This window comes from Thermobifida fusca NBRC 14071 = JCM 3263, assembly GCF_001592045.1.
GTDB lineage: Bacteria > Actinomycetota > Actinomycetes > Streptosporangiales > Streptosporangiaceae > Thermobifida > Thermobifida fusca.
On record NZ_BCWB01000025.1, the window covers coordinates 1 to 105,965 of the forward strand.

Annotated in this window: 85 protein-coding genes and 4 pseudogenes; 32 read left to right on the forward strand and 57 right to left on the reverse strand. The window is 69.0% G+C overall.

Annotated features, from left to right (window positions below; translation table 11 throughout):
* Nucleotides 1–299: pseudogene (locus TF1_RS05475) on the forward strand (cation-translocating P-type ATPase); the annotation flags it as partial.
* A 14-nt stretch (nt 300–313) separates the two neighbouring features.
* Here the strand turns inward: TF1_RS05475 and TF1_RS05480 are convergent.
* The 4 genes from TF1_RS05480 to TF1_RS05495 form a co-directional block, all read right to left on the reverse strand.
* Nucleotides 314–1,063 carry an SCO1664 family protein gene (locus TF1_RS05480; RefSeq protein ID WP_061783709.1) on the reverse strand — a complete coding sequence of 250 codons (750 nt, stop codon included), beginning with the start codon at nt 1,061–1,063 and terminating at the stop codon, nt 314–316.
* Between the two features lie 27 nt (nt 1,064–1,090).
* Entirely contained in the window at nt 1,091–1,657 is a 567-nt protein-coding gene (locus tag TF1_RS05485; RefSeq protein WP_011292260.1) for a DUF3090 domain-containing protein, read from the reverse strand.
* Nucleotides 1,658–1,719: 62 nt separating this feature from the next.
* Complete coding sequence (locus TF1_RS05490; protein ID WP_011292261.1) at nt 1,720–2,421, reverse strand: histidine phosphatase family protein; 702 nt, start codon at nt 2,419–2,421, stop codon at nt 1,720–1,722.
* 10 nt (nt 2,422–2,431) lie between these two features.
* Nucleotides 2,432–3,310 carry an undecaprenyl-diphosphate phosphatase gene (locus tag TF1_RS05495; protein ID WP_011292262.1) on the reverse strand — a complete coding sequence of 293 codons (879 nt, stop codon included), beginning with the start codon at nt 3,308–3,310 and terminating at the stop codon, nt 2,432–2,434.
* Between the two features lie 161 nt (nt 3,311–3,471).
* Between TF1_RS05495 and TF1_RS05500 the strand changes: the two genes are divergently transcribed.
* Both TF1_RS05500 and TF1_RS05505 read left to right on the forward strand, forming a co-directional pair.
* Nucleotides 3,472–4,428, forward strand: coding sequence for an aldo/keto reductase (locus TF1_RS05500; RefSeq protein ID WP_011292263.1), 957 nt, complete (start codon nt 3,472–3,474; stop codon nt 4,426–4,428).
* A 111-nt stretch (nt 4,429–4,539) separates the two neighbouring features.
* On the forward strand, nt 4,540–6,285 hold the full coding sequence (locus TF1_RS05505; protein WP_011292264.1) for an AAA family ATPase: 1,746 nt from the start codon (nt 4,540–4,542) through the stop codon (nt 6,283–6,285).
* Nucleotides 6,286–6,359: 74 nt separating this feature from the next.
* Here the strand turns inward: TF1_RS05505 and TF1_RS05510 are convergent, their stop codons facing one another.
* The 6 genes from TF1_RS05510 to TF1_RS05535 form a co-directional block, all read right to left on the reverse strand.
* Nucleotides 6,360–7,112, reverse strand: coding sequence for an SDR family NAD(P)-dependent oxidoreductase (locus tag TF1_RS05510; RefSeq protein ID WP_011292265.1), 753 nt, complete (start codon nt 7,110–7,112; stop codon nt 6,360–6,362).
* A 74-nt stretch (nt 7,113–7,186) separates the two neighbouring features.
* On the reverse strand, nt 7,187–7,951 hold the full coding sequence (gene fabI / locus TF1_RS05515; RefSeq protein WP_011292266.1) for an enoyl-ACP reductase FabI: 765 nt from the start codon (nt 7,949–7,951) through the stop codon (nt 7,187–7,189).
* A 41-nt stretch (nt 7,952–7,992) separates the two neighbouring features.
* Nucleotides 7,993–8,697, reverse strand: coding sequence for a 3-oxoacyl-[acyl-carrier-protein] reductase (gene fabG, locus TF1_RS05520; RefSeq protein ID WP_011292267.1), 705 nt, complete (start codon nt 8,695–8,697; stop codon nt 7,993–7,995).
* Nucleotides 8,698–8,869: 172 nt separating this feature from the next.
* Nucleotides 8,870–9,889, reverse strand: a complete 1,020-nt coding sequence (locus TF1_RS05525) for a phosphotransferase family protein (protein ID WP_011292268.1) — start codon at nt 9,887–9,889, stop codon at nt 8,870–8,872.
* A 609-nt stretch (nt 9,890–10,498) separates the two neighbouring features.
* The gene (locus TF1_RS05530; RefSeq protein ID WP_011292269.1) at nt 10,499–11,146 is read right to left on the reverse strand and encodes a response regulator; all 648 of its coding nucleotides are present in this window, start codon (nt 11,144–11,146) and stop codon (nt 10,499–10,501) included.
* Entirely contained in the window at nt 11,143–12,393 is a 1,251-nt protein-coding gene (locus TF1_RS05535; protein WP_011292270.1) for a sensor histidine kinase, read from the reverse strand. Before TF1_RS05535 ends, TF1_RS05530 begins: the two co-directional genes overlap by 4 nt.
* A 231-nt stretch (nt 12,394–12,624) precedes the next feature.
* Between TF1_RS05535 and TF1_RS05540 the strand changes: the two genes are divergently transcribed.
* The 3 genes from TF1_RS05540 (at nt 12,625) to TF1_RS05550 (ending at nt 16,462) form a co-directional block, all read left to right on the forward strand.
* Complete coding sequence (locus TF1_RS05540; RefSeq protein ID WP_011292271.1) at nt 12,625–13,383, forward strand: ABC transporter ATP-binding protein; 759 nt, start codon at nt 12,625–12,627, stop codon at nt 13,381–13,383.
* 3 nt (nt 13,384–13,386) lie between these two features.
* Complete coding sequence (locus tag TF1_RS05545) at nt 13,387–15,912, forward strand: ABC transporter permease (protein ID WP_011292272.1); 2,526 nt, start codon at nt 13,387–13,389, stop codon at nt 15,910–15,912.
* Nucleotides 15,913–16,060: 148 nt separating this feature from the next.
* Nucleotides 16,061–16,462 carry a hypothetical protein gene (locus TF1_RS05550; protein ID WP_011292273.1) on the forward strand — a complete coding sequence of 134 codons (402 nt, stop codon included), beginning with the start codon at nt 16,061–16,063 and terminating at the stop codon, nt 16,460–16,462.
* Nucleotides 16,463–16,483: 21 nt separating this feature from the next.
* Here the strand turns inward: TF1_RS05550 and TF1_RS05555 are convergent, their stop codons facing one another.
* From TF1_RS05555 to TF1_RS05575, 5 genes are all read right to left on the reverse strand, one after another.
* Nucleotides 16,484–17,260, reverse strand: coding sequence for a polyprenol monophosphomannose synthase (locus TF1_RS05555; protein WP_011292274.1), 777 nt, complete (start codon nt 17,258–17,260; stop codon nt 16,484–16,486).
* Nucleotides 17,261–17,341: 81 nt separating this feature from the next.
* Nucleotides 17,342–18,136: a DeoR/GlpR family DNA-binding transcription regulator gene (locus TF1_RS05560; protein WP_011292275.1), complete on the reverse strand. Its 795-nt coding sequence runs from the start codon at nt 18,134–18,136 to the stop codon at nt 17,342–17,344.
* Between the two features lie 62 nt (nt 18,137–18,198).
* Nucleotides 18,199–18,378, reverse strand: coding sequence for a hypothetical protein (locus tag TF1_RS05565; protein WP_011292276.1), 180 nt, complete (start codon nt 18,376–18,378; stop codon nt 18,199–18,201).
* Between the two features lie 125 nt (nt 18,379–18,503).
* Complete coding sequence (locus TF1_RS05570; protein WP_011292277.1) at nt 18,504–19,757, reverse strand: MFS transporter; 1,254 nt, start codon at nt 19,755–19,757, stop codon at nt 18,504–18,506.
* Nucleotides 19,758–19,893: 136 nt separating this feature from the next.
* Nucleotides 19,894–20,652 carry a DeoR/GlpR family DNA-binding transcription regulator gene (locus tag TF1_RS05575; protein ID WP_038043852.1) on the reverse strand — a complete coding sequence of 253 codons (759 nt, stop codon included), beginning with the start codon at nt 20,650–20,652 and terminating at the stop codon, nt 19,894–19,896.
* A gap of 131 nt (nt 20,653–20,783) precedes the next feature.
* Here TF1_RS05575 and TF1_RS05580 point away from each other — a divergent pair, with 131 nt between their 5' ends.
* The 4 genes from TF1_RS05580 to TF1_RS05595 all read left to right on the forward strand — a co-directional run bounded on the left by TF1_RS05580 (nt 20,784) and on the right by TF1_RS05595 (nt 26,147).
* On the forward strand, nt 20,784–21,560 hold the full coding sequence (locus tag TF1_RS05580) for a 4'-phosphopantetheinyl transferase family protein (RefSeq protein WP_227480887.1): 777 nt from the start codon (nt 20,784–20,786) through the stop codon (nt 21,558–21,560).
* Between the two features lie 143 nt (nt 21,561–21,703).
* Entirely contained in the window at nt 21,704–23,764 is a 2,061-nt protein-coding gene (locus tag TF1_RS05585; RefSeq protein WP_016188861.1) for a prolyl oligopeptidase family serine peptidase, read from the forward strand.
* A gap of 197 nt (nt 23,765–23,961) precedes the next feature.
* Nucleotides 23,962–25,149 (forward strand): JmjC domain-containing protein, encoded by a 1,188-nt coding sequence (locus TF1_RS05590; protein WP_011292281.1) that lies wholly within the window; start codon nt 23,962–23,964, stop codon nt 25,147–25,149.
* Between the two features lie 131 nt (nt 25,150–25,280).
* Complete coding sequence (locus tag TF1_RS05595; protein ID WP_011292282.1) at nt 25,281–26,147, forward strand: (2Fe-2S)-binding protein; 867 nt, start codon at nt 25,281–25,283, stop codon at nt 26,145–26,147.
* 337 nt (nt 26,148–26,484) lie between these two features.
* Here TF1_RS05595 and TF1_RS05600 read toward each other — a convergent pair whose 3' ends face one another.
* The 18 genes from TF1_RS05600 to TF1_RS05685 all read right to left on the reverse strand — a co-directional run bounded on the left by TF1_RS05600 (nt 26,485) and on the right by TF1_RS05685 (nt 58,848).
* A complete protein-coding gene (locus TF1_RS05600) occupies nt 26,485–26,778 on the reverse strand; it encodes a hypothetical protein (RefSeq protein ID WP_011292283.1) in 294 nt (97 codons plus the stop codon).
* A gap of 144 nt (nt 26,779–26,922) precedes the next feature.
* Nucleotides 26,923–27,744, reverse strand: coding sequence for a siderophore-interacting protein (locus tag TF1_RS05605; RefSeq protein WP_011292284.1), 822 nt, complete (start codon nt 27,742–27,744; stop codon nt 26,923–26,925).
* 9 nt (nt 27,745–27,753) lie between these two features.
* A complete protein-coding gene (entS, locus tag TF1_RS05610) occupies nt 27,754–29,085 on the reverse strand; it encodes an enterobactin transporter EntS (RefSeq protein WP_038043854.1) in 1,332 nt (443 codons plus the stop codon).
* Between the two features lie 91 nt (nt 29,086–29,176).
* Complete coding sequence (gene panD / locus TF1_RS05615) at nt 29,177–29,590, reverse strand: aspartate 1-decarboxylase (RefSeq protein WP_011292286.1); 414 nt, start codon at nt 29,588–29,590, stop codon at nt 29,177–29,179.
* 170 nt (nt 29,591–29,760) lie between these two features.
* Nucleotides 29,761–29,985 carry an MbtH family protein gene (locus TF1_RS05620; protein ID WP_011292287.1) on the reverse strand — a complete coding sequence of 75 codons (225 nt, stop codon included), beginning with the start codon at nt 29,983–29,985 and terminating at the stop codon, nt 29,761–29,763.
* 61 nt (nt 29,986–30,046) lie between these two features.
* Entirely contained in the window at nt 30,047–31,021 is a 975-nt protein-coding gene (locus TF1_RS05625; protein WP_016188863.1) for an ABC transporter substrate-binding protein, read from the reverse strand.
* Between the two features lie 114 nt (nt 31,022–31,135).
* On the reverse strand, nt 31,136–35,170 hold the full coding sequence (locus tag TF1_RS05630; RefSeq protein ID WP_061783710.1) for a non-ribosomal peptide synthetase: 4,035 nt from the start codon (nt 35,168–35,170) through the stop codon (nt 31,136–31,138).
* Nucleotides 35,171–35,194: 24 nt separating this feature from the next.
* The gene (locus TF1_RS05635) at nt 35,195–38,419 is read right to left on the reverse strand and encodes a non-ribosomal peptide synthetase (protein WP_011292290.1); all 3,225 of its coding nucleotides are present in this window, start codon (nt 38,417–38,419) and stop codon (nt 35,195–35,197) included.
* Nucleotides 38,416–49,305 (reverse strand): non-ribosomal peptide synthetase, encoded by a 10,890-nt coding sequence (locus tag TF1_RS05640; RefSeq protein ID WP_061783711.1) that lies wholly within the window; start codon nt 49,303–49,305, stop codon nt 38,416–38,418. The genes TF1_RS05635 and TF1_RS05640 overlap by 4 nt, the downstream gene beginning before the upstream one ends.
* 30 nt (nt 49,306–49,335) lie before the next feature.
* Nucleotides 49,336–49,590 carry a phosphopantetheine-binding protein gene (locus TF1_RS05645; protein WP_011292292.1) on the reverse strand — a complete coding sequence of 85 codons (255 nt, stop codon included), beginning with the start codon at nt 49,588–49,590 and terminating at the stop codon, nt 49,336–49,338.
* Nucleotides 49,591–49,620: 30 nt separating this feature from the next.
* Entirely contained in the window at nt 49,621–50,937 is a 1,317-nt protein-coding gene (locus TF1_RS05650; RefSeq protein ID WP_011292293.1) for a lysine N(6)-hydroxylase/L-ornithine N(5)-oxygenase family protein, read from the reverse strand.
* A 3-nt stretch (nt 50,938–50,940) separates the two neighbouring features.
* Nucleotides 50,941–51,606 (reverse strand): isochorismatase family protein, encoded by a 666-nt coding sequence (locus TF1_RS05655; protein WP_011292294.1) that lies wholly within the window; start codon nt 51,604–51,606, stop codon nt 50,941–50,943.
* A complete protein-coding gene (locus TF1_RS05660; protein WP_061783712.1) occupies nt 51,603–53,234 on the reverse strand; it encodes a (2,3-dihydroxybenzoyl)adenylate synthase in 1,632 nt (543 codons plus the stop codon). Before TF1_RS05660 ends, TF1_RS05655 begins: the two co-directional genes overlap by 4 nt.
* Nucleotides 53,235–53,254: 20 nt before the next feature.
* Nucleotides 53,255–54,436 (reverse strand): isochorismate synthase, encoded by a 1,182-nt coding sequence (locus TF1_RS05665; RefSeq protein WP_061783713.1) that lies wholly within the window; start codon nt 54,434–54,436, stop codon nt 53,255–53,257.
* A gap of 75 nt (nt 54,437–54,511) precedes the next feature.
* Nucleotides 54,512–55,294, reverse strand: a complete 783-nt coding sequence (locus TF1_RS05670) for a 2,3-dihydro-2,3-dihydroxybenzoate dehydrogenase (protein WP_011292297.1) — start codon at nt 55,292–55,294, stop codon at nt 54,512–54,514.
* Between the two features lie 449 nt (nt 55,295–55,743).
* On the reverse strand, nt 55,744–56,478 hold the full coding sequence (locus tag TF1_RS05675; RefSeq protein ID WP_016188870.1) for a TIGR03943 family putative permease subunit: 735 nt from the start codon (nt 56,476–56,478) through the stop codon (nt 55,744–55,746).
* Nucleotides 56,475–57,548 (reverse strand): permease, encoded by a 1,074-nt coding sequence (locus tag TF1_RS05680; protein WP_061783714.1) that lies wholly within the window; start codon nt 57,546–57,548, stop codon nt 56,475–56,477. Before TF1_RS05680 ends, TF1_RS05675 begins: the two co-directional genes overlap by 4 nt.
* Before the next feature lie 286 nt (nt 57,549–57,834).
* On the reverse strand, nt 57,835–58,848 hold the full coding sequence (locus TF1_RS05685; protein ID WP_011292300.1) for an NADP-dependent oxidoreductase: 1,014 nt from the start codon (nt 58,846–58,848) through the stop codon (nt 57,835–57,837).
* 155 nt (nt 58,849–59,003) lie between these two features.
* Here TF1_RS05685 and TF1_RS05690 point away from each other — a divergent pair, with 155 nt between their 5' ends.
* Nucleotides 59,004–59,348, forward strand: coding sequence for an HGxxPAAW family protein (locus tag TF1_RS05690; RefSeq protein WP_011292301.1), 345 nt, complete (start codon nt 59,004–59,006; stop codon nt 59,346–59,348).
* 158 nt (nt 59,349–59,506) lie between these two features.
* On the opposite strand, the gene TF1_RS05695 is transcribed toward TF1_RS05690, so the two are convergent.
* From TF1_RS05695 to TF1_RS05715, 5 genes are all read right to left on the reverse strand, one after another.
* A complete protein-coding gene (locus tag TF1_RS05695) occupies nt 59,507–60,334 on the reverse strand; it encodes an enoyl-CoA hydratase/isomerase family protein (RefSeq protein WP_011292302.1) in 828 nt (275 codons plus the stop codon).
* An 88-nt stretch (nt 60,335–60,422) separates the two neighbouring features.
* Entirely contained in the window at nt 60,423–60,635 is a 213-nt protein-coding gene (locus tag TF1_RS05700) for a helix-turn-helix domain-containing protein (RefSeq protein WP_061783715.1), read from the reverse strand.
* A gap of 153 nt (nt 60,636–60,788) precedes the next feature.
* Nucleotides 60,789–62,387, reverse strand: a complete 1,599-nt coding sequence (locus tag TF1_RS05705; protein ID WP_011292304.1) for an ABC-F family ATP-binding cassette domain-containing protein — start codon at nt 62,385–62,387, stop codon at nt 60,789–60,791.
* A gap of 165 nt (nt 62,388–62,552) precedes the next feature.
* A complete protein-coding gene (locus tag TF1_RS05710; RefSeq protein WP_394326523.1) occupies nt 62,553–63,803 on the reverse strand; it encodes an AI-2E family transporter in 1,251 nt (416 codons plus the stop codon).
* Between the two features lie 157 nt (nt 63,804–63,960).
* On the reverse strand, nt 63,961–64,368 hold the full coding sequence (locus TF1_RS05715) for a YccF domain-containing protein (protein WP_011292306.1): 408 nt from the start codon (nt 64,366–64,368) through the stop codon (nt 63,961–63,963).
* A gap of 603 nt (nt 64,369–64,971) precedes the next feature.
* Here TF1_RS05715 and TF1_RS05720 point away from each other — a divergent pair.
* Nucleotides 64,972–65,271: a WhiB family transcriptional regulator gene (locus TF1_RS05720; RefSeq protein WP_011292307.1), complete on the forward strand. Its 300-nt coding sequence runs from the start codon at nt 64,972–64,974 to the stop codon at nt 65,269–65,271.
* Nucleotides 65,272–65,428: 157 nt separating this feature from the next.
* Here TF1_RS05720 and TF1_RS05725 read toward each other — a convergent pair whose 3' ends face one another.
* On the reverse strand, nt 65,429–66,721 hold the full coding sequence (locus TF1_RS05725; protein ID WP_061783722.1) for a phosphoribosyltransferase family protein: 1,293 nt from the start codon (nt 66,719–66,721) through the stop codon (nt 65,429–65,431).
* 309 nt (nt 66,722–67,030) lie between these two features.
* Between TF1_RS05725 and TF1_RS05730 the strand changes: the two genes are divergently transcribed.
* The gene (locus tag TF1_RS05730) at nt 67,031–68,242 is read left to right on the forward strand and encodes an MFS transporter (RefSeq protein WP_011292309.1); all 1,212 of its coding nucleotides are present in this window, start codon (nt 67,031–67,033) and stop codon (nt 68,240–68,242) included.
* Nucleotides 68,243–68,324: 82 nt separating this feature from the next.
* Here TF1_RS05730 and TF1_RS05735 read toward each other — a convergent pair whose 3' ends face one another.
* Together TF1_RS05735 and TF1_RS05740 are read right to left on the reverse strand one after the other, a co-directional pair.
* Nucleotides 68,325–69,044, reverse strand: a complete 720-nt coding sequence (locus tag TF1_RS05735; RefSeq protein ID WP_011292310.1) for an HNH endonuclease family protein — start codon at nt 69,042–69,044, stop codon at nt 68,325–68,327.
* Between the two features lie 53 nt (nt 69,045–69,097).
* Nucleotides 69,098–70,231 (reverse strand): YihY/virulence factor BrkB family protein, encoded by a 1,134-nt coding sequence (locus TF1_RS05740; protein WP_255266147.1) that lies wholly within the window; start codon nt 70,229–70,231, stop codon nt 69,098–69,100.
* Nucleotides 70,232–70,700: 469 nt separating this feature from the next.
* On the opposite strand from TF1_RS05740, the gene TF1_RS05745 reads away from it, so the two are divergent.
* From TF1_RS05745 to glgX, 5 genes are all read left to right on the forward strand, one after another.
* The gene (locus TF1_RS05745; protein ID WP_011292312.1) at nt 70,701–72,395 is read left to right on the forward strand and encodes a nitrite/sulfite reductase; all 1,695 of its coding nucleotides are present in this window, start codon (nt 70,701–70,703) and stop codon (nt 72,393–72,395) included.
* Nucleotides 72,396–72,432: 37 nt separating this feature from the next.
* Entirely contained in the window at nt 72,433–72,636 is a 204-nt protein-coding gene (locus tag TF1_RS05750; RefSeq protein WP_016188877.1) for a hypothetical protein, read from the forward strand.
* Complete coding sequence (locus TF1_RS05755; protein WP_016188878.1) at nt 72,633–73,325, forward strand: phosphoadenylyl-sulfate reductase; 693 nt, start codon at nt 72,633–72,635, stop codon at nt 73,323–73,325. The genes TF1_RS05750 and TF1_RS05755 overlap by 4 nt, the downstream gene beginning before the upstream one ends.
* Complete coding sequence (locus TF1_RS05760) at nt 73,307–74,089, forward strand: sirohydrochlorin chelatase (RefSeq protein ID WP_061783717.1); 783 nt, start codon at nt 73,307–73,309, stop codon at nt 74,087–74,089. The genes TF1_RS05755 and TF1_RS05760 overlap by 19 nt, the downstream gene beginning before the upstream one ends.
* A 359-nt stretch (nt 74,090–74,448) precedes the next feature.
* Nucleotides 74,449–76,566: a glycogen debranching protein GlgX gene (gene glgX, locus TF1_RS05765; protein ID WP_173668163.1), complete on the forward strand. Its 2,118-nt coding sequence runs from the start codon at nt 74,449–74,451 to the stop codon at nt 76,564–76,566.
* 130 nt (nt 76,567–76,696) lie between these two features.
* Here the strand turns inward: glgX and TF1_RS05770 are convergent, their stop codons facing one another.
* Nucleotides 76,697–77,092 (reverse strand): hypothetical protein, encoded by a 396-nt coding sequence (locus TF1_RS05770; protein WP_016188881.1) that lies wholly within the window; start codon nt 77,090–77,092, stop codon nt 76,697–76,699.
* Nucleotides 77,093–77,253: 161 nt separating this feature from the next.
* Here TF1_RS05770 and msrB point away from each other — a divergent pair, with 161 nt between their 5' ends.
* From msrB to pssA, 3 genes are all read left to right on the forward strand, one after another.
* Entirely contained in the window at nt 77,254–77,676 is a 423-nt protein-coding gene (gene msrB, locus TF1_RS05775; RefSeq protein WP_011292317.1) for a peptide-methionine (R)-S-oxide reductase MsrB, read from the forward strand.
* A 64-nt stretch (nt 77,677–77,740) separates the two neighbouring features.
* Nucleotides 77,741–78,394: a phosphatidylserine decarboxylase gene (locus tag TF1_RS05780; RefSeq protein ID WP_011292318.1), complete on the forward strand. Its 654-nt coding sequence runs from the start codon at nt 77,741–77,743 to the stop codon at nt 78,392–78,394.
* Nucleotides 78,395–78,398: 4 nt separating this feature from the next.
* Complete coding sequence (gene pssA, locus TF1_RS05785) at nt 78,399–79,151, forward strand: CDP-diacylglycerol--serine O-phosphatidyltransferase (protein ID WP_081430420.1); 753 nt, start codon at nt 78,399–78,401, stop codon at nt 79,149–79,151.
* 84 nt (nt 79,152–79,235) lie between these two features.
* On the opposite strand, the gene hemQ is transcribed toward pssA, so the two are convergent.
* Both hemQ and hemG read right to left on the reverse strand, forming a co-directional pair.
* The gene (hemQ, locus tag TF1_RS05790) at nt 79,236–79,877 is read right to left on the reverse strand and encodes a hydrogen peroxide-dependent heme synthase (RefSeq protein ID WP_227481042.1); all 642 of its coding nucleotides are present in this window, start codon (nt 79,875–79,877) and stop codon (nt 79,236–79,238) included.
* 56 nt (nt 79,878–79,933) lie between these two features.
* A complete protein-coding gene (gene hemG, locus TF1_RS05795) occupies nt 79,934–81,367 on the reverse strand; it encodes a protoporphyrinogen oxidase (RefSeq protein WP_011292321.1) in 1,434 nt (477 codons plus the stop codon).
* 126 nt (nt 81,368–81,493) lie between these two features.
* Between hemG and TF1_RS05800 the strand changes: the two genes are divergently transcribed.
* Nucleotides 81,494–82,471 carry a DUF4349 domain-containing protein gene (locus tag TF1_RS05800; protein WP_061783718.1) on the forward strand — a complete coding sequence of 326 codons (978 nt, stop codon included), beginning with the start codon at nt 81,494–81,496 and terminating at the stop codon, nt 82,469–82,471.
* 54 nt (nt 82,472–82,525) lie between these two features.
* On the opposite strand, the gene hemE is transcribed toward TF1_RS05800, so the two are convergent.
* Nucleotides 82,526–83,485: a uroporphyrinogen decarboxylase gene (gene hemE, locus TF1_RS05805; protein ID WP_016188885.1), complete on the reverse strand. Its 960-nt coding sequence runs from the start codon at nt 83,483–83,485 to the stop codon at nt 82,526–82,528.
* 236 nt (nt 83,486–83,721) lie between these two features.
* Between hemE and TF1_RS05810 the strand changes: the two genes are divergently transcribed.
* The 5 genes from TF1_RS05810 (at nt 83,722) to TF1_RS05830 (ending at nt 90,143) form a co-directional block, all read left to right on the forward strand.
* Complete coding sequence (locus TF1_RS05810; RefSeq protein ID WP_011292324.1) at nt 83,722–84,303, forward strand: DUF3000 domain-containing protein; 582 nt, start codon at nt 83,722–83,724, stop codon at nt 84,301–84,303.
* Nucleotides 84,304–84,397: 94 nt separating this feature from the next.
* Nucleotides 84,398–85,669: an HRDC domain-containing protein gene (locus TF1_RS05815; RefSeq protein WP_016188886.1), complete on the forward strand. Its 1,272-nt coding sequence runs from the start codon at nt 84,398–84,400 to the stop codon at nt 85,667–85,669.
* A gap of 270 nt (nt 85,670–85,939) precedes the next feature.
* Entirely contained in the window at nt 85,940–86,689 is a 750-nt protein-coding gene (locus TF1_RS05820; RefSeq protein WP_227480890.1) for a tetratricopeptide repeat-containing protein, read from the forward strand.
* A 161-nt stretch (nt 86,690–86,850) separates the two neighbouring features.
* On the forward strand, nt 86,851–88,053 hold the full coding sequence (locus TF1_RS05825) for a thiolase family protein (RefSeq protein WP_011292327.1): 1,203 nt from the start codon (nt 86,851–86,853) through the stop codon (nt 88,051–88,053).
* The gene (locus TF1_RS05830) at nt 88,050–90,143 is read left to right on the forward strand and encodes a 3-hydroxyacyl-CoA dehydrogenase NAD-binding domain-containing protein (RefSeq protein ID WP_061783719.1); all 2,094 of its coding nucleotides are present in this window, start codon (nt 88,050–88,052) and stop codon (nt 90,141–90,143) included. The genes TF1_RS05825 and TF1_RS05830 overlap by 4 nt, the downstream gene beginning before the upstream one ends.
* Before the next feature lie 326 nt (nt 90,144–90,469).
* On the opposite strand, the pseudogene TF1_RS16465 reads toward TF1_RS05830, so the two are convergent.
* From TF1_RS16465 to TF1_RS16375, 4 genes and pseudogenes are all read right to left on the reverse strand, one after another.
* Nucleotides 90,470–90,859 (reverse strand): annotated as a pseudogene (locus TF1_RS16465) (Scr1 family TA system antitoxin-like transcriptional regulator); the annotation flags it as partial.
* The gene (locus TF1_RS16470) at nt 90,765–91,103 is read right to left on the reverse strand and encodes a helix-turn-helix domain-containing protein (protein ID WP_324969502.1); all 339 of its coding nucleotides are present in this window, start codon (nt 91,101–91,103) and stop codon (nt 90,765–90,767) included. The gene TF1_RS16470 and the pseudogene TF1_RS16465, both read right to left, overlap by 95 nt.
* A pseudogene (locus TF1_RS05835) lies at nt 91,100–91,627 on the reverse strand (DUF6879 family protein). The gene TF1_RS16470 and the pseudogene TF1_RS05835 overlap by 4 nt, the downstream one beginning before the upstream one ends.
* Nucleotides 91,628–91,633: 6 nt before the next feature.
* A pseudogene (locus TF1_RS16375) lies at nt 91,634–91,831 on the reverse strand (hypothetical protein); the annotation flags it as partial.
* 581 nt (nt 91,832–92,412) lie between these two features.
* On the opposite strand from TF1_RS16375, the gene TF1_RS16475 reads away from it, so the two are divergent.
* The 3 genes from TF1_RS16475 to TF1_RS05840 are packed head-to-tail and all read left to right on the forward strand — an operon-like array spanning nt 92,413 to nt 93,606.
* The gene (locus TF1_RS16475; protein WP_255266149.1) at nt 92,413–92,559 is read left to right on the forward strand and encodes a ThiF family adenylyltransferase; all 147 of its coding nucleotides are present in this window, start codon (nt 92,413–92,415) and stop codon (nt 92,557–92,559) included.
* A gap of 8 nt (nt 92,560–92,567) precedes the next feature.
* Nucleotides 92,568–93,104 carry a ThiF family adenylyltransferase gene (locus TF1_RS16480; protein WP_081430423.1) on the forward strand — a complete coding sequence of 179 codons (537 nt, stop codon included), beginning with the start codon at nt 92,568–92,570 and terminating at the stop codon, nt 93,102–93,104.
* A 19-nt stretch (nt 93,105–93,123) separates the two neighbouring features.
* On the forward strand, nt 93,124–93,606 hold the full coding sequence (locus TF1_RS05840; protein WP_061783720.1) for an HIT family protein: 483 nt from the start codon (nt 93,124–93,126) through the stop codon (nt 93,604–93,606).
* A gap of 325 nt (nt 93,607–93,931) precedes the next feature.
* On the opposite strand, the gene TF1_RS05845 is transcribed toward TF1_RS05840, so the two are convergent.
* Nucleotides 93,932–96,127 carry an MMPL family transporter gene (locus tag TF1_RS05845; RefSeq protein WP_016188892.1) on the reverse strand — a complete coding sequence of 732 codons (2,196 nt, stop codon included), beginning with the start codon at nt 96,125–96,127 and terminating at the stop codon, nt 93,932–93,934.
* 188 nt (nt 96,128–96,315) lie between these two features.
* Here TF1_RS05845 and TF1_RS05850 point away from each other — a divergent pair, with 188 nt between their 5' ends.
* Nucleotides 96,316–97,038, forward strand: a complete 723-nt coding sequence (locus TF1_RS05850) for a TetR/AcrR family transcriptional regulator (protein ID WP_016188893.1) — start codon at nt 96,316–96,318, stop codon at nt 97,036–97,038.
* 88 nt (nt 97,039–97,126) lie between these two features.
* Complete coding sequence (locus TF1_RS05855; RefSeq protein ID WP_156482487.1) at nt 97,127–98,416, forward strand: neutral zinc metallopeptidase; 1,290 nt, start codon at nt 97,127–97,129, stop codon at nt 98,414–98,416.
* Between the two features lie 185 nt (nt 98,417–98,601).
* On the opposite strand, the gene TF1_RS05860 is transcribed toward TF1_RS05855, so the two are convergent.
* The 7 genes from TF1_RS05860 to TF1_RS05890 all read right to left on the reverse strand — a co-directional run.
* Entirely contained in the window at nt 98,602–99,963 is a 1,362-nt protein-coding gene (locus TF1_RS05860) for an FAD-dependent oxidoreductase (RefSeq protein ID WP_016188895.1), read from the reverse strand.
* A 109-nt stretch (nt 99,964–100,072) separates the two neighbouring features.
* Nucleotides 100,073–100,345, reverse strand: coding sequence for a hypothetical protein (locus TF1_RS05865; RefSeq protein ID WP_104612814.1), 273 nt, complete (start codon nt 100,343–100,345; stop codon nt 100,073–100,075).
* Between the two features lie 97 nt (nt 100,346–100,442).
* Nucleotides 100,443–102,356 (reverse strand): 1-deoxy-D-xylulose-5-phosphate synthase, encoded by a 1,914-nt coding sequence (gene dxs, locus TF1_RS05870; RefSeq protein WP_011292341.1) that lies wholly within the window; start codon nt 102,354–102,356, stop codon nt 100,443–100,445.
* Between the two features lie 184 nt (nt 102,357–102,540).
* Nucleotides 102,541–103,179 carry a G/U mismatch-specific DNA glycosylase gene (gene mug / locus TF1_RS05875; RefSeq protein ID WP_011292342.1) on the reverse strand — a complete coding sequence of 213 codons (639 nt, stop codon included), beginning with the start codon at nt 103,177–103,179 and terminating at the stop codon, nt 102,541–102,543.
* A gap of 41 nt (nt 103,180–103,220) precedes the next feature.
* Nucleotides 103,221–103,946 (reverse strand): sulfite exporter TauE/SafE family protein, encoded by a 726-nt coding sequence (locus tag TF1_RS05880; protein ID WP_016188897.1) that lies wholly within the window; start codon nt 103,944–103,946, stop codon nt 103,221–103,223.
* Nucleotides 103,947–104,103: 157 nt separating this feature from the next.
* Nucleotides 104,104–105,357, reverse strand: coding sequence for a sugar ABC transporter permease (locus TF1_RS05885; protein ID WP_011292344.1), 1,254 nt, complete (start codon nt 105,355–105,357; stop codon nt 104,104–104,106).
* Nucleotides 105,357–105,965 (reverse strand): ATP-binding cassette domain-containing protein (locus TF1_RS05890; RefSeq protein ID WP_061783721.1); only part of this gene is annotated, 609 nt, incomplete at its 5' end. The genes TF1_RS05890 and TF1_RS05885, both read right to left, overlap by 1 nt.

A 105,965-nucleotide genomic window follows, 5' to 3' on the forward strand; every position in this document is an offset into this window, starting at 1 on the left:
CGCTGGCCGACCGTACGGCGGTACTGATCACGCTGTGTGCCACCACGCTGTGGGTGCTGCTGCTCGTGGCCCGCCCTTATGTGTGGTGGAAGGCGGTGCTGGTCGCTGCCATGGTGGGGCTGCTGCTGGCAGCGCTGCTCACCCCCGTGGGGCAGGCGTTCTTCGCGTTGGATATGAGCGACCCCGCTGCGGTGGGCACCGCGTTGGCGGTGGCGGGGGTAGCGGCCGCGATCATCACCGTGATCCGCGTCGTGGACGCCCGGTGGCTCTCCCGGGAACGGGACACCCGGGATTCCTGAGCGTGCGGTCGGGATCAGATCGGCGGCCAGGGCAGCGCAGGCCAGTCCTCGGGAGGGTAGGGGTGGATGCGGTGCTCGCAGAGCACTTCGACGCGGCGCAGTGTCGCATACCGTTCCTGCGGGGTCAGGTGGCGGGCGAGGACACGGGCCACGTCGCTGCCCGGGTCCTGGAGCATCGCCCGAAGCGCGTCAAGCCGTACCACGGCCGGTTCGGGCAGCGGCTGACCCGCCCACTGCCACAGCACGGTGCGCAGCTTGTACTCCGCGGAGAACGACACTCCGTGATCACAGCCGTAGAGGTGGCCGTCCGGGGTGGGCAGCAGGTGGCCGATCTTCCGGTCAGAGTTGTTGATGACCGCGTCGAAGACCGCCATCAGCCGCAGTTGGGGGTTGGTGCTGTCCCGGGCGAGCGCGACCAGGTCCACGCTGGTGTCCGCAGCGATCCACAACTGCACCATGCCGGGGCCGTGCGGGGCGTCCTCCCGGTAGACGGTGGGCGGGACGAGGTTCCAGCCCAATGCTTGGGACACCGCGTGCGCGGAGACCTCGCGTCCAGCGAGTGTGCCGTCCGGGAAGTCCCACAGCGGCCGCTCCCCCGCCACCGGTTTGTACACGCACGCCGCTGTCCGGCTACCGTCGGTCACCTCGCAGTACAGGGTGGTGTTGGAGGCTCCGGTAAGCCTGCCCAGCACGGTGAGACGCCCGTAGCGCAGCAGAGTGAGGTCCTCGTCGTCGGTGGGGCGGCCGTGCGGTGCCGCGGTCATGGAACTCCGTTTCGAGGGGACAACCAGCTACATGATGTGCACGGGACGGTAGCCATTCTGGCGCGGGCAGATGTGCCCGCCGGGGTCGAGGGGGTTGCCGCACAAGGGGCAGTTGGGGCGGCCCGCTGCGACCACGCGCCGCGCACGCTCCGCAAAAGCCCGGGCTTCCGCGGGGGTGAGGTGGACGCGCAGAACATCGTAGGGCACGTCGTCGGCGAACGCTTGTACTCGGGGGGATTCCCCGCTTTCGTCGGGTCCACGGAGCTGCTGGGCTTCCACGATGACCCGGCGGGTCTGCGCGTCCCAGGCGAGGGCCAGGGTGCCGACCCGGAACTCTTCCTCGATGGGGCGTTGCAGCGGGTCGTTGTCGCTTTCCGCAACCTCGTGCAGGTCGGGTGCGTCCCCGAACCGCCGGCGCACCTCCTCCAGGAGTTCCCCAACGCGTTCCGCCAGCGCAGCCACCTGTGCTTTTTCCAAGACGACGCTGGTGATACGACCGCCTTCCACCGCTTGGAGAAAGAAGGTGCGTTCCCCGGGCGGACCGACGGTGCCGACGACGAACCGGTCCGGGGAGTCGTACTGGTATAGGGGCATCGACGGGGACTCCGTGGATGGGTCTGGGTTTGTGCTTGGTGGGCTTGACTCTTCCTTTTCTATCAGGCTTCTCCTGCCCCGCCACCGACGACGGCGTCCCCCGTGGCGTCCTCGGGGGGCCGCAGCCCTGCCGTGCCGCCTCCCACGTCGTTGATCCGGAGCACGAACGGGCGCAGCCTGGTGTAGCGGACCGCGCTCAGCGAGCACGGGTCGATCTGGATGCGCTGGAACTGGTCGAGGTGCAGGCCGAGCGCGTCAGCCAGAATCGCTTTGATCACATCCCCGTGGCTGCACACCAGGTAGACGGGCGTGTCGTGCTGGGCGAGCAGCCGCGTGTTGTAGTCGTGCACGGCCGAGACCGCGCGGTGCGCGGTCTCGGCGAGGCTTTCTCCTCCGGGGAAGCGCGCGGCACTGGGGTAGGCCTGGACGACCGGCCACAGGTCGTCCTTGGCAAGCTCGGTGAGGGGGCGTCCGGTCCACTCTCCGTAGCGACACTCTCCGAACCGCTCGTCCACGGTGACGGGCACGCCGACCGTGTCGGCGACCGCTTGTGCGGTTTCCACGCAGCGTTCCAGCGGGCTGCTGACAATGGCGTCCACGCGGAGGGACGCCAGCCGCTGCGCGAGCGCCGCTGCCTGGGCCCGGCCCCGCTCGTCCAAGTGGATGCCGGGCGTCCATCCTGCCAGTGTCTTCCCGGTGGCCGCGGTCAGACCGTGCCGCACCAGCAGGAGGGTCACGGCCGCGGTCCTGGATGAGTTCGCCATGCCCCGTACCCTAGTGAGTCGCTTCGGCTGCGGTCACCGAAGCCGCGCTGCCTTCGAACTCCGCTCCGGATTCGGGGGTCAGCACGCCGAAGCTGACCAGGGCGAGGATGAGGATGCCCAAGGCGATCCGGTAGTAGACGAACGGCATGAAGCTGTTGGTGGAGATGAACCGCATGAACCAGGCGATCACCGCGTAGCCGACAGCGAACGCCACCAGGGTGCCGACGATCGTGGCGCCCACGCCCGCGTACTCGTTGCCGCCGATGTCCTTGAGCTTGTAGAGCCCGGACGCGAACACGGCGGGCATGGCGAGCAGGAAGGCGTAGCGGGCGGCGGCTTCCCGTTTGAAACCCATGAGCATGCCACCGGTGACAGTGGCACCGGACCGGGAGACGCCGGGGATCAGCGCGAGCATCTGGAACAGCCCGTAGATGAGGCCGCGCTGGGCGTTGAGGTCGGTCAGTTCCCGGTGCTTGCGGGAGTAGCGGTCCACCATCCCCAGCAGGACGCCGAAGACGATCAGGGTGAGCGCGGTCAGCCGCAGGTCCCGGAAGGGCGCGCTGATCTGCTCTTCGAACAGCAGGCCCGCCACCCCGATGGGGATGCTGCCGATGATGACGTACCAGCCCATGCGCGCATCGATGTGTCGGCGCAGCTCCTTGTTGCCCAGGGAACGGAACCACGTCGCCAGGATGTTCCCCACGTCTTTGCGGAAGTAGATCAGCACGGCGAGCTCGGTGCCGATCTGGCTGACCGCGGTGAACGCCGCGCCGGGGTCTGGCCAGCCGGAGAAGGCCGCGACGATACGCAGGTGGCCGCTGGAGGAGATCGGCAGGAACTCGGTTAATCCTTGGACCAGCCCAAGGATGATGGCCTCGATGATGGACACGGCGGATTCGGCTCCTGGTCACAGAAGGGCGACATGATGGGGGGCGTGATGAGGACCGCACCGCGCAGTGCGGAAAGACCCGGGAAGCTTAGCGCGCACCGGGCGTCCACGTGTGGAAGAGCGGTATCGCTCGACTGTCGTGAGACGGTACTCTCCGCGCCATGGAACAGCGACATCTGGGCAGATCGGGCCTGTGGGTCTCCACCATCGCCCTAGGCACGATGACCTGGGGCGAGGATACCGAGGAGGGTGAGGCGGCCGACCTGCTCGCGACGTTTGTGGACGCGGGCGGCACACTCATCGACACCGCCGACATCTACCAAGGCGGGCAGGGAGAACGCATCCTCGGACGGTTGCTGCCCACCGTGGTTCGTCGGGACGACGTGATCATAGCGACCAAAGCGGGGCACTGTCTGGATCGTCGGCGTCCCAGCAACACTTCGCGGCGGCATCTGCTGGCCGCTTTGGAAGCGTCCCTGCGGCGGTTGCAGACCGATTACGTGGACTTATGGCAGCTCCATGTGTACGACCCCACCACGCCGCTGGAGGAAACTCTCGCAGCGGTGGACTCCGCGGTGGCGTCCGGGAAGGCGCGCTATGTGGGGGTGGGGCAGGTGACAGGCTGGCAGTTGGCGCGCTACGCCACCTGGCAGCAGGCGACGCTGGCGTCAGGCAGTTCCCCGATCGTGGCGGTGGGCACCGAGTATTCGCTGCTGAACCGGGAATGCGAGCGGGAGCTGCTGCCGGCCGCCAGAGCCTGCGGAGTGGGAATTCTCGCATGGTCGCCGCTGGGGCGCGGTGTGTTGACCGGCAAGTACCGTACCGGGGTGCCCCGCGATTCGCGGGGCGCGAGCGCGCACATGGCGTCGTTTGTGGAACCCTACTTGGATGAGCAGGGCCGCCGTATCGTGGAGTCGGTGTACACGGCCGCGCAAGGACTGGGCGTGCCCCCGTTGGGGGTGGCGTTGCGTTGGGTGCTCAGCCAGCCGGGGGTGGCTGCGGCGTGCGTGGGGCCGCGCACGGTCGCCCAGTTGTCGGAGATCCTGGCCGCGGAGAACGTGGTGCTGCCCCGGGAGATCAGCGAGGCGCTCGCTGACGCGTCGGCTGCCGCGGTGTGACCGCGGGCCGCGGCTTTGGTTGCGGCGCCGTGAAGCGGAGCGCGCGCCCCACTAAGCTCACGGGGGTGGCTTTCCGCCCGTGTCCGGTCTGAGCCTGTGAGGTTCCCTACCGTGGTCGATCCCTCCCCTGCTGTCCTGGACGATGCTGTTGCGCGGACGCGTGAGGCGCTCACCCGCATGGGGGCGCCTGACCGGCTGGCGGCCCCGCTGGTGGCCGTGCTCGGCCCGGACGCTGCCGCGCGGCTCACCGCTGACCCGTGGCAGTTGCTGGAACTCTCGTCGGTCACCCCTCGCCAAGCGGATTTCTGTGCGCGCACGCTGCTCGGCGCCGCGGCCCGTCCCGACGATCCGCGGCGGGTGCGTGCCCTCGTGGTCCGCCTGGTGCGGCGCGCTGCCCGGGAAGGGCATACCGCGGTCGAGTACGCCCGGGTCGCGCGGGCGCTGCGCAGCCTGGGGGTGACGGCGCCGGACGCGGCAGGGCAGGCGGCCGCTGAGGACGACCGGGTGCGACTCATCGAGGACATGCCGGAGGAGGGGGACGACAGCGAGTTCGACGGTGACCTGCCGGAGCCTCCCGCCCCCGACCGGTTCCTCGCGTTGGCGTCCCTGGGGGAAGCCGAACAGCGGCTGGCCCGGGAGCTGGTCCGGTTGACCGCGAGCGAGCCGATCATGGACTCGGCGACCGCGGCGGAGACCGTGCAAGCGGCGGCGGAGAAGGCAGGCCACGACCCCGCACCCGAGCTGGTGGCCGCCCTAGTCACGGTGGCGTTGCGCGGCGTCACTGTGGTGGTGGCCGGGCCTGCGGCGCAGGAGGCGCGGCTGGCGACGATCCGCTATGCCGCGGCGATCGCCGTGGAGAGCCAGACAGGGATGGCACTGCTTACCCCCCAGGCGAGCGGGGCGGCCGCTCTCAACCGGGTGTTGGCCGAGGAAGGGATACGGGCGCGCACGGTGGCCGCGGCCTTGGACGATCACGCTCTTGCCGAGTGCGGCCTGGTCGTGGTCGACCGGGCCACGGCACTGGACACGGAGACGTTCGCGGCTCTGGCTGCGGCCTGCCCCGGGCACGCGCACTTGGTGCTTCTGGCTGATCCCGCACAGCTGCCTTCGGCGGGGCCCGGGCAGGTGGTGGCCGATCTGATCGCTTCGCGGACTGTGGCGGTGGCTGCCCTGCCGGACGATGCCCGGCCGACGGCGCAGGCGGCGCTGGCCGCTGAGGTCGGCGCGGGTCGGCTGCCGGAGCGGGTGGATGCTCCCGGGCACGAGGTGGTGGTCGTGCCAACCGGGTCGGCGGAGGAGGCCGTGCACCGCACCCTGCAGCTGGTGACGGATTCCATTCCCCGCACGTTCGGTGTAGACCTCGCCCAGGTGCAGGTGGTCACGGCGGCTCCCGACGGTCCGGCCGGTGCTGCCGAGCTCAACGCGGTGTGCAAGGCCCGGTTCAACCCTGGTCCGGGTCTGGTGGGGGGCCTGGATGTGGGCGACCGGGTGCTGTTGGCGGGCCGCGGCCACGGATATGCGCCCGGGGACACGGGTGTGCTGCGCGGGCAGAGCGGGGCCAGCAGCATCGTCGAGCTGGCTGACGGCTCCACGGTCACGGTGACCCAGGCGGCCCATCTGCGCCCGGGGTGGGTGGTGCCGCTGGCGGCCGCACTGGGTGGCACGTGGCCTGCCGTGGTCGTGGTGTTCACCCCGGATGCGGCGCTGTCGCGTCCAGCGGTGCGCACCGCGCTGGCTTTGGGGGAACGGCACGTGTCGATCGTCAACGCGGCCGGGGACGCGCTTGCGAAGGCGGTGCGCGGTGTTCCTGACGTCTCCCGGGCAACCCGGCTGGTGCGGCTCCTCCGCGAGGGGTGAGGCTGTGGGGACTTCCGGGCGCTTGAGGACGCTTCGGGCGTCTGGAGTTGAACCGGTGCAGGCCGCTGGCCGGTTTAGAGGCGGTCCAGGAAACCGCCGTCGACCACCAGGTTGGCGCCGGTGATGAAGCTCGCGGCCGGGCTGGCGAGGAACGCGACCGCCCGGGCGACTTCCTCGGGGCGGCCGAGCCGACCGAACGGGATGCGGGCCCGCACACTCGCGTAGTAGTCGGGGTCGGTGTCCCGCCGCCGGGCCCAGCTGCCGCCTTCGAACTCGATGGGGCCGGGAGAGACGATGTTGACCCGCACGCCCCGGGGTGCCAGCGCCCGGGCCAAGGCGGTGGCGTGGTGGTTGAGGGCTGCTTTGACCGCGCCGTAGGGCTTGGGACCGGACGGTGCGGTGACGTGCAGCGCAGAAGTGCTGGAGATGAGGATGACTGCGCCGCCGCGTTGGGAGGAGGCGAGGTGTTCTTGTGCTTGGTCGGTGAGGACCGTGAACGGCAGGATGTCGGTGCGCAGGGCTCCTTCCCATCCCACGGCGCCGCCGCCGGAGACGTTGGAGACGACCACGTCGAGGCCGCCGAGTTCGGCTGCTGCCTCGTCGACGAACGCGCGCAGCGCCGGGGCGTCGGCGACGTCCACTTCCCGGGCCATGACGATCGCGCCGGTCTCGCGCAACTGTCGTGCCGCGACTTCCAGCGGTGCCCGGGTGCGGGCGCAGATCGCCAGGTTGGCGCCTTCTTCAGCGAAGACTTGGGCGATCGCCCGGCCGATCCCCCGGCTTGCTCCGGTGACCAGCACCGCGGCACCACGCAGTCCCAGCTCCATGCCCGTCTCCTCTCGTCCGTGCCCGTACGTCGGCTCCCGGGACGCGACTACCCGGGAGCCGACCGTTCACCGGATCATGCGCCGGTGGAGTGGAATCCTCCGTCGACGTGCACGATCTCCCCGGTTGTGGCGGGGAACCAGTCCGACAGCAGGGCCACGACCGCGCGGGCCGCGGGTTCCGGGTCGGTGATGTCCCAGCCCAGCGGGGCGCGCTTCGGCCATTCCGCGGCGAGCTCCTCGAAGCCGGGGATGCTGCGGGCTGCCATGGTGTTCAGCGGCCCGGCCGAGACCAGGTTGACCCGGATCTTCTGCTCACCGAGGTAGCGGGCAAGGTAGCGGGCGGTGGAGGCCAGTCCGGCCTTGGCCACGCCCATCCAGTCGTAGATGGGGTAGGAGACGCTGTTGTCGAAGTCCAGCGCCACCACCGAGCCGCCGTTCTTCATCAGCGGCAGCAGCGCGGTCGTGAGGGATTTGAGGGAGAACGTGGACGTGTGGAGCGCGGTAGCGACGTGCTCCCAGCGGGTGTTGAGGAAGTTGCCGCCGAGCGCCTCCTGCGGGGTGTAGCCGATGGAGTGGACGATGCCGTCGAGCCCGTCGACGTGCTCGGCGACCCGGTCGGCGAGGGTGTCGAGGTGCTCGTCGTTGGTGACGTCCAGTTCGAGAACCGGCGGGGGTTCGGGCAGCCGCTTAGCGATCCGCTCCACGAGAGTGAGCCGACCGTATCCCGTGAGGACCACGGTGGCCCCCTGCTCCTGGCACAGCCGTGCCACGTGGAAGGCGATGGAGGAGTCGGTCAGGACGCCTGTGACCAGGATGCGTTTGCCTTCGAGAATTCCCATGCGTTGTCTCGTTCCTTGACGGGTGGCTGGTGTGGACAGAGTCAGTGGCCCATGCCGAGGCCGCCGTCGACGGGGATGACCGCACCCGTGATGTAGCCGGCGTCCTCGCTGGCGAGGAACCGCACGGCTTTCGCCACGTCGGCGGTGGTGCCGTACCGGCCCAGCGGCACGTTCTTCTTGATCTCCTCCTGGCGTTTCTCGGGCAGCGCCGCGGTCATGTCGGTCTCGATGTAGCCGGGGGCGACCACGTTGACGGTGATGTTGCGGGACCCGAGTTCCCGGGCGAGCGAGCGGGCGAAGCCCACGAGCCCGGCCTTGGATGCGGCGTAGTTCGCCTGTCCCGGCGACCCGGCCAGGCCGACCACGGAGGAGATGAGGATGATGCGGCCACTGCGTTTACGCATCATGCCGCGCACTGCGCGCTTGGCCACCCGGAACGCGCCGGTCAGGTTGGTGTCGAGCACCGCGTTGAAGTCTTCTTCGCTCATGAGGGCCAGCAACTGGTCCTTGTTGATGCCCGCGTTGGCGACCAGGACCTCGACCGGGCCGTGGGCCTCCTCCACCTGCTTGAAAGCGGCGTCCACCTGGGCGCTGTCGGTGATGTCGCATTGGACCCCGAACAGTCCTTCCGGGGGCTGCCCGGTGCGGTAGGTCACCGCGACGTCGTCGCCCGCTTCCTTGAGCTCCCTGGCGATGGCCAGACCGATTCCGCGGCTGCCACCGGTGACCAGAACCGAGCGAGACATGACGGCACCTCCGAAACCCTGCCAGGCAGAAACAACAGACGTGTGTGGAACGCACAGCAGAGTATCCACCTACCGCCGGGTAGCCCCAACCCGGTGCGCGGCGGACCGGGTTGGGCGGGGTGCAGCCGAGGAGTCGTGCCGCGGCTGCCCGGGGCCTGCTGCGCGGCGGGCCTCAGGCGGAGAGACGGGCGAGGCCGCCTTCGACGAGGACCGGCACGACCTGGCCGATGTATTCGAAGTTGCTGCCGACGGTCTTGCCTTGGACGTAGCGGTAGTGGATGCCTTCCAGGATGACGGCGAGTTTGAAGAACGCCAGGCCGGTGTACCAGTCGAGCCGGGAGATGTCGCGGCCGGAGCGTTCCGCGTAGCGGGCGATGAGCTCGTCGGTGGTGGGGAAGCCGGGGGCCCGGTGCACGTCGCTGGGCCCGGGGGTGGCGAGGATCTCGTCGCTGAAGTAGACGAGCATGAGCCCGAGGTCGGTGAGCGGGTCGCCGAGGGTGGACATCTCCCAGTCCAGGACGGCGGTGATCCGGTCGTCGGTGTCGACGAGCACGTTGTCCAGCCGGTAGTCGCCGTGCACGATGGCGGCTGCCCCCGACTCCGGCACGGTGTCGGCGAGGCGGGCACGCAGCTCGTCGATGCCGGGCAGGTCGCGGCTGCGGGAGGCGTCGAGTTGTTTGCCCCAGCGGCGGACCTGGCGTTCGAGGAAACCGTGCGGGCGGCCGAAGTCGGCGAGTCCGACGGCCGCGGGGTCCACCGAGTGCAGGGCGGCGAGGGTGTCGATCAGCCGCAGCGCGATGTCGCGGGTGCGGTGCGGACCTCTGCTGGCGAGCTGGTCTGCCCGGCGGAGCGGGGTGCCCGGCACGAACTCCATGATGTAGAAGCGGGCGCCGATGACGGAGGTGTCTTCGCAGAGCGCGACTACAGCGGGGACGGGAACGTCGGTGTCGGCGAGCGCAGAGATGACCCGGTATTCGCGGGCCATGTCGTGCGCGGTGGGCAGGACGTGGCCGAGCGGGGGGCGGCGCACAACCCACCGTGTGGTGCCGTCGGTGACGGAGTAGGTGAGGTTGGAGCGTCCCCCTTCGATGAGTTCCCCGGTCAACGGACCGGTGACCAGACCGGGCCGCACCTCGTCGAGGTAGGCGTGCAGCCGCTGCAAGTCCAGCCCAGGCGGGTTCTCCACACTCATCGCCACTCCTCTACCAATTGACCGACTGGCCGGTATCTCACTGGGCAACAGGAATATACCCTGAGCGCTCTTACCGGAGAGACCACGGGACTCCAGGAACATACCGTCCAGTCAGTCTGGTATTTTCGGGGTGGTGCGCGGAGCTGTTCCCACCAGGCTTCCTCCCCGCCGCCATCCAGCCGAGTCCCCCTTGCTGCGCCGCCCTCTCCGCGCCCCTGGACGCATTGTTTCCGCGGCTCACCCACCCCGTGCGGCTAGCACGGAAAAGCCAACCGCCGCCCTCGGTCACCCCGAGCACGAATCCACGCGAAAATCCCGCAACAATCGCGCTGAAATACTCCGCCGCTATCGGAAAGAAAAAGATTTCCGGCACGCGACACCGGGCCGGGATCTCCCATTCCGCGTAGCGGGAACCTCCAGGGAGCAATCCGCGTCTTCCCCGGAAAAGACCGGGACCCTCTCTTTGGCGCAGCGGGCCTTGAAAGAATCCGCCCGGTTTTCTTACGAGACGGGCCTTCCCGTTTCTTCGCAGTGTTTTAGCCGCTGCAGTGGACAGGGCTCATAAAGGCGGGACTCACGTCCCGCACGCACCGCTACCGGCCGCTGCCCTCACACCAGCCCGGCGTCGTGGGCGAGAATCGCGATCTGCACCCGGTTGTTCTTCTCCAGCTTGGTCAGAATACGGCTGACATGGGCTTTGACCGTGGCCTCGCGCATGCCGAGCTCTGCCGCGATCTCCGCGTTGGACAACCCGCGGGCCACACCGACCAGCACTGCGCGCTCCCGTTCGCTCAACACTTCCAACCGCCGGGCCGCCTCCGCGGCACTGTTCCCGCTAGGAGCCGCGAACCGCTCCAGCATGCGCTTGGTGACACTGGGCGCGAGCATCGCGTTACCCTCGTACACGGTGCGCACCGCAGTGATCAGGTCCCGCGGCGGAGTGTCCTTGAGCAGGAACCCCACGGCTTTGGCCCGCAACCCGCGGTGCACGTACTCGTCCAAGTCGAACGTGGTGAGCAGCACCACTTTGGGCGCGTTGGGGAGTTCCGCGAGATGCGCGGCAGCGGTCAGCCCGTCCATGCCCGGCATGCGGATGTCCAGCAGCACCACATCGGGCTGCAACTTCCGCGCCAAGGCCACGGCCTCGGCACCGTCCGCGGCCTCCCCCACGACCTCCAGGTCAGGCGCGGACTCCAGGATCATCCGCAGTCCGGAACGTACCAGTTGCTCGTCGTCGACCACGAGAACCGAGATCACGAGATCTCCTCTGCAGGACGGGGAGTTTCGGTGGGAGCCGCGGGGATGATAGCGCGCACCCACCACCCGCCGTCTGCAAGTGGACCCGCCACAAAAGTTCCCCCGACGAGAGCCAGCCGCTCCCGCAGGCCGATCAGGCCGTACCCGCTGTCAGGCACGGGATTGGCGACCTTCACCGTGGCAGGGCCGTTGACAACGGTAACGGTCAGCGCGGTCCTGCCGTAGTCGATCCGGACGTCGATCTCCGCCCCCGGGGCGTGCTTGACCGCATTGGTGAGCGCTTCCTGCACCACCCGGTATGCGGTGCGTTCCACTTGGGCGTTCAACGGGCGCGGAGTTCCCGTCGTGGTGAGGTCGACGTTGGCCCCGGCAGCGCACGCGGCGTCGATCAGGCTGCCCACATCGTCCAAAACCGGCTGGGGGGCGGTAGGCGCCGCCTCCCCGTTCCGCAGCACGCCGAGGATCTCCCGGAGTTCGCTGAGCGCTTCCCGGCCGGTCGTGCGGATCAGTTCCGCGATCTCAGCGGTACGCTCATCCGGCGCGGAGACTTCCAGACCGCCCGCGTGCAGCACCATGAGGCTCACCCGGTGGGCGACGACGTCGTGCATCTCCCGGGCGATCCGGGTGCGTTCCGCAGCGATCGCGGTCTCCGCGCGCAGATGCTGCTCCCGTTCCAACCGTTCGGCGCGCTCCCGCAAGTTCTCCACGAGCTGCCGGCGCGTCCCCACCCACATACCGAAAAAGAGAGGGAGCAGGATGAACGTGACTCCCAGCGGGATGATGAGGAACGGCTCCCACATGGTGTAGACGAACGCCAGCGCCGCGCTGTGGGCGGCCGCCCACAGCGCGAGCGGGCGCCACCGGTTGGTGAACCACGCCGCATAGCTGTACAGCGCGACAGGCGCTGCCCAGACGTTCCCGAACAGCACGATCAGCAGCAGGCTCGACGCCAGCAGCAGTTCGGGGCGGCGGCGGCGGACCAGGATGGCTGCTGCGACCAGGCAGGGGATGACCAGGATGAGCTGGGCACCCACGAGCATCGCGGCGACCGGGGAGACCTCATAGAGCTGGCTCGGCAGGTAACCCAGACCCCACTCCCCGCGTTCGCTAGCGACGACGGAGATAGCCATCCCCCCGACGATCAGAGGGAAGAAAAATATCGCGTAGCCGACATCGGCCAGCGTGAAGCGGTGCTGCTTGCCCCACTGCCACGCCGCGTACACCCGTTCGCCCCACCGCCGTGTCATACCTGAGAGTCTAAAAGCCTGGTTAACAGGGCTTCTTCCCCCTGAAGACGGGATTCCCGGATCGACGAAAGTTGGTGGTGCCGTTCTTCGAAAGTCGGTTTCCCGCCGTTTCTCCCCTTTCTTTCGGGGACGCAGGAATCGCCTGCGCGGCGGAGATTCTCGGGGAGTGCGCGGATTTAGCGTCGAGGTATCTGACGTTGTTCTGTTCCATCTCGACGAGGGAGAACCACCGTGCCTACACCCCCCGCACCTTCGGGGACCGCGGAGCCCCACGCTGTTGTCGTCCAAGGACTGACCAAGGTCTATCCGACCGGGGGAGAACCGGTCCGTGCCTTGGACGGGGTGGACGTGTCCTTCGCACGAGGCGCGTTCACCGCGATCATGGGGCCCTCCGGTTCCGGGAAATCCACGCTCATGCACTGCATGGCCGGGCTGGACACGCCCACGTCCGGTTCGGTGCGCCTCGGGGCAACGGAACTGACCGCTTTGAGCGACAAGCAGCTGACGCTGCTGCGGCGCGACCGGATCGGTTTCGTCTTCCAGTCGTTCAACCTGCTGCCGATGCTCACTGCGCGGCAGAACATCCTGCTCCCCTCCCAGATCTCCAAGCGCAAAGTCGACCCGGAGCGGTTCCGCCACATCGTGGAGGTCACCGGCCTCGCCGACCGGTTGGAGCACCTGCCCGCCAAACTGTCGGGCGGCCAGCAGCAGCGGGTGGCGGTGGCCCGGGCCCTCGTGGGCTCCCCTGAAGTGCTCTACGCCGACGAGCCCACCGGCAACCTCGACTCCCGTTCCGGCGCGGAAGTGCTGTCCTTCCTCCGCGACTCGGTCCGCGAACTAGGGCAGACCATCGTGATGGTCACCCACGACCCGATCGCCGCCTCCTACGCCGACCGGGTGGTGTTCCTGCGGGACGGCCGGGTGGTCGACGACGTCACCCACCCCACCCCGCAGCTCATCCTCGACCGGCTCGCTGGACTGGAGGGCTGACCCGTGCTGCGCACTACACTGGCTGGGCTGCGTTTCGCGTGGCGGCGGCTGATAGCCACCTCTCTCGCCATCATCCTGGGTGTCGTCTTCGTCACCGGCACCCTCGTCTTCGGCGACTCCCTGCACCGCAGTTTCACGGTGCAGGCAATGGGCTCCATGGACCGGGTCGACGTCATCGCCCTCGCCACGGGAACTTCGGCCGACGAAGACGAGCCACCGCTGCTGGACGAGTCGGCGTTGCGCCGCGTCCGCGAGCTTCCCGAAGTCGCTGCAGCTACGGGAGCCGTCATCGGATCCGCGCCGCTGCTGGACGAGCAAGGGCGCGCCCTGGGCACGGTTCCCACGGTGGGCATCTCTGTGGGGGGCGACGTCCCGCGTTACGACGCGGTTGAAGGACGCCTCCCCAGCACCGCAAACGAAGTGGCGCTCGCCACAGCCACCGCGGCGAGCAGCGGTTTCGAGGTAGGCGACACGGTCACCGTGCTCGACCCGGAAGGCACCAAACACGACTTCACAGTGACCGGGGTGATCGACTTCGGACCGGAGACCTCGATCAGCTACCGGGGCGCGGTCGCCTTCACCCTCGACACCGCCCAGCGGATGACCGGAGTTACTGGATACCGGGAGATCTACGTGCGTGCCGCCGAAGGGGTGCCCGCGGATCAAGCGGAATCCGCGGTGGCCGACGCCCTAGGCGCGGACGCTGACGTGTACACCGGCCGCGAGTACGGGGAGAAACTGGCGAGCACAGCGGGAGTCCAGGCGAGAATCTTCACCACGGCACTGCTGCTGTTCGCGGCCGTTTCGGTGTTCGTTGCCGCGCTGGTGATCCACAACACGTTCACGATCCTGGTGGCCCAACGGCAGCGGGAACTGGCGCTGCTGCGCTGCGTGGGCGCCACCCGCGGCCAGGTCTTCCGCGCTGTCCTGGTGGAAGCGCTCGTGGTGGGGATGGCTGCCTCCGCGGTCGGGGTCGTCGCGGGGATCGGGCTCGGTTGGGGCGCATTCGCCCTCGGAGAGCGCTTCATCACCGATTCGACGACGTCGAGCCCGCTGGTCATCACCGCTGTCCCGATTGTGGTGGGCCTGCTCGTCGGGGTGCTGTCCAGTGTGGCATCCGCGCTGCACCCCGCGGTGCGCGCCACCCGCGTCCCCCCGCTGGCTGCCCTGCGGAGCAGTGCGCTGACCGAGGAGCAGAACCGGCGTGTCGGCTGGCTGCGGGCCGTTACCGGCTCGCTGTTCCTCCTCGGCTCGGCAGCGCTGCTGACGGTGGCGCTGCGCTTGGAGCCGAACCAGATCGCCATGATCCTGGTGGTGGCCTCAGGCCTGGTGTGCTTCGTCGGCGTGGCAGTGTGGGCGCCGTTGATCGTGCGTGGTGTTATCACCGTCCTGGGCTGGCTGGTACGGCGTTTCGGGGTGCCTGCGTCGCTAGCCGTAGACAATGCGCTGCGGGCGCCGCGGAGGGCAGCGGCCGCGATGATCGCGTTGACGGTCGGCACCACCCTGATCACCGGCTACTCGGTGGTCAACGCTTCGATGCTCGACACGCTGGAGACCCGCCTCGATGAGCAGTTCCCCGTCGACTACATGATGGTCACCCAGCTCGACCCGGACCAGGCAGGCCAGTACCAGGAGCTGCCCGCTGAAGTCGTGGCGGAGCTGCGGTCCTCTCCGGCGATCTCCACCGTGGTCACCCAGCGCACCGAACAGGACGACAACAACACGCCGGTGACGGCCTTCCCGCACGCGAAGCTCGGCACGGACATCGGGGAAGCACAGGAAGGGGACCTGGCTGACGTGGTCCCGGGAACGGCTGCGATCTCGGAGAACCTCGCCCAGAAGCACGAGGTCGGCATCGGGGACTCGCTGTCCTTGCACACCGAGCACGGCGACCTGTCCCCCACGGTGGTGGCCATCCTGCCTGCCGGCGGCGGAATTCTCGGTGTGCTCGTCTCCGTCGACGACTTCGAGCGGCTCTTCCCGGACGTGCCGGACTCCCAGGCCTACATCACGGCTGCCGCGGACGCCTCCCCCAAGGAAGTGACCGACGCGGTCAACGCGGCGATCGCTGACTACCCGCAAGTGCAGGTCGCCAACGTCTCCCAGATGAAGCTGGAGTTCGAAGAACTCCTCAACTCCGTGTTCCTCGTCATCCTCGCCTTGCTGGGGCTGGCGGTCATCATCGCGGTGTTCGGGGTCGCCAACACGCTGGCGCTGTCCGTGCTGGAGCGGAGCCGCGAGTCGGCGCTGCTGCGCGCGCTGGGGCTGACTCGGCCGCAGTTGCGTCGCATGCTCGCCGTGGAGGCAGTGCTGCTCTCCGTGACGGGCGGTGCGCTGGGGATCGCCCTGGGCCTGCTGTTCGGGTGGGCCGCGGGGAAAGTCACCCTCATGGGCTTGATCTTCACGGTCCCTGTCGCGGAGATCGCTGGCCTGGTGGCGGTGGCGGTCGTGGCTGGCCTGCTTGCCGCGGTGCTTCCCGCGCACCGCGCCTCCCGGGTCTCGGTCACCGAGCAGTTGGCTGCCCAGTAGCCGCTGTCGTGGGCGTGCCCCGGCGCCCTGCCAGGGTGCCGGGGCGCCGCGCTGCTGTCCTGCGGTGGCGGCTCGCTGCGCGCTTTTCCGGCCTCTCTGGGGCTCCCTGATCTAGATTTGCCTGGTGGGGAGGATGCGGGGAGGGTGGATGAGGAGGTTTCAAGTCCGGGCGCACCGCCGCGGTGCGGGCTGGGAACTCCACATTGAAGGGGTGGGGGCAGCGACGGCAGCGAAGGTGACCCAGGCTGAAGCGGTGGCGCGCGAGTCGATCGCCGCTGCGCTGGGGGTCCCGGACGACTCGTTTGCCGTGGACGTCGTGGTCTGCCTCGCCCCGGAGATCGAGGCGATGATCCGGCAGGCGCGGGAGGCTGCCCGCCAGGCAGCACAGGCGCAGCAGGAAGCAGCGCGGCAGGCCCGCGCGGTCGTCGCCCGGCTTCACAGGGAGGGGTTGAACGGCCGGGAGATCGCCTACTGTCTGGGGGTCACGCCGCAGCGGGTGTCGCAACTGCTGGGCGGTGTGGGGCGGCAGAAGGCCGCCAAGCCTTTCTGACCGTGCCCGGCGCGGCCTGGTTCAGGTGCGGTGCCGGGAGCGGGCCCGCTCGTGGCGGAGCAGGAGGAAAGGACGCAGCGCTGACTCGACCTGGACTGCCAGGTCCATTTTGCTGTGGCCTTCAGCGCGGTCCTCGAAGTGGATGGGGATCTCCACGATCTTCTGGCCGCGGCGGTAGGCGCGGAAGTGCATTTCCACTTGGAAGCTGTAGCCGCTGCTGTGGATGCTGGGCAGGTCGATGGCTTCGAGCGCGCTGCGCCGCCACACTTTGAACCCGGACGTGATGTCGCGGAGCGGCATCGCCAGGATCGCCTTGACGTAGGCGTTGGCCCAGGTGCTGAGCAGGCGGCGGCGCAGTCCCCACTCCTGCGACAGGCTGCCGCCCGCCACGTACCGGCTGCCGATGACCACTCCCGCATTGGTGGACAGCATGGTGCCCAGCAGTTGCGGAAGGTAGAACGGCGGGTGGGAGAGGTCGGCGTCCATCTGGGCGACGAACTCTGCGCCGTCGGCGAGGGCGCGGGTCATGCCCGCCACGTAGGCCCGGCCGAGCCCGTCCTTAGCGGTGCGGTGCACGACCGTGATCCGCCCCGGATGCGCGGCAGCAAGCTTGTCGGCGAGCTCACCGGTGCCGTCCGGTGAGTTGTCGTCCACAACGACGAGACGCAGCTCCGGCAAGGGGAGCGCCAAAACCTGTTCGACGAGGACCGGCAGGTTCTCCGCCTCGTTGTAGGTGGGGACGACGACACTCAGCCGAGAGCGGGACCACGGTTCGGGGAGTGTGACCGCAACAGGCATGGCAACGAGCCTCCAACTATCGGACTCGGCTCAGCGTAGCGGCTTTCTCTTGCCTGCGGGTAGCAGCGCTGGGACGTACCGCTACCGGCCCCGGTCGGGGTCGGGCACCGCCACATGCACGGTGGTTCCCATGTCTTCGAAGGTCAGCAGTACTTCCGGGTCGGCGTTGCTGTCGGTCACCAGGTGTTCAATGGACTCGGGGGCGACGGTCTGCACCATGGTGTCGGTCCCCAGCCGGGTGTGGTCGACCAGCACGATCACTTCTTCGGCGCAGGCAGCGAGTGCCTGGTCCACTCCGGCGATCGCCGCGTTCGAGGTGCTCACCCCCCGCTCCGCGGTGACCCCGTGTCCGGTGAGGAAAGCGCGGCGCACCCGCAGCCCTTCCAACGCCTGTTCGGCGGCCCCGCCGACGAGCGCCAGGTCAGCGCCGCGCAGGATTCCCCCGGTGACGACTACTTCTACTTCAGGAGCGTCTGCCAGGATCTGGGCGTTGCGCAGCGAGTTCGTCACCACGGTCAGGCCGCGGCGGCGGACCAGTTCGGCGGCCAGTGCCGCGGTCGCCTCGCCCGGGCCGAGGACGATCGCGTCTCCTTCCGCGACCAGGGTTGCGGCGGTGCGGGCGATCGCCACCAGTTCCGGGGTGGTGGTCTGCTCCTGGCTGCGCCGACCCTGGTAGCCGGGAAGAGAGGCGCCTCCCCTGCGGCGGTCCAATACTCCTTGGGCTTCCAGGACCCGGACGTCCCGGCGGACTGTCACCTCGGAGACCTGGAGTTCATGGGCCAGGTCGCGGAGGGCCATCGTGCCGTGGGCGCGCAACAGTTCCACGATGAGTTCCCGGCGCCGGGCGGCGAACGCGGGCCGGTCCTGCACCGTCATCTTTCCACCCCTCACTCCCCTCAGACCCGATGCGGGTTGAGGATGATCATAGGGGGCATTCATCAGCAAAAACGGACCCCGTGGGCGCGCAGGGTCTGTTCTATCGCCTCATCGTCCGCGTAGTCGGCGGGGTGCACTGCGCTCTCCGGGACCTCCCCCAGTGTCAGGGCGAGGATAAACAGGATGACGAAGACGACGAAACCAGCGAGAGCGCCGATGCCGAGCAGGATCAGCGGTGACATGCCGACCTTCCTCTCACGACCTCAGCGGACGCATTCCCCCTTTATCCGGTTCTTACACGCGTCGTGGGCGAGGTCAGCAGAAGATAGCGCGGGGGACAGGACGGACTGCCTGATCCCCCGCGAGGTCATGCCGTAGCGTCCACGGAAGCGTTGCGCGTGGCGACTGCTCCGCGCAGCGCGGGCGCCACGACGGCGATCCCCAGGCACAGCACGGCTGGGACCACCAGCGCCATAGCGATGTCGATGGTGTGCGCGACCGCGCCGATCGCGACCGGGCCGCTCAACAGGCCCACTTGGCCCATGCCGGAGACGAAGCTGAGGTTGCGGCCCGCGCGCCGCGGGTCGTACTCCACGGCCGCACCGAACACGTGCGGGATGATGCAGGACAGTCCGGCACCCATGAGAGCGAACCCGGCGATCCCGGTCCCTGCCCACGGGGTGGCCAGGATCAGGGTCAGTCCTGCGGTGGCCACCAGCGCGCCGCCGCGCACGATCGCCACTGCGCCCAGGGTGGCGGTGAGCCGGTCGCCGACCAGGCGGCCCGCCGCCATGAGGGCGGAGAATGCGGAGAAGCCGAGGGCGGCTACGGCCCCGGACGCGCCCCGTGCGTCGTGCAGGTAGACCGCGGCCCAGTCGGTGACGGAGCCTTCGGCGAGCATGCAGCAGAACGCTGCCACCCCGAACAGGACGATCCGCCACGGTATCCCCCGTTGCGGTCGCGGTGGGGCTGGGGTGGGGCGGGTAGCGGCCACGGTGTCCACGTCGCGGCCCCGCAGCAGCCACGGGCGCACCCCAAGGGCGAGCCCTGCCATGGCCAGCGCCACGGCAGCGAAGGTGAGCGGCGCGGCCACGTCGAAGTAGGCGGTGGCGCCGCCCACGGCTGCTCCGGTGAAGCCGCCGATGGAGAAAGCGGCGTGGAAGGAGGCCATGATGGGGCGTCCGTAGCGCCGCTCTACCCGGGCCGCGTGCACGTTCATCGGCACGCCCAGGAGTCCGCTGCCGAGCCCGACCGCGACCAGTGCGGTGAACAGGTAGGGCAGGGAGTTGGCGAATCCTGGGCCGATGAGGGTGAGGGAGGCAAGCAGCGCTGCGGGCGGCATCACTGCGCCGCTGCCGTAGCGGTCCACCATGCGCCCGGCCAGTTGCATGGCGGCCAGCGAGCCGACCGCCATACCGAGCAGGGCCAGGCTCAGCTCGCCGTCGTTGAGGCCGGCGCGCTGCTTGACCTCGGGGATACGGGATGCCCAGACCGCGATGATCATGCCCGCGATGAAGAAGTGGGCGACCACGGCGATGCGGGCGCGACGGAGCCGGGAGGTTCGCTCCCGGAGCAGCTTGACGGAAACGGGCAGACGGAATTCGTGCTGGTTCTCAGCCACGGCTCACCAATCCGATGGGGGGTAGCAGGGACAGCCTGGACCGCAGGGTCGCGGCGATCGCAGGCGGGACGGTGGACTGCGGCGGACGACCGCCGCGGGGACCGGCGGGACCCTGTAGGGACCGGTGTCCGGTCAGTCAGACGCGGTGGACCGCCACTCCGGCGGCCCGGATCTCGGTGACGCTGTCGTCGGACGCACCAGTGTCGGTGACCAGCACGTCAAAGTCGCTGACGGGGCCGACATGGCCCATGGTCACCTGGCCGATCTTGGTGGAGTCGGCGGCCAGGACGACCTGCTGCGCCGACCGCATCGCAGCCCGTTTGATGGCGACGTCGGCCAGGTCGTAGGCGGTGACCCCGTCGGCCAAGGAGAGCCCGCAACAGCTCAGTACAGCAGTGTCGAAGCGGACCGCGGCCAAAGAGGCCTCGGTCAGCGGACCGGTCATGGCCAGTTCTCCGGAACGCACTTCTCCCCCGGGCATGAGGAGCCGGACCGTGGTGCTCTCGCTGAGCACCGCTGCCGCTTGCAGCGACAGCGGCATCACGGTGACGTGCCGTTCTGCGAGAGCACGGGCGACCTCCACGACGGTGGTGCCCCGGTCCAAGAGGACCGCCTGCCCGTCGCTGATGAGTTCGCCCACGGCCTGGCCGATGCGCTTCTTCGCGTCGACGGCCATGCGCTCCCGGATGGCGTAGGGCGGTTCCTGGCCACGTGGTAGGAGGCTGACTGCACCCCCGTGCACGCGCCGCAGGACGCCCTTATCCGCCAGGTGGTCCAGGTCACGGCGGATGGTCATCTCCGAATGGCCGGTGAGTTCGGCAAGTTCGGCAACGCTCACCTCCCCTTCAGCCCGGAGGCGAGCCACGATGAGGTCCATCCGCTCTGCACTGTCCACGACTCAATTCAAACACAGAACTTGTTCGTTTTCGCCTTATTAGGCGATTTTTTGTGTGTGAACTATCAGCCTTTGTGAGTGATTGGTGGCACAGTGCGCTCTGGTCCGGTCTCGTAGGCCACAATGGGGAGGTGTCTGCCACGTCTCCCTCCCACCATTGCGACGTGTGGTGGGCCTCCCCTGCGCTCGCCTCCCCTGAGCTGCTCGGCCTGCTCGACGAAACCGAACGGGCCCGCCACTCCCGCTTCCGCCGTTCCGACGACCGGGACCGCTACGCGGTGGCGCACGCCCTCGCGCGCCTCCTCTGCGCCCACGCAGCCGGATGCGACCCCCGCGAGGTGGTCTTCCACCGCCGCTGCGGCCACTGCACCCGGCCTGAACCGCACGGCAAACCGCATCCGGGCGGTCCGGCGGCCGGCTGGGAGATCTCGATCACCCACTCGGGCGACCGGGTCGGTGTGGCCCTCACCCGTGGCCTCCCCGTCGGGCTGGATGTGGAGGGCATCACCGACCGCGATCTGGACGGGCTCGCCTCCTACGCACTGACCGCGCGGGAGCACGCCGCGTGGCGTGCCCTCGACGCCGCCGACCGTGCTGCGGGCTTCTTCACCTACTGGGCGCGCAAGGAGGCGCTCCTCAAAGCCACCGGCCAAGGCCTGGCCGGGGGGTTGACCTCGGTGGAGGTCAGTCCACCCGATGCGGCTGCAGCCCTGCTGGCCTGGCACGGGCCGGAAGCCCCCACTCAGGTGTGGCTGTGCGACCTGGACGCCGGGGCCGACTACCGCGCCGCGCTGGCCGTGGTCTCCGCCCGCCCGGTCACGGTGGCCGTCCACGACGCCTCTGTTTTGTTAAACCAATCACGGCAGATGTTCGATTCGGGGTCTGCGCTTCTGCCAAACCCCCGGTAAGACCGGTCCCAGCGGGACTCGGCCCCGCGGCTGCCCCGTGTCCCGGCGGGGTCAAACATGGCGGAAGGGTCACATTCCTGTGCTGGTCAGGTAAGCCGTTCCTGCCTTGACCCGCTTTCAGCGGTGTTGATGTATTTCAAAGCGTGCCCAGCAACCCGCCGCGTCTCTTGTCGCCTGCTGCTGTCCCTGACCCCTACCGCTGGCTGGAGGACGACGACTCGCCGCGCTGCCTCCGCTGGCTCGCCGCCCGAGACGCCGAGTTCCAGTCAGCTCTCCCGACTTGGCCCCTGCGCGACGCACTCGCCGCGGAGATCCGCCACCTGGTCGCCACCACCCAGTGGTCTCCGCCCCTGCGGCGCGGCGGTCTGCTGTTCGCCACCCGGCGCGACGGCGGCGACGAGCATCCTCGCCTCGTCGTCATCGAACCTTCGGGCCGCGAACGCGTCCTGTTCGACCCGACCGTCGGCGACCCGGACGGCACCACCACCCTCGACGCCTGGGAGCCCAGCCCGGACGGCACCCTGGTCGCAGTCCAGACGTCGCACGGCGGGACCGAACGCGGGGAACTGCACGTCCTGTCCGTCGCCACCGGCAGGCCCGTCGAACCTCCGATTCCCGGGGTCCGCTACGCCCACGTGGCGTGGCTGCCCGCCTCCTACGGACCGGCGTTCTACTTCGTGCGCCGCGACAGCGCTAACGGGCGGCGCGGTGTGTGGCTGCACCGGGTAGGCCGCAAGGAGGACACGCTGGTCCACCCGTGCCAAGCGGCACGCACCGTGCCCGGCGTGCGACTCCACCGCGACCGGTGGCTCGTCGTCACCGAAAGCCACGGCACCGGGCACCGCAACGACCTGTGGCTGGCCGACTTGGCCGCGAGCCCGCCCGAAGCTCCCGTGCTGCGGCCGGTGCACGTGGGCCGCGACGTGGAATCGGAGGCCACGATAGGCCCAGACGGCCTGCTGTACCTGCGCACCACCTGGCATGCCCCGCTGCGCCGGATCTGTGTGGCCGACCCGGCCGCCCCCGCCCCGGAACACTGGCGGGAAGTGGTCCCCGAGGCCCCGGACGCCCTCCTCGACGGGTTCGCGGTGGCGGGCCGTGCCGACGCCGTCGACGTGGTGTACACCCGCACCCGGCTCGGCATCAGCGAACTGCGCGTCCACACCCCCGGCAGCGCCCGCGCCGACTGGGTGGTCCCCCTGCCCGGGGAAGGCATGGTCGCCCAGGTAACCGCGGACACCAGCGGGGAGGTGTACTTCTGCTACGCCGACGTGGCCACCCCGTTGACGGTGTTCACGCTCGGGGCGGACGGCGTCCCCGTCCCTTGGCCACCGCACGCGGCCTCCCTGCCCCCGCGCACCCCGATCGAACGGCGCAGCCTGTCGTACCTGTCCTTCGACGGGGTCCGGGTGCCCCTCACGATCTTTGCGCTTCCCGGCACCCCGCCGGGCCCCACCATCCTGCACGCCTACGGCGGATTCGGCCGCCCTCGACAGTTCGGGTTCTCCGCCACCGTGCTGGCCTGGCTGCGCCATGGCGGCCGCTACGCCGTGGCACACGTGCGCGGCGGCGGCGACTTCGGCCGCACCTGGCACCTCGCCGGTGCTGGACGGCACAAAGTACGCGCGGTCCGCGACCTGGTCGCCGCCGCGGACTTCCTTGTCGCCCGGGGAGAGTGCCGCCGCGACGAACTGTGCCTTTCCGGCGGCTCCGCCGGCGGTCTGCTCGTGCTGGCCGCGATCGCCCGCCGCCCGGACCTGTGCGCCGCAGTCATCGCGTTGGCCCCGCTCGCGGACATGATCCGCTTCCCGCAGCTCGGCTTGGGCGCGATGTGGAGCCGCGAATTCGGCAGCGTCACCGACCCCGAGGATTTCGCGGCACTACTCGACTACTCCCCCTACCACCGTGTGCTCCGCACTCCGCCCGCCGCGTATCCGGCGGTGCTCCTCACCGGTTTCCACGGCGACACCCGCACCGGCCCTGCCCATCCCCGGAAGATGTGCGCGGCCCTCCAAGAACGGACGCGCGGCCCGCGTCCCATCCTGCTGCGCTACGAGCACGGGGTGGGCCACGGGCCGCGCGCGGTCAGCCGCGCGGTCGAACTCGCGGCCGACGCCCATGCGTTCGCGGCCGCGCAGACAGGGCTGTCCCCGACCCGCCGGCCCTCGGCGGGCGCGGCCCTCAGCACGCAGCAAGGGAGGTGAAGAGATCCATGGACGACGCCCTCTTCGAAGTCGAGGTCGAGGACCTGCCGGAAGTCACGTCGCGTGATGTCACCGCTGGTCAGGACAGCGACGGTACGGACGGTAGCTCCGACTTCATCTGATCCGCGCGCCGCCGAGGCCCTGTGCCTCGGCGGCTTTCCCCTCTCCACGCCCTCTTCGACTTTGGAAAGGATCCGATGACTGACCGACTGTTCACTGAGACGCTGCTTGCCGCGGTGGGCGAAGACCTGCTGCGCACTCGGCTGTCGGAGGAGTTCATCCGCGTCGACCTGGGCGCAGAGACCGTGGCGCCGCTCCTCACTTTCGACGCGCTCAGCGAACTGCTCAGCACCCACCAGTTGGAGCCGCCCCGGCTGCGGCTGCATCGCGCCGGCGCACCGGTCCCCCTCGACAACTACACCGAGGTCGGTGAGGCTTCGGGGGTGCAGCGCCGTCTGGTGCGGCCGGAAGCGCTCTACGCACAGTTGCGGCAGGGCGCGAGCCTGGTGCTTGACGGTATCGACCGGATCCATCCGCCGATCCGCGCGGCCGCCGACGACCTGATGCGTCTCGTGCACGAACGGGTCCAGGTCAACCTGTACTTGATCTGGGGGGACTCCCACGGGTTCAACACCCACTGGGACGACCACGACACGTTCATCGTGCAGGTGGCGGGCACCAAGCACTGGCAGGTCCACGGCCAGGGCACCCGCCCGTATCCGATGAAAGAAGACATCGACCACTCCCACCAGCCTCCTGAGGGCACGGTGTGGGAGGGGACCGTCCGTGCCGGGGAGGTCCTGCACGTCCCGCGCGGCTGGTGGCACACGGTGACCGGAACCGGGGACGTCAGCATGCACTTGACGTTCGGGTTCACCCGGGCTACCGGGGTGGACTGGGCGCGGTGGCTGGTGGACCGGCTCTACGAGGTCGAGTTCGCACGCCGGGACCTGCCCCGGTTCGCCACCCCGGAGGAGCGGCGCAAGCACCAGCACGAACTGCTCCGTCACCTGATGGACCTGGCAGAACAGCACGGCCTCGACGAGTTCCTCACCGACCGCGACTCCCGTTTCCCGCGCCGCCAGTCCTTCTCCTTGCCGTGGGCGGTGGACGGTGCCACGCCGCAGCCGGACACTGTGGTGGAGTTCACGCCGATTCTGCCGTCGGCGCTCCGCGACGAGGGGCAGAAAGTCGCGCTGACGGTGGCGGGCCGCCGCTACACGTTCGCGAAAGCCGCGCAGCCGCTCCTGGAAGTCCTGGTCGATGCGCGTGTCCTGACTGTCGCGGAGCTCGCAGAGCGTGCCGGGGCGGAGGTGGAGACGGCGGCCGCGCTGGCGCGGGTACTCGTCCAGCACCACCTCGTACTTTTGCGGAGTACGTCCTGACCTGCGGAATGTGCCGGTAGCCAGAATTGCCTTCCCAAGTTAATTTAGGCTAGCCTTAGTTCCGCGTCAGCGCTGCGCGTTTTGTTGCGCTATCTCCATTAACGTGCCACGCGGAAAGGCTTCTCCGGCACATGACCCGTCAGTGTCACCCGCTTGCGACCGTAGTCGACGCTTGTGCGCCTCTCCGGTTCGCTCCGCTGCCGGACCTGCGCCTCCGGTCGTTCACCCGGTCCGGAGACCAGGGTGACGCCGGGCAGTGGTGCCGTGCCGACTTGTTGGCCGCGAAAAACGCCTTCGCACCGGTCTACGACGGGTTCGTCGCGGCCACTCGGCCCGGCCACCGGCTGCCCGCCGCCACCCACTTCCTGCGCGCAGTGTTCCGGGAACCGATCTTCCTTGTCGCGGCGGGACTGTACCTGACCGGCCGTGCCCCGCTCCTGGACGCCAGCCACCTGTGGTTTCCAGTCCGCGCCGACCGCACCCTCGGCACTCCGATGCTCACGGAGTTGAAAGTGGCTGTGACCGCCGACGACCGCTTCGCCGGCCACCCGGAAACGGTCACCTTCCCCGGCAGCGACGACGTGGTCCGCGCCGCAGCGCACGCGATGGTCGCCGCGTTCACCCCGGTGATTGACGCCCTGTCCGCGCACACCCGGGTGGGGAAGCGGACCCTGTGGGGCTGGGTGCTGGACACTGCGCACTTTTACATGCTCAACCCGGCGCGTTTCCTCGGCCGCGACGCACAGGCAGCATGGGCGCTGGCCAACCGGTTGGCCGATGCTCTCCTCGAGGCCGGGGCGGTGACACGGGCCCGTCCCCGCCTGTTCCCGTTCTGCGACAACCATCCGCGTGGCACCTGGGCGGTCCGGGGCACGTGCTGCTTCGACTACAAGGGCGACCCCGAGCACGGCTACTGCACGACCTGCCCGCACAAGTGCGACAACGAGCGCCGCAACGAGCTTCAGGAGTGGCTGCGCAACCCCGCGCTGGCCCCCTAGCGGCTTCCGGCGGCCCTGCCCTCGGGGTTTTCGGGAGTGCTCACCTTGTGCCCGGGCGCAGAGCCGCCGGCACGGCCCTGCGCCGGCAGCACGGGTCGCGGGGACACGAAGCCTTGGCTCCGCGGCCCGTTCCGCTCCACGGGGCACGCCGCCAGTTGCGCACCCCTGATCAGGAAAGCTTCTGACCTCTTTTCTCTGCACTGGCCGGTGTTGCGCCTGGTTCCGGGGCCCGGCGCAGGGCTCTGGCCGCGCACACCGGCCCGCCCCTGCGGGTGCGCCCTTCGCCCTCTCAGGCGTTGCCCCAGCGGCCTGGGACCAGACCGCGGTCCCGGCAGGCTTACGACCCGGTGCGGCGCTGCGGTTGACGGCGGCCGTACCGCCATTTCAGGTACTTGCCTTCACGTTCCACGCGGCGCATCTCGGTGTAGAGCTCGTCTGGATCCGACGCGGAGACCACCTGCCCGCCCTCAGGCAGAGGCCAGCACGCAAACGCCCAGTAGCGGCGAGTGTAAGGGCCCCAGATCACGACCCAGGCCCCCTGCTTCTGCCATTCGATGTGCGCGGCGACTTCCCGACGCTCAGGATCGTAGAACTCCCCTGGTGCACGACCCGTTCCAGCACGTTTGCCCAACCGGACGTTTCCCTTCGCACGCTTGACGGAGGCCGCTGCCTCCGTCAAGCGTCACACGGTTGCCGCCCAGAGGAAAGACCACTACCGGAAATCGTCGCGGAATCGGTTTATTTCCTCCATATAGCCGCGCACTTCAGTCCTTGACTACTCGTCGTCATCGTCCGCGGCGTGGTGGTCGAGATTGGACACGCCGCGCCGCCAGTAGCCGTCGACTTCGAAGTCGCGGCCGCGCACCAGGCCCCGTTCCTTGAGCAGCCGACGGATGGGTTTGAGGGCGTCAGCCTCCCCGCCAGCCCAGACGAACACGCGGCCCTTGGGGAATTCGGTCTGCTCCAGCGCACGCAGCAGCAGGTCGGTGGTGCCCGGGGCGGCGCCGTTGCGGTGCAGCCAGGTGATCTCGGCGCCCTCCGGTGCGTCCAGTTCCTGCTCCTCTGCGGCGTCAGCGACCTCGAAGAACGCGGTGACCGAGGCGTCACGCGGCAGTTCCTCGATGCGGCGTGCCGCGGCAGGCAGCGCGGTCTCATCGGCGAGCAGCACGTAGTGGTCGGCCTCGGGGTAGTAGACAGTGCCGCGCGGACCGAGCACGCCGAGACGGTCACCCGGCTGGGCGGTGGCCGCCCAGCGCCCGCCAGGACCGTTGTCGTGGACGACGAAGTCGATGGTGAGGAGTCCCGCTTTCGCGTCGAAACGGCGGACCGTGTAGTCGCGGTAGATGACGCCGGGAGCCCGGAAGTTGAGGCAGCGGTCGTCTTCGACGACAGGGAGCACATGCTCTCCCGTCTCAGGGTTGGGGAACCACAGTTTGACGTGGTCGGCGAAGTTGTCGCTGCGCAGTCCAGCGATGTCGCTGCCGCCGAGGTCGACGCGGACCATCCGGGGGGTGATTCTCCGGACGTTGACGACCTCGAGCAGTCGGGACTTCAGCGGGTACATCTCGACGGTGCGTTCCGTCACGGTTGCGGTCATGGCACTCCTCTACTCGGTTGGTGCGGGAGCAGCCCCCCGTGGCCGCTCCTGGCGGGGTTGGTGGCCGGCGACCGGTTCGTTCGCGGAATCGCCGGAGTCGTCGGAAACGACCAGTACTTGGGCAGTGCGCAAACGGGGGAAGACGAGGGCGAGCGCGGCGACTGACAGCACGGTGAGGACACCCCCCGCGGCGATGGTGGCGGCCACGCCGAGCAGCGGGGCCAGGGCGCCCAGGGCAAGCGCCCCCGCGGAGTCGCCGACCGTGGCCTGAGCAGTCCATAGGCTGTTGACCCGGCCGCGCAGGTCGGCAGGCGTATGGGACTGCACGAGGGCGTACCGGAGGATCTCTTCACTGACCTGGGCGTAGCCCAGGAGGACGAGGAAAGCGAACGCTATCGGGAGCGCCGGGCTGAGCCCGAGGCCGAGTACGGCGAGGCCGCAGAGCCCGACCGCGCCGATCAGCACCGTGCCGGTACGGCGGAGGTGGCCGGTCCAGCCGCTGGTGAGGGAGCCGAGCAGTGCGCCCAGCGCCGGAGCGGTGTAGAGCAGGCCGACCGTGGCGGGGCCGCCCCCCAGCACGGTGTCGGTGAACTCGTTGATGAGCACCTGGGGGGAGGCGAACAGGAGCTGCGCGAAGCCGAGGAGCAGCAGCGGGCCGACGACCCGGTGGTGGAGCGCGAAGCGGGTCCCGGTGCGGACCGACTGCAGCACCGATTCCCTTTGGCGGTCGCCGTCCGGTTCGAGGCGCGGCAGCCGCCAGACGAGGACCGTGGTCACCAGCGACAGTGCTGCGGTGAGTGCGTAGTTGCCGCCGATTCCGGCAGCGGCGATGAGGGCCCCGCCCAGAGCGGGGGCCAGGACCGCCCCGAGTTCCCCGTTGAGGGCGAGGAGCGCTCCGGCTGCGGGCAGCTTGTCGCGGGGGACGAACCCGGGGGCCGCCGCCTGCAGCGCGACCGCGCTGAAGGAGCCGAAGAACCCGATGAACAGGGCCGAGGCGTGGATGACCCACAGCAGGGGTTGGTCGAAGAGGAAGCTGTTGGCCGCGAGCACGGTGTAGCCCACCACCGCGGAGGCGCGACCGACGACGATGAGGCGGCGCCGGTCGCCCCGGTCCGCGAGGACCCCGCCGACGAGGGTTCCACCCAGCACGGAGACAGCGTTGGCGGTGTGGACCGTGGCGACGAGGAACGACGAACCGGTGAGCTGGTAGACCTGGGTGGGCAGGGCGACCGCGGCGAATCCCAGTCCGAAGATCGAGACGATCCTGGCGACGAAGACAATGCGGAATTCCCGGCTGATGCGCAGCGGGGTGACGTCGATCATCAGTCGGGTGAGTTTCACGGCGTCCTCACGGATCGGCGACAACAACCCCACGGGTTGTTACTTAGGCAAGGCATACCTTAACACCACCGAGCCGTGTCGCCGCGCACTTTTAGGGGAGAAGCGCCCCCGATTTCTGGTCGCTTCCGGGGACCGGCTCAGCCAGGTCGTCGCCCAGGGCGACGATGCGGTTGTTGGCGTCCACGTGCACCACGTGGGGCCGGTGGGTGGCACGCTCAGCCTCGGTGAGCTGCACATACGAAATGATGATCACCAGGTCTCCCGGCGCTACGAGGCGGGCGGCGGCCCCGTTGATTCCGATGACACCGCTGCCGCGCTCCCCGGTCAGCACGTAGGTGACCAACCGGTGCCCGTTCGTGATGTTGACCACGTGGACCTGTTCGCCGTCGACGAGGTTGGCCGCGTCCATCAGATCGGCGTCGATGGTGATGGAACCGACGTAGTGCAGGTCCGCGTGGGTGACCGTGGCCCGGTGGATCTTTCCGTTGAGCATGGTGCGCAGCACCGTAGACCTCCCTTTGCGGTCGTCGGGTCTGTCCCCGGGCGGGTTGTTCGCCCGAGTGATCCGTTGTCGACGCCCAGGGTAGGCGGATCGCCTCCCGAACCGTGACAGCGGGCTCCTGGTGGGGCGCGCGGCGCTTGGCCGCGCGCCGGGCTGCCGACCGCACGCGGGGCTCACCCCGCCGTGCTGTGCGCCTCCATCGCCTCACGGAGGCTGCGCGGACGCAGGTCGGTCCAGTGGGTGTTGATGTAGTCCAGGGCTGCGGCGCGGGACGTCGGCCCGAAGACGGTACGCCACCCTTGGGGAACCTCAGCGAACTCGGGCCACAGGGAGTACTGGTCTTCGTCGTTGACCAGGACCAGGAAGACTCCTTCATCGTCGTCGAACGGGTTGGTCATCGGTGGTGCTCCTTCCTCGGGGAGGCGGTGCCCGCCGAGGTCCGGCGGGCACCGGAGGGGGTCATAGGCCCTTGAGGACCTCTTCGATCTGGTCGAGGACGATGTTGGCTTGGGCGTAGGTGCGGGCCGCGCTGTAGCGCAGGGGGTGGACCTGGCCGGCTTCCACCGCGGGCAGGCTCTGCCACAGCTTCTGCTCGAGCAGCGCCTCGGTGAACGGGTCGGGGTTCTCCTGGGCGTCGGTCTCGTAGAAGATGACGTCAGCGTCGGAGAGTTCGTCGATCTCCTCGTAGGAGTAGAAGGCAGCGAAGTTCTCCCCCGCCGGCTGCTGCGCCTTGCTCTGCTTCGCACCGAGCGTGTGGAGGATCTCCCCGCCCCAGGCGTTGGTGTTGACCACGGCGAATTCGCCGTCCACGCCGAAGACCAGCGCGAAGGTGGTGTCGGCCAACTGGTCGGCGTAGGCGGTGGAGATCTCCTCGACCCGCTCTTCGAAGCGCTGCTGTTCGGCTTCGGCCCGCTCCCCGTCGCCGACGACCCGCGACAGTTCGAGCGTCATGTTGCGCAGCCCGGAGCCCGCACCGTCGAAGTCGAAGAAGACGGTGGGGGCGATCTTCTCGAGGTCTTCGCGGATGCCGACGTACTCGTCGTGGCTCTCCACGCGGACCCCGCCGATGATCAGGTCGGGCTGGGCCTCCGCGATGGCCTCCATGTTGATCTCCAGGCTCGCCGACTGCACGACCGGGTAGGTAGAGAGCTGCTCGAATTCTTCAGCGGTGTAGAGGGTGGCTACTGGTTCGATCACACCGACAGGCTCGATCCCGGCTTCCAGCACGACCTCGGTGCCGAATTCCAGGGCGACGATGCGTTGCGGGTCAGCGGGGATCTCGACGGTCCCGTAGTCCGTTTCGACGGTGACCGTGTCGCCCTGTGCGGGGGTGTCCGCTGCCTCCTGCGCATCACCGCAGGCGGTCAGGGTGAGGCTGAGGGCGAGGGCGCCTGCGCCGAGGACAAGTCCGCTGCGGGGGGCTTTCTGCTGCACTCTTGATCGCTTTCTTCGTGTCGGTGGCCAGTGTCCTACAACCACGATTAAGTTAGGCAAGCCTTGCCTAAGTGAACGGTAGAGGGTGGTGGAGGGCTTTCCCAACCCCATCGGCTAGCTGTGTCCGGATCGTGATGTTGGGGGAAGCGGGCGGTGACTGGCCGCGGCCTCGGCCCGCCGCACCCCCTCAGCGAGGAGCGGGCCGATCACCGCCAGCGCCGCCGGTCCGACCAGGTCGTTGTGTCCGCAGTCGACTTCGTGGTCGACCACCTCGCCGGTGACGTACCGGCGCCACAGGTGCGCACCGATCCCGCTGTGCGGGTCACGGTCCGCCGCGGCCGTGAAGAAATGCAGGTCGCCGTCGTAGACGCGGTAGCGCGCCCGGTACATGACTTCCATGGTGAACGCGCGGGCCCGCACCACCCGGTCGATGACCTCCGCGTCGAACCCCGCCCACACTCCCCCGCTGTCACGCAGGAACTCCACCACCTGCTCGCGCCGGTACGGCTTGGTCAGCCAGCTCGGCAGTTCCCGTTGAGAGCTCGACAGCAGGAACTCGAGCGCCTCCTGTTCCGCTTCCTCAGTAGTCGGGACTCCCCCGGCCGCCAGCACTTCGGGGGTATCCGTGGGATAGGTGTCAAGCAGTGCCAGGAACGGCACCTGCTCCCCTTCGGCTTGCAGACGGGTCGCCAAAGCGTGCGCGACCTGGCCCCCGAACGACCAGCCCACCAGGTAGTAGGGGCCGCGGGGCTGCACCCGGCGGACGTGCCGGGCATACAGGTCGACCAGTTCCTCCATGGAGCCGGGGACCTGCTCGCCGCGCAATCCGGGAAACTGGACGCCGATCAGAGGGTGCTCACGGTCCACGAACGGCGCCAGCGCAGCATAGGACCAGGCGAACCCGCTCGCCGGGTGGAAGCAGAACAGTGGAGGCTTCCGCCCGCCTTCGCGGAGGCGCAGCACAGTAGCCAACAGGTCGTCGCGGCGCCCGGTGTCCACGTATTCGCGGAGCTGGGCGACCGTGGGAGCCGCCAACAGGGTGCCCACCCCCACGCGCACCCCCACGTGCTTGCGGAGACGCGCGGCCAGGCGCATCGCCAACAGTGAATGCCCGCCCAGCTCGTAGAAGTCGTCGTCGATACTGACCTGGTCGACGTTGAGGACCGCGGCGACATGCTCGCACAGGGCGCGCTCCAACTCGTCGCGCGGGGCGCGTCCGCCGCGTTCCGGGAGCGCAGGCGCGGGCAGTGCGGCACGGTCGAGCTTGCCGTTGACCGTCAGCGGCAGCCGGTCGAGCTCCACCAGGTGGGCGGGGACCATCGCCGCCGGCACCAGGTCCGCTAGGGTGCGGCGCAGCGCTGCCGGGTCGATGCGCGCCCCCGCGGCAGGCACCACATAGCCGACCAGTTGCGCCCGTCCAGGAGTGTCCTCCCGGACAACCACCGCGGCCTGCGCCACCTCCGGCTGCTCCTCCAGCACGGCGGTGATCTCCGCGGGTTCGACGCGCACCCCGCGGATTTTCACCTGGTCGTCGACCCGGCCCAGGTAGTCGAGGTGGCCGTCCGGCCGCCACCGCACCAGGTCCCCGGTGCGGTACATGCGGGACCCCGGCGGCCCGAACGGGTTGGCGACGAACCGCTCCGCGGTCAGATCAGCCCGGCCGATATAGCCGCGGGCCAGTCCGACGCCGGACACGTACAACTCGCCGGGGGTGCCGGGCGGGACCGGGCGCAGCGCAGAATCCAGGACGTACACCTGGGTGTTAGCGATCGGTCCGCCAACCGTGGGGGTCGCACTGTCTGCGGTGCCGCCGCCGAGCGTGTTGATGGTGTACTCGGTCGGCCCGTACAGGTTGTAGCCGAGGACCCCCTCCGCGCCGCGCAATGCCTGCCACACCGTGTCGCTGACCGCTTCCCCGCCAAGCAGCACCAGGGACGGCCGGTACTGGTCCGGGTCGAGCAGTCCGTCCTCGATGAGCTGCCCGCAGTAGGAGGGGGTGACGTTGATGACGTCGATCGAGTGGCGGCGGCAGTAGTCGACGAGCCGGTCCGAGTCGCGGCGCAGCTCCTCGTCGAGCAGGTGGACTTCGTGGCCGTCCACCAGCCACAGCAGCTCCTCCCACGACATGTCGAAGGAGAACGACACCGTGTGCGCGATGCGCAGCACCCGGCCGCCGAGGGAGTCCACCACCGGGCCGAAAATCGTCTCACGGTGGTTGACCAGCATGTTCACCAGGCCGCGGCCCGTGATCTGCACGCCTTTGGGCCGCCCGGTGGACCCGGAGGTGAAGATCGTGTAGGCGAGGTGGTCGCCGCGCAGCGGACGCGACCGGTCCGCGTCGGTGGGGTCGGTGTCCGCCATCCGGGCCAGCTCGTCCCGGATGGCGGGATCGTCGAGGAGGAGCAGCGGCCCGCTGTCGGCGGGAAGGTGGCCCCGGGCAGCCGTGGTGGTAACGGTGAGCGCCGGAGCGGCGTCGGCAAGCATCACGCGGAGCCGCCCCGCCGGATACTCCAAATCCAGCGGCACATAAGCGCCGCCCGCTTTGAGCACCGCGAACAGGGTGACCACCCAGTCACTGGAGCGGGGCAGCGCGATCGCCACCGGGGTTTCCGGGCCCACGCCGCGGGCGAGCAGCAGCCGGGCAAGCCGGTTGGCGCGCGCGTTGAGCTCCGCGAACGTCAGCGTCGCGTCGCGGGCGACCAGCGCGGTGCGGTGCGGCCAGGCCCGCGCCGACTGCTCAAACAGGTCCATCAGACTCTGCTCGGGAAGGTCGCGTGCGGTGTCGCCGTGCGCTGCCGCAAGCGCGGCGCGTTCCCGGTCAGACAGCACTTCCAGGGCGGCCACCGGCTGGCCGGGTACCGCGGTGACCTGCTCCAACAGCCGCAGGAACCGGTCGACCAGGGCGTGGGCGGTCCCCGAGTCGACGAGGTCGCCGCGGTAGGCGAGGCTGAGCCGGAACTCCTCCCCCGGCTGGGCGACGAACGTCAGCGGATAGTGGGTGGCGTCGAAGCCGGTAACCGACTCCAAGCCGGTGGCTTCTCGGATGCGCTGGTAGCCCTCGTCGTCGTAGGGCAGGTTGCGCAGCACGTAGAGGGTGTCGAAGAGGCGGCGGCCGCCGAGCGCGCGCTGGATGTCGGCCAGCCCCACGTAGTGGTACGGCAGCAGGTCGGCCTGTTCCGCTTGGACGCGGTGGAGCAGCGCCGCCACAGACTCGCCGGGGCGGATCCGCACCCGCACCGGAACCGTGTTGAAGAACACGCCGACGATCGACTCCACCCCGTCGATCTCGGGTGGGCGGCCAGAGACGGTACTGCCGAAGACGATGTCGTCCGCGCCGGTGTGGCTGCGCAGCACCAGGCTCCACACGGTCATCACCACGGTGTTGACCGTGACCCCGATCCGGCGTGCCAGCGCAGTGAGCCGGTCCAGGAGAGGCCGGGCGACCACCGTGTCCACGGTGTGCGGCATGACCGTCCCGGATGTGCCGTCCTCGGCGGGGGCGACCAGGGTGCCTTCGGTGAGGTCGCCGAGAGCGTGCCGCCACGCGTTGAGCGCGGCCGCCTGGTCCTGGCGGCGCAACCACACCAGGTAGTCCCGGTAGGGGCGGGACGGCGGCAGCACGGAAGCGTCACCGCCGTTGCGGTACACCTCCATCAGTTCGGCGTTGTACAGCTCACCGGACCAGCCGTCCATGACGATGTGGTGGAAGGTGAGCACAAGCACGTCCCGCTCCCCCGGCAGACGCACGAGGACGTGGCGGACCAGCGGGGGCCGGGTCAAGTCGAACCGGCGTTCCCGCTGCTCCACGCGGATCCGCTCCAGGCGGCGCTGGGCTTCGGCGGCATCCAGGTGGGACAGGTCGACTTCCCGCCAGGCGGCGCGGAGCTGCCGGGGAATGAACTGGACGGGGCGTTCCACGCCCTCGTACCAGATTCCGGCGCGCAGCGCCGGGTGGCGGCGCAGCAGGGCGTCCGCGGCGGCCCGCAGCGCGGCCGCGTCGACCCGGCGGGAGAACGTGAAAATGTTCTGGACGGTGTAGACGTCGAGCTGCCACTCGTCGACGGTGGCGTGGTAGAGCAGCCCTTCTTGGAGGGGGGTGAGCGGGAGGACCTCGTGGATCTCCCGGGAACCCGCGGCTGCGGTGGTCATGGTGGTACTCCTCAACGGTCGGGCCTAGTCCTGTTCGCGCCACGTCTGGGCGAGTTCAGCGAACTCGTCGGGGGTGATGAGGTCGGAGAAGTCGTCCTCCTCCGGCGTCTCCTCCGAGGCGGGAGGTTCAGCTTCGGACGGTGGGGTCGTGGGGACGGCGTCGGCGAGCCGCTCCGGGGTGCGGTAGGTGAACACGTCGCGCACGGTGAGGTGGATTCCTTCGCGGACGAGCCGGCCGACGAGCCGCAGTGAAGAGACGCTGTCCCCACCGAGTGCGAAGAAGTCCGCGTCCGCGCTGACCTCGGCCATCCCCAGCACCTCGGCGAACGCCGCGCACAGGGCGTGCTCGAGGGGGGTGCGGGGGGCGCGCCTGGAGACGGGGCCCGGGTCAGGGTCGGGCAGCGCGTCCCGGCGGAGTTTGCCGTTCACGGTGAGCGGCAGCGCGTCCACCACCACGAACGCGGCGGGCACCCATGCCGCGGGCAGGCGGTCGGCAAGCCCGCGGCGGACCTCGTCCACGTCAGGCGGGGAGCCGTCGGGGACGAGGTAGCCGACCAGGCGGAGCCCGCCGGCAGGGGCAGGGCGGGCGGCGACCGCGGCGTCCGCAACCCCGGGCTGAGCGCGGAGCACCGCCTCCACTTCACCGGGCTCCACGCGCACCCCGTTGATCTTCACTTGGTCGTCGACCCGGCCGAGGTATTCCACGGCCCCATCAGCGCGGCGGCGCACCAGGTCACCGGTGCGGTAGAGGCGGGAGCCGGGCGGGCCGAACGGGTTGGCGACGAACCGGGACGCGGTCATGCCGGGGCGGCCGACATAGCCGCGCGCGAGCTGCACCCCGCCCAGGTACAGTTCGCCGACGGCCCCGGTCGGCAAAGGCCGCAGGGACGAGTCGAGGACGTACAGTTCCGTGTTCCACACGGGACGGCCGATCGGCACCGGGTCGCGGACCGGCTCCGTGCCCGCCCCGCACACCGGGTGGGAGGTCACGTCGACGGCGGCTTCGGTGGGACCGTACAGGTTGTCCAGGCGCGCCTGGGGCAGGGTGCGCGCCCAAGCGCGGGCCAGGTCGGCGTCGAGCGCTTCCCCGCTCACGATGACCTGCCGCAGCGCGGTAGCGCGGCGGGCCGTGGGCTCGTTGAGGAAGACGCGCAGCAGGGACGGCACGAAATGGCAGACCGTCACCTTGTGCTCGGCGAACAAAGCGGCCAGGTAGGCGGGGTCGCGGTGGCCGCCTGGGCGGGCCACGACCAGGGTGGCTCCGGTGATCAGCGGCCAGAAGAACTCCCACACCGACACGTCGAAGCCGACAGGGGTTTTCTGGGCGACCCGGTCCTCGGGGGTGAGCCGGTAGGTGTGCTGCATCCACTGCAACCGGTTGGCGATCGCCCGGTGCGCGACCCCCACGCCCTTAGGCTCGCCGGTGGATCCGGACGTGAAGATGGTGTAGGCGAGCTGGTCGGGGTGGACGTCCCGGGTCGGCAGCGGCTCGAGTCCGGCCAGGCGGTCCCGGGTCGCAGCGTCGTCCACCACGACAGTGCCGGGCAGCCGGTCACCGAGGCGCGGCAGGGCCCCCTGGCAGGTGACGACGGTGCCGGCGCGGGCCCGCTCCACCATGGCAGCCAGCCGGGCCGGGGGATGGTCCACGTCCAGCGGCAGGTAGGCGGCCCCCGCACGCAGCACGCCCAGCAGCGCGATGACCAGGTCCGCGGAGCGGGGCAGCGCCACCGCCACCACGTCCCCTGGGGCTACGCCGCGTTCCGCGAGCAGCGCGGCGAGCCGTCCCGCCCGGTCGTGCACTTCACGGTAGGTGAGCCGGATGCCGTCGGCGATGAGCGCCACCCGGTCGGCGTGGGTGTGCGCGGCCGCGTCCACGAGCGCGGTGAGAGTGTGCTCGGCGAGCGGGTGCCTCGTGGCGTTGTGCGCGGCGAGCGCAGCCCGCTCCGCGTCGCCGAGCAGGTCGAATGCGCACAGCGGCCGCTCGCTGTCGTCCACCAGCTGGGTGAGGACGCGGACAACGAGGTCGAGGACGGCCTCGGCGTCCGCGGCGGAGAACTGGTCGGGGTCGTAGTCGACGCAGAGGGTGATGTCCTCTTCGGGAAGCACCACCAGCACCAGCGGGTAGTGGGTGGCGTCGCGCACTGTGACGCCGGTGACGCGCATGCCCGCGTGGTCGGCGGCGTGCCGGGAACGGTCGACCGGGAAGTTCTCCACCACAAGGAGGGTGTCGAAGAGGGTTGCCGTGCCGGCGGCACGCTGCACCGCGCTGAGCCCGAGGGCATGGTGGTCGACCAGGGCTGCCTGCTCGGTGTGGATCCGCCGTAGGAGGGCCGCGGCTGTTTCGGCTACCCCCAGCCGGACCCGTACCGGAAGCGTGTTGGTGAACAGTCCGATCATCGCCTCGGAGCCAGGCACGTCAGGGGTGCGTCCGGAGACAGGTTGACCGAAGACCACGTCGGTGCTCCCGGTGCGCGTGGCCAGGGCGATCGCCCACGCGGCTTGGAACACGGTGTTGGGGGTGACCCGGTGGGCTCGGGCCGCGTCCCGCAGCCTGGCGCCGAGCGCTGCGGGAAGCACCCGGGTCGTCCGGCGGGGCGGCCGAGCCGTCCCGGAACGTCCCGGAGCGACCAGGCACGGTCCCGGCAGGTCCGCGAGCGCGGTGCGCCACGCATCCGCCGCGGCATCCCGGTCCAAGCGGGCCAGCCAGGCCAGGTAGTCCCGGTAGGAGGGGGCGGGCGGCAGCGCGGCGGTGTCGCCGTCCGCCGCGTACAGCGTGCACAGTTCGGTGATGAGCAGTGGGAGCGACCAGCCGTCCAGCAGGATGTGGTGGGCGGTCACGACGAGGACGTGCTCGGTGTAGCCGCGGACGAGAAGGAATCGGAGGAGCGGCGGCGCGGCCAGGTCGAACCGGTGGGCGAGTTCGCGTTCCGCGAGCGGCTCCGCGGCGGCCGCGGGGTCCCCCTCGGCCCGGGTCTCCTCCCACGCCACGTCGACGTCGGCGGGCACGAACTGGACAGGCTGGTCCAGGCCTTCGTGGGCGAATCCGGCACGCAGGTTGGGGTAGCGCTGCAGGAGTGCGCGGGCGGCACGCCGCAGCCGGGCGGTATCGATCCGGCCGTGCAGGGCCACCCGGCACTGCAGGGCGTAGACGTCCCCGTCGGCTCCGGTCAGCGCGTGGTGGAAGAGCAGCCCTTCTTGGAGGGGGCCAAGGGGGAGCACCTCGCTGATTCCGCTGGGTCGCTGAGTCAACGCCGTTTCCTCCACAGTGATTCGAGCTGGGCGAGCTGGTTGGCGTCGAGGGAGACCAGCGGTTCCTCCGGTGCGGGGGCGGCAGGTCCCTCCTCGGTGACGGGCTGGGCGACCGCGGCGAGGTCAGCGACCACGGGGTGGCGGAAGACGTGGCGGGCGCTGATCTCCCATCCGGCACTGCGGGCCCTGTGGACGAGGCGCAGGGTGAGGACGCTGTCGCCGCCGAGCGCGAAGAAGTCGGCGTCGGCTCCCACCTTGTCCAAGCCGAGGACTTCGGCGTAGACGGCGCACAGCGCGGCCTCCGCCTCGGTTGCGGGTTCGCGGACCGGCGCGGCGTTGTCGGCCGTGGGCGTGGGGTCGGGGAGGGCTTTGCGGTCGATCTTGCCGTTGGCGGTCAGCGGGAACTCGTCCACCACCACGAACGCCGACGGCACCATGTAGGCGGGCAGGGTCTCAGCGAGTGCGGTCCGCAACTCCCTGGGGGTGACCAGGCGTTCGGCTACCACATAACCGACGAGCCGCTGGTGGTTTCCGCTGTCGTTACGGGCCACCACCACTGCTTGGGAGATCCCGTCGATACGGGCGAGCGCGGTTTCGATCTCCCCGAGTTCGACGCGAAAACCGCGGATCTTGACCTGAAAGTCGGCACGACCCAGGAAATCCAACCGCCCATCCGATCGCCACCGCACCACATCCCCCGTGCGATACATGCGAGACCCGGGCGGACCATACGGATCAGCAACAAACCGCTGCGCAGTCAAATCGAACCGGCCGTGGTAGCCCCACGCCACCCCCTCACCAGCGATATACAGCTCCCCCGCCACACCTGGCGGCACCAGACGCAACCCCGCATCCAGCACATACACCCGCGTATTCGCCATCGGCACGCCAATGGTGACGGGGGCGCCGCTGCGTACCCGGTCGGCGGTCGACCAGATCGTCGTCTCCGTCGGCCCATACACGTTGGTGACCTCCACCGCCCGTTCCGCCAAGGTCTCGGCGAGGGTGGCGGGGAGCGCTTCCCCACCGACGAGGACACGCAGCCCGTGCAGCGCGTGGGGTGCGGTGTCGGCGAGCATCTGCCACAGCGTGGGGGTGGCCTGCATGACGGTGGGACGCTCGGCCGCGATGAGGTCGGCTAGCGCGGCCGGGTCGCGGACAGTGTCGGGGGCGGCGAGCACCACGGTGGCTCCGGCGAGGAGCGGCAGGTACAGCTCTAACGCGGAAATGTCGAAACTCACCGTGGTCACCGCAAGCCAAGAATCCTCGGGCTCCATAGGCACCCGCTCAGCCATATCGGTGAGGAAGTTCGCCAGATTACGGTGCGACACCACCACACCCTTAGGCCGCCCCGTCGACCCAGACGTGTACAAGATGTACGCCGCCCCATCCACGGTGGCCGACGGCACTGCTGTGCCGGGTTCGGGACGCAGGTCCGGGTCGTCGACGCAGATCCGTGCGGTGTCCTGCGGCAGGGTCGGCTCCAGCGTTGCTGTGGTGACCACGGTGACGGCGCCCGAGTCGGTGAGCATGAAGGCGAGACGCTCCGCCGGGAAATCCGGATCCAACGGCACATAGACCGCACCAACACGCTGCACAGCCAACAGCGCAGCCACCAGCTCCGGAACCCGCGGCAGCAACACCGCCACCACCTGACCAGGCCGCACCCCACCCGCAACCAGCAGACCAGCCAGTCGCTCCACCTCAGCATCCAACCGGGCATACGACCACACGGCCCCACCACAGCGCACCGCCACCGCCCCCGGCACACGCCGCGCCCACTCAGCCACCGCCCGATCCGGACGCACCGCCGTCACCGGCCGCCCCGTCGCATTCCACTCAGACACCAACCGGCGACGTTCTGCCCCCGACACCACCTCCACCCCAGCAACCGGACGACACGGGTCCGCGCAGGCGTGCTCCAACACGGTGCGGAGGCGCGCCACCAGCTGTTCCGCGCTGTCATGGTCGAACAGGTCGGCCGCATAGTTGAGGGCGATGTGGGCTCCGCCGTGCCCGTCCTCGATAAACGCGAACTCCAAGTCGAATTTGGCGGTGTCCAGCGGGACTTCAACGAGCCGGGTGGCCGCGCCGAACAGGCGGTCCACATCCGAAGGGCGACGCTGGTAGGAGACCATCGTCTGGAACAGCGGGTGGCGGCTGACCGCCCGGGGCGGTTTCACCGTGTCGACTACCGCGTCGAACGGCGCGTCGGCGCGGGCGAACGCTTCCAGGTCGACGGCACGGACCCGGTCCAGCAGGTCGGCGAAAGTAGGGTTGCCGGACAGGTTCACGCGCAACACCAGCGTGTTGAGGAAGAAGCCGACAGTGTCGTGGACGGCTTCGTCGGCGCGGTCGGCGACCGGGCTGCCCAACGGGATGTCGTCGCCGGCGCCCAGACGGTGCAAGAGCACGGCGACAGCGGCCTGGACCACCATGAAGACGGTGACGCCGTGCTGGGCGGCGAGGCGGCGCACAGCTTCGACCAGTTCAGGGGGGAGTTCGGCACGCGCTAGGCCGCCGCGGTGGCTTGCTGTCGCCGGCCGGGGCCGGTCGGTGGGCAGGTCCAGTTCGTCGGGCAGGTCCTGCAGGGCGTGCTGCCAGTAGTCGAGTTGGCGGCGCAGCGGACTGGCGGGGTCGGTGGCCTCGCCCAACCAGTCGTGCAGCGTGGCCGCGTAGTCGCTGTACTGGGCGGGCAGCGGCTCCCAGTCGGGGGCGCGTCCCGCGGCCCGCGCCCGGTAGGCGGTGTCCAGGTCGCGCAGCAGCGGCGCGAAAGACCACTCGTCTGCGGCAATGTGGTGGCAGACGAGGAGCAGCACACAGCCGTCGACCTGTTCCCCGGTGATCATGCGGACTCGCAGGGGGATCTGGGTGGCGAGGTCGAAGGGCTGGGCGGTGAGTTCGGCGAGCAGGTCCGCCACCGGCCCTGCGGCCTGAACTTCCGCGACGTCGACCGCGGCGTCCTCGGGGGCGAGGAGAACCGGGTCGGGGCCGTCGTCGCTGCTGCGTACAAGGGTGCGCAGCACCTCGTGGCGGGCCACGAGGTCGCGGACTGCGGCGCGGAGAACATCGAGGTCGAGCCGGTCGGAGACGTGGACGGCGAGCGGCACGTTGTAGGCGCCGCGGGTCTGGTAGACCTGCTCGATGAGCCAGAGCCGCCGCTGGAAGTGGGAGAGGACAGGTGGGGCGTCTGGGCCGCGGCGGGTCACGGCGGGCCGCCGTCCGGTCTGTGTGGTGAGGCGGGCGGCAAGCGCGGCCGGGGTAGGTGCTTCGAACAGGTCGCGGACCCCGACGTCGACGCCGAGGAGGGCGCGGAGCCGGGCGACGACACGCAGTGAGAGCAGGGAGTGGCCGCCGAGCGCGAAGAAGTCAGCGTCCGCGGTGACGTCGGACCGGTCGAGGACAGCCGCGAAGACCTGGCAGACGATCTCCTCGTAGGCGGTGACCGGGTCCCGTCCGGCCGGGCCGTCCCCTGCTGCGGGCGCGGGGTCGGGGAGGGCTTTGCGGTCGATCTTGCCGTTGGCGGTCAGCGGGAACTCGTCCACCACCACGAACGCCGACGGCACCATATAGGCGGGCAGAACCGCGGCGAGCTTCTCCCGGATCTCGGCCGTGCCGGGCGCCGCTGCCCCGGCTGGGACGAGGTAGGCGACGAGCCGCTGGTGGTTTCCGCTGTCGTTACGGGCCACCACCACTGCTTGGGAGATCCCGTCGATACGGGCGAGCGCGGTTTCGATCTCCCCGAGTTCGACGCGAAAACCGCGGATCTTGACCTGAAAGTCGGCACGACCCAGGAAATCCAACCGCCCATCCGATCGCCACCGCACCACATCCCCCGTGCGATACATGCGAGACCCGGGCGGACCATACGGATCAGCAACAAACCGCTGCGCAGTCAAATCGAACCGGCCGTGGTAGCCCCACGCCACCCCCTCACCAGCGATATACAGCTCCCCCGCCACACCTGGCGGCACCAGACGCAACCCCGCATCCAGCACATACACCCGCGTATTCGCCATCGGCACGCCAATGGTGACGGGGGCGCCGCTGCGTACCCGGTCGGCGGTCGACCAGATCGTCGTCTCCGTCGGCCCATACACGTTGTGGACGACGGCTGCCCGGCTGGCGAGCACGTCCGCCAGCGGTACGGGCAGCGCCTCGCCTCCCACGAGGATCCGCAACCCGTTGAGCACGTCCGGATCCTCGTCGGCGAGCATCTGCCACAGCGTGGGGGTGGCCTGCATGATCGTGGGCTGGCTGGCGCGCATGACCGCGGCGAGTTCCCGCGGATCGCGCACCGTGGCGGCGTCCACGAGGGTGATCGTCGCTCCGGCGAGGAGCGGCAGGTACAGCTCCAACGCGGAAATGTCGAAACTCACCGTGGTCACCGCAAGCCAAGAATCCTGCGGCCCCATAGGCACCCGCTCAGCCATATCGGTGAGGAAGTTCGCCAGATTACGGTGCGACACCACCACACCCTTAGGCCGCCCCGTCGACCCAGACGTGTACAAGATGTACGCCGCCCCATCCGGGCCGTCCCAGGCCGGTGCCGGAGTGTCGGGGGCAGCGGGTGCTGTATCGTCAAGGAGGATTCGGCCCACTCCCGCGGGTACTGCCGCCTCGAGTCCGCGAGTGGTGACCACGGTGACGGCGCCCGAGTCGGTGAGCATGAAGGCGAGACGCTCCGCCGGGAAATCCGGATCCAACGGCACATAGACCGCACCAACACGCTGCACAGCCAACAGCGCAGCCACCAGCTCCGGAACCCGCGGCAGCAACACCGCCACCACCTGACCAGGCCGCACCCCACCCGCAACCAGCAGACCAGCCAGTCGCTCCACCTCAGCATCCAACCGGGCATACGACCACACGGCCCCACCACAGCGCACCGCCACCGCCCCCGGCACACGCCGCGCCCACTCAGCCACCGCCCGATCCGGACGCACCGCCGTCACCGGCCGCCCCGTCGCATTCCACTCCCCGAGCATGCGGGACTGTTCTGCCTCCGCGGCTACGCCCACGGTGCCGACGCGGGCCCCCGGATCCGTGGCGATGCGGGTGAGGAGGTCGCGGAAGCGGTCCAGGAGCGCGTGGGCCTGCGCGGAGTCGACCGCGTCGGGGCGGTGGCACAACCGCAGTTGCAGGCGCGGTCCGGGAAACACGTTGACGGAGACCGGATAGTGGGTGGTGTCGGTGACGTCGACGTCGCGCAGCCGCACGCCCGCGTATTCTTCGTCGGCCACCGCGTCCCGGTACGGGAAGTTCTCGAAGACGAGGAGGGTGTCGAAGAGCGGTGCGGTACCGGTGAGCTCCTGCAGCCGGGTGAGGCCGACATGGTGATGTTCGGCGAGCGCGGCCTGTCGACGCTGCAGGTCGATGAGGAGGTCGGCGATGTTCCGGGCCGGGTGGGCGCGGAGCCGTACCGCGATGGTGTTGATGAACAGGCCGAGGATGTCGTCGACCCCGTCGAGTTCGGCGGGCCGCCCGGAGACGGTGACCCCGAAGACGACGTCGTCGCGCCCGGTGAGCCCGGCCAGCAGCAGGCCCCATGCTGTTTGGACGAGGACTCCGACGGTCACGCCGAGGGAACGGGCGGTCTCGGTGAGTCGGGCGGTCTCCTCCTCACTGAGTTCAGCGAAGAGTTCCTGCTGGGCTCCGTCACCGCCGTAGGGGTCGGCGTCGGGGGCGAGCAGGGACGGTCCGGGCAGGTCGGCGAGTTCCGCCCGCCAGGCGCGGTCCGCGGCTGCCAGGTCCCGGTCGGCCAGCCACACCAGGTAGTCGCGGAAGGTGGCCGTGGGCGGCGGGCTGGTGGGGTTGGCGTACAGGGTGAACAGCTCCCGCAGGAAGAGCGGGGTGGACCAGCCGTCGAGCAGGGTGTGGTGGTCGGTGACCACGAGCCGGTGGTGGTCCGGGGCCAGGCGGATGAGGACGAAGCGGATCAGGGGCGGACGGGCGAGGTCGAAAGGGGTGTCCCGTTCTTCGGCGCGTAGTTGCGCGCAGCAGGCCTCCTGGGCTGCCGCGTCCTGTCCGGACAGGTCGACGATGCGCCAGCGGAGCGCCACCTCAGCGGGGACGAACTGGACAGTGTCGGTGCCGTCGCTCCAGAAGCCGACGCGCAGCGACGGGTGCCGGTCGAGGAGGGCAGCAGCGGCATCCCGCAGCCGGTCCGCGTCCAACAGCCCGGTAATGTCCGTGCACGACTGGGTGGTGTAGGCGTCGCGGCCGCCGCTGTAGAGGCTGTGGAAGACTAGCCCGGCTTGGAGCGGTGTGGGCGGCCACAGGTCGACGATCCGCGGGTTGGCGACGTCGGCGTGCTCCGCCCAGTCGCGGGCGATCCGGGTGATGCGCTCCTGGTCGACGGCGACGAGCGGCACGTCGGAGGGGGTGAGGGTGCACACGCCGGGGGTGGCGGCGTAGGTGGTGAGGCTGCGCAGCGCCGCGGTGAACTCTTCGGCGAGGAAAGCCACGTCGGCGGTGTCGTGGACGCCTTCGGCCCACCGCCAGGTGACCGCCAGCTGGGGGCCGCGGGCAGTGTCGCGGGCGGCGATACCGACTTCCAAACCGCAGGTGAGCGGCTGGTCGGGGTCTTCGTCGAGCAGCAGGTCCGCCACCTCTGGGGCGGTCTGCCAGGGCTCGTCGTGGGAGGCGCCGAACCGGCCCAGGTAGTTGAAGAGGATGTCGGAGCGGGCCGCATGCGCGAGAGCAGGCGCGGTCTCGGGGTTGAGGCGGCGCAGCAGGCCGTAGCCGAGGCCGTCGCCGGGTACGGCGCGCAGGGTCTCCTTGACGCGGGCGAGGGCCGCTCCGACGTCGGCGGCCTGGTCGCGGGTGAGCGCCAACCGGACCGGGTGGGCGCTGGTGAACCAGCCGACGGTGCGGGTGGTGTCGGCGGGTTCGGCCAGCTCGTAGCGTCCGTGTCCTTCGACGTCGACGAGCACGCCGCTGTCGGCGTGGCCGTGCCGTGCCCGCAGCCGGGCGGCAGCCACGGCCAGGGCGGTGAGCAGCAGTTCGTCAACGCCCATGCCCAGGGCGGGACCGGTGTCGGTGAGCACAGCGGCCGACAGGTCGGGGTCGACAGTCCACTCCATGCTGCGGCGCGTAGCTACCGTGTCGCCTGCGTTGAGGGGTCTCATGCCGAGCGGCTGGTGGGTGGCGGGGTCGACGGTCCGCTGCCAGTAGTCGAGTTCCGCGACGCGTGCGGCGCGGCGCGCTTCCGCGGCGAGCAGGCGGGTCCAACGGCGCAGCGAGGTTCCGGCCGGGGCGAGGGCCGGGGGGTGTCCTTGGGCTCGGGCTGTCACAGCGGCACGCAGGTCGGGGCCGAGGATCCGCCAGGAGACCCCGTCGACCACGAAATGGTGGATGCGCAGCAGCAGCCGCCCGGTGCGGTGCGCACCCCGGTCGAACCAGACCGCGGCCAGGGTGCGGCCTTGGGCCAGGTCGATTCGGTCAGCGGCGCGCGCGTTCTCCCGGGCCACTGCTGCGGCCAGGTCGGTGTCGGTCCACTCGGCGGCATCCACCCGGCGCAGCAGACCGGAGGGGACCGTGTCAGGCGGGGCGACCTGCAGGGCGGTGCCGGTGGCGTGCAGCCGCAGCGCGTCGTGGTGGCGGACGAGGTCGCCCAGGGCGGCGGCGAGGACCTCTTCGCTGAGGCCGGGCGGGGTGCACAGGACCTGCGACTGGGCGAACCGCGCGGGGGGCACGCCCTGGTCGAGCAGGTCAGCCATGAGAGGGGTGGGCTGCAGGTCGCCGACAGGATCGTCGTCCGGCTCAGCGGCAGAATGCCCGGTGAGGGGGGTGGCGGCCGCGGCGAGCCGGGCCACGGTGGGCCGGTCGAAGACGTCGCGCACCCGCAGCGCCAGTCCGGCGGCCCGGGCCCGGTTGACCAGTTGGATCGCGGTGATGCTGTCCCCGCCGAGCCGGAAGAAGTCGTCGTGGACTCCCACGGTCGGCACGCCGAGGACGTAGGCGAAGATGTCCGCCAAGGTCTGCTGCCGGGGGGTGGCGGGCGCATCGTGGCTGCCGGCGCTCTCCACTCCCGGGTCGGGCAGGGCGGCCCGGTCCAGTTTCCCGTTGGGGGTCACCGGAAGGTCGCTGGTGAACACGACCGCCGCGGGCACCATAGCGTCGGGCAGGTGTTCGGCGAGGTGGGCGCGGAGCTGGTCGGGGGTGAGGGTGACTCCCTGGTGGAGCACCACGTGGGCGCTGAGCCGCACCGATCCGGAGGCAGCGGTGTGGGCGGCGACCGCGCAGCGGGCCACCGCGGGATGGGTTTCCGCGACTGCTTCGATTTCCTCTACTTCGACGCGGAATCCGCGGACCTGGAGCTGGGTGTCGACGCGGCCGAGGTATTCGAGCTGGCCGTCAGCGCGCTGCCGCACCCGGTCCCCGGTGCGGTACATGCGGCTGCCGGGCGGACCGTACGGATCGGCAACGAACCGGTCCGCGGTCTGGTCGGGGCGGCCCAGGTAGCCTCGCGCGACCTGGACGCCGGCCAGGTAGAGTTCGCCGGCCACCCCGACCGGCACCGGCTGCAGCGCGTCGTCGAGGATGCGGACGGCCACGCCGGGGACGGGTCGGCCCACGGTAGGGGTGTCGCTGTCTGCCACGGACGCCACGAGCGCGTCCACCGTGTTCTCGGTGGGCCCGTAGCAGTTGACGGCGCGGGTGGCGGGGAGGGAGCGCAGGCGGCGCCACAGGTCCTCGGGGCAGGCTTCCCCACCGAAGCTGAGGAGGTGCGGCAGGTGCCGCACCTGCCCGGAGTCGAGCAGGCCGCGCAGGTAGGTGGGGGTGAAGTCGAGGTAGTCGATGCGGTGGGCGGAGATGTAGGCGCCGAGGCGGGCGTAGTCGTAGATGTAGTCGTCGCCGAGCAGGTGGAGTTCGTGGCCGTAGAGCAGGCCGAGCAACTGGTCCCAGGACGCGTCGAAACCGAACGACCCGGTGTGGCCGACCCGCAGGCGCTGCGCGGCCGTACCGTCGAACAGGACGTGGCGGTGGGCGGCGACCAGGTTGGCGAGGGCCCGGTGAGGGACGACGACGCCCTTAGGCTTCCCCGTGGTTCCGGAGGTGTAGATGAGGTAGGCCGCGTTGTCGGGGTGCGGCAGGGGCAGCGGTTCGCTGGTCGTGGGGGTTTCCGCGAGGCGGGTGCGCACCTGGGGGTCGGCGAGGTCGATGCGGTGCGCGTCCCCGAAGTCCGGGAGGGGCGCGCCGAAGTCCGGTGCGGTCACCGCCACCACCGGACGGGTGTCGGCGACGATGGCGGCGAGCCGCTCCACGGGGTGGGCCGGGTCCAGGTACACGTAGGCGCCGCCGGCGCGCAGCACCGCGAACAAGGCGACGAGCACGTCCAGGGTGCGGGGCAGGGCGAGCGCCACGATCCGCTCCGGGCCGACCCCGTGTGCGCGCAGGAGCCGGGCCAGCCGGTCGACGCGGTCGAGGAACTCGGCCCGGGTCACACTGCGGCCGTCGGCAACCACGGCGACAGCGTCCGGGTCGTCTGCAGCGAGCTGGTCGAGCAGGCTGGGGATGAGCGGGGGGTGCTCGTCGACCGGTGGTGCAGCGGACCCGGCCGCGGTGGCGCCGGTGTAGTCGAGGCGTGCCACAGGAGTGTGGGCCGGGGCCGCAGCGGCCGCGTCGAGCAGGCGGACGATCTCGGCGAGTCGAGCTTGGACGTCTGCGGGATCGTAGCGGCGGTCGTTGGCGTTGGCTTCCAGGGTGAGGCCGCCGTGCGGGGCGCGGTAGACCGAGAGAGCCAGATCGTCGACGGGCCCCTCGGACAGGGTCACCGTGGTAGCGGAAACCCCGTCGAAGGACAGGTCGTAGTCGAACAGTTTGATGTTGATCTCAGGGCCGAACAGCGGGCGGTCCGTGCCGACCAGGGCGAGGTCGCGGCGCAGCCATTCAGCGCGGTAGCGCTGGTGGGCGCGCAGGTCGCGGAGCGCGGCCGCGGTGGCGGCGACAACCTGTTCCACCGTGTCCCCGGGGCGGACGTGCACCCGCAGCGGCAGCACGTTGACCACCATGGCGGGGGTGCGCAGCGCGGCCCGGCCGAGCCGCCCCATGACCGGGATGCCGAGGACTACGTCGCGGTGCCCGGTCATCCGGGACAGGTAGGCGGCAGAGCTGGCGATCACGGTGTCCGCCCAGGTGGCCCCGGTGCGCTCCCCCAGTTCGGTGAGCCCGGTGAGAACGTCGGCGGCCACGTCGGCCCGTGCCCGCAGCACCCCGGCGTAGGGCGCCTGCGGGCGGGAGGACAGCAGGGCTGTGGGGTAGCCGTCGCCGAGCAGTCCGGTCCAGTAGGCGCGGTCGGCCGCGCACTGTTCGGAGGCGGCGTAGGCGGTTTCGTCGGCGACGATGTCGGCGAGGCTGCCGAACCGGGACGGCGGCGGTTCCTGGCCGCGTCCCAGGGCGGTGTAGACGTCGGCGACCCGCCGGGCGAGCAGGGTGACCGCGTAGGCGTCGACGAGGATGTGGTGGTAGCGCTGGTACCAGTACCAGCGGCGTTCCCCTACCCGCAGGAGGGCGTAGCGGACGAGCGGCTCGTCCGTGTCGAACCGGACCGGGTGCGCCATGTCGCGGCGCATCCACGCGGCGGCGGCGTGCCGCGGGTCGGCTTCCGCGGTGAGGTCGTGGACCTCCACCACTCCCGCACCGTCGGCACGGATCTCCTGCACGGCGGTGTCGCCCCGGGCCACCGGGCGGGACCGCAGCGTTTCGCTGTCCCGGACGACGCTCTCCACGGCACGGATGAACCGGTCGACGTCGAGGTCGGCGGGGATGTCGGTGTATTGGCCGACGTTGAACACGGGGCTGTCCGGCACGATCTGCTGGGCGTACCAGACTCCGGCCTGTGCGTCGGTGAGAGGCAGCCGAGTGGTGGAGGTGTCCGACATCAGTTACTGCTCCTTAGACACGGGGCGGGGTTAGGGCTGCTGGGTGAGGAGCACCAGCCAGGCCGCGATGGTGGGTTCTTCCGCGAGGTCGGCGAAGTCGGCGGAGATGCCGTCTTTCCGCCAGGTTTCGAGGAGGCTCATCAACCTGATGGAGTCCAGTCCCCGGTCCAGCAGGTTTTCGTGGGGGTCGATGGAGTCGGCGGGTTCGCCGAGCAGCCGGGCGATGTCGGCGCGCATCCGCTCTTCGGTGATCACAGAGTGACGTACCGTGTCGTCGTTGGTCATGGTTGTCTCCGTTGCGGGGGTTTGCAGTGGTTAGGACGTGGCGCGGCGCGCTTCGATGGAGTCGATGATCTCGGCGGCGCGGGTGGCGACGTTGGACAGCAGCACCGAGGAGATCCCGTGCGTGTGCTCGGTGCCGCCCTGCAGGTACAGGCCGCAGGTGACGGTGTCGTCGGTGACGATCCGGTAGTCGCGCTGCAGAGAAGGCCGACCGGCGGCGTCGAACACGCAGTGGTGGCCGAGGTCGCCGAGCAGCGGCCGGATGTCCACCGGCTGGTAGCCGGTCGCGTAGACCACGTGGTCGACGGTGAGCACGGTCTGTTTTCCGCTGACCTGGTCTTCCAGGGTGAGGTCGACCCGGTCGTCGGTCTCGGTAAGCGCGACGACTCGCGTCATGTTGTGGATCTGCAGCCGCGGTTTTCCGCGGACGCGTTCGGCGTAGAAGCGCCGGTACAGTTCAGCGATGAGGTCCGGGTCCACCGCGGAGTAGTTCGTGTTGCGGTGGTAGTGCATGAGTTCGTCTTTGAACTCTTGGGGTGCGTCGTAGTAGGCATCGACTGCCTCGGGGTCGAAGATGCGGTTGGCGAACGGGGTGTCGTCGGACGGGCTGTAGCCGTAGCGGGAGAACACCGCGTGGACGGGGAGGTCGGCGAACCGCTGGTGGAGGTGGCCGACGACTTCGGCAGCGCTCTGTCCTGCCCCCACCACCGCGAAACCGTGCACCGGGGCTGCGGGCAGATCAGCGAGGCGGTGTAACAGGTGTTCGCTGTGCCAGACCCGGTCTGAGGGGTGCACCCCCTCGGGCATGCTGGGGCGCAGGCCGGGGGCGAGGACGACGTTGCGGGCGCGTTCCACGGTTTCCCGGCCGGCAGTGTCGCGGGCGACGACGTCGAGGTAGACGACTTTCCCGTGCCGGGTGACGGGGCGCAGCGCCACCACGTGCTGTCCGTAGCGCACCTGGTCGCTGACCCGCTGGGCGCACCACACCAGGTAGTCGTGGAATTCGGCGCGCAGCGGGAAGAGCGTCTTGTGGTTGATGAAGTCGTGCAGCCGTCCCATCCGGTGGAGGAAGGACAGGAAGCTAAAGTCGCTGGCCGGGTTGCGGGGGGTGACCAGGTCTTTGAGGAAGGAGATCTGCATGGTGGCGTCGTCCAGCAGCATCCCCTGGTGCCAGCTGAAGCGTTCTTGGCGTTCCAGGAACAGCCCGGTGGGGGCTTTTCCGCCTGCGGCGCGGCGCTCTCGCAGCGCAATGGCCAGGCCCAGGTTGGAGGGGCCGAAGCCGACGCCGACCAGGTCGTGGACGGGGCGTTCGGAGGTGTCGGACACCTCGTGGTCGAGGGACGGTGTCATGGGTCAGCCTCCGGTTTCCACGTCGACGCGGGCGGAACGCAGCGCGGCGAGCGCATCTGCTGTGCTGGTCACCATTGCGCAGCGGGTGGCCGCGTAGGTCAGGGCGAACCGGTGCTCCTCGGCGCTGAAGTCCGCGGTCGCGTCGGCGACGAGGAACGGTTGGATGTCGCGCATGAACGCGTCGGCAGCGGTGAGCAGGCACCCGATGTGGGCGTAGACGCCGGTGACGATGATCTGGTCCCGGTTGAGGTCGGCGAGGCGGGCTGCCAGGTCGGTGCCGACGAATGCGCTGTAGCGTGCTTTGACGACCACCAGGTCGGTGGGTCGGGGGGCGATCCGGGTGTCGATGGCCGTGTGTTCGTCGGTAGCGCTCATGCCGCGCCCCCAGAAGTGGAGTTCCAGGCCGCGTTGTGCCGGGTCCATACCACCGGGTTTTACGGTGTAGATCACAGGGATTCCGAGGGTCCGGCAGGTGTCGGCCAGGGTGGAGATGTTGGTGAGCACGCCCCGCAGCGGATCCGCGCTCTCTGCGTAGGGGCGCAGGAAGTAGCGCTGCATGTCGTGGACGAGGAGCACCGCACGGGCAGGGGTGATCTGCCACTCTGCCCGGTTGGCGGGCAACTGGTCCACGGTGGGCAGCGGATAGGGGGTGATGGCTGGCAGGCTCATCGGGTGGTGTCCAATCTACGTGCGAGTTCCCGGCGGAGTTCGCTGCGGGAGATCTTTCCGACGCCGGTGACGGGGAAGCGGTCCACGAATTCGACCCGGTCGGGGATCTTGTAGGAGGCCAGGCCCCGTTCGCGGAGGAAGCGCAGCAGTTCGCTCCGGCTGGGTGGTTCGGTGCGCGCGATGACGTAGGCGCAGACGCGTTCCCCCAGGTAGGGGTCGCTCATGCCGACCACGGCCGCGTCGTGGACGGCAGGGTGGGCCAGGATGTGGTTCTCCACTTCTTCCGCGGAGACCTTCTCGCCGCCCCGGTTGATCTGGTCTTTGGCGCGGCCTTCGACGACGAGGTGGCCGGTGGGGGTGCGGCGCACCAGGTCCCCGGTGCGGTAGAAGCCGTCGGGGGTGAACGCGGTGGCGTTGTGCTCCTCGGCCCGGTAGTAGCCGCGGATGGTGTAGGGGCCGCGGGTGAGCAGGTGGCCGACTTCGCCGTCGGGCACCGGCCGGTCGGCGTCGTCGACGATGCGGATCTCGTCGTCCGGGCTGATCGGCCGCCCCTGGGTGGTGGTGATGATGTCGTCGGGGTCGTCGAGCCGGGTGTAGTTGACCAGCCCTTCGGCCATGCCGAACACCTGCTGGAGGGTGCAGCCGAGGACGGGGCGGACCCGGCGGGCCGCTTCCGGGGCGAACTTGGCGCCGCCGACTTGCAGGACGCGCAGTGAAGAGAGGTCCCGGTGGCTCTGGGAGCCGTGCTCCACCGCGTCCAGCCACTGCAGCGCGATCGGGGGGACGACCGCGGTGATCGTGACCCGCTCGGTTTCGATGAGGGAGAACGCGGTGTCAGGGGAAGGGTTGGGGGCGAGCACGACGGTGCCTCCAGCGTGAAAGGTGCCGAGGAAGCCGGGGGAGCTCATCGGGAAGTTGTGCACGGCGGGCAGCGCCGCAAGGTAGACGGTGTCGGTGCCGAGGGCGCAGATCTCCGCGCTGGCCCGCACCGAGTACAGGTAGTCGTCGTGGGTCCGGGGGATGAGCTTGGGCAGCCCGGTGGTGCCGCCGGAGAGTTGGAGGAAGGCCGCGTCGCTCGCCTCGGGCCGAGTGAAGACGCCGGGGTCGGGCCGGTCGGCACGGAGCTCGGCCAGCGGGGTGAAGCCGCCCGGCTCCCCGACGACCACCACGTGTTCGGGGGCAGTGCCGGCGTGGCGCAGCTGCGCGGCCATGGTCCGGTAGTCGAAACCGGCGTGCCGGTCAGGGATGATGAGTGCTTTCGCCTGGGCCGTGGTGCACAGGTGGGTGATTTCGTGGGCCCGGTGGGCGGGGAGCGCGTACACCGGCAGCGCGCCGAGCCGGAACAGCGCGAAGACCACTTCGAACAGTTCTGGGATGTTGGGGAGTTGGACGACGACGCGGTCGCCCGCGGCAATGCCGAGCCGGGCCAGCCCGGTGGCGAGGACCGCGGAGCGCTCCCCCAGTTCGGCATAGGTCCAGCGCTGGCCCGCGCCGACCACGGCGAGGCGGTCGGCGAAACGGCGGGTGCGGTCGGTGACGAAGTCGCTGAAAGTCTCCCCGGTCCAGTACCCCGCCTCGCGGTAGCGGACGGCGAACTCCGCGGGCCAGGGGGTGCAGCCGTCGAGCATCAGGGTCCTTTCCATGGGGGTTACCGGAGCTGGTCGGCTCCGAGGGCGAGCAGCAGGGTGCGGAATTTGGCGGTGGTTTCCGCGAGTTCGGCCTCGGGGTCGGAGTCGGGCATGATGCCGCCGCCCGCAAACAGTTCGGCGGTGGCGCCGTGGATGTCGGCGCAGCGGATGGTCACCACCCATTCGCCGTCGCCGGCGGCGTCGGTGTAGCCGACAGCCCCGGTGTAGAAGCCGCGGTCGAACGGTTCGAGTTCGGCGATGGCCGCATAGGCCTGGTCGGTGGGATAGCCGCAGACCGCGGGGGTGGGGTGGAGGGCCTGGGCCAGCACGTGGACGGGGGTGCGCGGGTCGCGCAGTTCGCCGGTGACCTGGGTGGCCAGGTGCCACATGGTGGGAGTGGTGACCGGCTGGGGTTCGTCGGGGACATCCAGGGAGCGGCAGTAGGGGCGGAGCGCTTCGACGATGGCTTCCACGACGACGGCGTGTTCGGCGCGGTCTTTGGCGGAGGCGAGCAGGGCAGCGCCGCGTTCCCGGTCCCGGGTCGGGTCGGTGTCGCGGGGGCGGGAGCCCGCGAGCGGGCGGGACACCACGGCGCGGCCGTGTTTGGCGACGAGCAGTTCCGGGCTGGCCCCGACGAGGGTGCGCGGACGGCTGTCGGGGGCAGGCAGGTCGGCGGCGAAGGTGAACCCGCCGGGGTTGGCTTGCGCGAGGTTGGCGAGTACCGCGGCGACGTCCACGTCGTGGCTGCTGGTCAGGCGGAGGCAGCGGGCCAGGACAACTTTGCGCAGCCGGGTGCTGTCTGGGCTGGCCAGGAGGGCGACGGCGCGTTTGACCGCGGCGGTGTGTGCGGCGGGGTCGGGAACGGGGGTGGCGGTCCAGGTGCCGTTCCGGGGGCGCCGCGCGCGGGTGGCGCCGGTGCCGGGCATGATCGCGGGGCCGCGCTGCACGGTTGCGGGGATGACGAGGCGAGCGGGTGCGGTCCGGTTGAAGGGGAGCGCTCCGACCGCGACGGCGTGCCGTCCCGGCTCGGCGGCGGTGGCGTGCAGTGCATCGGACAGGTCGTCGACCCCGGTCACGGTGGTCAGGACGCCTTGCCCGAGCAGCGACCCGGAAGGGGAGGTGAAGAAGAAGTCCCGGGGACGGTAGGCGTCCAGGAGTTCAGTGACGGTCGCGGCCGGGGTGGCGACGCACTGTCGGGGCATCGTTGGCCTTTCTTTCGGGCACGCTGGGGGAACGGGCCGCGCGGGCCCGCGGTTCACTGTGGGGCAGGGCGACGGTCAGCGCAGGGAGGCGCCGCCGTCGACATACAGGTCGTGCAGGGTGATGTGCCGTGCTGCGGGGGAGGCGAGGAAGCACACGGCGTCGGCGATGTCCTCGGGGCGGGCGATGCGCCCCAGGGGGATGCCGATCCGGTACAGGTCGGGGTCTCCAGCGACGGCGTCGGCTTCGGTGTAGCCTTCCGGGCGCATCGCCCACAGCATGGGGGTGTCAGTGGTGCCGGGGGACACCACGTTGCAGCGGATGCCGTGCGGTGCGAGTTCTAGGCCGAGCGACTTGGTGAAGGCGACTGCGGCGGCTTTGGATGCGGCGTAGGCGGCCATGGCGGCGCGGGGGACGCCGGCCGCGTTGGATGCCACAGTGATGATGCAGCCGCGGCGGCGGGGCACCATCTGCCGTGCCGCGGCGCGGGAGACGGTGAACACCCCGGTGGCGTTGACCGCGATCAGGTCGTGCCAGTCGTGGTCGGGGCAGTCGACGACGGGTCCGGTGCGCAGGATGCCGGCGGCGTTGACCAGGATGTCGACGGGGCCCAGGTCGTGTTCGATCTCGTCGAAGAGGCGCTCCACTCCCGCGGTGTCGGTGACGTCGCGCGCGTAGCCTTTTCCGCGCTGCCCGGCCTGCGCCAGGCCGGTGACGGTCTGGGCAGTGCTTTCGGGGTTGACGTCGACTGCGGCGACCGCGGCGCCCTGCGCGGCGAGAGCCGTGGCGACAGCGCGTCCGATCCCGCCTCCTGCACCGGTGACGACGGCGACCGATCCTGCGATCCCCTTATGGGACACGTCTCCCCCACACAGCTCCGCAAGAAACCAACTAAGGCAAACCTTGCCTAACTACCGCCGACAGTCTCAATGCAGAGAGCCGCGGAAGTCAACCCGCACAATTCCGACATTTGTGCACAAAATGCGCAAATTTGCGAACAAGAAGTGTTCGAGTAATCACACCACTAAGGCATTGCATAATTCGCAGTCAGCACTTCCTGCCCCGACTCGGAGCGACATCCCTCCCGAGGCGAGCACCGCCCCCGCCCCGCGCATCTGCTGACCACAGCAGCAACCGCCACTCAGGGAAACTCGAAACATACTCACAGTGACGAGACGAGGAGCGGGCTGCCGCTGCCCCTTCATACCGGGACCGCCGCTCGCGCCTCGTTCCCGCTCCCGGCACGCCCTCTCCCGGAAAGCGGCGCAGCACACATGGGCGGCCCGGGGTCCCCGGCCGCGGCAGCACGCTACTCGTAGGGGTCGGGAGGATGGTCGACGGGGACCATCTCTGTCACCTCGAACCGGTGGTCGCGCACCCGGCGAATGTCACCCTCCGGTTCCACCCACCGGCCGGTTACGGTCCACCACGAATCCGCGGGCGGCTCCTCCTGGTTGACGATCAGCACCCGGTTCACGATGGCGTCGGCGGCGCAACAGGCGATCTGGAGCCGGGCCAGGTACCAGCCCTCCCCGTCCGGGTTGGGCACCGCGAACCCGGTAAGCCGGATCTCCCGTCCGGCCATGCTGCGCTCTTCGTCGGTCCAGGCCCGCACCACGAATTCGCGCAGCGACATCTCCACCGGCCCGTCCGCATCAGGGGTGTCTGCGGGGACGTCATCCGGCAGGGCGCGTTCCACCGCTGCTGCGGGGTCGGCTGCCGCCGCCGTGTAGGCCCCCAGCGCGGGCGGCGCCACCACGAAGATCACCACGACCGGCAGCAACAGCAGCCACGCCACCACCGGAGCCCGCCCGTGGTCGTGGCCGTGGGCGGGATCATGCCCCGGTTCCGCCTCATCCTCCGGCGATCGCAGTTCCGCGACCACCGCCACCAGGCCGAGCAGCACCAGCACTGCCCCGGCGGCGATCAGGAACGGCCGGAACTCGCCGCGCACGTAGTTGAGGTAGTCCTGGGAGGCCACAGTCACACTCAGCGCAGCCGCTCCCAGCAGCACCATCACCATGCCCTGCGCCAGGCGGTTCACAGCAGCAGTCCTCCCACCAGCACCGTGCCCAGCAGGGTCGCTGCCAGGGTGAGGGGGACGAAGCGGCGTACGAACGCCCAGCCGAACGCCCCGGCCTGCAAGGCGATGAGCTTCAGGTCCACCATCGGCCCAACCACGAGGAAAGCGAGTTTGGCGGTAGCAGAGAACTCGGTGAAGCTCACCACGACGAACGCGTCGGCTTCCGAGCAGATCGACAGCACCACGGCCAGCAGCGCCAGCGCCAGCACGGAAAGCACCGGAGTGTCGGCGACAGCCGCCAGCCACTCCCGCGGCACCAGCACGTTCACCCCCGAGGCAACCAGTCCCCCCAAGACGAGGAACCCTCCGGCGTGCATCAGGTCGTGCCGCATCGTGTCGGCAAACGCCCGCCACCCCGTGGTTCTCCCTCCCCCGGTGCGGGGCAGCCGCAGCCAGTCGGTCCTGCCGAATGCGGCCCACAGCCAGCCCACCGCGACCGCGGCCCCCAAGGAAGCGAGAAAACGCGCCACAGCCATCTCCGGCTGCCCGGGGAAGGCGACCATGGTCGCCACGATCACGACCGGGTTGATGGCGGGCGCGGCGAGCAGGAAGGTGAGCGCAGCCGCCGGGGGCACCCCGCGCCGGATCAGCCCGCCAGCGACCGGCACCGACGCGCATTCGCACCCGGGGAGCACCGCACCGGAGAGCCCGGCCGCGGGGACCGCGAGCGCCGCCCGGCGCGGAACGATCCGCTGCCACACCTGTGGCGGGACCAGCGCGGTGATGGCGGCAGACAGCGCCACCCCGAACACGAGGAACGGCAGTGCCTGCAGGCTGATGGCGGTGAAGACCGTGGCCCACGCCAGGAATGCCTCGTGGGTCAACCGTCCGGCCAGCAGCGCCTGTCCCGCAAGCAGCACCGCGATGAACAGCACAAACCACCAGACCGTGGCGGTAGTGCGGGACCGTGGCGGGCGTCCCCACTCCGGTGGCGGGAGCTCCTGGCCGTCAGCAGGCTCGTCCCAGTCGCGGATCAGGGATGCGCCGAGGGAAGGAGTGGAGGCGGGGGTGCGGGAGGGTTGTTCCGACACGCGGAGTCCTCACTGAATGTAGGAAGATCACCACTGCGGGTCATGCTACCCCTGAGTGCGCCGGCTTCTCTGGGGTTTTGGAAAACTCGGCGGGAAACACCCCATGGAATTCGCCACGCCCGAAACCCCGCGGGCAGTGTTCTCTGCCTCCCCAGTCCGCAGCGGGACGGCCGCGCCCCTCGCCCGCACACCTCGGGGAGGCCTGGGACGTGTTCGCCCTATACCCGGCCTGCGGCGCGGCGACACGCCCCGCACGCAGGCCGGTTCGCGGTCTCCCAGCGCAGGGCTACTCCGCGACGCGGACCACCATCTTGCCGATGTTGCCGCCGCGCAGCATCGAGATGAACGCCTCCGGCGTGCGCTCCAGGCCTTCCACGACCGTCTCGCGGACTTTGATCCGTCCGTCGGCGACGGCGGGGGCGACCTCGCGCTGGAACTCCTCAGCGAGGTGGGGTTCGTCGCTCACGATGAAGCCGCGCAGGGTCAGCCGCTTGGTGACGATCTGGAACAGGTTGCGCGGCGCTCGCGGCGCGCTGGTCGCGTTGTAACCCGAGATCGCCCCGCAGATCGCAAACCGCGCGAAGTCGTTGGCGCAGGCGATTGCCGCCTCCAAGTGGTCGCCGCCCACATTGTCGAAGTACACGTCGATGCCGTCCGGAGCAGCGTCGGCCAGTTGTTCGCGCACCGGGGCGGCCCGGTAGTCGAAAGCCGCGTCGAAGCCCAGTTCGTCGCGCAGGTAGGCGACCTTCTCCGGGGAACCGGCGCTGCCGATCACCCGCCGAGCCCCGTACAGCGCGGCGAGCTGGCCGACCATGCTGCCCACGGCACCGGCCGCGCCGGAGACGAACACGGTGTCGCCTTCCCGTATCCCGGCTTTGTGCCGCAGGCCCACATAGGCGGTCAGACCGGGCATCCCCAGCGCTCCCAGGTAGACGCTGGGGTCCACCGGACTGTCGGCGGGGAGGGGACGGACTCGGGAGGCGGGCAGCAGGGCGTGCGACCGCCAGCCCGCGTTGTGCACCACCAGTGTCCCCGTCGGCACCGCCGGATCGGTGCTGGCTTCGACCACGCCCACGGCGCCGCCTTCCATGGGGGCGTTGAGCTCGTAAGGGTCGGTGTAGGTCCGTACCCCGGACATCTTCCCCCGCATGTAGGGGTCGACAGAGAGCACCAGGTTGCGGACCAGCAGCTCCCCGGGACCGGGATCAGGAAGGGTGCGGGTAACGAGCGCGAAGTCGGTCACCGCGGGCTCGCCCTGCGGCCGGGCGATCAGGTGGAACTCGCGTGCGGTTGTCGGCATAGCTCTCCTTGGCTGCTTGTGGGACTGTCCCTCCCCATGTCCCAGAACGACCTTCCCATACCCACCGGTATGGCGCGGTGCGGGGGTGGGGTGTCCCGTTACCCGGTGTTTGGGAACCGCCGCGCCGGGCAGCGTGCCTGCCAGGAGGTGCCCGCATGATGAGCCCTATGGACCGTCAACGGCACGCCGGCGATACCGCCGACATCAGCGCATCGGAGAAACGCTACTCGCACTGGGGACGGCCCAGTTCCTGGATTGCTGTGACCTTGATGATCCTCGGCTTCCTGGTCGGCGGGGTCGGCCTGACCCTGGGCCCGCCCCAATGGGCCGTGGTGATCGGCGGCGCGGTGATCTTCGCAATCGGCGGGATCATCGCCTACGCCATCGACATCTTCAAAGACACCGGGGTGGCTGAAGAACCCGAGAAGTACCTGGACGACAGCCTCGAGCACGGAGAACACCCGCTCGGCGCGGAGGAGGAGCACCACCGGGCCTCCTGACGCACGACCGGTTCCGTCCGCCGGCAGACAACTGCATAGGGCATGAGCACCGCAGCGTGGCGTCCGTGCGGCGGGGGCCGCCCACGGTGCGGCTCAGGGCAGCGCTGCCCAGCGGTCCGCTGCCTGGTCCAGCCCGCAGGGCGGGCGCGCCGGCGGGTTCAGGGACGGCGCGGCGCCGCGGATGCCTTGGCCAGCTCGGCAAGCCGCGCAAGCTGGGCGGTGCGTTCGACCCGGGCCTGCGTGGCCAGGTCGTTGCGTCCCGCTTGGAGCAGCAGTTCTTTGGTGGCCCGCGCCGCCGCGGCAGGTACGGCGAGGAGCTGCGCCACGAGTGCGTCGACTGCCGCGTCGAGCTCCGCGTCGGCGACCACGCGCTCTGCCAGCCGAAGCTGCGCCGCCTCTGCGGCATCGATCGTGCGGGCGGTCAGGCATAGTTCAATGGCGCGGTTGACCCCGACCAGCTCCACCAAGGGTTGGGTCCCGGTGAGGTCCGGCACGAGGCCCAGCGCCGGCTCTTTCATGCACAACTGGGCGGTGTCGGACAGGATGCGGATGTCGCAGGAGAGTGCAAGCTGGAATCCCGCGCCGATGGCGTGTCCGCGCACCGCGGCGATGGAGACAATGTCGGCGCGTCGCAGCCAGAGGAATCCCTCCTGGTAGGAGGCGATCACCTGGTCCAGGGCCGCGGTGCTGTTCGGATCACGGGCCAACAGGGTGAACGGGGTCGGCTCGCCGTCGACTTTCCCGGCTTGGAACATGTCCAGGTCGATCCCTGAGGAAAAGGTCGGACCCTCTCCCGTGATGACGACAATTCGGACAGCCTGGGGAAGGGTGTGGCCGATACGGGCCAGCTCTGTCCACATCCGGCCAGTCATGGCGTTGCGCCGGTGAGGCCTCGACAGCGTGATCCGTGCGACCTCTCCGTCGATCGTCAGTGTGAGTCCAGCCGCAGCGAGTTCTTCCGCTGTGGGGGCCTTCGTCTGCGCCATCGCACACGCCTTTCACCCAAGGGATCGCGAGCCCACCCGATTCCTACCAACGAGTAACATAGCAGTTCACGGGTTGCCCACCCTAGGGTCACCCCCGGTTGCGTCTGGTCGCGCCTCCCCTGCCCCGCAGTGTCGCTCCCGCTTCGAGCAGCAGCCGGTGCACAAAGCCATAGGAGCGGCCGGTTGCCGCAGCCAGCGCGCGGATGCTCTCCCCGTTGTCGTAGCGCCGTTTCAGGTCAGAGGCCAGATCTGACCGCTCCTCTCCGGTCACCCGGGTGCCCTTGCGCAACGTCTCGGACACAAGTACCTCCCGATGCTCTCGGTACGGCAACGAAGTCGCTTGCTGCCATGATCAGACATGGCGGCTTCAGTGGGCTACCCATTGAGACCGGAAAACCACATACTTCCTCCGGCGACCGTGTTTCGGTTATGGCGAAACTACGTCCAAAATGACTCAAGCCAGCGCCACGAGATCGGTGAACTCCGCGTCCCAGAAGTCCTCCACCCCGTCGGGCAGGAAGACCACCCGTTCCGGTTGGAGGGCCTCCACCGCGCCCTCGTCGTGAGTCACCAAGACGATCGCTCCCCGGTAGGTGCGGAGCGCGTTGAGGACCTCGTCCCGGCTCGCCGGATCCAAGTTGTTGGTCGGCTCGTCCAGCAGCAGCACGTTGGCGCTGGACACCACGAGCGTGGCCAGGGCCAGCCGCGTCTTCTCCCCGCCGGAGAGCACCCGCACGGGCTTGTACACGTCGTCCCCGCTGAACAGGAAGGACCCCAGCACACGGCGGACCTCCACCTCGGGCAGGTCCGGGGCCGCGCTCACCATGTTCTCCAGCACCGTGCGGTCGAGGTCGAGCTCTTCATGCTCCTGGGCGTAGTAGCCGAGCCGTAGACCGTGCCCGCGGATCACCCGGCCGGTGTCGGGCTGCTCGATCCCCGCCAGCAGGCGCAGCAGCGTCGTCTTGCCCGCACCGTTCAGCCCGAGGACCACCACTCGGCTGCCGCGGTCCACTGCCAGGTCCACCCCGGAGAACACTTCCAGTGAACCGTACGACTTCGACAGTCCTTCCGCGGCGAGCGGGGTGCGCCCGCATGGCGCGGGATCCGGAAGGCGGAGCTTAGCGACCCGGTCCGGCCCCCGTTCCTCCTCGACCGACTCGAGCAGCCGCTCCGCCCGGTGGAGCATCTGCTGGGCGGCGCGGGCCCGGCTGGCTTTCGCCCGGAACCGTTCGGCCTGCCGCTGCAGCGCCGCCGCCTGCTTCTCCGCGTTGGCGCGCTCCCGCTTGCGGCGCCGCTCGTCGGCCTCCCGCTGTTCCAGGTAGGCCCGCCAGCCCATGTTGTAGATGTCGAGAGTGCTGCGGCTGGCATCCAGGTAGAACACCTTGTTGACGACGTGCTCGATCAGGTCCACGTCGTGGCTGATGACCACGAGCCCGCCCTGGTAGGACTTGAGGAAGTCGCGCAGCCAGGCGATGGAGTCGCCGTCGAGGTGGTTGGTGGGCTCGTCCAGCAGCAGCGTATCCGCCCCGCTGAACAGGATGCGGGCCAGTTCCACGCGGCGCCGCTGCCCGCCAGAGAGGGTGCGCAGCGGCTGGGTGAGGATCCGCTGTTCCAAGCCCAGGCTGGAAGCGATCGACGCCGCTTCGGCTTCCGCCGCGTACCCGCCGAGCACGTGCAGGCGCTCCTCGAGCCGCGCGTAGGCGCGCACCCCCTGGTCCCGAATCTTGGGGACCTCGCTGGCCATTTTCTGTTCCGCGACGCGCAACTGACGCAGCACCTCGTCGATTCCACGGGCCGAGAGAATACGGTCGCGCGCCACTACGTCCAGGTCACCGGTCCGCGGATCCTGCGGCAAATAGCCGACCGTGCCGGTTCGGGTGACCTTTCCCGCGGCCGGAATCGCCTCCCCCGCCAGCACTTTGGTCAAGGTGGTCTTGCCCGCGCCGTTGCGGCCGACGAGACCAATGCGATCACCCGGCCCCACCTGGAAAGACGCAGGCGCCAGCAGCAGGCGTGCGCCCACCCGGAGCTCAAGGTCAGAGGCGATGATCATGGGTCGTGAAAAGCTTTCTTCACATCCGGCGTCGACAGCAGTGGGTCGGATAGCAGGCGGCCCTTGGGAAAAGGAGCCGTTCACGCAGGAAAAACCGTCCGGCAGCCGCCGTCACTACAGCGCGGAATCGCTGGTCGTCTCATTTCGACAGCGGCACCGGGCCGATTATTCCCCCTTCTCTGCGGTGCGGTGGGCTTTGTCTGCGTGCTCTCCGCTCCGCTCTGCAGCGCTGCCCCGGGCCGAGGGCCGCGCGCCAGCAGCGGACCGCTCCTCCCCTGCTCCGGGGCGCTGCGGTGTCTCCGCTGTTTCCTGTTCCTGGGCAGAGGCCTCCACCGTGAATGGCCGGTTGCGCAGCAGCACGGCCAGGACGGCGACCACCGGTGTGGCGAGGAACGCCCCGGTGATCCCGCCGATGATCGACCCTACGGAAATCGAGAGCAGGACCACGGCCGACGGCAGTTCCAGGGAGCGCCCGTAGATCCGAGGCGCGATGATGTGGCTCTCCAGTTGCTGCACGGCAATGGTTCCGGCCAGCACCACCACCGCCATCCACAGTCCTTCGACGACCAAGGCCACGAGCACGGAGACCAGCCCAGCCAGGAACGCGCCGATCACCGGGAGGAACGCGCCGATGAAGGTGAGGATGACCAGCGGCATCACGAGGGAGAGGTCATCCCAGAACACGAAGAGCAGGACCGCGCCGATACCGATCGCGTCGATGAGGCCGACGAGAGCGACCCCGCGCACGTAGCGTCCGATGACGTCGTAGGTCAGTTCCCCGGCGTCCCGCAGGGCGCGGCGGGTGGCGGACGGGAAGAGCGAACGCACCCACCGCATCAACTCGTCCCCGGAGTGGACGAAGTAGATGGTGAGCACAATGACGAGGATGATCCCGACCAGCACTTCGCCTACCGCGACCGCACCCGCCCAGGCGCCGCTGATCAACTGGCTGCTGTTGCGCTGGATCCACTGCTGGGCGCTGGCGATCCACTCGTTGATGAGCTGGTCGTCCATCCCGAACGAGGCGGCGATCTGCTGCAGGGTGACCACCGACTCGTTGATGCTGGCCACGATGGCGTCGAACCCGGAGATCGCGGGAAGCACGATGAGGGTGACGACGCCTCCGAAGATGATGACCGCGCCCAGCACGCTGATGGTCGTGGACAGCCCTCGTCCCAGTCCGCGGTCCCGGAGCCACTGGGTGGGTGGCATGAGCAGCGCGGTGACAAAGACCGCGAGAATGACGGGGATGGTCACCACCCGGATGTAGATGGCGCCCCAGAGGATGAGCGCGATCACGACGCCGATGATGAGCAGCCGCCAGGCCACGTCGCTGGCCTTGCGCAGCAGGTCGTCTTCGACTTCGGGAACGGGAGGCGCCTCTTCCACCACCACGCGGACCTCCCGCTCGGGCAATCGCACGCTCCTGGCGGCCTTCCGCAGCGTCCATGTGGTGGGCCAGTTCCAGCGCACTCTGCGTCTCCCTCTTCCCGATGGTCGTGCTTCCGGGTCCTCCGTCCCCGTCAATAGTGGCACTCTGCGGCCCGGACTGTCCGCTTGTTAAAGCAAGGTGTCAGATGCCCCAGGTGCTGCGCTGTGTTCCTACGGGCACGATCTCGTTGCCGAACGGCGCCAGCGCCACCGGGATCAGTTTGAGAGAAGCCCAGGCCATGGGGATACCGATGATCGTGACAGCCAGCCCGATCGCTGTGGCGATGTGCTCCAGGGCCAGCCACCACCCGGCCACAATGATCCAGATGATATTGCCGATCGTGCTCCCGGTGCCCGCTCCCGGTTTGCGGACCAGGGTCCGGCCGAACGGCCAGAGCGCGTAGCTGGCCATCCGGAAGGACGCCACCCCGAAGGGGATGGTCACGATGAGCAGGCAGCAGAGCACACCGGCGAGGGCGTAGCCCACGGCCAGCCAGAAGCCCGCAACGAACAACCAGATGACGTTGAGGATGAACCGCAGCAGAGTCACTGGCCCCACTTTCTCCTGTCCGTTTCGCCGCTCTCGTCTCGCGGCCGTGCCTGCCCGGTATGACGACGAGAGGCCCGTCCTGGTTCCGGACTGCGGTGACCTGCATGTTCCCGAGCCTCCTCGGTTCCGGGCACTACCCTCAGCGCTGGAAGCCAGTCCGAAATTGTGACCTGGTTATCAGAACCGTTCCCTGGAACGGGAACGACTGTCCCCATACGATGGTTTTGTCTGGGCTCCGGCCCGGACCGTGACGTCTTCCCGGCGATGTCGGATCTGCTTCCGGTGCGTCAGAGCGCCACATCCGGAAAGATCCGATTTCGATAACGGTTGAGCGAGTAATTTCCCTACCCCCGTGCGGAATCGGGAGCGGGGATGGCATGATTACGTACCGGTTCGCGGGGAGAGCGTTCCCACCGCCTCCGCAGCCTCGTGCGTGAGCACCCGCCGGTTCGGCAAATCTGCGCCTACGTGCTCTCAACCTCACGGGAACACCAGAGCAGAGCTCAGCGTTATTGCTGTGCCGGGTCGCTTACGCGGCTTTATCCAATTTGTTCATCAGCTTGCACACAGCTTACTGCGATTTTATGTAGAGGTGGTTCAACCATGTCTCAGGTACGTCGGCAGGCCACGCTGCGCCCCCGCCCGAGCTGGGGGTGGCAGGATGCCGCCGCGTGCCGGGGCGAGGACCTTGTGCTCTTCTTCGGTCCCGACGGCGAGCGTCAGCCGGAACGGGAGATTCGTGAGCGCAAGGCCAAGGAGATCTGCGCTCACTGCCCTGTCCGTACGGAATGTCTCGACTACGCGATCTCGCGTCCCGAGAAGTACGGAACCTGGGGTGGACTCAACGAGGACGAGCGCGCGTCCGAGCGTCGGCGCCGGATGCGTCGCGCTAACGCAGCCTGATTCTGCCGCCCCGGCCGGGAGTAATTTCTCACCGATTCTCCCACACTGATTGATCGCCCGACCATCAGGGTCATTCACCGTGGCGCCCCGACAAGCACGTCGAGGGCGCCACGGTGTGTTTCTTACCCATCTTTATTCCCATTTTTCGCGATTTTCATCACAGAATCCGATCGAACCACTCGGCAGCGCGCACCCCAACCCTGCGCCACTCTTCCGGCTGGTGCAGCAGCTGTTCGGCTCCCGCCACGATCTCGACCGCGGTCGGCCCGGTCATCCGGCCCAGCGTCCACTCGGCGAGCTCCCGAACAAAAGAGTCGGATCCCTGCACGAGGACCAGGGTGGGCGCGCGCACCTGGGTGAGGGCTTCGCCGGCCAGGTCGACGCGGCCCCCGTGGGTGACGACCGCCCCCACCTCTCCGGGGAGCCGGGCAGCCGCATCCAACGCTCCCGGCGCGGCCTGCCCGGCGCCGAGCAGCGCGATCGGCGCACTGGCCACCACAGGGGTGCGGCGGATCCAGCGCACCCCGGCCGCCAGGCGCTCCCCCAGCACTGCCGGGGCCAACTCGTCGGCTTCCGGGCTCGCTTCCGTGGGAGTGAGCAGGTCGAGCAGCAGAGTCGCATACCCCGCGGCGCGCAGCACCGTCCCGATCGCCTGGTTGTGCGGGACGAGCCGGCCGTGCCCCGAGGCCATGACCACGGTGCCGCGCACCACCGAGGGGACGATGAGCTCCCCTTCGAGTTCGACCCCGCCCGCCGAAAAGCGCGCCGGATACCGGGAATCCCCGCTCTCTCCCAGGTCGCGGTGCTCGGCGAGCAGGGCAGCGACCTGTCCCTCGTCGACTTCGGAGAAATCCCGGTACCACCGGTCCAGCGAGTGGAAGGTCTCGGGGACGGCGAGCGCGACGACGCGGTCGGCCTCCTCCTGGAGGCGTTCCACCGCCTCGGTCGAGGCGACGGGCAGGGCGAGCACCAGCCGCGCGGGACGGTGTCGGCGCACCATACGCAGCGCTGCGCGGGCGGTGCTGCCGGTGGTGGCGCCGTCGTCGACGACGATGACGTCCCGGTCGGTCAGCCGCGGCAGTGTCCGGGCCCCCCGGTACATTTCGCGGCTGTGGGTGATCTTGTCCCGGGCTTCCGCGACGACGTCGGAGAGCCGGTTGCGGGGGATCCGCAGCCGGGCCAGGGCAGTGTCGTCGTAGCAGACGTGTCCGTCTTCGTCGACCGCGCCTAGGTCCACGTCGGGCCGGTCCGGCAGGCTGATCCGGTTGACCACGGCCACATCGAGCGGGGCGTGCAGGACGCGGGCGACCTCGGCGCCCACCGTCACCCCGCCTCTCGGCAGGGCGATGACGACGGGGGTGGCTCCGGTGACGTCGCGTACGCGCTCCGCCAGCCAGTGTCCGGCGACGGTCCGATCGGGGAAAGGCAGGGATACGGGTAGTGGACTCACGGTGACCACCGCAGACTTCTCAGGTAAGCAGGGTGATACTGCCCTACCCGTTCCATGCCGTCGACCAACCCTGCTACTCCTGTTGTTTTGCCTGGTCAAAAGGTAAAGAACCGTTGACTTGCTGCGCGGCTGCACGTCGCGCTGTCTGCCGGGGTGCGGGCGCGGTGCTCCGGCTTCCCCCTGCCGACAGGGACCTGCTCGCCGCGGGGAGTTACGCCACTGCCCTGATTGGCCCTAGGATCACCCCGGATCGCCACCGTGATCCTGTTTTGCGGATGATTCTCCGCAACCGCCGCGCTCTGAGGAGGTTTGTTGTCCGGTCATCGGCTGAATTCCGCGGCGCCTGACCCGGCAGCGCGGCGGGCCCGCTGGGGGGTTGCCGGGCTGTTCGCGAGCAACGGGCTCGGCTATCCCTCTGTAGTGCCGTGGCTCCCCGAGATCAAAAACCAGCTTGAGCTGTCCAATACGGCTCTGGGCACCGCGATCGCTGCCATGCCGCTGGGTGCGCTGCTGACCGGTATGCTCGCCGGACCGTTCATCTCCCGGTGGGGCAGCGGCCGTACCGCGGTGGTCTGCGCGCTGGTGTCCACGTGGCTGCTGCCGGTGATCGCGCTGGCACCCCAATGGGGGGTGCTGGTGGCCATCCTGTTCGTCATCGGCTGCGTGGACACGTGGTGCGATGCGGCGATGAACGCTCACGGGCTGCGGGTACAGCGCCGCTACGGGCGCAGCATTATCAACACCTTCCACGCGGTGTGGAGTGTGGCGGCGGTCGCGGGCGGCCTGCTGGGCGCAGCCGCGGTCGGACTGCGGCTGCCTTTCCTGGTCTTCCTCATCGGGCTCGCATGCATGCTCACCGGACTCGTGGTGGCCTCGTCGCGGCTGCTCTTGGACGGCCCGGAGCACGCCGAACGCAGCGCGGCCTCTCTCGGGGACGGCGCCCGATGGTTTCCGGCTGCGCGAGCAGTGGGGCTGATGGTGGCGCTCGGTGTCCTCCTCATGCTCGCAGCCGCGGTGGAGGACGCGGCAGCGTCCTGGGGTGCGGTTTACATGCGGGACAGCATCGGGGCGACAGCGTTCCTCGCAGGGCTGCCGTTCGTCGCCTGCCAGGCGGCGATGACCGCGGGGCGACTGGCCGGGGACCGGCTGACCGATGCGTTCGGGGCGGTGGCGGTGGCACGGACCGGTCTGCTGCTGTCCGCGGTGGGGTTGAGCGGGGCACTGCTGTTCCCCACCCCGGTGACCACCGTGGTGGGCTTCGGGTTGTGCGGGTTGGGTGTGGCCACCCTGTTCCCGTTGACGCTGGCCGCTGCGGGCGAGATCCCCGGGGTGCACAGCGGGACCGGTGTGTCTATGGTGGCCTGGCTGGCCCGGCTCGGTTTCCTGGCGTTCCCGCCGCTGGTCGGCCTGGTCGCGGACGCGACTTCGCTGCGGGTCGGCCTGGCCCTCTTCCCTGTCGCCGCGCTCATCGGCGCTGCCTTGGCCACCAGTCTCCGGCCCCGCACCTCGGAAGACGGGTGACCCCGCAGGTACGCAGGCACACCGCGTCTGCGGGGTCAGCAGAAACGGGATCCGATCCCCGGACTACCCGGGCCGCACCTGCTTACGCGCAGGTGTCGAGCATGGCGGAGAGCCCTTGGTAGTCCTCTGGGGAGACGGGGAGGTCGTACCGGTAGAGCACGTCGATGTAGCGGATGGCGTAGGTGCACTGGAATGCCTCGTGGGGCTGCCATTCGCCGGGGCCGGCGTCGCCTTTCTGCTGGTTGGCCGGGCCGTCAGAGGCCAGGAGGTTGCCGGGGTCGTTGGCGAACTCGATGCGGGTCTCGCGGTCCCATTCACTGGCGCCCATCCGCCAGGCCAGGGAGAGCGGCACGATGTGGTCGATCTGCACGGCCCGCGGGTCGTCCGCGGTGAACTCGATGGTCTTCCCGGTGTACGGGTCGTGCAGCGTACCGGAGAGGACTTTGCAGCCGTCGGAGGCGAGCTGCACATTGTCGAGGTCGCGGGCAAGGATGTCGTTGCGCGTGGAACACCCGTTGCTGTCGGTGTCGATCCAGCCGTGGCCGAACTCTTCCCTCCGGTAGTCGCCGCGCGGAGCAGGTTCCGCGAGCTGCAGTGACTCGAGCTGCTCCCAGGCCGCGGCCGCATCCGGGTCTTCGCTTTGCGGGGCATAGGGCTCACTTGGCGACGGTGTGGCGAGCCCGTCTTCCAGTTCGGCGAGTACGTCGTCGAGGAACTGGCAGCCGGCCGTGGTGAAGAGCACTGCGGCGGCCGCCGCTGCGATCCCGATCCGCGTTCTGCCGAGGCGCTGCGTGGGGGGCATGGAAGCTCAGTCTCCTGTCATCACTACGAGGGGGTACCGCGATCTACTCTGCCTCAGCGGCGGCGCCGGCGCGGGCGGGCAGGCCGCCGGCGGGCTGCGGCAGCGCGATCGGGCCGGGGGGAGGACTGCACTTCGGAGTTTTTCCCCGCCCGGCTTTCAGCAACCCTCGTGTCCTGCTCGCGCGCCTGGGCGATCCGCTGCAGGGCCTGCTCGTGGCGTTCTGCGAGGCGGACCGCGCTGGCCTGGCGGCGGGCGGCGAGCTCGGCCCGGGCCCGCGCGGTTTCCGCGACCGGCCACATGGCGTCGATCTCGGCGTTGAGGGAGGATCCGGCCAGCACGGCGAGCGCGGTCAGGTACAGCCAGATCACGATGATGATGGGCGCGGTGAGCGGACCGTAGAGGTTCACCTGTCCGAAGGAGGCTTCCAGGTAGAGCCGCAACCCTACGGTGCCGCAGAGCAGGATGAGGACGGCAGCGATCGCTCCCGGCAGTTGGCGGACCAGGGAGGTGCGCACCGGGACGCTCAAGGTGTAGAGGGCCACGATGCTGCCGAGGCTGAGCAGTCCCACCAGCGGCCAGTAGCCCAGGTGGAGGTAGGTGTCGGCTGCGGGGAGCAGGGCGCGGAGTGCGTCCGGGCCCGCGACCACAGCCGGGAGCACGACCAGCGCGAACAGCAGCGCCCCGAGGTAGGCAACGAACGCGAGCAGGCGGCGGCGCAGGTAGCCGCGCATGCCTTCCAGCCCGTAGGCGATGGTGATGGCCTCGATGAACACGCTCATGGCGCGGGAGCCGGACCAGAGTGAGACGAGGAAGGTGAGCGAGAGCACCCCGCCGTGGGCGCCACCGAGAAAGTCGTCGACAAGGGGTTCGACGGTGGTCTGCACGGCTTCAGCGGTCAGGACGGTGGCGGCCAGGTCCAGCATCCAGGCGCGGATCTCCACTACTGTCTGGTGGCCGAGCACCGAGCTGAGGTGGCCCAGGGTGCCGACGAGGCCGAGGAGGAGGGACGGCAGGGACAGGAGGGAGAAGAACGCGGACTCGGCGGCCAACCCGATGATGCGGACTCGCAGCGCGGACCGCACCGTGCGGGCGACCAGCATGGCTGCGGCGCCGGAGCGGGGATGGCGGTCAGGCCAGGTTCTGACCGCTTCCTGGAGCCGCTCGAGGTTCGCCCATTGAGGTCGCACACCTTCGAACATAGCCCTGAAATGTCCGTTTTGCCGTATGCCCTGCGGGGATCGTCGTGGTTTCCTCGCTGTTCCGTTGACGAACCGTAATTCGGAGCCGCCTTCGACGCTGTGATACGACTCACGAAACTTTTCCCACTTAGTGGGTAGACAAATCATTGACGGCATGACATGGTCGTTGCCATGATCGCTGCCCTCGACCCCATGCTCTGCGTGCGCCGTCACGTGGACTACCTTCGGGTCCGCAGCGCTCTCTGTCGCAACGTCGCCTCAACGCCTAGTTGCTGAGCACCAGTTCCGCCCTGGGCGTGCTCGCACCGACGTTGCCCCTCCTCTCCGCTGTTATGTGCCGCATTACAGCCCGGTCGGACGGGTGTCGGGCCGCGACGCGCCCAGAACGCGATTGACCGGACTCGCAGAGTCACGGTCCGCGCCCCGGTGGACGACATAGACTCGGAGGACTTCACCCATGCCGTCCGCACCCACACCGACCGGCCGTCCCGCCAGGAAGACGACGCGCCCGCGCCGCGGCGAGGGGCAGTGGGCTCTCGGCTACCGCGAGCCGCTCAACAAGAACGAAGAGATCAAGAAGAACGATGATGGGCTCAACGTCCGCAAGCGCATCATCGACATCTACTCCAAACAGGGCTTCGATTCCATCGACCCTGCCGACCTGCGCGGACGATTCCGCTGGTACGGACTCTACACCCAGCGCGCCCCGGGGATCGACGGCGGTAAGACAGCGGTGCTGGAGCCCGAGGAGCTCGACGACCGCTACTTCATGATGCGGGTCCGCACCGACGGCGGACAGCTCAACGTGGCGCAGCTCCGCGTGCTCGCGGAAGTATCCACCGCCTACGGCCGGGACACCGCCGACATCACCGACCGGCAGAACATCCAGATGCACTGGGTGCGTATCGAGGACGTCCCCACCATCTGGGAGCGGCTGGAAAGCGTGGGGCTCACCACCACCGAAGCCTGCGGCGACACCCCTCGCGGCCTGCTCGGCTGCCCGCTGGCCGGGATCGCCGAAGACGAGATCATCGACGCCACCCCGCAGCTCCGCCAAATCGTCGCCGACCACATCGGCAGCCCGCTCTTCTCCAACCTGCCGCGCAAGTTCAAGACCGCGATCGACGGGTGTGCCGTGCACTGCACCAACTACGAGGTCAACGACGTGGCTTTCGTCGGCGTCATCGGACCCGACGGTACGCCCGGTTACGACCTGTTCGTCGGCGGCGGCCTGTCCACGAACCCGATGTTCGCCCAGCGGCTCGGCGCGTTCGTCCGCCCCGAACAGGTCAGCGAAGTGTGGGCGGGCGTCTGCTCCGTGTTCCGCGACTACGGCTACCGCCGGCTCCGGCACCGCGCCCGCATCAAGTTCCTCATCAAAGACTGGGGTCCGCAGAAGTTCCGCGAAGTACTGGAGAAGGAATACCTCGGCTACTCGCTGCCGGACGGCCCCGAACCGGTCCTCGACCCGGGCACCCGCCGCGACCACGTGGGCATCCACCGGCAGAAGGACGGCCGCTTCTTCGTGGGCTTCGCCCCTCGGGTGGGCCGGGTCAGCGGCACCATCCTGGGACGGATCGCCGACATCGCTGAAGCGCACGGCTCGAACCGGGTGCGTACCACCGCCGACCAGAAGCTGGCGATCCTGGACATCACCGAAGACCGGCTGGACTCGGTCGTGGCCGCGCTCGAAGCCGAAGATCTCCAGGTGAACCCCAGCGTCTTCCGCCGGCAGACCATGGCCTGCACCGGCATCGAATACTGCAAGCTCGCCATCGTCGAAACCAAGAACCGCGCGATGGCCCTCATCGACGAGCTGGAGCGCCGCCTCCCCGACTTCACCGAACCGCTCACCATCAACGTCAACGGCTGCCCGAACGCCTGCGCCCGCACCCAGATCGCGGACATCGGGTTGAAAGGCCAGCTCGTCACCGACGCCCACGGCAACCAGGTGGAAGGCTTCCAAATCCACTTGGGCGGAGGACTGGGCCTGCAAGCCGGGTTCGGCCGCAAGGTGCGCGGGCTGAAGACGACCGCCGCGGAACTCCCCGACTACATCGAACGGGTAGTGCGCCGGTTCGCGGAGCAGCGGCAGGCCGAAGAGACCTTCGCGGAATGGGTGGCACGCGCAGACGAGGCGGACTTGAAATGAGCGCTCAGCGAAGCCACGCCACGGAAAGGGAACGCCGGTGAGTGAGCGCGCTGTCCCCTTCTACTGCCCCTACTGCGGGGACGAAGACCTCCGGCCGCACGAGGGCGACGGCACCCGGGGCCAAGGCTATCCGTGGGTCTGCGGCTCGTGCGCCCGAGTCTTCCGCCTCTCCTTCGTCGGGCTCCACGCCGCGGCGTTCCCCCCTTCCACTACGACGCCGACCGGGGAGGAGCAGCGTTGAACATCACGGCCGACGGCGCGGCGTTCGCCGCTGAGGCTGCCGCCCGCCTGGAAGAAGCCAGCGCCACCGAGATCATCCAGTGGGCCGCCGACACGTTCGGCGACCGGCTGTGCCTGACCGCGTCGATGGCGGACGCCGTCATGGTGGACCTGGTCTCGAAAGTAGTCCCGGGCATCGACGTGATCTTCCTGGACACCGGCTACCACTTCCCGGAGACGCTGGGGACCCGCGACGCGGTCGCGCAGACCTACCCGATCAACCTGATCACGGTCACCCCCAGCCGGACCGTAGCGGAACAGGATCGCGACCTCGGTCCCCGGCTGTACGCCCGCAACCCCGACCTCTGCTGCTACCTGCGCAAAGTAGAGCCGCTGCAGCGGGCGTTGCAGTCCTACGACGCCTGGCTGACCGGGCTGCGCCGCGACGAGGCGGTGACCCGCCGCACCGTGGGGGTCGTGCAGTGGGACGCCCGCAAGAAGAAGATCAAAGTCAATCCGATCGCCCGCTGGACCCAAGAGCAGGTGGACTCCTACATCGCTGAGCACGGGGTGCTCGTCAACCCGCTGCAGGACGACGGCTACCCCTCGATCGGGTGTGCGCCGTGCACTCAGCGGGTGCCGGAAGGCGCCGACCCCCGCAGCGGTCGCTGGGCGGGAACAGGGAAAGTCGAATGCGGTCTCCACAGTTGAACAGCGCCCCGGCCGGGATCCCGCTTGTCGCGGTCGCCCACGGCAGCGCTGACCCGCGGGCGGCAGCCACCGTGGAAGCGCTCTTCGCCCGGGTGCGGCACCAGCGTCCGGACCTGGACGTGCGGGTGAGCTATCTCGACCACGTTACTCCCCCGCCAGACGAGGTTTTGGCTGCGCTCGCCGCGGAAGGAGCGGGGGAAGTCGTGGTGCTGCCGACCCTGTTGACGGCCGCCTACCACAGCAAAGTGGACTTGCCCCGCGTCCTGGAGCGGGTGCGTGCCGACTCTCCGTGGCTCCGGATCCGCTACGCCACCACCCTCGGCCCGCACCCTCTCCTGTTGGATGCGCTCGAACGGCGTCTCGCGGAGGCGGGGGCCACAGCCAACCCAGACACGGCGGTGGTGCTGGCCGCTGCCGGGTCGAGCGACCCGCACGCCAACGCCGTGGTCGCCGCGGCAGCTCGCGACCTGGCTGCCCGCGGTCCGTGGCGTGAGGTGCGGACCGCGTTCGCGTCCGCGGCCCGCCCGTCCCTCGCCGAAGCGGTGGAGGAGCTGCGCACGGCGGGCGCCCAGCGCGTAGCAGTCGCCAGCTACCTGCTGGCGGAAGGCTTCTTCGCGGACCGGGTACGGACCCACTGCACGGCTGCGGGGGCACAGATCGTCTCCGCTCCTCTCGGGGACTGCCCGGAGCTCGCTGCGGTGGTGCTGCACCGTTACGACGAAGCGCTCCGCGCCGCACCCGTGTCCGAATCAGCCGCCCCGTAGCAGCATCTCCTCTCGGGGCATCCGGGTGTGCAGCACCGGGTGCCCCGCTTCTGTTTCCGGCTCATAGCGGGGCTGCTGCTCGCGTTCCCGGACGTGGTGCGGCTTCGGACAGCTTCTGCTGCCTCACGGGGCGGTGTCCAGCCTCAACGGCGCAGCCCAGCGCCACCGGACTGCGCTGCCAGGGCTCGCTCCTGTTCGCGGATATTTCCGATGATGTGGCACGCCTGAGGGTACTAGGACCCACACGAGTCCCCACAGGACGAAAGGGGGTGCCGACGCCCAGTCAAGGCATAGACCTCCGCGAGAGCGGAACAACGCTTCTGTCCGAGTCCACACAGCGCAGAAGGGCGCCGATGCCCATGGTGGAAGTCTGGCCTGGTCACGCGTATCCGCTCGGGGCGACCTACGACGGGTCCGGAACCAACTTCTCGCTTTTCTCCGAAGTCGCGACCGGGGTAGAACTCTGCCTGTTCGACGACGACGGGGCGGAGACTCGGGTTCCGCTCACCGAACAGGACGGCCACGTCTGGCACGGCTACCTGCCGACGGTGGGTCCCGGACAGCGGTACGGATACCGCGTCCACGGACCTTACGATCCGGAACGTGGCCTCCGCTGCAACCCCAACAAGCTCCTCGTCGACCCCTACGCCAAGGCCATCGACGGGCAGATTCACTGGCACGAGTCCCTCTTCGACTACCACTTTGCCGACCCTGGCCGGGTCAACAACCACGACAGCGCCCCCTACGTCCCCACCTGCGTCGTCGTCAGCCCGTTCTTCGACTGGGGGGCCGAACAGCACCCCAACATCCCCTACCACGAGACGGTCATCTACGAGGCCCACGTCCGCGGGATGACCATCCGCCACCCCGACGTGCCGCCGCCGCTCCGCGGCACCTACGCCGGAATGGCGCACCCCGCCATCATCGAGCACCTTCTCTCCCTGGGCGTCACCGCGGTGGAGCTCATGCCGATCCACCACTTCCTGCCGGAGCACGCCCTGGTCGCCCGAGGGCTCACCAACTATTGGGGCTACAACACCCTGGCGTTCTTCGCGCCGCACAGCGGATACGCCGCCACCGGGACCCGGGGCCATCAAGTCCAGGAGTTCAAAACCATGGTCAAGGCCCTCCACCAGGCGGGGATCGAAGTCATCCTCGACGTGGTGTACAACCACACCGCGGAAGGCGACCACATGGGCCCCGCCCTGTCCCTGCGCGGCATCGACAACCTCGCCTACTACCGGGTGCGGGAAGACAATCCGCGCTACTACCTGGACTACACCGGCTGCGGCAACAGCCTCAACGTGCGCCACCCGCACTCGCTGCAGCTCATCATGGACTCGCTGCGCTACTGGGTGCTCGACATGCACGTCGACGGTTTCCGCTTTGACCTCGCCGCCGCCCTCGCCCGGGAGTTCCACGACGTGGACCGGCTCAGCACATTCTTCGACATTGTCCAGCAGGACCCGGTCATCTCCCAGGTCAAGCTCATTGCCGAACCGTGGGACGTGGGCCCCGGCGGCTACCAGGTCGGTAACTTCCCGCCCCTGTGGACCGAGTGGAACGGGAAATACCGCGACACTGTCCGCGACTTCTGGCGGGGCTACCCCGTACTGCCGGAGCTCGCCTCCCGCATCTCCGGCTCCTCCGACCTCTACCAGGCCGACGGGCGCCGCCCCGTGGCTTCCATCAACTTCGTCACCTGCCACGACGGCTTCACCTTGGCCGACCTCGTCTCCTACGACCGCAAACACAACGAAGCCAACGGGGAGGACAACCGGGACGGCACCGACGACAACCGCTCGTGGAACCACGGCACGGAAGGCCCCACCACCGACCCTGCCATCGCCACGCTGCGCCGCCGCCAGATGCGCAACATGCTGACCACGCTCATGCTCAGCCAAGGCGTGCCCATGCTCTCCCACGGCGACGAGATCGGCCGTACCCAACACGGCAACAACAACGCCTACTGCCAGGACAACCCCATCTCCTGGGTGGACTGGGAGCTCGCCCGCCGCAACGCCGACCTGCTCGACTTTGTGCGCACCCTGTCCCGGCTGCGCCGGGAGCACCCGGTGTTCCGGCGTCGCCGCTTCTTCCAGGGGGCCCTCCCCGGGCGGGGCAAGCAGCGCGACATCGCCTGGCTGCGCCCGGACGGCACGCTCATGGAGGATGCCGACTGGGGGCGGGGGTGGCGCGCCCTCGGCGTGTTCCTCAACGGCGACGCGATCACCGAGCCGGACCGGATGGGCCGCCGGATCCGCGACGACTCGTTCCTCCTCCTGCTCAACGCGGGGATCAACGACGTGCAGTTCACCCTGCCCGGTCCCAGCTACAGCGCGGCGTGGGAGACGGTGGTCGACACGGCCGACCCTGAGGTGGCCGGCCGCCCCTACTTGCCCGCCGGCAGCGACGTCACCGTGATCGACCGGTCGTTCCTGGTGCTCAAGGGGGTGACGAAAGCCCTGCCCTCCTGAACCTGCGCGGCGGCTGGAAGGCAGCGGAAAACCCGGGATCCGTCTTGCCCGCCGCAGCGTCTGACCGGATAGCGCGCGGACCGCGACAGGGCGGGCTGGAGAGGACGGCTCCGGCCCGTCCCGTCCGTTCTCACTCTGCGGTGCTGCGTCTTCCGCGGCGCCGACGCAGCTCTCCTCGCACGGGAACCAGTGCCACGGCGAAGAGCGCGCTGACGAGGACTGCGCTCAGCAGCGCGGGGATCAGATCCCCGGAGGTGCTGGCCCACGCAGCGAGGGCTTCAGCGGTCAGCAGTGCCGCAGCCACAGCCACGACGCTGAACGCCATCAGGATGAGCATCAGGCGGCCATCGGACATCGGGTACCGGTGTGTCCAGTCCAGCGACGTCAGCCACGCCTTGATGCTCCGCTTCCGGGGCGCGGCCCCGCGGTTCTTGGCCCGCCTGGGATGTGCGGCGCGCTGCCGGATACGTGCTCCCTTGGCAGGCGAGCGGCGGCGGCCCACCGCTTGCCGGTGTGCGACGGACATGCCCACCTCCGTACTCTCGTTCGGCGGGCCGCTACCCGACCACCCCCGACCAAGAACCTCCCACATATGAAGAAAAGGGACATGAAGCTCTAGAAATCCCTTTACGTTCCTCAGAGGTGGAAACCGGTAAAGAATCCTGGGAAGGGGTAGCGTCATTACCCATGAGCGAACAGAATCCACCGGTCCAGCGATCCGAAGAAGAATGGCGGGCGATCCTCGACCCTGAAGCGTTTGCCGTACTCCGCCTCGGTGCCACAGAACCACCGTGGAGCGGCGAATACGTGTCGACGACAGCCCAGGGCGTCTACCGCTGCCGGGCCTGCGGGGCGGAACTCTTCCGTTCCGAACACAAATTCGACGCCCAGTGCGGGTGGCCGAGCTTCTATGATCCTGTAGACAGTTCCGCGGTGACCCTGCACGAGGATCTCTCCCACGGCATGGTGCGCACCGAGGTCCGCTGTGCCCGATGCGGCTCCCACCTGGGACATGTCTTCTACGGGGAGGGTTATCCCACCCCTACCGATGCCCGTTACTGCATCAACTCCATCGCTTTGACGTTGGAAGCAGAGGACACAGTGGAATAGCATCCTTCTTCATGTCACCCCTCCCCTTACCCCTGTGGAACATCTCTGACGAAGGTTCTCCCCTATGACCCCCAAGCGTCATCCAGCCGGACCACGACGGCTGGTTCCGCGGATGGCTCGCGGCTCCGCCCCCTGGCTGCTTCCCGCCTTCACTGCCGCGGGTCTGGCCGTACTTACGAGCCGGGGTTCGCGAACGCGCAAGGCGCTCGCAGTCCCCGTAGTAGCCCTGGCGGCGGGGATGGCCTGGTTTTTCCGTGACCCCGACCGTGGCCCCGCGAGTGGTCGCTTTCTCTCCGCCGCCGACGGTGTCGTCCAGAGCGTCGATCCACTGCCCGATGGCAGGACCCGGATCGCGGTGTTCATGAACCCCCTGAACGTTCACGTGAACCGGGCTCCGATCGCCGGTGTGGTCACCGGGGTCGAACACCGTCCCGGCGGCTTCCTCCCGGCCTTCGACAAGGACAGCGAACGTAATGAACGCGTCATCTGGACCTTCGACACCGAAGTGGGCGAAGTCACGGTCATCCAGATCGCTGGGGCGATGGTCCGCCGCATCGTCCCGTATCACCCGGTCGGTGCGAAGGTCGAGCAGGGCGAGAGAATCGGTCTCATCCGCTTCGGTTCTCGAGTCGACGTCTACCTCCCCCCAGGCATTGCGCCTGCGGTGGAGGTCGGACAGAAGGTCCGCGCCGGCGAAACCCGCCTCGACCGCGACTAATCCGGTGACCGCACCACCGGATACGGCGGTTCGGACGGAACCGCGCCTCTCCGTAGCCGACTGTCTCACACTCGGCAATGCGCTGTGCGGGTTCATGGCGGTCTGCCAGCTCGTCACCGCACAGCTCGCGCACACCGCGTCCGGTGCCCTGGGACCGCTGCCCCGCGAAGCGGTCACGATGCCCATCATCCTGCTGCTGGGTGCGGCAGCCTTCGACCTGTTCGACGGGAGGGTGGCGCGCCGGCTCGGCGGCAGCGCAATGGGCGCCGAGCTCGACAACCTGGCCGACGTGATCAGCTTCGGGTTCGCCCCGGCGTTCTTCGTGGTCACCTGGGGTGCTTTCACCCACTCCGCTGGTTCGGTGCTGGTGCTTGTGGTCGCGGCGGCAGTCCTGCTGGCGGTCGTGGTCCGGTTGGCCCGGTTCTCCTGCCAGTCTCCCGGGGACCGCCACTTCACCGGCCTGCCCAGCCCGTTCGGTGCGATGACGGTGATCGTCATCGTGCTGCTGCACCCGCCGGTGTACGTGGGGAGCCTCGCGATCCTCGTGGTGGCCTGGCTGATGGTCAGTTCGATCCGCTACCCCAAGCCCCGCGGCCGGTCGGCCTACACCGTTGTGGCGTCTCTCGTGGGAGGCGCGGGATGCCTGGTGGCGTGGGCGATGGACGCTCCTGGCGGGCTCCTGCTGCTCTACTCCAGCGCGCTGTTGATGCTGCTCGTGCTGGTCTTGGCACCGATGTCGCTGCGGCGGCGCCCCTGACCGGACGGTTTCTGGGGTGCGGCGTCTCCGCCTCGAAGGCGGAGGCGCCGCACAGCCAGGAACGGGGCGGGACGGCCGCCTCGACTAGGGCAGGGCCTCCACCAGTTCCGCGACGCTCTTGCGCTTGCCCGTGAAGAACGGGATCTCCAGGCGGGTGTGCCGGCGGGCTTGGGCGGCACGCAGCGCCCGCACCAGGTCAACGATGCGGTGCAGTTCGTTGGCTTCGAAGCCGAGCAGCCACTCGTAGTCGCTCAGCCCGAAAGTGGACACGGTGTTCGCGCGCACGTCCGGGAAGGGTGCGGCCATCCGGCCGTGCTCGGCGAGCATCTGACGGCGCTCCTCTTCCGGCAGCAGGTACCACTCGTAGGACCGCACGAAGGGATAGACGCACAGGTATTCGCGCGGTTCCTCCCCGGCCAGGAAGGCGGGGACGTGGCCCCGGTTGAACTCCGCCGGACGGTGGATGCCGATCGCCGACCACACCGGGGTGCTGGCCCGGCCCAAGGCGGTGCGGCGGAAGTCGGCGTAGATCGTCTGGAGCTGTTCCGGGGTGTCCGCGATCCACCAGAACATGACGTCGGCGTCGGCGCGGAAGCCCTGCACGTCGTAGACGCCCCGGGTGGCAGTGCCTTTCTCCGCGGCCGCGTCCAGCAAGCCGGTCAGTTCGTCTCCGGCAGCGGCGCGGTCCAGCGCGGTGATGTCGCCGACCCGGAACACCGACCACATGGTGTAGCGGATCAGCTTGTTGAGTTCCTCAACGTCGGGAGTGGTGGTTTCCGTACTCACCTGTGACTCCTTTGTCCTCCGGTTGTGTGAGTGATACGGCGCGCGGCCTCTTCAGCACTGCTGAGGCACGCGGGGATACCCACGCCGTTGTAGACGGCGCCGCACACGGCGAGCCCGTCGATACCGTCCAGGGCCGACCGGATCCGGGCGACCCGATCGCGGTGGCCCACCGTGTACTGGGGGAGTCCGGCGTTCCAGCGGGTGACGTGGCTGTCCACTGGCGGTCCGGACACCCCGCACAGGTCTGCAAGGTCGCTGGTGGCCCGGGCCACCAGCGTGTCGTCGTCGTAGTCCACGACTGCGTCGTCGCCGAACCGGCCGAGCGAGCAGCGCAGCAGCACAATCTCTTCCCCCGGGTTGGCGTCGCGCAGCTCCGCGGCGAGCCACGGCCACTTCACACTGCTGAAGGTCACCGCTTTGATGGTGCGGCCTTCCACGCTGGGCACCAGGAATCCGCTGGCGGTAGGCGGGGCGGGGAACGCGGAGAGCGGGTAGGCGAGGGTGACCACGGCCATGCTCGCGTAGCGGACACCGCCCAGTTCCACTGCGGCGCTCGGGGCGATCGTGCGCAGCAGGCGTGCCGCCTCCGGCGCGGGGCAGGCCAGCACGACCGCGTCGGCATCGACCGTTTCGGCAGGCGGGTCGCCCACGGCCAGTTGCCACCCCTGCTCGGTGCGGCGCAGGTCCCGGGCCGGGGTGGCGGTCCGGACGGTGACGCCTGGCTGTGCGGCAAGGGCGTCGATCAGGGTGGCCAGGCCGCCGCGCAAGGTGGCGAAGAGCGGAGGCGGTGGCTCTGCGGTCGGGCGGGCGGTCCGGGAGTGTGTGTCGCGTGCGATCGCTGCCAGGGACCGCTGGGTGCGGGCGGCCGAGGCGAGCTGCGGCAGGGTGGCGTCCAGGGACAGTTGGTCGGCGCGGCCCGCGTAGACACCGCCCAAGAGCGGTTCCACGAGACGGTCGACGGTTTCGCGGCCCATCCGGATCCCGATGTAGGTGGCGACCGGGACGTCCGCCTTGACGGGGGTGGCGGGCCAGACGAGGTCGCGGGCGGCGCGCAGCACGCCGAGCGGGGAGAGCACCCCGCTGCGGGCTAGGGCCGCGAAGTCGCTGGGCACTCCCATGACATGGCCTTCCGGGAAGTCCCGGAGCTTGCCGCGACTGTAGATCTGCGAGGTCACGGTTCCTGGGTGGGTGACCCGCTCGGTGAGACCGAGTTCGTCAATGAGGGAGAGCGCCTCGGGACGGCGGGCCAGGACTGCTTCCGCGCCGACGTCGGCGGAGACCCCTGCGACTTTCTCCACCGCGAGTTTGCCGCCGGGCCGTGCCGCGGCTTCCAGCACGGTGACGCGGTGTCCGCTGCGGGCGAGCCGGTGTGCGACGGCCAGACCGGACACGCCGCCACCGACCACCACGGTGTGTGGTGTGGTGTCCATGCCGCCAGCTTCCCAGATACTTTTAGAAGCCTTGCACCACCCCCCGTTTCCAAGCGGCTACCCCGTGACCGTTATGTGACCAGATGACCAGGAACCTCCGGGGCTGTGGGGGTCGTCACACCAGCCATGAGCACCAACGTGTCCCCCCGGCCGCGGCAGCGCCGCAGGGGTGCCGCATCGATCGTCACGCTGTTTGCCGCCCTGCTCCTGGCAGGGTGTGCCTCCTCCAACCTGGCCGGGGACTCGGCCGGTGAAGTCCCCGCTGTCGCAGAGCCCGCCGACGCCGCTCCGGAAGCGCTTCCGGCGGACACGGACGGCCTGCTCGTGCTCCCCGACCAGCGGATGGTGGTCCACTCCGCGTCCATGAGCCTCCTCGTCGAGGATGTCGACGAGGCTGCCGCGGAAGTCAAAGAGTGGGTCCGGCAGGCCGGCGGGTACGTCGCCTCCGAGACGGCGAATGCGGCGTCCGGACGCAACCCGCAAGTACGGCTGAGCCTGCGGGTGCCGGTCGACTCCTATGAGGAGGCGCTCAACGCGTTCGCCGCGCTGGGGACCCGGCAGAGTCTGGAGCGGAGCGTCACGGACGTCACCGAAGAGGTCGCTGACGTCGACAGTCGGGTGGCTTCCGCGGAAAAGTCCGTGGCGCGGTTGCAGGAGCTGCTGGACGAGGCGGACACGATCAGCGACATTCTGGAGATCGAGGAGCAGATCAGCTCCCGCCAAGCCGAGTTGGAGGCCATGCAGGCGCGGCAGCGGGTCCTGGCCGATCAGACCTCGTATGCCACGGTGGACGTGGAGTTGAGGCTGCCCTCTTCAGCGGTCCCCGTGGACGACGGCGACTCCCCCGGCTTCGTCGGGGGTCTTGCTGCGGGCTGGCGCGCTCTGCTGACCGTGGTGGACGTGGTCGTCGTGGTCATCGGCTGGCTGCTGCCGTTCACCGTGGTGGCTGCGGCGGCCGCCGTGCCCGTGGTGTGGCTGCGCCGTCGGCGCTCCCGACGCAAGGAAGACACCGCAGCAGGTACGGGCACGGACACACCGGTTACCCATGAGCCTTCCGCAGCCCAGGAACAGGATCCAGCCGCCCCTGGCCAAGACCGGGACTAGCCCCGTGCCCGTCCGGCCGTTTCGGACGGGCACGCACTGGGCTTCTTCGTGGTCTCAGTTCGCGGTCTGCGTGTGGACGTACTCCACCAGCCGCTCTAGGACTGCCGGGTCGGTGGTGGGAAGCACTCCGTGGCCGAGGTTGAACACGTGGCCTTCGGCGGCCTTGGCGCGGGCCAAGACGTCGTCGGTGCGTTCCGCGACCACGCTCCACGGGGCGAACAGCACCGCCGGGTCGAGGTTCCCCTGGAGTGCGGTGTGGGGACGGACCCGTCGCGCTGCCTGGTCGAGCGGCACCCGCCAGTCCACGCCCACCACGTCGGCACCGGCCTCGCTGAGCAATCCCAGCAGCTCGCCGGTGCCGACCCCGAAGTGGATGCGGGGCACGTCGAACTCGGCGAGCTGGGCGAAGATCCACGAGGAGTAGGGCAGGACGTTGGCCCGGTAGTCCTCCGCGCTGAGCGCTCCCACCCAGGAGTCGAACAGCTGCACGGCGCTGGCCCCCGCGGCGATCTGCACCCGCAGGAATTCCAAGGTGATGGCGGACAGCCGCCGCATCAGTTCAGTCCATACCTCGGGCGCGCCGTACATCAAGGCCTTGGTGTGCTCGTGGTGCCGGGAGGGCCCGCCTTCAATCAGGTAGGAGGCGAGCGTGAACGGCCCTCCGGCAAACCCGATGAGTGGACGGCTGCCGAGTTCCCGCACCAGTTCGCGGATCGCCTCGGTTACGTACGGCACGTCGTCGGGTTCGAGGCCACGCAGCCGCCGAGTGGCGGCAAGGTCGCGGATCGGCTCGGCGACGACCGGGCCGACGCCGGGTTTGATGTCGAGGTCGACGCCGATGGCCTTGAGCGGGACCATGATGTCGCTGAAGAAGATCGCGGCGTCGACGTTGTACCGGCGCACCGGCTGCAAGGTGATCTCGACGATCATGTCCGGCCGGGCGCAGGCTTCCAGCATGGGCACGCCTTCGCGGAGCTTCCGGTACTCCGGCAGGGAGCGTCCGGCCTGGCGCATGAACCATACCGGGGTGTGCGGGACGGGCTGCCTGCGGCAGGCCCGGAGAAAAGCAGAGTCTTGTAGCGTCACACTTCTGATCGTGCCATGCTCTCTGAGTGACCGCGCGGCATGTCCCAAGATCATCACGAAACTCCGACACGCCGGCAAAAACTTCCAGGAGCTGCCAGGAGTCGTGACACTGTCGTCAGTGTGCTCTTTCCGGTGACCCGAAAAGATTAAGGCTGAACTTCCACATGCCCCCTCACAGTAGGTCTGATGAGGCTCCGCCCGCGTTCCTGCGGGCAGTGCAGAGTCTGCACACCCGAACGGTGCGGCCTGAGATCGTGGTGGAGGACATTCCTGCGCCGCGGCGCCTTGCCCCGTATACGGTCGCAATGGCGGCGACGGTGCACACCGACGAGGGGGACGCGGCGTTCGGACGGTTGATCGTGCTGTACGACCCGGAGGAGTCCCGAGGCTGGCCGGGGCCGTTCCGGATGGTGGCCTATGTGAGCGCCGAACTGGAACCGGACTTGTCAGGGGACCCGCTGCTCGGCCAGGTGGCCTGGAGTTGGCTGACCGAGGCCCTGGAGGCGCAGGGCGCGGACCATCGCGCACTGAGCGGGACGGTCACCCGCGCCACCACGGAGGGCTTCGGCCTCAAAGCTGGGGAGCCCACGACGACGGAGGTGGAGGTCCGGGCTTCGTGGACGCCGACGGAGGCCGAAGACCTGTCCGCGCACCGGGCCGCCTGGCTGGATCTGCTGTCCGTTGCCGCCGGACTCCCCCCGGTGGATGTGACGGATATCTCTCGCAGGGCGCGTTCTGATGCTTGACGGTTAGGGTGGGGCTTGTACGGCCCCGCCTCGGCCGGGGCTTGTCGGTTGGGGCGGCCCCCAGGCGGCAGCGGGGAGCACATACCGTAGGGGTGTGGCGAACGTGCTGAACTCCAAGACCGAAGAAAGCCCCGATCCTGAGTCCACTGCCTCAGAACAGACGCCTGAAGCTCCCCTGCTGAGCGAGCCCAGAGACGGGATTCCCCCGGTCGTCGCCGACGATGAGGAACTGGCACGCGTGGCCGCCAAGTTCGCCGCGGGCAGCGGGCCGGTCGCGGTGGACGCCGAACGCGCCTCGGGATACCGCTACGGACAGCGCGCCTACCTGGTCCAACTACGCCGGGCCGGGGCCGGCACGGCGCTGATCGACCCGGTGGCCTGTCCTGATCTGTCGGTGTTGCGGGACGCGGTCGGCGACGCCGAGATGGTGCTGCACGCGGCCCACCAGGACCTGCCCTGTCTCACCGAAGTGCACCTGCGCCCGCGGCGCTTGTTCGACACCGAGTTGGCCGGGCGGCTGCTCGGCTACCAGCGGGTCGGCTTGGGTGCCATGGTGGAGCGGGTCCTGGGCGTCCGGCTCGCTAAAGAGCATGCTGCGGTGGACTGGTCGACCCGGCCGCTGCCGGAGGACTGGCTGCGCTATGCCGCGCTGGATGTCGAGGTCCTCATCGAGCTGCGGGACGCGTTGGAAGCTGAACTGGCTGAGACGGGCAAGCTGGAGTGGGCACGCCAGGAGTTCGCGGCGGTACTGGCCGCTCCGCCGAAAGAGCCGCGTCCTGATCCGTGGCGGCGCACTTCGGGGATCCACCGGGTCCGCAGCCAGCGCGGCTTGGGTGTGGTTCGGGAACTGTGGCTGGAACGCGACCGGATTGCCCGGGAGCGCGACCTGTCTCCGGGCCGGGTGCTGCAAGACTCGGCGATCGTGGAGGCCGCCCTGGCCATGCCCAGGACCCCGCAGGAGTTGACCGCGATCAAAACGTTCACGGTCCGCCTGGCCCGCCGCTATGTCCCGGTGTGGCTCAAAGCCATCAACCGGGTGCGGGACATGAAACCGGCGGAGCTGCCCCAGCCGAGTCCGCCAGGCTACGGGCCCCCGCCCACGAACCGGTGGGCCGACCGGGATCCAGCCGCGGCGCGGCGGCTCGAGGCGGCGCGTTCCGTGGTCGCGGAGATCGCGGAGCGGGTGGGCATGCCGACGGAGAACCTGCTGCAGCCGGATGCGGTCCGCCGTCTCGCCTGGTCGCCGCCGAGCCAGGTCAGTGTCGACTCGGTGGCCGAGCACCTGCGCACGCACCAGGCCCGTGACTGGCAGATCGAGTTGACTGCGGCTGCGCTGGCCGAGGCGCTGCGTGCCGCGGACCGTTGAGGCGCAGCACTTGAGGTGACCAACCCCATAGCCGGTGGCGGACTGTTTCGGGTACCGTGCACCCCAGACACATGATGTTATTGAACCGTGTCTGTTCTGGAGCTGAAGAGAAATATTCGCACGGTTCTCAGCAGACTGGCGTCCCTGGTTTTCTCGTGGTTCTCAGCCGTTCGGCGGGCAGTGTCGTGCGGTTCCCCTACCGCTCCTCCTAGCCTTCCCGCCGGAGGGGAGGACATTGACGCAGCGGAACAGACCGCGGCTTTGGAGCGCGTGCTGACCGAATGTGCTCAGCGGCACGGCGAGGAGCATCCGGACACCATTGCTGCGCGCAACAACCTTGCCGGCCGGTATGCCGCTACTGGGCGGCGCGATATCGCCGTCACCGAGTTCGAACGGGCGTTAAGCGACGCGGTCCGGACGCTTGGCGAGCACCACGTGCTGGCCGAGGTCGTCCGGGAGAACCTCGCCGTGTGCCACGAGGATGCCGACCGTTTCGGCGACGCCGCGCACCATTGGCAACAGCTCGTAGCGCAGCGGGCTGCGCGGCTGGGTCGGCATCACCCGGACACGCTGCTGGCCCGGGCCCGGCTCGCGGTGGCGTGCCGGCGTGCCGGACGGCTACGCGAGGCAGCCGACCACTACCGTGACGTCCTGCAGCATTCGGCGGCGTTCTCCGCGGAGGATGTGGAGGCGTGGCGGTTGGGCTTGGCCCGGACGTTGCGGCGGATGGGTCAGGACGACGAGTGCCGGGCACAGCTCCGGCTGGTGGTGGCCCAGCGCCGCCTCCGCCTCGGTGTGCGGCATCCGCGCACGCTGGCCGTCCACTACCAGTTGGGGTTGTCGTATGCACGGTCCGGCCGTCCCGAGGAGGCGGTGCGGGTCCTGCGCGAGGTCTACCGCCACTGCCTCGCTGCAGTGGGAGATCCGGAGGTGCGCCGGCTGGCGCTGCGGGTGCGCCGTGAGCTGGCAGCGGCGTACCGTGCCGCGGGACGTCCTCAGGCGGTAGCGGCACTGCGCTGACTCCGCTGCGGTGTCCCGGTCTGCGGCTGCGGTGGGCAACGCCGCGGGTTACTGCGGAGTATTCCCCGGAAGGCGGCTTTCTCCTATACTCGCAGCATTAGTTACTGATGAGTAGCATAGGGGCGACAACCCGCCATCCGCCTGATAAAGGAGGGGCAATCGTGCCGCGAACTGCCCGCGACGTCGTATTCGTCGACGGGGTGCGCACTCCGTTTGGTAAGGCCAATAAAGGCCTTTACACCGAGACCCGCGCGGACGACCTCGTCGTCCGGGTCATCCGCGAACTGCTGCGCCGCAACCCCGCACTGCCCCCGGAACGCATCGACGAAGTCGCTATCGCCGCCACCACCCAGATCGGCGACCAGGGAATGACCATCGGCCGCAGCGCCGCCATCCTCGCCGGACTGCCCCGCAGCGTGCCCGGCTACGCCATCGACCGCATGTGCGCGGGCGCCATGACCGCGGTGACCACCACCGCGGCCGGCATCGCTTTCGGCGCCTACGACGTCGTCATCGCCGGCGGTGTCGAACACATGGGCCGTCACCCCATGGGCGAAGGCGTGGACCCCAACCCGCGCTACCTCTCCGAGAAACTGGTGGACCCCTCCGCCCTGATCATGGGCAACACCGCCGAGAACCTGCACGACCGCTACCCCACCATCACCAAGGAGCGCGCCGACGCCTACGCGGTGCGCAGCCAGGAGAAGACCGCCAAAGCCTACGCCGAAGGCAAGATCCAGCCTGACCTGGTCGAAGTAGCGGTCCGCAGCAGCGAGAACGGCTACGGCCTGGCCACCGTCGACGAACCGCCGCGACCCGGCACCACCATGGAGGCGCTGGCCACCCTGAAGACCCCGTTCCGCCCGCACGGCCGCGTGACCGCGGGCAACGCCGCGGGCCTCAACGACGGTGCCACCGGGGCGATCCTCGCCGCCGAAGACGTCGCCGCGGAACTCGGCCTGACCGTCAAGATGCGCCTGGTCGACTTCGCGTTCGCCGGAGTGGACCCCGAGGTCATGGGTGTCGGCCCCATCCCGGCCACCGAGAAGCTGCTCGCCCGCAACGGCCTGACCATGGACGACATCGGCCTCATCGAGATCAACGAGGCCTTCGCCGTCCAAGTGCTGGCCTTCCTGGAGCACTTCGGCATCCCCGACGACGACCCGCGGGTCAACCCGTGGGGCGGCGCCATCGCGATGGGCCACCCGCTGGCCTCCTCGGGCGTGCGGCTGATGATGCAGCTGTCCCGCCTCTTCGCGGAACGCCCCGATGTCCGCTACGGCCTGACCACCATGTGCGTGGGCATGGGCATGGGCGGAACGGTCCTGTGGGAGAACACCAACTGGGAGGGGAACGCCAAGTGATCAGCGCGATCGAGGCCGCGCGGGAACAGTTTGCCGACGAAGTCGTCACCCGGGCACTCTCCCGCGACGTCGAACTGCCCTACGGGGCGGGCAAGGCCGTTCTCATCACCCTCGACAACGGCCACGACCACACCAAACCCAACACCTTCGGCCCTGCCGGCCTGCTGAGCCTCAACGAAGCGATCGACGCCGCTGCCGCACGCACCGACATCGTCGCCGTAGCGATCACCGGCAAACCGTTCATCTTCGCTGTAGGCGCCGACCTCAACGGGGTGCCCAAGATCCAGAACCGGGAGCAGGCGCACGCCATCGGCAAGCTCGGCCACGACGTGTTCCGCAAGCTCGGCGAACTCCACGTGCCGACCTTCGCGTTCATCAACGGCGCGGCCATGGGCGGCGGTGTGGAAGTGGCGCTGCACTGCACCTACCGCACCGTCTCCTCCGGGGTGCCTGCGTTCGCGCTGCCCGAGGTGTTCCTGGGCCTCGTGCCCGGCTGGGGCGGCACCTACCTGCTGCCCAACCTCATCGGCGCGGAAAAGGCGCTGAAGCTCATCATCGACAACCCGCTGGCCCAGAACAAGACGATCAAGGGCCCGCAGGTCTACGAGATGGGCATCGCCGACGCGATCTTCGAACCCGCCGACTTCCTCGAAGAGTCGCTGCGCTGGGCCGCCAAAGTGGTCACCGGGGAGATCACCGTCGAGCGCCCCGAAGTCGACAAGGGCGAGGCATGGGACCAGGCCGTGGCGACCGCGCGGTGGACCATGGACGCCAAGCTGCACGGGGCCTCCCCCGCCGCGGTGCGGGCGATCGACCTGGTTGCCGAAGCGAAGAACCGCACCCGGGATGAAGGCTTCGCCGCCGAAGACGAAGCGCTCGCCGACCTGATCCTCAGCGACCAGCTCCGCGCCGGACTGTACGCCTTCGACCTGGTGCAGAAGCGGGCCCGCCGCCCCAAGGGCGCCCCCGACAAGTCGCTGGCCCGCCCCGTTACCAAGGTCGGCATCATCGGCGCAGGACTCATGGCAAGCCAGCTGGCGCTGCTGTTCGCCCGCCGGCTGGAAGTCCCCGTCGTCATGACCGACCTGGACCAGGAGCGCGTGGACCGCGGCGTGCGCTACGTGCACGACGAGGTCGACAAGCTGCTCGCCAAGGGCCGGGTCAACTCCGACAAGGCCAACCGGATTAAAGCCCTGGTCACTGGGTCGCTGTCGTACGAGGCGTTCGCCGACGCCGACTTCGTCATCGAAGCCGTCTTCGAGGAGATGTCGGTCAAGAAGACGGTGTTCGCCAAGGCGGAAGAGCACATCTCCCCCGAGGCGGTGCTCGCCACCAACACCTCCTCGCTGTCGATCAGCGAGATGGCCGCGGACCTGAAGCACCCTGAGCGCGTGGTCGGCTTCCACTTCTTCAACCCGGTGGCGGTGCTGCCGCTGTTGGAGATCATCCGCGGCGAACGCACCGACGACGCCACGCTGGCGACTGCTTTTGCTGTCGCCAAGCAGTTGAAGAAGACCGCGGTGCTGGTCAAGGACGCGCCCGCGTTCGTCGTCAACCGGCTGCTCACCCTGTTCATGGGTGAAGTGCTGTCCTCGGTGGAGGAAGGCACCGAACCGGAGGTCGCCGACCGCGCGGTCGCGCCGCTCGGCCTGCCCATGTCGCCGCTGATGCTGCTGCAACTGGTCGGCCCGGCCGTGGCCCTGCACGTGGCCGAAACCCTGCACGCCGCGTTCCCCGACCGGTTCCGCGTCTCAGAGCAGCTCAAGGCAATGGTGGAGGCGGGCAAGACCACGATCTATGCCCCCGACTTCACCATCGACCCTGAAGTGCGGGCGTTCTTCACCGGCGGCGACTCCCCCAAGAGTGAGGAGGAGATCCTCAACCGTGCCCTGGAGGCGCTGGCCCGGGAGATCAAGATCATGCTCGATGAGGGCGTGGTCGCCGAGCCCGCCGACATCGACCTGTGCATGATCACCGGTGCGGGCTGGCCGTTCCACCTGGGCGGTATCACCCCGTACCTGGACCGCACGGGAATCTCGGAGAAGGTCAACGGGGTCCGGTTCCACCCCGACGGTTTGAAGGCGCTGTAGCCCGCACCACGGCTCCCGCGCTGCGGCCCCGCTGCTCCCTTGCCGGGCAGCGGGGCCGTGCCATGTCCCGGCCCCGGTCTGATCATGTCCGGCTGGTGGGGGCGTTCCCGTCTTCCATCCCCGTCCGATCCGGGACAAGCTGGTACCGAGCTCGGGCCACCAGACGGAGCGCTGCTTGCCTGCGCAGCGCTGCCCGGGACAGTTCCGCGAACACGCGACGGTAGGGCTCGATGGCGTTGTGATCGGTGAGAGAGCTCCGCACCAATGGTTTCTACGTTCACCCGGTCATCGTCGAAAATCCAGAAACCGTGTTCGGGAATCGCGGGGAGTCGGACGTGCAGCGGCACAATTCCGATCACCGTGCCTTTGCGTGCGATGAGCTCCACGATACGGTCCAACCGACCGACCATGACCCTGCTTGGACAGATCCGCGCATACAGGACTGGCTCCCCAAGAACGATGTCCAATGTCTTTTCCGGATCGTCGAGAATACGGGCACGCTCCATCCGGGCTCGAACGCCGGCCTCGACATCGTCAGGCGCACCATGCAGGGGCCACCACACTGCGCAGGACCCACCGGGCATAGTCGGGGTCTGCAACAGTCCCGGAACCACCGAGGTCTCAACAGCCCGGAGCTGGCGTGTACGCCTCTCCAGATCGCCGAAAACCGCTTGTTTGGCTCGGGTTCCCAGCGAGTTGACGACGCCAGTTCGCATAGTGGGTTTCCAGTGTCCTGCGCATAGCGAGCAGTTCGGCAATGGAACCTGGAGCGCCACAGGCTCCCGCCCATGCCTTCAGGTCCTCCACCGAAGCGGTCTGCCTGCCCAATTCCAGCTTGGACACTTTCGACGGATGCCAGCCCAACGCCTGAGCCAGTGCCCGGCCAGACAGCCCGGCCGCTACCCGGATCTCCCGCAAGCGCGCCCCAAGAGAGGTACAGGCCATCTGATAGTCGGTCATTGCACTCTGGTCGCCAAGTAGTCGGTATAGGTCAGCGCATGATGCCACGCCGCGTCTCGCGTGGTCACCGCAGCGACGACAGTTTCTGGAGTATCGTCGAGCCAGATGCCAGCGACGTCATCGCCGTCGAACTCAAACCGCGCGCCTATGCGACTGTCAAAGATCCAGAAATCCTCGTCGGGGAGTTCCGCGACCACCGGATGTTCCCGGGGTAGGTAGCGGATATCCTCGCCTGCTGCGAGATTTCAAGGTGTCGCCCGCAACTCCCAACGCAGGTAGTCTGAGGGCGGATCGTCAACAATCCGCACCCTCTCCATCCGCTTCCCTTTGGCGAGCTCTTCCCGCACCATGGTCAACCACGGTTTGAGCCACTCGATTCCGGGGTCTTTTCCGGCCAGCCATTCTTGAAACGGCTTGTCCTCCCCCACGTTTCCGTACCAGCTTCGGGTTTCCAGACGCCACGCGGTGTACCGATAGGCCCGGAAAAGATCAGTGAATTCATCATCGCTCACATATTCCCGCACGCCGTTATCCTTGGGGGCAAAGCGGACCATCAGCTCTCGAGGGACGACGACAGCCGCCTCGTTAGGCAACACATTTTCCAACTGAGCCAGTGCCTCAGCGTCAACAAGCCGATAACCCTGCACAACGATGTCTCCCGTGTCGGTTTCGTACAGGGTCGGGAACTTCCCACTCACTGACGTCGTACCAAGCTTGCGAAGTTTCATGTCCTCTCCTTCGCAGGGATAGTCCCCGTTTGTCTATTGTGAAGAAGGATTGCTAGAGATTTCCCTCCCCTGCGCGAGCAATCTCGAGCAATCTCTCCCCCGTTCTTCTCCGAGGCCTCTACCGTTCATGGTGGGAAACATAGAATCCACCGAACGTTTCAGAAAGGCGTCCACTGTGGACCGGTGTGCAGTTGAGGAATCTGAGAAGCACGTGCTTACCCCCTACGTTCGAGTCGGTGTCCAGGACGGTCGACTCTTTCTCGGATCCGGATCCATTCAACGAGTCTTCAGCACCACATCCGTCTGGGAGCCGCTGATCCGCCTCGTCGGCTACTACTCGATTCCCCGAACCTTAGCGGAGGCAAGAACCTCTGGAAGGAGAATGCGGATTTTCTTCTCAACTTTCCCAGGAGCTCGTATCGATCCTCTACAACGGCCCTTACCTCATTCCCGCCGACTCCTATCACCCGGTAGACAGGTATAGTCGACATTCTTTATTCCACTGGCTCTCAGGAGCCGACCCGCAAGAAGTTCAAGAACGCCTGGCAAGAAGTCACGTTGTCTTCCTGGGATGCGGTGGTATCGGGAATCTGATGTCCGTCAATCTGGCCACTGCTGGAGTCGGCCAGGTGACCCTTGTCGACAGCGATCTCATCGAGAAAAGCAATTTGACGAGACAATACCTGTTCATCGGGGCCGAGTCGGTAGACCCAAATGCGAGGTTTTAGCACGGGAATTGCGCTCCCGTAACTCCGCCGTCGAGGTTTCCCTCATGCAACGGCGTATCATCAACCGCGCGGATCTTGATACCCTTACCAAAGCCGACCTGATCGTGCTTTCAGCCGACTCTCCAGGGATCACCGAACTCGTCAACGCTCACTGCGTCACCACCGGACAGGTCTGGCTTAACGTGTGTTATGTCAATGACATTGCGGTATGGGGCCCCTTAGTCATCCCTGGTGTGACCGGGTGCTGGGCTTGTCAACGACTCACTGCTCGGGACTCCCCAGGGAATACAGAGCTCGATATCCTGATATCCCGCATCAACAGTCGCTATCAGTCTCCCTCTCATGGCTCGACCAATATGCCTGCTGCTGCGCTCGCCAGCCTTGACGTCTTGAAGTACCTGGGCGGCTTCGGTTCTGTGCAGTCATTGAATCGGAAAGTGGGATTGTGGACCCACGAACTACGGCTAGACGAACAGTCCAGTCCGCGCAACCCTGAATGCCCGGCATCCGGATCGATGCGGGCTTCGTCCAAGAGCTCTGTCTAACCTCGGGGGTTCATTTCCTTTGTCTTCTTCCTGTATCTTCTGTGCGATCGCTGCCGGACAGGCACCCTGTCATCCGTTCTGGGAGGATGACCACCATTTGGCATTTCTGTCGATCTACCCCAATACCGAAGGGTTTTCGGTGGTTATCCCCAAAATCCATCAACCTAGCTACGTGGTCCAGATGGACACCGATGCCTATCTCGCCCTTCACCTTGCCGCTCGTGAGGCGGCTCGATGCCTCGACAATGCGTTCGAGGATGTGGCACGCACCGGAATCATGTACGAGGGCTATGGCGTCGACCATGCCCACGCGAAACTCTTCCCCATGCACGGCACAGCAGGAAACGAAGGCGCCTCCTGGAGAGCCGTGCACTCCTCAGTAGACATTTATTTCCACCGGTACGAGGGCTACCTGTCCTCTCACGACCATGCCCGTGCTGATGACACAGAACTGGCTGCGTTAGCCGAGCGCATCAGGAGCGCACGCCAGCAAATCGAATAATCCCCTTTAGAGACCAGAGAGAATCTGGTCTCTAAAGGGGATTTTATAGACAACGAAGGAGTGGAAGTTATTCCCATCCACCCCCTCACGGTCTTTATTTTCGCTGCTAGTTGCTTCCGTCTCCGTTCATCGAAAACCTCCCCTTCCACTCTACAAAGAACGATAGGACGATTTTCGAGGCCCTCTTACGTCGTCCTGGAATGAAAATAACACCGACTTCCTGGAAGAAAAGAGAGGTTTCTTGAGATTGCTCTGCCGCGTGCCCTGGACGCCGGTTCGCGGGCCGCCCGGGCGTCCAGGGCGCCTTATCGGTCGGGTTGCGCGGCTAGGAGCCGACTTTCGCCGCCGCGGCCGTGTCCTGCGTGGACTGCGGGGCCTCGTCGCTCTCGGTAATCCCGATACGGTCGTGCAGCCAGCGCAGCGGGCCAGGCAGCCACCAGTTGGCCTTGCCGAGCAGCCGCATCGTGGCGGGCACCAGCAGGGCGCGCACCAGGGTGGCGTCCACGACCACCGCCACGGCCAGGCCGATACCGACGATCTTGAGGAGCAGCAGGCCGGAGACCCCCATCGCGAGCAGCACCACGATGAGCAGCAGTGCGGCACTGGTGATGATCCGCCCGGTGCGCTGCAGCCCCACCGCGACCGAGTGGGTGTTGTCGCCGGTCGCCAAGTACTCTTCGCGGACCCGGCTGAGCAGGAACAGCTCGTAGTCCATGGCGAGGCCGAACGCGACGATGATGATGAGCACCAGGTAGGTGGGGTCGATTGTGCCGACCGGGGTGAAGGCCAGCACGTCGGCCAAGTGCCCTTCCTGGAAACCCCAGATGACCGCACCGAGGGATGCGCCCAGCGACAGGAAGCCCATGATGACCGCCTTGACCGGCAGGACTACCGAGCCGAAGGCGAGGAACAGCAGGACGAGAGTGGTCAGGGTGACGAACGCCAGGGTGGTGGGCAGGGTCCGCACGATTGCGTCCGTGTTGTCGAGCTGCTGCGCGGCTGGGCCGCCCACCAGCACCTCGTCCGCGCCTGTGGGAGGCTCCGCGGCGCGGACGTCCCGCACCAGCCTGGACGTGGAGTCGTCGTCGATCTCGCCCTCGTAGGTCACGGCCAGGTGGGCGGTCTCGTCGCCGGTGCGGAGAATCTGGGCGCCGTGCGCGCCGTCCAGGTCGGCGAGCTCCGCGCGGAAGGCTTCCAGGTCGTCGTCGGTGACACTTCCGGTGACGACCACGTCGATCTGGCTGATCCCGCCTGCGGGGAAGTCCTCGCGGAGCATCTGCGTGGCCTGGCGGCTGTCAGCGTTGTCGGGCAGGTAGCGCTGGTCGGTGGAGCCGACGTTGAGAGAGGCCAGCGCCGACGCGAACGTGACGAGCACGGCAGCGACCGTGACCAGGTAGAGGATGGGACGGCGCATCACGCTGTGGGCCAGCCGCGACCAGCCGCCTACCCGGTCGTCGACGTCCGTGCCGGAGCTGCGCCGCACGCGGATGGGCAGCCGCAGCGCGTCGATGCGCGGGCCGACCACGGCGAGCAGAGCGGGGAGGACGACGAGCGCGGCCACGAGGTCGAACAGGACGACAGCGATCCCGCCCAAGCCGATCGATCCCAGGATGGGTTGCGGGAAGAACAGCAGCCCGGCAAAAGCGATGAGGACGGTAATCCCGGAGAAGGCGACGGTCCGCCCCGCCGTGGCCAGGGTGGCGGGCAGGGCGCTGGTGACCTGCCCGGTGCGGCGCATCTCTTCGCGGAACCGGTTGACGAGGAACAGACCGTAGTCGATGGCTAGGCCCAGGCCGAGGATGCTGGCGACGTTGACGGCGAACGCGGACACCTCGGTGACGTAGGTGAGGGCGCGCAGCAGAACCAGGGCGCCGAGGATCGCCAGACCGCCCACGGCCAGCGGCATCAATGCGGCGACCACACCGCCGAAAATAGCGACGAGCAGGACGAGCACCAGCGGCAGGGAGATGAGCTCGGCGCGGACCACATCGGTCCGGGCCTGCTCGGACAGTTCGTTCTGGATCGCTATCGGACCGCCCACGTAGGTGTCCAGCGGTCCGGCGTCCAGGTCGCGGGCGATCTGCCGGAAGGACTCCATCCGCTCCACCGCGTCGTCCCCGGCGAGAGTGATGGGCACGTACACCGCGTGGCGGTCTTCGGAGATGAGCACGCCCCGTTCGAGGTCGCTGAGCCCGTCGTCCAGGTAGGTGGTGGCCGAGACCACGTACTCGTCAGGGAGTTCGCTGACGGCTCGCTGCACCGCCTTGGCGAATGTGGGGTTGTCGAAGGTCAGCTCGTCGCTGCGGTAGACGGCTACCACGTCCACCCCGTCGTGGCCGAGCCTCTCCTCGATCACCTCGGCGGCTCGGGTGGACTCTGCCTCAGGGTCTTCGAAGCCCCCGTCGCTGACTGCGTCGAACAGCCCGGTGCCCCAGCCGAGCGCGAACACGACGAACGCCGCCGTGCCTAGGAGCACCCAAGCCCGACACCGGTAGGCGAACCGGCCGAGCGCAGAGAACATGAATGTCTCCCTCGGGTGTTCATTTGTGATAAATGGCGGTAACGTTAGCAAACACCGTTAACCATAAAGTACGGCGCTTACTGTACAGGGACCTTTCCACCAGCCACAAATCCCACCGCGAAGGACTTTCCGTGCCTAAAGACACGACCTTCCCCGCGAGGTGCGAGACCGGGGCCGCGTCCGTTCCCATGTCTCGGCGGATGCGGATCCGCGCAGCCACGCTGGCGGAGATCAAAACAATCGCCCGCAACCTGCTCAGCGCGCACGGCCCCGGCGGGGTCTCGCTGCGCGCGATCGCCCGGGAGATGGGCATGACCGCTCCCGCCCTCTACCGGTACTTCTCCAGCCTCGACGACCTGCTGCTCGCTCTCCGTGCCGAGTTCTTCGCCGAACTCAGCGCGCAGATCACCGACGCCAGCGGACGCCTCCCCGCCGACGACGTCGACGGCCGCCTGCTCGCCGCACTGCGGGCCTTCCGTTCCTGGGCACTCGCCAACCGGGCCGAGTTCATCCTGCTTTTCGGGCCCCGCGACGAACCGTTTACGACCACCGAACCGCACTGCGCCGCGCTGCAACACGAAAAGCAGCGGTTCGCCGCGATCTTCCTCTCCCTTTTCAACCGGCTGCTCGAAGAGGGGCGGGTACCGCTCCCCGACACCGCGTCTTTCTCCCCCGAGCTCCGCGCGCAACTGCACCTCTTCGCACGTGACGCCGGGTTTGCCGGGGCGAACGCCACCGAGGGGGCGCTGCGCGTCCTCACCGCATGCTGGGTCCGGCTCTACGGACTGGTCTGCATGGAAGTCTTCCGCAGCATGCCGTTCACCGTCGGCGACCTGGAACCGCTGTTCGAAGCGGAGCTCTGCGATGTGCTGACGTCGATCGGGGTCCGCTACCGGGCGCCGCACTCCTGACCGGAACCGGCTGGCACCCCGCAACGTCTCACAGAAGTGCCCGCCCGGAACACCCTGCTCGCTCGCCGTTGAGCAGGATGTCCGAATAGTGTGGGCTTCTCCGCTGTCCACCCCCGACGACGAAGGACCCCCCGTGGAGACGCCTCGCGGCGGCGCTGCCGCCCCGGATCCGACCCCTCAGGCTTCTTCTCAGGACGACACTCCAATCCCGCCTTCGGTGACGCAGCACAGCAGCCCCGTACCCCCGCTTCCGGGGACGGGAGCCGCGGAACCGCGCGCGGATGCGAGCCCTCTCCCGGCTTCCTGGACGCCCGCCGGACCCCCGCCCCCAAGTTTCCGCCCGCTGCCCCCCAACCCGCCAGAGGCCTCGCCGCCCTCCCCCCAGTACCGGCAGGAGCTGACCGCGGCCCACGTCACTCCCCAGTTCTCTGCCCCCGCCGCGTTCGACGGCGCCTTCGGCGCCTGGGAGCAGCACCCTCCTCTCGCCCCGCCCCCGCGGCAGGGTGATGTGCGGCTCTGGCTGGCTGCGATGGGAACCGCGTTCGTTGCCGCGCTCTGCCTCGTGCTGTGTGCCGTGATGACAGCGGCGACGCTGCGCGGCGGCACAGTCCACGCGTCCGGTAAGCCGCACCGGGATGTCCGCTACGCAGACTCCTGGTTCCACACCGCCGGAGCCATCCCGGTCGACGTCGCCGACCACCCCTTCTATGCCCTGCCCGCCCCCGGCGCCGTGGCATGCGAGATCCCCGAGTTCAACGCCGCCACGGTGGCGGGGTGGGAGGAGTTCACCGAGGTGATCGGCCCCTGCCTCAACGCGATGTGGCTCTCCCCGCTAGAAGAGCTCGGGCTGCGCCCGCAGGAGCCGCACTACGTGATCCTCGACGAGATCCCCGCGGAGCTGCGCGACGAGTCCGAGGAAGAAGGAGTCACCCTCGCCTACTACTTGGAGCACGAGCTGAGCATCACCATCCTCGTGCCCAACGTGCGGAAACTCCTGCGGTACCCGGGCATGGACGACAAGCGCATCTGGTTTGCCCTGGTCGCCCACGAATACGGGCACCACCTCCAAGGGGAGACCGGTCTTCTTGACGCGGCCTACACCCTGCAGCTTGATGCCAAGTCCACGCGCCAAGAACTCCAGTTGGGACGGCAGATCGAACTGCAAGCCGAATGCCTGGCAGGGACCGGGGTTGCCGCTATCGCCGGCCACGACCACGCCGACGTGGCGTTCGTCAACCGCAACTTCAACGAAGGCACGGGGGACAGCGACACCCACGGCAGTGCCGACAACCGCGTCCACTGGTTCAACGCCGGAGCCACCGCGGAGACCATGGCGGCGTGCAACACTTTCGCGGCCGAAGACCGCTTGGTCCGCTAGCCTGCCCGCTCCCCTGCCCGAAAGCATGCCCCAGTGCCAGGCCGCCCCGGGGTGCGGTGCTCTACCCCGTCCAGTTGCGGCCAGCGCAGCACGCCCCGGGGAGACCGCCCGCTCTCCGGTGCGCTGCGGCCTCCCCGGGCACCCCGGTCGTCCGGAGACCACCGGGCACTACTGGCTCGGCAGGGTCAGTTGCGTTCCGCCAGCACGCGGCGCAGCTCCGCCCAGCCGCTCAGCTTGACCCGCTCCCCGCGGGACAGCTCCGCTGCCAGGGCCGCTTCGGCCGCGTCGATAGCCAGCCAGTCAGCGTAGCTGCTGGCCGTCACCCCTTTCTCCTTGAGCAGGTCGTCGATGGTGGTCGTCGGGACCCGGGAGGTGCGGAGCTTCGGGGCGTCGTCGAGCAGGGAGCGGACAGTGGCGGCAGCATCCGACTTGTTGGTGCCGATCACGCCGGTCGCGCCGCGCTTGAGCCAGCCCGCCACGTATTCGCCGAGCAGCGGGGTGCGCTGCTCGTCCACCACCCGGCCGTCCTCATGCGGCAGGGTGCGGGTGGTCTCGTCGAAAGGCAGGTCGGGGAGGGGGGAGCTGGCATAGCCCACCGACCGCACCACCATGCCCACCGGCAGGACTTCTCGCTGTCCGGTGCCGACCAGCCGCCCATCAGCGTCGAGCGCGGTGTGCTCCACCTCCAGTCCTTCGACTCGGGTGTCGCCCACCACGGCGACGGGTTTACGCCAGAAGTGCAGTTCGACCCGGCGTCCCGTGCCACCGCCGGGGCGTTGCGCCCACTCCGCAAGAGTGCGCAGGTTGGTGCGGGCCGCGCGGGCCGCGGTCGCCACTTCTTCGCTGTTGGGGTCGAGGTCGACGACAGCGGGGTCCACTGTGACGTCGACGTCCGTGAGCTTGCCCAGCTCCCGCAGTTCGTTCGCGGAGAACTTGGCCTGGAGAGGGCCGCGCCGGGCGACTATGTGCACGCAGCGCACCTTGCTGGCGGCCAGCACCTGCAGCACGGGTTCAGGGATGTCGGTCTGGCGGAGTTCGTCGACGCTGCGGACCAGGATGCGTGCCACGTCGAGGGCAACGTTGCCCGCGCCGACCACGGCGACCTCTTCCGCGTCGAGGACGAACCGGGTCACTTCGAGGTCGGGGTGGCCGCTGTACCAGTTCACGAAGTCGGTGGCAGCGACACTGCCGGACAGGTCCTCGCCGGGAATCCCCATTCGGCGGTCCACGCTCGCCCCCGTGGCGTAGACGACCGCGTGGTAGGCACGCGCGAGGTCAGCCCGGGTGAGGTCGGTACCGTACTCCACACCGCCCAGGAAGCGGACGTCGGGATGTTCCAGGACACGAGCCAGAGTGTGCGCCACCCGCTTGATTGACGTGTGGTCGGGGGCGACACCGTAACGGACCAGGCCGTAGGGGGTCGGTAGGCGGTCCAGCACGTCCACGGCCACCGGCTCGCGGGACTGCCGGGTCAGCGCCTCGGCGGTGTAGATTCCTGCGGGGCCGGAGCCGATCACGGCTACCCGCAACGGGTCGGGAGTGCTCATGCGCCCATTGTGACGCATGCGATATTGCGGTTTCGAGCGCAGGGAGCGCCCTGCGGTTCCCGTCAGGCACGCACCGTAACTCTCGGATTCTTTTCGGCAGCCCGGCTCTTCAGCGCGGTATCCGCTGGTCGACCCGGTCGAGGAAACCCTGCCAGAAGTCGTCTTCCGGGTCGACGATGGACGGGTGGTCGGGGTGGCCGCTGGCCGCAAAGCAGTCGAGGATGCCGGGAATCCGCAGCTCTTGCGTGTTGCGCGTGGCAAGGGCCTTGCGCAACTGCTCGACTTCGTCGGGATCCTGGTGGGCGTCGTCCGCCAGGTAGATCTCGGCGTAGTTCACTCCCCGCTGGTAGGGGGAGTCCGGTCCTACGGGACGGTGAGCCATCGTCATCCTCCGATCTTTCACCTTCCCAGGACCGCTACCCGCTGGGGAGCGCCACCAACGATGGTGCTCCCCAGCGGGCAAAGCCCGTATTCTCCGGTCAGGACGCCGGCTCGTCCTCCAGGGACTGCTCCGCGCGCTGGGCCACGATCTCGGTGAGTTTGCGCGCTAGTCCCTGCGCGTCCAACCCCATCTGGGCGAGGATACGGTCGCGTTTGGCGTGCTCCAGGAAGCGCTGCTCGATCCCGAACGTGCGCACCGGAATGTCGAGGTCGGCGTCGCGCAGGGCGCGGGCCACCGCGTCACCGACCGCGCCCACCCGGCCGTTGTCCTCGACTACGGCGACCACGCTGTGCCGGGCGGCTTCCGACACCAACGCCGGGTCCAACGGTTTGACCCAGCGCGGGTCCACGACGGTCACCCCGATCCCCTGGTCGGCCAGCCGGTCGGCGACCTCGCAGCACGTCTGCGCCATGGGCCCGACCGCGACCAGCAGCAAGTCCGGGGCCTCGGTGCCGCTCGCAGGACGCCGCAGCACGTCCATCCCGCCGATCTGGTCGACCGCGGGGATGGCGGGGGGCACCACGCCCTTGGGGTAACGCACCACGGTGGGCCCGTCGTCGATGGAGATCGCCTCGCGCAGCAGTTCCCGCAGCCGCACCGCGTCGCGCGGCACCGCGATGCTCAGGTTGGGGACGACTTGCAGGATGGACAGGTCCCACATCCCGTTGTGGCTCGCACCGTCGTCTCCCGTGATGCCCGCCCGGTCGAGCGCGAACGTGACCGGCTGGCGGTGCAGCGCCACATCCATGAGGACCTGGTCAAAACAGCGGTTGAGGAACGTGGCGTAGACCGCGACGACCGGGTGGAGGCCACCCATGGCCAGCCCGGCTGCGCACGTCGCAGCGTGCTGTTCCGCGATGCCCACGTCGAAGACCCGGTCGGGGTAGGCCTCGGCGAAGGCGGCGAGGCCGGTGGGGTGCAGCATGGCCGCGGTGATCGCGACCACGTCTTCGCGTTCCGCGCCGATCCGCACCATCTCGTCGCTGAACACCGACGTCCACTTCAGGCCCGGCGTGGACTGCGGGCGTCCCGTGGCCACGTCGAACGCGCCGAGGGCGTGGAACTGGTCTTCGTCGTGGTTCTCCGCGGGCGCGTACCCCTTGCCCTTCTGGGTGAGGACGTGCACGATGACCGGCGCCCCGAAATCGCGGGCCCGGCGCAGCGCCCGCTCCACCGCTGCCACGTCGTGCCCGTCGATCGGCCCGACGTACTTCAGCCCCAGGTCTTCGAACATCATCTGCGGCTGAATAGCGTCCTTGAGGCCTTTCTTGAACGCGTGCAGCGCGTCGTACAGCGGCGGGCCGACCACCGGCGCCCGGTTGATCGCGTTCTTCGCGGTCGCCAGCATCTGCTCGTAGCCGCGCGTCATACGCAGGTTGGCGAAATGCTCGGCGAGCCCGCCGATCGTCGGCGAGTAGGAGCGGCCGTTGTCGTTGACGACGATGACGATCCGGCGGTTTTTCCCTTCGGCGATATTGTTGAGCGCTTCCCACGCCATTCCGCCGGTGAGCGCGCCGTCGCCGACCAGGGCGACCACGGTGCGGTCGGTGATCCCCTGCAGTTCGTAGGCGCGGGCGAGCCCATCAGCGTAGGACAGTGCGGTGGAGGCGTGCGAATTCTCAATAAAGTCGTGCTCGGACTCGGCGCGGGACGGATATCCGGAGAGGCCGCCCTCTTTCCGCAGTTTAGAGAAGTCTTTCCGGCCGGTCAGGATCTTATGGACGTACGCCTGGTGGCCGGTGTCGAACAGGATGGGATCGCGCGGCGAGTCAAACACGCGGTGCAAGGCGATGGTGAGTTCGACGACACCCAGGTTGGGGCCGAGGTGACCACCGGTTCGGGCGACCTGGGAAATGAGGAACTCCCGGATTTCCGCCGCCAATTGGGGAAGCTGGGAGTCGGGGAGTTTTTTCAGGTCGTCTGGATTGTGCACCGAGTCGAGCAGCGTCACTCTCGTCATTCCCCTCGTATGCAAGACATCAGGTCGGCCGCCGGACCACGGACGTTTCCCGAGCAGACGGAAAACGGACCGAAGGTGGAAGTGGACACGGCCGACACGGTGTCCGATTCCCCGACGGCTCGGTAGTGGGAACCGGACGAACCACGATCAACCGGCACCACCATAGGCACACAGCTTATGCTGATCCACCACGCGGCGGGATTGAGGCAGCGGTCTGTTGCGCGGTCCGGTGGGAGGCGGGGGCACCGGCCTCGATTCCGTGGGCCGCACACATGCGACGCAGTTCTTCGGCGATGCCCTGGGTCGTCCAGTGGGCGTTGAGCCCGCTGGGGTTGGGCAGGACCCACACGGGGACTCCTTCGATCGCGTCCTCGGGGGGTTGCGGACCGATACGGGCCCGGGGCCGCGCGAACGCTTTCCGGTAGGCGGTGACGCCGAGCACGGCGAGCAGCCGGGGCCGGTAGGCCCGGAGTTTCGCGGCCAGGGCCTGCCCGCCCGCCTGCAGTTCCGCTGCGGTCAGCTCATCGGCCCGCGCGGTAGCCCGGTCCACGAGGTTGGTCACCCCTAAGCCTAGGTCAAGGAGCAGGTGCTGTTCGGCGGGCCGCAGGAGGCGGGGGGTGAGCGAGGCGGCGTGCAAGGCGGGCCAGAACCGGTTGCCGGGCCGGGCGAAATGGTGCCCGCTCCAGGCCGAATACAGCCCCGGGTTGATCCCGCAGAACAGGATGGTGAGGCCGGGGCCGATAACGTCGGGGACGGTTGTGGCACGGGCCGCCGCGAGTTCCGCTGCGTCGGGGCCGCGCCGCGGCTTCCGCATGGGTGTGCTTCCTCCTCGGCTCCGCTCCGGTCGGGGTTTTCTCAGACTAGGGCCCGCAGGACGAGGGTGCTTCCCGAGACCGCGACCACGGCCAGGAGCGCGATCCGCAGCCGCTGTCCGCCGAGCATGCTTCGCAGCGGCCGGGACAGCAGGAACCCGGCTACGAGGAAGGGGATGAGGGCGGCTCCCGTCGCCACTTCGCGCAGCCCGAGCTGGCCGCCTACCGCCAACGCGGCTAGGGAGAGCAGGACGCCGACAAAGAAGTAGGTGCCCAGGGTGGCACGGATCCGCGGGCCTTCCTCGTGCTGGTACACGAGGGCGACGGGCGGGCCGCCGATCGAGGTCGCGGTGCCCATGACCCCGGAGATCACTCCGGCCACGCTGAGCGTGGCGGGGGTGGGGCGCAGCCGGAGTGTGGTGAGGCTCGCGGCCACCGCGAGGAGGACGCCGACCCCCACCCACAGGCCGAGGGTGTCGGGTGTGGCGAGGGCGACGACCCACACGCCGCCGACCGTCCCTACCAGCCGTCCAGCGAGAGCCCAGGAGATGCCGCGCAGGTCGGCGTGGCGCCACTCGGCACCGACGGTGAACAGGGGCAGCACCGCGGTGAGGACCAGCAGGGTGCCGGGCATCAGTGTGGGGTCCAGCATCGCGACGACAGGTGCCGCGGTCAGCCCCAGGCCCAGCCCGACACTGCTCTGCACAACGGTGCCGATCAGCACTGCGGTTCCGGCCGCGGCGAGGAATACCAGCTCAGACTCGGTCACGTGAGGTGAGGATAGCGGTCGGCCCTGTGCGGGCCGCAGGGAGGAGCGGTGTTCCCGGAAGGGAGGAGGTTCCGGGAACACCGCGGGTGGGTGGCCGCGCGCCGCTGGGAGGGAGTGGCGCGGGCAGCAGCGCGCGGCCGGGCACGCCCGGGTCCCCCTACTCCCGGGCGTGGGCTTTGCGGGTCCGGCGGGACACCGCGTCGAGGATGACCGCTACCAGGAGGACCACCGCGGTGATCATGAACCGCACCGAGGAGTCCATCTGCAGCAGGTACAGCCCCGAGGAGATCGCGCCGAGCACGAGGCCGCCGAGCAGGGCCGAGTAGGCGCTGCCGCGTCCGCCGAAGAGGCTGGTGCCGCCGATGACCGCGGCCGCGATCGCCATCATCAGGTCGTCGCCGCCCCCGGTGAGCTGGTTGACGGCGTAGCTGCGCGACACGAGGAGGATGCCGCCCACCCCGGCCAGGGTGGAGGCGAGAGCGAACACGGAGATGCGGATCAGGTCGACGTTGATGCCGGCGCGGCGTGCCGCTTCTGCGCTGCCGCCCACGGCGAACACCATCCGCCCGTAGCGGGTCTTCCGCAGGATCAGGTCGAAGAGCACCACGACCCCGACGAAGAGCAGGAAAGCGACGGGCACTCCGCGGAAGGAGTTGAGCACCCACACCCCGCCGAGGACGGGGAGGGCGAGGAGCGCGGTGCGCACCCCGATCTCCGTGACCGACTTGGCGGGCAGCCCGGCCGCGGCGCGGCGGCGCGCCCCGCGGACGCTGATCAGCCCGTAGAGGGCGACCGCGGTGATTCCGATCCCCCAGCCGACCGCCGGGACGAGATAGGTGTGGGTGATGGCACCGATCAGGCCGTTGTAGGGGACGTTGATCGTGCCTTCAGGGCCGAGCAGGTAGAGCTGGGCGCCCTGCCAGCCGATCAATCCGGCCAAGGTGACCACGAAGGCGGGTACCCCGATCTTGGCGAAGATCGTGCCGTGCAGGGTGCCGATGAGGGTGCCGGCGAGGATGGCGACCACGATCGCGGCGATCTCGTTCCACTGGTAGTTGACTGCCAGGAGCGTCACGATCACGCCGCACACGCCTGCGACCGATCCGACGGAGAGGTCGATCTCCCCGAGCAGCAGCACCATGATCACGCCGCAGGCCATGAAGCCGACGGCGACGATCTGCAGGGTGAGGTTGGACAGATTCTGGGCGGTGAGGAACTTGGGGTTGAGGCTCCAGAAGACGCCGGCGATCACGATGAGTCCGACGAGGACCGGCAGCGGGCCGAGTTCTCCGCTGCGGAGCCGGCGCAGCGCGCCGCGCACCAGCCCGCCTAGACCGGAGCCGTCCATGATGAGCCGGGGGTCCCGGGCGACCGTGGCGCCCTGGGGAGCCGGGGTGGTTTGCTGAGCCATCACGCCCCCTCCGTTCCCGGAACCGCAGTGCGACCGGCACGTCGGGACACCGGGTTGTCGGCGGCGCCCGTGATGGCCGCCACGATCTCTTCGTAGCTGGTGTCTTCGATCCGGAAGTCGCCGGCGTTGCGTCCCAGGCGCAGCACGACAGCGCGGTCGGCAACAGCTCGCACGTCGGCCATGTTGTGGCTGATGAGGATGACTCCGAGGCCTTGGTCTCGGAGGCGTTCGATGAGGTCGAGTACTTGCGCGGTCTGCGCCACGCCCAGGGCTGCAGTGGGCTCGTCCAGCATGACGACCTTGGGGTCGCCGAGCAGGGAGCGGGCGATGGCGATGATCTGGCGCTGCCCGCCGGAGAGGGCAGCAACGGGAATGCGCAGGTTGGGAATCCGCACGGAAAGCGAGTCCAGGAGTTCGTGGGCGCGCCGCTCCATTTCCAACTCGTCCAGGACTCCGAGCGCGGTGCGCTCGGTGCCGAGGAACAGGTTGGCCACGATGTCGAGGTTGTCGCAGAGCGCCAGGTCCTGGTAAATGGTGGCGATGCCGAGCTGTTGGGCATCGCTGGGACGGTTGATCTGGACCGGCTTGCCTTCCCACAGGATGGTGCC

What these genes read in the sequence shown, in the direction of transcription:
- TF1_RS05480 (WP_061783709.1), bottom strand. Translation starts at nt 1,063, where the DNA reads ATGACCGCGGCACCGCACGGCCGCCCCACCGACGACGAGGACCTCACT.
- TF1_RS05485 (WP_011292260.1), bottom strand. Translation starts at nt 1,657, where the DNA reads ATGCCCCTATACCAGTACGACTCCCCGGACCGGTTCGTCGTCGGCACC.
- TF1_RS05490 (WP_011292261.1), bottom strand. Translation starts at nt 2,421, where the DNA reads ATGGCGAACTCATCCAGGACCGCGGCCGTGACCCTCCTGCTGGTGCGG.
- TF1_RS05500 (WP_011292263.1), top strand. Translation starts at nt 3,472, where the DNA reads ATGGAACAGCGACATCTGGGCAGATCGGGCCTGTGGGTCTCCACCATC.
- TF1_RS05510 (WP_011292265.1), bottom strand. Translation starts at nt 7,112, where the DNA reads ATGGAGCTGGGACTGCGTGGTGCCGCGGTGCTGGTCACCGGAGCAAGC.
- fabI (WP_011292266.1), bottom strand. Translation starts at nt 7,951, where the DNA reads ATGGGAATTCTCGAAGGCAAACGCATCCTGGTCACAGGCGTCCTGACC.
- fabG (WP_011292267.1), bottom strand. Translation starts at nt 8,697, where the DNA reads ATGTCTCGCTCGGTTCTGGTCACCGGTGGCAGCCGCGGAATCGGTCTG.
- TF1_RS05525 (WP_011292268.1), bottom strand. Translation starts at nt 9,889, where the DNA reads ATGAGTGTGGAGAACCCGCCTGGGCTGGACTTGCAGCGGCTGCACGCC.
- TF1_RS05535 (WP_011292270.1), bottom strand. Translation starts at nt 12,393, where the DNA reads ATGACACGGCGGTGGGGCGAACGGGTGTACGCGGCGTGGCAGTGGGGC.
- TF1_RS05550 (WP_011292273.1), top strand. Translation starts at nt 16,061, where the DNA reads ATGAGGAGGTTTCAAGTCCGGGCGCACCGCCGCGGTGCGGGCTGGGAA.
- TF1_RS05555 (WP_011292274.1), bottom strand. Translation starts at nt 17,260, where the DNA reads ATGCCTGTTGCGGTCACACTCCCCGAACCGTGGTCCCGCTCTCGGCTG.
- TF1_RS05560 (WP_011292275.1), bottom strand. Translation starts at nt 18,136, where the DNA reads ATGACGGTGCAGGACCGGCCCGCGTTCGCCGCCCGGCGCCGGGAACTC.
- TF1_RS05565 (WP_011292276.1), bottom strand. Translation starts at nt 18,378, where the DNA reads ATGTCACCGCTGATCCTGCTCGGCATCGGCGCTCTCGCTGGTTTCGTC.
- TF1_RS05590 (WP_011292281.1), top strand. Translation starts at nt 23,962, where the DNA reads ATGACTGACCGACTGTTCACTGAGACGCTGCTTGCCGCGGTGGGCGAA.
- TF1_RS05595 (WP_011292282.1), top strand. Translation starts at nt 25,281, where the DNA reads ATGACCCGTCAGTGTCACCCGCTTGCGACCGTAGTCGACGCTTGTGCG.
- TF1_RS05605 (WP_011292284.1), bottom strand. Translation starts at nt 27,744, where the DNA reads ATGACCGCAACCGTGACGGAACGCACCGTCGAGATGTACCCGCTGAAG.
- TF1_RS05620 (WP_011292287.1), bottom strand. Translation starts at nt 29,985, where the DNA reads ATGACCAACCCGTTCGACGACGATGAAGGAGTCTTCCTGGTCCTGGTC.
- TF1_RS05630 (WP_061783710.1), bottom strand. Translation starts at nt 35,170, where the DNA reads ATGACCACCGCAGCCGCGGGTTCCCGGGAGATCCACGAGGTCCTCCCG.
- TF1_RS05640 (WP_061783711.1), bottom strand. Translation starts at nt 49,305, where the DNA reads ATGTCGGACACCTCCACCACTCGGCTGCCTCTCACCGACGCACAGGCC.
- TF1_RS05645 (WP_011292292.1), bottom strand. Translation starts at nt 49,590, where the DNA reads ATGACCAACGACGACACGGTACGTCACTCTGTGATCACCGAAGAGCGG.
- TF1_RS05650 (WP_011292293.1), bottom strand. Translation starts at nt 50,937, where the DNA reads ATGACACCGTCCCTCGACCACGAGGTGTCCGACACCTCCGAACGCCCC.
- TF1_RS05655 (WP_011292294.1), bottom strand. Translation starts at nt 51,606, where the DNA reads ATGAGCCTGCCAGCCATCACCCCCTATCCGCTGCCCACCGTGGACCAG.
- TF1_RS05660 (WP_061783712.1), bottom strand. Translation starts at nt 53,234, where the DNA reads ATGCTCGACGGCTGCACCCCCTGGCCCGCGGAGTTCGCCGTCCGCTAC.
- TF1_RS05665 (WP_061783713.1), bottom strand. Translation starts at nt 54,436, where the DNA reads ATGCCCCGACAGTGCGTCGCCACCCCGGCCGCGACCGTCACTGAACTC.
- TF1_RS05685 (WP_011292300.1), bottom strand. Translation starts at nt 58,848, where the DNA reads ATGCCGACAACCGCACGCGAGTTCCACCTGATCGCCCGGCCGCAGGGC.
- TF1_RS05690 (WP_011292301.1), top strand. Translation starts at nt 59,004, where the DNA reads ATGATGAGCCCTATGGACCGTCAACGGCACGCCGGCGATACCGCCGAC.
- TF1_RS05695 (WP_011292302.1), bottom strand. Translation starts at nt 60,334, where the DNA reads ATGGCGCAGACGAAGGCCCCCACAGCGGAAGAACTCGCTGCGGCTGGA.
- TF1_RS05705 (WP_011292304.1), bottom strand. Translation starts at nt 62,387, where the DNA reads ATGATCATCGCCTCTGACCTTGAGCTCCGGGTGGGCGCACGCCTGCTG.
- TF1_RS05720 (WP_011292307.1), top strand. Translation starts at nt 64,972, where the DNA reads ATGTCTCAGGTACGTCGGCAGGCCACGCTGCGCCCCCGCCCGAGCTGG.
- TF1_RS05735 (WP_011292310.1), bottom strand. Translation starts at nt 69,044, where the DNA reads ATGCCCCCCACGCAGCGCCTCGGCAGAACGCGGATCGGGATCGCAGCG.
- TF1_RS05745 (WP_011292312.1), top strand. Translation starts at nt 70,701, where the DNA reads ATGCCGTCCGCACCCACACCGACCGGCCGTCCCGCCAGGAAGACGACG.
- TF1_RS05760 (WP_061783717.1), top strand. Translation starts at nt 73,307, where the DNA reads ATGCGGTCTCCACAGTTGAACAGCGCCCCGGCCGGGATCCCGCTTGTC.
- glgX (WP_173668163.1), top strand. Translation starts at nt 74,449, where the DNA reads ATGGTGGAAGTCTGGCCTGGTCACGCGTATCCGCTCGGGGCGACCTAC.
- TF1_RS05770 (WP_016188881.1), bottom strand. Translation starts at nt 77,092, where the DNA reads ATGTCCGTCGCACACCGGCAAGCGGTGGGCCGCCGCCGCTCGCCTGCC.
- msrB (WP_011292317.1), top strand. Translation starts at nt 77,254, where the DNA reads ATGAGCGAACAGAATCCACCGGTCCAGCGATCCGAAGAAGAATGGCGG.
- TF1_RS05780 (WP_011292318.1), top strand. Translation starts at nt 77,741, where the DNA reads ATGACCCCCAAGCGTCATCCAGCCGGACCACGACGGCTGGTTCCGCGG.
- hemQ (WP_227481042.1), bottom strand. Translation starts at nt 79,877, where the DNA reads ATGTGGTCGGTGTTCCGGGTCGGCGACATCACCGCGCTGGACCGCGCC.
- hemG (WP_011292321.1), bottom strand. Translation starts at nt 81,367, where the DNA reads ATGGACACCACACCACACACCGTGGTGGTCGGTGGCGGCGTGTCCGGT.
- TF1_RS05800 (WP_061783718.1), top strand. Translation starts at nt 81,494, where the DNA reads ATGAGCACCAACGTGTCCCCCCGGCCGCGGCAGCGCCGCAGGGGTGCC.
- hemE (WP_016188885.1), bottom strand. Translation starts at nt 83,485, where the DNA reads ATGCGCCAGGCCGGACGCTCCCTGCCGGAGTACCGGAAGCTCCGCGAA.
- TF1_RS05810 (WP_011292324.1), top strand. Translation starts at nt 83,722, where the DNA reads ATGCCCCCTCACAGTAGGTCTGATGAGGCTCCGCCCGCGTTCCTGCGG.
- TF1_RS16470 (WP_324969502.1), bottom strand. Translation starts at nt 91,103, where the DNA reads ATGACCGACTATCAGATGGCCTGTACCTCTCTTGGGGCGCGCTTGCGG.
- TF1_RS05845 (WP_016188892.1), bottom strand. Translation starts at nt 96,127, where the DNA reads ATGTTCTCTGCGCTCGGCCGGTTCGCCTACCGGTGTCGGGCTTGGGTG.
- TF1_RS05850 (WP_016188893.1), top strand. Translation starts at nt 96,316, where the DNA reads ATGTCTCGGCGGATGCGGATCCGCGCAGCCACGCTGGCGGAGATCAAA.
- TF1_RS05860 (WP_016188895.1), bottom strand. Translation starts at nt 99,963, where the DNA reads ATGAGCACTCCCGACCCGTTGCGGGTAGCCGTGATCGGCTCCGGCCCC.
- TF1_RS05865 (WP_104612814.1), bottom strand. Translation starts at nt 100,345, where the DNA reads ATGGCTCACCGTCCCGTAGGACCGGACTCCCCCTACCAGCGGGGAGTG.
- mug (WP_011292342.1), bottom strand. Translation starts at nt 103,179, where the DNA reads ATGCGGAAGCCGCGGCGCGGCCCCGACGCAGCGGAACTCGCGGCGGCC.
- TF1_RS05885 (WP_011292344.1), bottom strand. Translation starts at nt 105,357, where the DNA reads ATGGCTCAGCAAACCACCCCGGCTCCCCAGGGCGCCACGGTCGCCCGG.